83 protein-coding genes, 1 tRNA gene and 11 pseudogenes (2 of these 95 running past the window's edge) are annotated in these 115,343 nt (G+C 42.3%); 49 read left to right on the top strand and 46 right to left on the bottom strand.

From position 1 onward, the window contains the following. The 4 genes and pseudogenes from AC6IZ0_RS14140 to AC6IZ0_RS14125 form a co-directional block, all read right to left on the bottom strand. Positions 1-510, bottom strand: the beginning of a protein-coding gene (locus tag AC6IZ0_RS14140; protein ID WP_497723494.1) for an SDR family NAD(P)-dependent oxidoreductase. 1,197 nt of this gene lie to the left of the window's left edge; the window shows 510 of its 1,707 coding nt (coding positions 1-510); it begins with the start codon at positions 508-510; its stop codon lies beyond the left edge, outside the window. 91 nt (positions 511-601) lie between these two features. Then, positions 602-5,865: pseudogene (locus AC6IZ0_RS14135) on the bottom strand (beta-ketoacyl synthase N-terminal-like domain-containing protein). A gap of 247 nt (positions 5,866-6,112) precedes the next feature. Next, a complete protein-coding gene (locus AC6IZ0_RS14130) occupies positions 6,113-6,391 on the bottom strand; it encodes a hypothetical protein (RefSeq protein WP_497723493.1) in 279 nt (92 codons plus the stop codon). A 695-nt stretch (positions 6,392-7,086) separates the two neighbouring features. After that, positions 7,087-8,418 carry a ParB/RepB/Spo0J family partition protein gene (locus AC6IZ0_RS14125; RefSeq protein WP_497723491.1) on the bottom strand — a complete coding sequence of 444 codons (1,332 nt, stop codon included), beginning with the start codon at positions 8,416-8,418 and terminating at the stop codon, positions 7,087-7,089. Between the two features lie 664 nt (positions 8,419-9,082). On the opposite strand from AC6IZ0_RS14125, the gene AC6IZ0_RS14120 reads away from it, so the two are divergent. From AC6IZ0_RS14120 to AC6IZ0_RS14085, 8 genes are all read left to right on the top strand, one after another. Continuing rightward, entirely contained in the window at positions 9,083-10,282 is a 1,200-nt protein-coding gene (locus tag AC6IZ0_RS14120; RefSeq protein ID WP_497723490.1) for an ABC exporter membrane fusion protein, read from the top strand. Positions 10,283-10,324: 42 nt separating this feature from the next. Next, positions 10,325-11,503 (top strand): ABC transporter permease DevC, encoded by a 1,179-nt coding sequence (devC, locus tag AC6IZ0_RS14115; protein ID WP_497723489.1) that lies wholly within the window; start codon positions 10,325-10,327, stop codon positions 11,501-11,503. A gap of 39 nt (positions 11,504-11,542) precedes the next feature. Next, a complete protein-coding gene (locus AC6IZ0_RS14110; protein ID WP_497723488.1) occupies positions 11,543-12,547 on the top strand; it encodes an NAD-dependent epimerase/dehydratase family protein in 1,005 nt (334 codons plus the stop codon). Between the two features lie 35 nt (positions 12,548-12,582). Further along, the gene (locus AC6IZ0_RS14105; RefSeq protein ID WP_497723487.1) at positions 12,583-13,545 is read left to right on the top strand and encodes a glycosyltransferase family 2 protein; all 963 of its coding nucleotides are present in this window, start codon (positions 12,583-12,585) and stop codon (positions 13,543-13,545) included. A 247-nt stretch (positions 13,546-13,792) separates the two neighbouring features. Next, a complete protein-coding gene (locus tag AC6IZ0_RS14100; RefSeq protein ID WP_271733653.1) occupies positions 13,793-14,266 on the top strand; it encodes a DUF2141 domain-containing protein in 474 nt (157 codons plus the stop codon). A 77-nt stretch (positions 14,267-14,343) separates the two neighbouring features. Further along, positions 14,344-15,603, top strand: a complete 1,260-nt coding sequence (locus AC6IZ0_RS14095) for a glycosyltransferase family 2 protein (RefSeq protein WP_497723485.1) — start codon at positions 14,344-14,346, stop codon at positions 15,601-15,603. 91 nt (positions 15,604-15,694) lie between these two features. Beyond that, positions 15,695-16,957 carry a glycosyltransferase family 2 protein gene (locus tag AC6IZ0_RS14090; protein ID WP_497723484.1) on the top strand — a complete coding sequence of 421 codons (1,263 nt, stop codon included), beginning with the start codon at positions 15,695-15,697 and terminating at the stop codon, positions 16,955-16,957. A gap of 74 nt (positions 16,958-17,031) precedes the next feature. Beyond that, on the top strand, positions 17,032-18,303 hold the full coding sequence (locus AC6IZ0_RS14085; RefSeq protein ID WP_497723483.1) for a glycosyltransferase: 1,272 nt from the start codon (positions 17,032-17,034) through the stop codon (positions 18,301-18,303). A gap of 104 nt (positions 18,304-18,407) precedes the next feature. On the opposite strand, the gene AC6IZ0_RS14080 is transcribed toward AC6IZ0_RS14085, so the two are convergent. From AC6IZ0_RS14080 to AC6IZ0_RS14070, 3 genes are all read right to left on the bottom strand, one after another. Further along, positions 18,408-20,060, bottom strand: coding sequence for a DUF1156 domain-containing protein (locus AC6IZ0_RS14080; protein ID WP_497723481.1), 1,653 nt, complete (start codon positions 20,058-20,060; stop codon positions 18,408-18,410). After that, positions 20,012-21,274, bottom strand: a complete 1,263-nt coding sequence (locus AC6IZ0_RS14075; protein WP_497723479.1) for a DUF1156 domain-containing protein — start codon at positions 21,272-21,274, stop codon at positions 20,012-20,014. The genes AC6IZ0_RS14080 and AC6IZ0_RS14075 overlap by 49 nt, the downstream gene beginning before the upstream one ends. A gap of 184 nt (positions 21,275-21,458) precedes the next feature. Continuing rightward, positions 21,459-22,724 (bottom strand): tetratricopeptide repeat protein, encoded by a 1,266-nt coding sequence (locus tag AC6IZ0_RS14070; protein ID WP_497723477.1) that lies wholly within the window; start codon positions 22,722-22,724, stop codon positions 21,459-21,461. 71 nt (positions 22,725-22,795) lie between these two features. Here AC6IZ0_RS14070 and AC6IZ0_RS14065 point away from each other — a divergent pair. Beyond that, positions 22,796-23,384, top strand: a pseudogene (locus AC6IZ0_RS14065) (chromophore lyase CpcT/CpeT). A 20-nt stretch (positions 23,385-23,404) separates the two neighbouring features. Here AC6IZ0_RS14065 and cpdA read toward each other — a convergent pair. Beyond that, a complete protein-coding gene (cpdA, locus tag AC6IZ0_RS14060) occupies positions 23,405-24,202 on the bottom strand; it encodes a 3',5'-cyclic-AMP phosphodiesterase (RefSeq protein WP_271730484.1) in 798 nt (265 codons plus the stop codon). 363 nt (positions 24,203-24,565) lie between these two features. On the opposite strand from cpdA, the gene AC6IZ0_RS14055 reads away from it, so the two are divergent. Beyond that, a tRNA-Cys gene (locus AC6IZ0_RS14055) sits at positions 24,566-24,637 on the top strand. Positions 24,638-24,820: 183 nt separating this feature from the next. Here AC6IZ0_RS14055 and AC6IZ0_RS14050 read toward each other — a convergent pair. Then, positions 24,821-27,565 carry a Calx-beta domain-containing protein gene (locus tag AC6IZ0_RS14050; protein ID WP_497723476.1) on the bottom strand — a complete coding sequence of 915 codons (2,745 nt, stop codon included), beginning with the start codon at positions 27,563-27,565 and terminating at the stop codon, positions 24,821-24,823. A 172-nt stretch (positions 27,566-27,737) separates the two neighbouring features. Between AC6IZ0_RS14050 and AC6IZ0_RS14045 the strand changes: the two are divergent. Next, a pseudogene (locus AC6IZ0_RS14045) lies at positions 27,738-27,890 on the top strand (transposase); the annotation flags it as partial. 229 nt (positions 27,891-28,119) lie between these two features. On the opposite strand, the gene AC6IZ0_RS14040 reads toward AC6IZ0_RS14045, so the two are convergent. Continuing rightward, positions 28,120-34,464, bottom strand: coding sequence for a S8 family serine peptidase (locus tag AC6IZ0_RS14040; protein WP_497723474.1), 6,345 nt, complete (start codon positions 34,462-34,464; stop codon positions 28,120-28,122). 397 nt (positions 34,465-34,861) lie between these two features. Between AC6IZ0_RS14040 and AC6IZ0_RS14035 the strand changes: the two genes are divergently transcribed. The 5 genes from AC6IZ0_RS14035 to AC6IZ0_RS14015 all read left to right on the top strand — a co-directional run bounded on the left by AC6IZ0_RS14035 (position 34,862) and on the right by AC6IZ0_RS14015 (position 39,996). Beyond that, positions 34,862-36,052 (top strand): bifunctional sterol desaturase/short chain dehydrogenase, encoded by a 1,191-nt coding sequence (locus AC6IZ0_RS14035; protein WP_271734787.1) that lies wholly within the window; start codon positions 34,862-34,864, stop codon positions 36,050-36,052. Positions 36,053-36,158: 106 nt separating this feature from the next. After that, the gene (locus AC6IZ0_RS14030; protein ID WP_497723472.1) at positions 36,159-37,442 is read left to right on the top strand and encodes an ABC exporter membrane fusion protein; all 1,284 of its coding nucleotides are present in this window, start codon (positions 36,159-36,161) and stop codon (positions 37,440-37,442) included. A gap of 148 nt (positions 37,443-37,590) precedes the next feature. Continuing rightward, positions 37,591-38,757: an ABC transporter permease DevC gene (gene devC, locus AC6IZ0_RS14025; RefSeq protein ID WP_271734789.1), complete on the top strand. Its 1,167-nt coding sequence runs from the start codon at positions 37,591-37,593 to the stop codon at positions 38,755-38,757. An 87-nt stretch (positions 38,758-38,844) separates the two neighbouring features. Further along, positions 38,845-39,051 (top strand): glycogen debranching protein, encoded by a 207-nt coding sequence (locus AC6IZ0_RS14020; protein ID WP_200986888.1) that lies wholly within the window; start codon positions 38,845-38,847, stop codon positions 39,049-39,051. A gap of 372 nt (positions 39,052-39,423) precedes the next feature. Further along, on the top strand, positions 39,424-39,996 hold the full coding sequence (locus AC6IZ0_RS14015) for a methylmalonic aciduria and homocystinuria type D protein (protein WP_497726063.1): 573 nt from the start codon (positions 39,424-39,426) through the stop codon (positions 39,994-39,996). A gap of 136 nt (positions 39,997-40,132) precedes the next feature. Here the strand turns inward: AC6IZ0_RS14015 and AC6IZ0_RS14010 are convergent, their stop codons facing one another. Then, positions 40,133-41,197 (bottom strand): potassium channel family protein, encoded by a 1,065-nt coding sequence (locus AC6IZ0_RS14010; protein WP_271734792.1) that lies wholly within the window; start codon positions 41,195-41,197, stop codon positions 40,133-40,135. Positions 41,198-41,348: 151 nt separating this feature from the next. On the opposite strand from AC6IZ0_RS14010, the gene AC6IZ0_RS14005 reads away from it, so the two are divergent. Beyond that, positions 41,349-42,632: an aspartate aminotransferase family protein gene (locus AC6IZ0_RS14005; protein WP_497726062.1), complete on the top strand. Its 1,284-nt coding sequence runs from the start codon at positions 41,349-41,351 to the stop codon at positions 42,630-42,632. An 80-nt stretch (positions 42,633-42,712) separates the two neighbouring features. Here the strand turns inward: AC6IZ0_RS14005 and tsaB are convergent, their stop codons facing one another. Together tsaB and AC6IZ0_RS13995 are read right to left on the bottom strand one after the other, a co-directional pair. Next, a complete protein-coding gene (tsaB, locus tag AC6IZ0_RS14000) occupies positions 42,713-43,372 on the bottom strand; it encodes a tRNA (adenosine(37)-N6)-threonylcarbamoyltransferase complex dimerization subunit type 1 TsaB (RefSeq protein WP_497723471.1) in 660 nt (219 codons plus the stop codon). A 185-nt stretch (positions 43,373-43,557) separates the two neighbouring features. Beyond that, positions 43,558-43,806: a Ycf34 family protein gene (locus tag AC6IZ0_RS13995; protein ID WP_497723469.1), complete on the bottom strand. Its 249-nt coding sequence runs from the start codon at positions 43,804-43,806 to the stop codon at positions 43,558-43,560. Between the two features lie 89 nt (positions 43,807-43,895). On the opposite strand from AC6IZ0_RS13995, the gene AC6IZ0_RS13990 reads away from it, so the two are divergent. The 3 genes from AC6IZ0_RS13990 to AC6IZ0_RS13980 all read left to right on the top strand — a co-directional run bounded on the left by AC6IZ0_RS13990 (position 43,896) and on the right by AC6IZ0_RS13980 (position 49,907). Then, a complete protein-coding gene (locus tag AC6IZ0_RS13990; protein WP_271734797.1) occupies positions 43,896-45,179 on the top strand; it encodes a tRNA nucleotidyltransferase/poly(A) polymerase-related protein in 1,284 nt (427 codons plus the stop codon). Between the two features lie 2 nt (positions 45,180-45,181). Continuing rightward, complete coding sequence (locus AC6IZ0_RS13985) at positions 45,182-47,761, top strand: hypothetical protein (RefSeq protein ID WP_497723467.1); 2,580 nt, start codon at positions 45,182-45,184, stop codon at positions 47,759-47,761. A 460-nt stretch (positions 47,762-48,221) separates the two neighbouring features. Then, positions 48,222-49,907, top strand: a complete 1,686-nt coding sequence (locus AC6IZ0_RS13980; protein WP_497723466.1) for a hybrid sensor histidine kinase/response regulator — start codon at positions 48,222-48,224, stop codon at positions 49,905-49,907. On the opposite strand, the gene bchH is transcribed toward AC6IZ0_RS13980, so the two are convergent. Then, positions 49,904-53,593 carry a magnesium chelatase subunit H gene (gene bchH / locus AC6IZ0_RS13975; protein ID WP_497723464.1) on the bottom strand — a complete coding sequence of 1,230 codons (3,690 nt, stop codon included), beginning with the start codon at positions 53,591-53,593 and terminating at the stop codon, positions 49,904-49,906. The two genes, AC6IZ0_RS13980 and bchH, sit on opposite strands and share 4 nt — an antisense overlap. 872 nt (positions 53,594-54,465) lie before the next feature. Between bchH and AC6IZ0_RS13970 the strand changes: the two are divergent. Then, positions 54,466-55,177, top strand: a pseudogene (locus AC6IZ0_RS13970) (LabA-like NYN domain-containing protein). Between the two features lie 442 nt (positions 55,178-55,619). Then, complete coding sequence (locus AC6IZ0_RS13965; RefSeq protein WP_271734803.1) at positions 55,620-55,904, top strand: hypothetical protein; 285 nt, start codon at positions 55,620-55,622, stop codon at positions 55,902-55,904. Between the two features lie 195 nt (positions 55,905-56,099). Here the strand turns inward: AC6IZ0_RS13965 and AC6IZ0_RS13960 are convergent, their stop codons facing one another. Then, a complete protein-coding gene (locus tag AC6IZ0_RS13960) occupies positions 56,100-56,597 on the bottom strand; it encodes an ureidoglycolate lyase (RefSeq protein ID WP_497723463.1) in 498 nt (165 codons plus the stop codon). A 72-nt stretch (positions 56,598-56,669) separates the two neighbouring features. Between AC6IZ0_RS13960 and holA the strand changes: the two genes are divergently transcribed. From holA to AC6IZ0_RS13940, 4 genes are all read left to right on the top strand, one after another. Further along, positions 56,670-57,674, top strand: a complete 1,005-nt coding sequence (gene holA, locus AC6IZ0_RS13955) for a DNA polymerase III subunit delta (RefSeq protein ID WP_497723462.1) — start codon at positions 56,670-56,672, stop codon at positions 57,672-57,674. Positions 57,675-57,870: 196 nt separating this feature from the next. Continuing rightward, positions 57,871-58,359: a DUF4168 domain-containing protein gene (locus AC6IZ0_RS13950; protein ID WP_271734807.1), complete on the top strand. Its 489-nt coding sequence runs from the start codon at positions 57,871-57,873 to the stop codon at positions 58,357-58,359. 151 nt (positions 58,360-58,510) lie between these two features. Beyond that, positions 58,511-59,635, top strand: a complete 1,125-nt coding sequence (locus AC6IZ0_RS13945; RefSeq protein ID WP_497723460.1) for a site-2 protease family protein — start codon at positions 58,511-58,513, stop codon at positions 59,633-59,635. Positions 59,636-59,735: 100 nt separating this feature from the next. Further along, positions 59,736-60,299, top strand: a complete 564-nt coding sequence (locus AC6IZ0_RS13940; protein WP_497723459.1) for a class I SAM-dependent methyltransferase — start codon at positions 59,736-59,738, stop codon at positions 60,297-60,299. Between the two features lie 295 nt (positions 60,300-60,594). Here AC6IZ0_RS13940 and lipB read toward each other — a convergent pair whose 3' ends face one another. Then, positions 60,595-61,287 (bottom strand): lipoyl(octanoyl) transferase LipB, encoded by a 693-nt coding sequence (gene lipB / locus AC6IZ0_RS13935; RefSeq protein ID WP_497723458.1) that lies wholly within the window; start codon positions 61,285-61,287, stop codon positions 60,595-60,597. Positions 61,288-61,970: 683 nt separating this feature from the next. Here lipB and hpf point away from each other — a divergent pair. Further along, the gene (hpf, locus tag AC6IZ0_RS13930) at positions 61,971-62,621 is read left to right on the top strand and encodes a ribosome hibernation-promoting factor, HPF/YfiA family (RefSeq protein WP_497726061.1); all 651 of its coding nucleotides are present in this window, start codon (positions 61,971-61,973) and stop codon (positions 62,619-62,621) included. Between the two features lie 213 nt (positions 62,622-62,834). Here the strand turns inward: hpf and AC6IZ0_RS13925 are convergent, their stop codons facing one another. The 4 genes and pseudogenes from AC6IZ0_RS13925 to AC6IZ0_RS13910 form a co-directional block, all read right to left on the bottom strand. Further along, positions 62,835-63,296, bottom strand: coding sequence for a peroxiredoxin (locus AC6IZ0_RS13925; protein ID WP_497723456.1), 462 nt, complete (start codon positions 63,294-63,296; stop codon positions 62,835-62,837). A 20-nt stretch (positions 63,297-63,316) separates the two neighbouring features. Next, a pseudogene (locus tag AC6IZ0_RS13920) lies at positions 63,317-65,247 on the bottom strand (ABC-F family ATP-binding cassette domain-containing protein). Positions 65,248-65,649: 402 nt separating this feature from the next. Then, positions 65,650-66,066, bottom strand: a complete 417-nt coding sequence (locus AC6IZ0_RS13915) for a DUF1824 family protein (RefSeq protein WP_271734816.1) — start codon at positions 66,064-66,066, stop codon at positions 65,650-65,652. Positions 66,067-66,150: 84 nt separating this feature from the next. After that, positions 66,151-66,999, bottom strand: a complete 849-nt coding sequence (locus AC6IZ0_RS13910) for a prohibitin family protein (protein WP_497723454.1) — start codon at positions 66,997-66,999, stop codon at positions 66,151-66,153. A 481-nt stretch (positions 67,000-67,480) separates the two neighbouring features. On the opposite strand from AC6IZ0_RS13910, the gene ccmS reads away from it, so the two are divergent. After that, positions 67,481-67,915 (top strand): beta-carboxysome assembly chaperone CcmS, encoded by a 435-nt coding sequence (ccmS, locus tag AC6IZ0_RS13905; protein WP_497723453.1) that lies wholly within the window; start codon positions 67,481-67,483, stop codon positions 67,913-67,915. 15 nt (positions 67,916-67,930) lie between these two features. Here ccmS and AC6IZ0_RS13900 read toward each other — a convergent pair whose 3' ends face one another. The 4 genes from AC6IZ0_RS13900 to AC6IZ0_RS13885 form a co-directional block, all read right to left on the bottom strand. Continuing rightward, positions 67,931-69,154 (bottom strand): DUF790 family protein, encoded by a 1,224-nt coding sequence (locus AC6IZ0_RS13900; RefSeq protein WP_497723452.1) that lies wholly within the window; start codon positions 69,152-69,154, stop codon positions 67,931-67,933. Further along, complete coding sequence (locus AC6IZ0_RS13895; protein ID WP_497723451.1) at positions 69,084-70,652, bottom strand: DEAD/DEAH box helicase family protein; 1,569 nt, start codon at positions 70,650-70,652, stop codon at positions 69,084-69,086. The genes AC6IZ0_RS13900 and AC6IZ0_RS13895 overlap by 71 nt, the downstream gene beginning before the upstream one ends. A gap of 154 nt (positions 70,653-70,806) precedes the next feature. Continuing rightward, entirely contained in the window at positions 70,807-70,968 is a 162-nt protein-coding gene (locus tag AC6IZ0_RS13890; RefSeq protein ID WP_497723450.1) for a tetratricopeptide repeat protein, read from the bottom strand. Positions 70,969-71,156: 188 nt separating this feature from the next. Beyond that, positions 71,157-72,512, bottom strand: a complete 1,356-nt coding sequence (locus tag AC6IZ0_RS13885) for a protein kinase domain-containing protein (RefSeq protein WP_497723449.1) — start codon at positions 72,510-72,512, stop codon at positions 71,157-71,159. A 294-nt stretch (positions 72,513-72,806) separates the two neighbouring features. On the opposite strand from AC6IZ0_RS13885, the gene AC6IZ0_RS13880 reads away from it, so the two are divergent. From AC6IZ0_RS13880 to AC6IZ0_RS13870, 3 genes are all read left to right on the top strand, one after another. Beyond that, positions 72,807-73,067 (top strand): hypothetical protein, encoded by a 261-nt coding sequence (locus tag AC6IZ0_RS13880; protein ID WP_497723448.1) that lies wholly within the window; start codon positions 72,807-72,809, stop codon positions 73,065-73,067. Continuing rightward, a complete protein-coding gene (locus tag AC6IZ0_RS13875) occupies positions 73,045-73,413 on the top strand; it encodes a type II toxin-antitoxin system VapC family toxin (protein WP_280792053.1) in 369 nt (122 codons plus the stop codon). Before AC6IZ0_RS13880 ends, AC6IZ0_RS13875 begins: the two co-directional genes overlap by 23 nt. A 63-nt stretch (positions 73,414-73,476) precedes the next feature. Beyond that, positions 73,477-74,415, top strand: a complete 939-nt coding sequence (locus AC6IZ0_RS13870; protein ID WP_497723447.1) for a Fic family protein — start codon at positions 73,477-73,479, stop codon at positions 74,413-74,415. A 13-nt stretch (positions 74,416-74,428) separates the two neighbouring features. Here AC6IZ0_RS13870 and AC6IZ0_RS13865 read toward each other — a convergent pair whose 3' ends face one another. Further along, entirely contained in the window at positions 74,429-74,629 is a 201-nt protein-coding gene (locus tag AC6IZ0_RS13865; protein WP_280802100.1) for a hypothetical protein, read from the bottom strand. On the opposite strand from AC6IZ0_RS13865, the gene AC6IZ0_RS13860 reads away from it, so the two are divergent. After that, positions 74,613-74,786 carry a hypothetical protein gene (locus AC6IZ0_RS13860; protein WP_497723445.1) on the top strand — a complete coding sequence of 58 codons (174 nt, stop codon included), beginning with the start codon at positions 74,613-74,615 and terminating at the stop codon, positions 74,784-74,786. The genes AC6IZ0_RS13865 and AC6IZ0_RS13860 overlap by 17 nt on opposite strands. A gap of 564 nt (positions 74,787-75,350) precedes the next feature. On the opposite strand, the gene rffA is transcribed toward AC6IZ0_RS13860, so the two are convergent. From rffA to AC6IZ0_RS13795, 13 genes are all read right to left on the bottom strand, one after another. After that, the gene (gene rffA, locus AC6IZ0_RS13855; protein WP_497723444.1) at positions 75,351-76,478 is read right to left on the bottom strand and encodes a dTDP-4-amino-4,6-dideoxygalactose transaminase; all 1,128 of its coding nucleotides are present in this window, start codon (positions 76,476-76,478) and stop codon (positions 75,351-75,353) included. A 3-nt stretch (positions 76,479-76,481) separates the two neighbouring features. Then, entirely contained in the window at positions 76,482-77,348 is an 867-nt protein-coding gene (locus tag AC6IZ0_RS13850) for a class I SAM-dependent methyltransferase (protein WP_497723443.1), read from the bottom strand. Between the two features lie 39 nt (positions 77,349-77,387). Beyond that, a complete protein-coding gene (locus AC6IZ0_RS13845; protein WP_497723442.1) occupies positions 77,388-77,960 on the bottom strand; it encodes a class I SAM-dependent methyltransferase in 573 nt (190 codons plus the stop codon). 803 nt (positions 77,961-78,763) lie between these two features. Continuing rightward, on the bottom strand, positions 78,764-79,312 hold the full coding sequence (locus tag AC6IZ0_RS13840) for an SAM-dependent methyltransferase (RefSeq protein ID WP_497726060.1): 549 nt from the start codon (positions 79,310-79,312) through the stop codon (positions 78,764-78,766). A gap of 231 nt (positions 79,313-79,543) precedes the next feature. Next, positions 79,544-80,707, bottom strand: a complete 1,164-nt coding sequence (locus AC6IZ0_RS13835; RefSeq protein WP_497723441.1) for a DegT/DnrJ/EryC1/StrS family aminotransferase — start codon at positions 80,705-80,707, stop codon at positions 79,544-79,546. 2 nt (positions 80,708-80,709) lie between these two features. Then, positions 80,710-81,630, bottom strand: coding sequence for a lysylphosphatidylglycerol synthase transmembrane domain-containing protein (locus AC6IZ0_RS13830; RefSeq protein ID WP_497723439.1), 921 nt, complete (start codon positions 81,628-81,630; stop codon positions 80,710-80,712). 26 nt (positions 81,631-81,656) lie between these two features. Next, on the bottom strand, positions 81,657-81,797 hold the full coding sequence (locus AC6IZ0_RS13825) for a hypothetical protein (RefSeq protein WP_497723437.1): 141 nt from the start codon (positions 81,795-81,797) through the stop codon (positions 81,657-81,659). 44 nt (positions 81,798-81,841) lie between these two features. Continuing rightward, complete coding sequence (locus tag AC6IZ0_RS13820; RefSeq protein ID WP_497723436.1) at positions 81,842-82,843, bottom strand: ATP-grasp domain-containing protein; 1,002 nt, start codon at positions 82,841-82,843, stop codon at positions 81,842-81,844. After that, the gene (locus tag AC6IZ0_RS13815) at positions 82,836-83,762 is read right to left on the bottom strand and encodes a glycosyltransferase family 2 protein (protein ID WP_497723435.1); all 927 of its coding nucleotides are present in this window, start codon (positions 83,760-83,762) and stop codon (positions 82,836-82,838) included. The genes AC6IZ0_RS13820 and AC6IZ0_RS13815 overlap by 8 nt, the downstream gene beginning before the upstream one ends. After that, on the bottom strand, positions 83,677-84,129 hold the full coding sequence (locus AC6IZ0_RS13810; protein WP_497723434.1) for a glycosyltransferase: 453 nt from the start codon (positions 84,127-84,129) through the stop codon (positions 83,677-83,679). The genes AC6IZ0_RS13815 and AC6IZ0_RS13810 overlap by 86 nt, the downstream gene beginning before the upstream one ends. Before the next feature lie 127 nt (positions 84,130-84,256). After that, positions 84,257-84,445, bottom strand: coding sequence for a glycosyltransferase (locus AC6IZ0_RS13805; RefSeq protein ID WP_497723433.1), 189 nt, complete (start codon positions 84,443-84,445; stop codon positions 84,257-84,259). A gap of 54 nt (positions 84,446-84,499) precedes the next feature. Continuing rightward, positions 84,500-86,647 carry a hypothetical protein gene (locus tag AC6IZ0_RS13800; protein ID WP_497723431.1) on the bottom strand — a complete coding sequence of 716 codons (2,148 nt, stop codon included), beginning with the start codon at positions 86,645-86,647 and terminating at the stop codon, positions 84,500-84,502. A gap of 95 nt (positions 86,648-86,742) precedes the next feature. After that, positions 86,743-87,888, bottom strand: a complete 1,146-nt coding sequence (locus AC6IZ0_RS13795) for a cysteine desulfurase family protein (RefSeq protein ID WP_497723430.1) — start codon at positions 87,886-87,888, stop codon at positions 86,743-86,745. Positions 87,889-88,414: 526 nt separating this feature from the next. Here AC6IZ0_RS13795 and AC6IZ0_RS13790 point away from each other — a divergent pair. From AC6IZ0_RS13790 to atpC, 3 genes and pseudogenes are all read left to right on the top strand, one after another. Beyond that, positions 88,415-90,041, top strand: a pseudogene (locus tag AC6IZ0_RS13790) (phospholipase D-like domain-containing protein). 316 nt (positions 90,042-90,357) lie between these two features. Beyond that, positions 90,358-91,806 carry a F0F1 ATP synthase subunit beta gene (atpD, locus tag AC6IZ0_RS13785; RefSeq protein WP_271734842.1) on the top strand — a complete coding sequence of 483 codons (1,449 nt, stop codon included), beginning with the start codon at positions 90,358-90,360 and terminating at the stop codon, positions 91,804-91,806. An 88-nt stretch (positions 91,807-91,894) separates the two neighbouring features. After that, positions 91,895-92,308, top strand: coding sequence for an ATP synthase F1 subunit epsilon (atpC, locus tag AC6IZ0_RS13780; RefSeq protein ID WP_271734843.1), 414 nt, complete (start codon positions 91,895-91,897; stop codon positions 92,306-92,308). A gap of 117 nt (positions 92,309-92,425) precedes the next feature. Here the strand turns inward: atpC and AC6IZ0_RS13775 are convergent. After that, positions 92,426-93,645, bottom strand: a pseudogene (locus AC6IZ0_RS13775) (acetate kinase). Between the two features lie 167 nt (positions 93,646-93,812). Here AC6IZ0_RS13775 and AC6IZ0_RS13770 point away from each other — a divergent pair. Next, a complete protein-coding gene (locus AC6IZ0_RS13770) occupies positions 93,813-94,067 on the top strand; it encodes a hypothetical protein (RefSeq protein ID WP_497723429.1) in 255 nt (84 codons plus the stop codon). Between the two features lie 44 nt (positions 94,068-94,111). Here AC6IZ0_RS13770 and AC6IZ0_RS13765 read toward each other — a convergent pair whose 3' ends face one another. The 6 genes and pseudogenes from AC6IZ0_RS13765 to AC6IZ0_RS13740 form a co-directional block, all read right to left on the bottom strand. After that, positions 94,112-95,116 carry a transaldolase gene (locus AC6IZ0_RS13765; protein WP_497723428.1) on the bottom strand — a complete coding sequence of 335 codons (1,005 nt, stop codon included), beginning with the start codon at positions 95,114-95,116 and terminating at the stop codon, positions 94,112-94,114. Between the two features lie 235 nt (positions 95,117-95,351). Continuing rightward, a complete protein-coding gene (gap, locus tag AC6IZ0_RS13760) occupies positions 95,352-96,368 on the bottom strand; it encodes a type I glyceraldehyde-3-phosphate dehydrogenase (RefSeq protein WP_271734848.1) in 1,017 nt (338 codons plus the stop codon). A 212-nt stretch (positions 96,369-96,580) separates the two neighbouring features. Further along, positions 96,581-96,826 (bottom strand): DUF7219 family protein, encoded by a 246-nt coding sequence (locus tag AC6IZ0_RS13755; protein ID WP_271734849.1) that lies wholly within the window; start codon positions 96,824-96,826, stop codon positions 96,581-96,583. Between the two features lie 12 nt (positions 96,827-96,838). Next, on the bottom strand, positions 96,839-97,606 hold the full coding sequence (locus AC6IZ0_RS13750; RefSeq protein WP_497723427.1) for an alpha/beta fold hydrolase: 768 nt from the start codon (positions 97,604-97,606) through the stop codon (positions 96,839-96,841). 91 nt (positions 97,607-97,697) lie between these two features. Beyond that, complete coding sequence (fldA, locus tag AC6IZ0_RS13745; protein ID WP_271734852.1) at positions 97,698-98,210, bottom strand: flavodoxin FldA; 513 nt, start codon at positions 98,208-98,210, stop codon at positions 97,698-97,700. A 440-nt stretch (positions 98,211-98,650) separates the two neighbouring features. After that, positions 98,651-98,850 (bottom strand): annotated as a pseudogene (locus AC6IZ0_RS13740) (hypothetical protein). Between the two features lie 177 nt (positions 98,851-99,027). On the opposite strand from AC6IZ0_RS13740, the gene AC6IZ0_RS13735 reads away from it, so the two are divergent. The 12 genes and pseudogenes from AC6IZ0_RS13735 (at position 99,028) to alaS (ending at position 112,156) form a co-directional block, all read left to right on the top strand. Next, complete coding sequence (locus AC6IZ0_RS13735; protein ID WP_271734854.1) at positions 99,028-99,402, top strand: DUF4870 domain-containing protein; 375 nt, start codon at positions 99,028-99,030, stop codon at positions 99,400-99,402. A 251-nt stretch (positions 99,403-99,653) separates the two neighbouring features. Beyond that, the gene (locus tag AC6IZ0_RS13730) at positions 99,654-100,496 is read left to right on the top strand and encodes a DUF2382 domain-containing protein (RefSeq protein ID WP_497723425.1); all 843 of its coding nucleotides are present in this window, start codon (positions 99,654-99,656) and stop codon (positions 100,494-100,496) included. A 223-nt stretch (positions 100,497-100,719) separates the two neighbouring features. Beyond that, a complete protein-coding gene (locus AC6IZ0_RS13725; protein WP_497723424.1) occupies positions 100,720-101,535 on the top strand; it encodes a DUF2382 domain-containing protein in 816 nt (271 codons plus the stop codon). Positions 101,536-101,706: 171 nt separating this feature from the next. Then, positions 101,707-102,264, top strand: a complete 558-nt coding sequence (locus tag AC6IZ0_RS13720) for a DUF2382 domain-containing protein (protein WP_497723422.1) — start codon at positions 101,707-101,709, stop codon at positions 102,262-102,264. A gap of 109 nt (positions 102,265-102,373) precedes the next feature. Next, complete coding sequence (locus tag AC6IZ0_RS13715) at positions 102,374-104,014, top strand: alpha/beta hydrolase (protein ID WP_497723420.1); 1,641 nt, start codon at positions 102,374-102,376, stop codon at positions 104,012-104,014. 42 nt (positions 104,015-104,056) lie between these two features. After that, positions 104,057-105,494 (top strand): annotated as a pseudogene (locus AC6IZ0_RS13710) (phosphoglucomutase/phosphomannomutase family protein). 16 nt (positions 105,495-105,510) lie between these two features. Next, positions 105,511-106,089, top strand: a complete 579-nt coding sequence (rdgB, locus tag AC6IZ0_RS13705; RefSeq protein ID WP_271734862.1) for an RdgB/HAM1 family non-canonical purine NTP pyrophosphatase — start codon at positions 105,511-105,513, stop codon at positions 106,087-106,089. Positions 106,090-106,168: 79 nt separating this feature from the next. Continuing rightward, on the top strand, positions 106,169-106,504 hold the full coding sequence (locus tag AC6IZ0_RS13700; protein WP_280791872.1) for a hypothetical protein: 336 nt from the start codon (positions 106,169-106,171) through the stop codon (positions 106,502-106,504). A gap of 52 nt (positions 106,505-106,556) precedes the next feature. Then, positions 106,557-108,140, top strand: a complete 1,584-nt coding sequence (locus AC6IZ0_RS13695; protein WP_497723418.1) for a phytoene desaturase family protein — start codon at positions 106,557-106,559, stop codon at positions 108,138-108,140. Positions 108,141-108,177: 37 nt separating this feature from the next. Next, positions 108,178-108,657, top strand: coding sequence for a hypothetical protein (locus AC6IZ0_RS13690; RefSeq protein ID WP_497723417.1), 480 nt, complete (start codon positions 108,178-108,180; stop codon positions 108,655-108,657). Next, positions 108,654-109,348 (top strand): annotated as a pseudogene (locus AC6IZ0_RS13685) (ATP-dependent Zn protease). The gene AC6IZ0_RS13690 and the pseudogene AC6IZ0_RS13685 overlap by 4 nt, the downstream one beginning before the upstream one ends. A gap of 166 nt (positions 109,349-109,514) precedes the next feature. After that, a pseudogene (alaS, locus tag AC6IZ0_RS13680) lies at positions 109,515-112,156 on the top strand (alanine--tRNA ligase). A gap of 184 nt (positions 112,157-112,340) precedes the next feature. On the opposite strand, the gene AC6IZ0_RS13675 reads toward alaS, so the two are convergent. After that, on the bottom strand, positions 112,341-113,117 hold the full coding sequence (locus AC6IZ0_RS13675; RefSeq protein ID WP_497723415.1) for a Uma2 family endonuclease: 777 nt from the start codon (positions 113,115-113,117) through the stop codon (positions 112,341-112,343). Positions 113,118-113,368: 251 nt separating this feature from the next. Here AC6IZ0_RS13675 and AC6IZ0_RS13670 point away from each other — a divergent pair, with 251 nt between their 5' ends. Continuing rightward, positions 113,369-115,343: the 5' portion of a class I SAM-dependent DNA methyltransferase gene (locus AC6IZ0_RS13670; RefSeq protein WP_497723413.1), read on the top strand. It continues 515 nt past the right edge of the window; only the first 1,975 of its 2,490 coding nucleotides appear in the window; its start codon is at positions 113,369-113,371; its stop codon lies off the right edge, out of view.

The raw sequence follows: 115,343 nt of genomic DNA, 5'->3' as shown, positions 1-115,343 counted from the left end.
TACACAGGTGAGGAGATTTTCTAACCCCTGGACTTTAGCATTATAAACCTTCTCAAAATCCTGGTCAGTTTTCTTGGAAATCAGTTTATCAGCTAAATTACCAGCTCCGTGAATAATGCCAGTAATGGTACCCACAGATTCTAATTTTTGCTGTAAATCTGTGACATTAGTGATATCCACACTAATATACTCTGCCTGAGCGCCCGTTGCTGCTAAACTGGCTAAAGTTTGCTTAATTTCCCGACTAGAAGCAATCTGATTATATATCTTCAAAACACTCATAGGAGTAGGCTTTTGACCCTGAGCTTGAAGATACTCCATAATACCTTTCTTTAAATCCGCCTCCGACTCACAGTCTTGAGCGAACTCCGGTTCAACATCCACAAGTTCCGAACGACCGAGGAGAATAAACCTACAAGGGTAGTGCTGGGCCATTTGAATGGCACATTGAGCAGTAATACCCTTAGCACCGCCACTAACAACAAAAACCATAGAAGACTGCGTATTCATATTATTGTTATTGATAATTTATGATGAGAAACTTGCACAGACGCACTAATGTGGGGGGGTGCGTCTGGTGCGTGAGATATAACCCCCAACCCTAGGGGAGGGAATCAGCGACCAAAGTCACACGACCTTGAGAACCGTAAGCCACTTCAGTGATATAAAGGTTGGGGTCATGCAATTCAGCGATAATGTGTGCTGCTGAGATTTGAGGATCTGCATAGGGACTTAAATCAATAGCGCGAGTAAAGACCCTTGGCCATTCCCAGTGGAGAGACTTAGTTAAGCCAAATAAACCAGCACCGATAACTGGGAAATTAACACTATGTTCTAATCCAAAAGCACCATCTAAACGAGTGACAGTTAAGAAACAACTGCGTTCATAACGGGCCAGTTGATTGAGAGATTGCTGGAGATGTTTAGCTATAAAGAAGATGTGCTTGACAATTGCTTTATCTTGTGGTATGTAAGCAGGTTGTTGATTGGGGGTAAATAGGGGATGAATGTGGATAAAAGCCCCAATATTGCCGAAGTGAGTGGCGATCGCAGATAATTTGTGTTGTAGTAATTCTTCGGTCATATCTGCGAGGACGACACGATTCACCCCCGCAGGTAAAGGGGATTGTTGGGGAACGATAGAAGGGGGGAAACTTAAGATCACCACTTTGCCACCGCGATCGCTTAAACTTTGAGCTAGTTGGGAAGTAGTGAGGGAGCCATCATCAGTGATAACGGTAACATATCCCTCTGGTAAAGCAAAATCTAAACTATCGGGGGGTGGCAAAAAATGCAGTTTAGCAGGTCGTCTGGTTACACCCTCAATTACCTGGACAGGTCTGGTAACTAAACTGCGACTGGGACTTTTTTTTTCACCCCCAGCCAGCTTCTGGAGGTAATCAACTATTTGACCGATGGTGCGGAGGTCTCCTAGTTCTTCAATATTGGGTTGGGGTAAATTGGGGTATTTTTCTTGCATTGCGCCCAATATTTCCACCCGTTTAATGGAGTCAATACCTAAATCAGCCTCCATATCCATATCCATTTCCAGCATCTCTACCGGGTAACCAGTTTTATCGCTAGTAATAGCTAACAAAGTTTCACCCAAATCTGCATAATCATCAGTAGTTGCTATTTCTAGTTCCATGGGGAGGGGAGTAGAGACAACCGGGGAGGTGGTATCTACGGGACTGGGAAGGACAGGGGGTTCTAGTATAACGTCTGGAGTGCTAGCAGGGGTTGTTATTTCTACAGCAGCATTACCAGACACATGGGATTGCAGATATTCTACAACTTGACCAATGGTGCGTTTTTCCGATAATTCTTCTAAATTAGGCTGGGGTAGTTCGGGGTACATATCCTGTAATGCACCTAAAATTTCTACCCGTTTAATGGAGTCAATACCTAAATCAGCCTCCATATCCATATCCATTTCCAGCATCTCTACCGGGTAACCAGTTTTATCGCTAGTAATAGCCAACAAATTGTTACCCAAGTTGGCTAGGTCAATATGAGGAGCAGCTGGTTTAGTTTCAATTACAGGTTCTGTATTTAGATCCCGGACTGCTGAGATAGATTCGAGAGTCTTGGGTATAGTGGTTTCAATTACAGGTTCTGTATTTAGATCCCGGACTGGTGAGATAGATTCGAGAGTCTTGGGTATAGTGGTTTGAATTACAGGTTCTGTATTCAGATCCCGGACTGGTGAGATAGATTCAAGAGTCTTGGGTATAGTGGTTTGAATTACAGGTTCTGTATTTAGATCCCGGACTGGTGAGATAGATTCGAGAGTCTTGGGTATATTTGCAGAAGGCTGGGGTATAGTTTCCTGGCTATGCTCCTGAGTTGTAGCTACAGAATCAGCGGAAATAATGTGAGAATATTCTTGTTGTATAAGTTGGAAAAAGTTTTTGGAGTATTCTAACTGTTCCAAAAGGTATCGTTCATGAATGCGCAGGGTTTCACCTTGGTGAGTGTGAAACTGCATCATCCCCCGTTCGAGACTTTGCTTGACAAATACTTGAAGTTGTGCTGCTTCTGCTAGAGATTTGCTGTTATTAAACACAGCGTTCTGTTGCTGCATCAATTGGAAAAACGCCTTGGTGTATTCCATCTGATGTTGCAGATAAGTCCCGTGGACTTGTAAATTTTCAGTTTGATTCTGTTGGAACTGGGTAAGGAGGTATTCTAAACTTTCTAGGGCTGTTTGGTAATTGACAGGTTTTTCTGGTGTTGGTTGCATCTTGGTCTCCGGACTGCTAACAGGATGGGGTAGGGTGGTTGACGGTTGACGGGTGACGGGTGATGGTTGGCTGTGTTTTTCAGTTAACAGTGAACTGTCAACAGTCAACCCATGATGTCCATTCTGCAAAGCTTGAGTAAAGGCGTTTTTGGTTTTTTCCGAAACATAGTTAACACCGTTTAAACGGACATTTAACGCCTTCTTCTGCTCAACTGGGGGTAGTACAGGTTCAACTTGGTAAGGGTCAAGGTTTTTTAAAGCTAGACCTAGGACGCGCAACTGTACAGCTGCTTCTCGTAAAGAGCGATCGCTGTTCTTTTGGGTGCTGGGGTTTAGGGAGATAGTCAGATGCGGGCGATCGCCTAAAATATCCTTGACTAAATTGCTGAGAATGCGGTGCGTCGAAATTCCACAAAGCAGGAACCACCAGCAGCATAGATATTTTCAATTTCCTGTTTAAACATCACGGAGTTAGCCAAGTGACTTTCCAAGATTTTTTGAATACCTTGGGGGTCTTGGGGATAGAGTTTACCCGTGACATTAGTAAAGACAGGAACTTGAGGCGGATTGAATTTAACAGACTTAGTGGCGATCGCAAAAGACTTTTGAGCAAAAGCAATCAGGGGAGTATGGAAAGCTGCGGACACAGGTAACAACACAGCAGAACAACCCTCCTGTTGTAAAGCTTGTCTGACCTTAGTGATCTCTGCGGTTGGCTCGAGCCAAGACCACTTGAGTAGGGGAATTAAAATTAGCGATCGTCACCAGGGGAAACTTGCGCAGCACCAGAGCAACCTTGCTCATATCCTCCTTCACCGCCAACATACTTCCCGCGTCGTGGTCTGGGTCTTTAGGCGCAGCCATAGCTTGACCTCGAGACTTGACTAGAAACAAATAATCCTGCTCACTCAAAACCCCTGCAGCCCACAAAGCAGTCAGTTCACCAAAACTGTGTCCGGCGACAAAATCGGATTTAAACCCAGCTTGTTGCAAAATAGAATACAAACCGGCACTAAACACCCCAATAGCGGGTTGAGCATATTCTGTGCGTTGCAGTGCTGCAACTTGCGCATTTTTCTCCGCCTCATCAAAAACGGGACGGGGGAAGACAATATCCGAAAGTGGCTGTAAATTATCCTTAAGTAATAAACTATCCATACAGCCATGTAAACGGCGCATGGTAGGAAAATTCATTACCACTTCGCGCCCCATTTCCAAATATTGCGAACCTTGTCCAGAGAACAGAGAAACCACCCTTCCCCCCAACTCCATTCCAGAGGAACGGTAATAAATACCCTGGGGATGTTCCCAAGCAGGTGCGGAAGCTTTGTGTTGGAGCCAGTCAATAGTAACTTGCATCAACTTACAGGCTTCTGGGACATTTTCAGCCACAAACCCCACCCTAGGAGCCACCAAAGGAATTTCCAATGATTGGGACTCTTTGACTAAAGCCGCAAAATGTCTATCACCACCATCCCCTTGCAACTTACCGAGGGTTTCTTGACACTTACTCAAAAGTTGTGCGGAGTTGTGAGCAAACAGCAGCACCTCATGGGCGGTACCATGTAAACGGTAGGGAAGGTTTTCTGGGGTTTCGTATTCTTCCAAAACCACGTGGTAATTTGTGCCACCAAAACCGAAAGAACTGACACCAGCACGTCTTGGGGGTTCCCGTCGGCCTTGATCCAAGGTCTGGTTTGAGTATTCAGATAGAAAGGTGAATTTTGGATATCGAGTTTAGGATTCGGCTGAGTAATATTAATAGTTGGGGGTAAAACCTTGTGATGCAGTGCCAAAGCTGTTTTAATCAGACTTGCAGCCCCAGCAGCGGCTTTAGTATGTCCAATTTGGGACTTGACACTACCCAAAGCAATATGCTGTTTTTGGGAATCATGTTTGCTAAAGTAGTCCTTTAAAGAACCGAACTCCGTGGGGTCACCAGCCATTGTCCCAGTACCGTGGGCTTCCATTAACCCTACTGTAGCGGGGGAAAAACCAGCATCATCATAAGCGCGTTCTAAGGCTTTAACTTGGCCTTCCTTGCGGGGAGCATAAATACTCTTGTAGCGACCATCGCTAGAAGTACCAATACCTTTAATGACTGCGTAAATTTTATCATTGTCCCGTTGGGCATCTTCCAGGCGTTTGAGAACAATCATCCCAATACCTTCGCCGAGCATCATCCCATCAGATTGAGCGTCGAAGGGCTTGACATTTTCACTGGGGGAAACCGCCGGTGTTTTACTGAAAGAGATGTAAGCCATGATGGTGTTATCAGTATCCACACCACCTGTGAGCATCATATCAGCCCGATATTCCACCAGTTCACTAATGGCCATTTTCAGAGCGCCAAAGGAACTAGCACAAGCAGCATCAACTACACAATTGGTTCCGCCAAAGTTGAGGCGGTTAGCAATGCGTCCAGCAACGACGTTGGCTAGCATCCCAGGGAAAGCATTTTCATCCCACTTGATATAGGCGCTTTTGATTTTTTCGATAATTTTTTGGGTATCTTCATCGGAAATACCACTGCTTTTAAGTGCCTTTTCCCAAACAGGATACTCTAACCGGGCGGAAAGTGGCATTCCCAATTGCTTGGCCATGGCCACGCCTAAAATTACCCCGACATTTTCACGGCTAAACTCCCGAGAGTCGCCATAGCCAGCATCTTCCATTGCTTCTTTAGCTATGACTAAACTTAATAGCTGAGAAATATCTGTCACTTCTAAAATGCTCGGAGGAATACCAAATTCCATGGGGTTAAAATCTACCTCGGGAATAAACCCACCGCGTTTACAATAGGTTTTGTCCTCAGGGGTTCTGGGGTTAGGGTCGTAATAATCTTCGATGCTCCAGTGTGTGGGGGGAACCTCAGTAATACAATCAATTTTGTTAACGATATTTTGCCAGTATTCCTGTAAGTTCCTAGCTTGAGGTAAGAGCGAAGCCATACCGACAATGGCTATGGGGTTTTGTTGTAATTTTCTATTAATCTTATTAACTGACATGGGTTTCTCCTGGTGCGATTTTTTTTCCTCTATTGACCTAATCAAAGTTTTCTCAACACTGTTGATAAGGCTCTCCAACTCTGCCATGGCCGTATCAATTGAATAAGCAGACATAGGGCATATACTGTTGTTAAGTAGTGTGAATTATGATTGCTCCTGTGGCGAATCTGTAGCAATTCCTAATTCATAATTAAGAAGTCAAATGACATTTGGTTGCTGCTCAGAATTACACATTTGAATATGATTCTTGTTGTGGGTTAGGTAATTCCTACTTACATGAAATATGCTGTAATTGCTTGTTTGTAAAATAACAATTTTGTCACCCTAATTAATTTTGAAATACAGCATTTTTGAAATCATGTTATACAGCACTGGATTCTTGATATTGAGGTAATAGGTCAATGACATTGTTGAAACTAGAAAAATAGTCTCGGAGTACGTTAGCTGGTTGACCCGTGAATTCCATCCATTCGTAATGGTAGAGATTTTCAGCAATTGTATCCCACTGGATCAGGGGAAACTGAGGAGTAACCACTAGGACAGAAACGCTTTTTTCGCCCAAACTAGTTTGGGTATCTAGCCTAACCGCAGCAATGTAGCTGGTGTTAATCACAACGTTCTGTATCTTGATAAATGCCATAGACAGTTTCAGCGTCCAGATAATTTATTTTAAGCAATTTGACCCAAAAAAGTTGACAATTTCGTTACAGAAAAAACATCCCCCTTAATTCTGAATTAATGTAGTTTTCTGTAGAAATACTCACACACTTATCAGGTGATGCCATGGCGGTTAGGTTTAGTTTTGCTTTTTTAATTTTCCACAGAATAACTAATTTCCTTACCGATTTGAATCGTCTGAATTAATAAAAAGAATAGCATGATTCACAGAAACTAAATCATTGGTTTAACTGATTTTTATAAAAAAACTAGATTCTGGCTGGTTTGGAACGGCAAAACATCGCGAATTGTAAGTATAATTTATGTCTAACACCCTAGCAAAATAATCAGCTAAATTGTTTATAAATCATTGTTTTCATGTCAGCACGTATATATAGAGAAGTAAATTAACGAAAATAAATACATAAATCAACTGCATAAATGTTTGCCTGGATTTTTCAGAAGAACATGATAATTAACGCCAAAGATGAGAAAATTACTAAACACAAAATTACCTAGAGACAATAATCGTAATTTATAAAGCAAATATTAAATTATCAGATGGTGCATAATAAACAAAATTTATTTCTTATGAATCACCTCATAATTGAGGATATTTATTAATATCTGACAAAGCTGTTACAGACTGATATTATTGTTTTTTTCACCAGATCACAACTAAGACGGCAATGGGATTTTATGGGGTACTTTACCTGTCCATTGTTGCCAGCGGATGATTCCCCGATTCACCAATTGGGGATTTTCATCGCCAATAAAACAGATGCGCGCCATTCTTTCACAAGCAATGAGAATTTCACCGTTTCCCATAAACGGAGCAATGACAAAATTATGCTGATGGGTATATAAATTAATTAAGTAGTTGACAATACCCTCAACCCCATCAACATTAATTGGTGTCTGTGGCTGAGATATGGATTGATGGGAAAAAATGCCCACATAAACATTACCAAGAACTAATTCATATTGAAAGGGCATTTGGCTATGGCGGTAAAAATCATAAATATGACCCGGTGAACGCAACACCGCCACCACCCGCGCCTCATCTACCAAGTAATTATGCTCCCAAGTGGGGGAAAGGGTGGCGATCGCTAAGGCTGCATCTGATGGTAACAGGTTTCTAAAATTTAAACTAGCAGTATGATCACAATACAGTAAATGCCGGTCTAACATCCATTGTTCACCGAGTTTCACCCTGGGGTCATGAGTAGCAATAGCTGATTCTGGCTGGGGTTGACCTTTTTTAAGTGCTAACTTAGCCTCCCTTTGGGCCATAGCACTTTTGTAAGCTAATAACTGTAACTCTTTTTGCTTGGCTCTGGCTTCCACAATTACTTGAGCTAATCGTGTTGATTCTGCTTGGTCTCCCTTGACCTGTTGCTGACTCCAAGCCTGATGAGATTCCTCGGCCAACACACGTTCTTGATTACCAGCCCTAGCTATCTTCAGTAGTGCTGTAGGACTATTAGCAATTGGGGAACCCTTAATAATTTCTTTAACTTCTGGGTGGATACCTTTAGCAATCTGCTTACCATGCTGAAAGGTGCGTTCAGAGTAGCCCACTTCTTTGGCTAACTCCACAGTGCGCTTGAGGGGTGGTGAAACGGTTTCACCACCTTTAGTGGTATATTGATTATCGCCCACCTTAGCCCTAACCCCCATGCGCTCTAAAATTTGGTCTCGCTCCCACCACAATTCTGACCGTTCCAGGGGTTCTAACTCATTACGAATCAAATTCTCGTCAATTTCTGCCAACCGGGATTGGTCAGAGTTTTCATAGTTGACAATATGACATTCAACAGTTTCTAGCCCCAAAAGTTTGCAAGCTGTCAACCGATGCAAACCCGCAATTAAATTTAGCTGTTGATCCACGGTAATCGGGTTTAATAAACCATTAGTCTGAATGGACTCCTTCAACTCATTTACCTTGTCGCCTTTAACCGGACGGCGGTTACGACCAATGCGGATTTTATTTATAGGAACTGTAGCCATAGTTACTCAACTTCCCTACAGGTAAAAAATACCATTAAGTATATAGCCTCAGTATACCCAATCCGTAAACAATAAATCTAAATTCCTGTTCCCTGTTCCCTGTTCCCTGTTCCCTGTTCCCTGTTCCCGATTCCCTGTTCCCTGTTCCCTGTTCCCTGTTCCCTAAGATGTTTTAAAAGTTATCAAACAACCTCTAAATTCACATTGACAAGATGATAGTTTTCTGCAATGATTAAACACGAGATGATACAGGTTTTCCTGGTTAAGGTTTCTCTGCACTACATGAATCCGGAAATTTAGACCTTTTAGCACATAAAGCCTTTTTCAGGCTCATGAAGTACACACCAATTCCCTATTCCCTATTCCCTGTTCCCTGTTCCCTCAAACTAAAAAAAATTGTACCTCACGAGCATGGTAAATGCTATATATTGTAATTTACACTACTTCATTTGAGATGAAATTAGGATAAAACTAAGGAAGATTTGCAGTGACACCATAATTAAAGTTTGCGGATCATCTAGGAATTTAAGGCAGCTGTATAGGCGTACGACAATTTATATAGAACCAATTAGACCGCTGAGTTTACTTAAGTCAAACCGTTGATTACGTTCACATCATCAGGCCATTTAGGCTGTCCCTGGCATAGCACAATTGGAATAAAAATATGGCAGCAAACAAACAACGCCTGTTACTCATTAAACCCCGAGGGCGGTGGCGGATCATTGTGGCGGCTTGTATCAGTTTAGCCACTGGATTAGTAATTTACAGCTTTTCACAAAATCGACTTAGCCAGGAAGTGACAACTTCTCCAGAAAATTTACCCCAGGCTGCTCCTGTAAAACAGGCGGTAACAGCTTTGGGACGTTTGCAACCTGAAGGGGAAGTAATTAATTTATCTGCACCCAATTCAGTCAACGGTGTGCGGGTAGAAAAAACTTTAGTTAGGGAAGGAGAAGCAGTCAAAGCTGGTCAAGTATTGGCATATCTAGAAAATCATCAGCGTTCCACTGCGGCACTGCAACAGGCTTTAGACCAACTAGAAATTGCTAAAGCTAAACTAGCACAAGTCCAGTCTGGCGCTAAACCCGGAGATATTGCCGCCCAAAAAGCTGCGATCGCAGGTTTAGAGTCCCAATTAAAAGGGGACATTGCAGCTCAACAAGCCACAATCAACCGCCTCCAGGCCCAACTAGATAACGCCCAAACCGAAAACAATCGATATCAACAGTTATACACAGAGGGTGCTATTCCCGCCTCCTTAGCAGATACAAAAGCTTTGCAACTCCAGACCCTACAAGAGCAGCTCAAAGAAGCCAAAGCCAACCTCAAGAGAACTGAAAATACACTCCAAGAGCAAATCAAACAAGCCAAAGCCAGACTTAACAGTTTAACAGAAGTACGTACTGTTGATGTACAATTGGCACAAGCTGAAGTTAATAGTGCTGTAACTGCTATCAAACAAGCCAAAGCGGACCAAGAATTAACTTACCTCAAATCTCCCATAGATGGTAAAGTTCTGAAAATTCATACTAAAACTGGGGAAGCCATTAGCAGCAATGGATTTGCTGAGATTGGGAAGATATCTCAAATGTATGTAATTGCAGAAGTGTATCAAACTGATATTCAAAAAGTAAATTTAGGTCAAACAGCCACCATTACCAGTAACGCATTTCCCGGCAAAATACAGGGAACAGTCAACGAAATCGGTTGGCAAGTTGACAGACAACGTATCTTCAGTCTTAATCCCGCAGCAGATACAGACCGCAGAATAGTGGCAGTCAAAATTAGCATTAATGACCCCGCAGATAGTCAACGGGTAGACCGTTTAACTAACTTACAAGTGGATGTTGCCATTCAAATCTAATTACACACCCTTCGAGACTACAAAATCCAATGGTATTAAACCATGAACTTAAAAATTCCTTTAGCATGGCTACAGCTAGCCCAACAAAAAGTTAGGTTTTTAGTAGCTGTAGGTGGAATTGCTTTTATTGTGCTGCTGACATTTATCCAGCTTGGCTTTCAAGATGCGCTTTATTCTAGCGCCACTGCACTGCATCAAAATCTTCAAGGGGATTTATTTTTAGTTAGTTCCCAATATAAAGCCTTGACCGCCAGTCAAAGTTTTTCCCGCGGTCGTTTATACCAAACCTTGGGTTATGATGGTGTAGAGTCAGTTAGCCCCATATATTTGCAATTTGCCAAATTAAAAAATCCCGCCAGTGGCGAGAAATATTCTATCTATGTAATTGGCTTTGACCCGGGAAAATCTGTATTCAATATACCAGAAGTTGCCACCAATTTAGACAAGCTCAAAATTCCGGATTTCGTCCTTTTTGATCGCATTTCCCGCCCAGAATTTGGCCCCATCGCCAGTAATTTTACTGCTGGAAATACTGAGCAGACAATTGAAATATTCGCCTTTGATGCTGCCATTGGTTACAGAGTCAGAGTCGGGGGATTATTTAGCTTAGGCCCTTCTTTTGGTGTTGATGGTAACTTAATTGTCAGTGATTCCACTTTTTTTAGGATCAATCCTAATACTCGCCCCGCAGACATGATTGATATTGGTGTCATTACCCTTAAACCCGGCACAAATCCTGATGCAGTTTTGCAACAATTAACCGCCAGTTTACCTAATGATGTCCAAGTCTTTACTCGTCAAGGCTTTATTGATTTTGAGAGAGAGTATTGGTCTGTGAGAACACCCATCGGTTTTATACTCAACCTCATGCTAACTATGGCTTCTGTGGTCGGTGTTGTCATTGTCTATCAAATCCTTTACAGCAACATTGCTAATCAATTAATTGCCTACGCAACTTTGAAAGCGATTGGATATGCTAATGGATATTTACTAAATGTAGTTTTTCAGCAAGCATTAATCCTGGCTGTGTTGGGTTATATCCCAGGTTTTATCCTCTCCATAGGCTTATATAGTTTTGCTATGGAAGCGACTAAGTTACCTATCATGATGACTGCGAATAATGCCATCATCGTTTTAGTTTCAGCAGTGCTCATGTGCATTACTTCAGGGTCACTAGCTATTAATAAACTTCGTTCCGCAGACCCTGCTGATATATTCTAGACCAGACTATTAAGTAATTTACCCATTCCTGATATCTCCATGAACCTGCAAAATAAAACTCTCTTAATCACTGGTATTGATGACTTTATCGGTTGTCGTGCGGCAGAATTAGCCATAGCCCAAGGAATGAAAGTTAGAGGACTACAAAGTTCTCCTCATGTCAACAAAACAACCCAAGATTTAGGTATTGAGATCATTGTCGGTGAGATTACAGATGCTAATATTGCTCAAAAAGTCTGTCAAGGTGTAGATATTGTTTTACATACTGCTCAAATTGCTCAAGAAGGCGGCCCAATTAAAGAATTTCGTAGCGTCAATGTTGGCGGTACCCTGAATATAGCGAAAGCCGCTAAAAATGCTGGTGTGAAAACTTTTGTCCATCTTTCTAGTGTAATGGTATATGGCTTTAATTATCCTGATGGTGTGACAGAAACTGGGACACTATCGGGGGAGAATAATTCCTACTGTCAGACCAAAATAGAAGCCGAAGCCGAGCTTTTACCCCTGAATTCTCCCCCAGATTTTGGTGTAATTATTATCCGCGCTGGAGATGTTTATGGTCCAGGAAGTCCTGCTTGGGTAGTGCGACCAATTTTAATGATGCGTCAAAAATTATTCGCCTATGCTAACGATGGTCAGGGTGTAATGAATCATGTATATGTAGATAACTTGATTGAGGCGATTTTTCTTGCAGTTGCAAAAGAAACCTACGGTGAAGTATTTAACATTACCGATGGTCAACAGACCTCCTGGAAAGAATATTTTCTGCGTTTAGCAGCAATGGAAGGTTTATCTGCGCCTATGTCTTTACCCAAAGACGAAATGAAGTTATTTCTTAAACTCCGCGCCCAAGGTCAAAAACTTTTTCGCAAAAAGGCTGACATCCTACCAGAATCTGTAGATTTTATGAGTCGTCCTTATGCTTATTCCATTGCTAAGGCCCAAACTCTATTAGATTACAAGCCAAAAATTGACCTGGAAGATGGTTTGAGACTTACACAAGCGTGGCTGCAAACCACTGATATCGAAAAGATAGGTAAATAGTTTTTGTTTCGCCATTTTACCAAACATCATACTATATGAGCAACAAGCCGAAGTTAAGTATCGGATTGCCTGTCTACAATGGCGAGAAATTTATCAAAGCAGCCCTGGATTCACTTTTGGCTCAGACGTTTGCAGATTTTGAGTTGATTATCTCAGATAATGCTTCTACAGATCAAACTGAAGCAATTTGTCGGGGTTATGCAGCGCAAGATCAACGGATTCGTTACTATCGTAATCAAATTAATCTTGGTTGTGCGCGTAACTTCAATCGTGTGTTTGATTTGTCTGTGGGTGAATACTTTAAATGGGCGGCTTATGATGATTTACACGCCCCAGACTTTCTGATCAAATGTGTGGAGGTACTTGATCATAACCCAAAGGTAATTTTGTCTCATTCTCATGTATGTTTTATCGATGAGAATGGTAATTTTCTGGACAACTACAATATTCACCTCAAGACTGATTCACCACAACCCCATGAGCGCTTTCATGAGTTACTCAGTAAACATCTGTGCTATCAGTTATATGGAGTAATTCGCGCTAGCGCTCTCAGGAAAGTACCACCTATGGGGAGTTATGGTACTGCAGATGGCATTTTATTATTAAGGATTGGTTTGCTGGGGGAATTTTACGAAATCCCAGAATACTTATTTTTTGCTAGAAGCCATTCGGGACAGTCATTGAGTATGTACTTTCCCAATTATCATTTGTTGAACCAAGGAAAATCTCAAGATAATCGGAGAATTTTACCTGATTTGTATGCTTATGCTCTGTGGTTTGACTCAGCTAATAAGGCCAAAATCTTATTGCCACATTGGAGAATAGTTTGGGAATATATGCGCTCTGTTTGGCTATTTCCACTGAGTCTTGAGCAGCGTCTACGTTGCCACATCAGCATTTATCAGCAGTTGCAAGGTAATGAATATCTGTTGCTTAAAGATTTACTAAAGACTCCTCAAATAGTATTTTCTTTATATAAAACAGCTAATCACTCCTAAGAAGATGTTTGATAAGTTTTCCACAGGTAATTTTTATCTTAGGGAACAGGGAACACCGGAACAGGGAACAGGGAACACCGGAACACACAAAAAACAAGAAAATCCAGTCCCCTCCCCTTACAAGGGGAGGGTTAGGGAGGGGTCAAACAATAGTTGATACACTAATCATGACTTGACAAACATCCTCTAAGAGCAACTGCTGTCATCAATGGTTCAAAGTAAAATCACCTTTTCAGGTCAGGTAAATATGTTGAAAATCACACATCTGAGTCGTTTAATCCTAGCTACTTTATTGAGTATTAGCTTTGCCAAAACAGTCAACGCCAAACCTACTACAACATTAACAGTTGTAGTCGATGGTATTAATAATCAAAAGGGTGAGATTTGTATGGGTGTTTACTCTAGTCATAAAGGTTTTCCCTTCAATACTAATGCAGTTGTCAAAAGCGCTTGTGTGGAGTCTACAGGGGGAAGTTTAACTCATGTTTTTTCCGGTTTGAAGCCGGGAAATTATGCAGTGGCCGTCATGGATGATCAAAATGGCGATCGCAAGCTTAATAAAGACTTCCTTGGTATACCTCAAGAAGGTTTTGGTATTTCCCAAAACCCCACCGTTTCAATTGTTACCGGTACACCCAAGTTTCATGATGCCAGCTTTTTACTAATACGAAATCAAAATACCACCATCAACATTTTGATGAAATATTCCCTGGATTCATAAAGGGGAATAGGGATGGGGGATGGGATGAGTCGCGACTCGCTATTACACAAGGCAAAATCCGCCGGAGACTACTATATATGAAAGAGTTGACGATATTCATTACTCAGTCTCTGCTGGGTTGGCTGGCTATTCAAATGTGTTTAGCAATGGTTTTTCTATTCTACCTCAGATCATCAAAATCGCCAAATTTATCAGCCGATGAACAGTTACCCAAAACGGCGGTGATTCTTTGTCTACGGGGAGCCGATCCTTACTTGTCTAACTGTGTGGAAGCACTATTAAATCAGGATTATCCAGAATATGATTTAAAGGTGATTATTGATAGTCAGGAAGATCCAGCTTGGCTTGTTAATGAGACTATCAAAGCACAAGGAGCCACGAACGTAGAAATCAGCCCCCTGAGGGTTATACGACACAACTGCAGTCTTAAATGCAGTTCCCTGTTGCAAGCTGTGTCAGAATTGGATGATTCCTACAAAGCGATCGCCTTAGTAGATGCTGATACCATTGTTCACCCTCATTGGTTACGTCAACTAGTGAGTCCTCTAGCTCATCCCCAAGTGGGAGCGACCACCGGTAATCGTTGGTTTGTACCCACTGGTAAGTATTGGGGGTCTTTAGTCCGCTATATAGGTAATGTATCTACCGTTGTGCAGATGTACTTGTTCCGAGTTCCTTGGGGTGGGACTTTAGCAATTAAAACAGATGTACTACACCAAACAGGTCTGCTAGATAAATGGGGGGAAGCTTTGGGGGAAGATTTTATGATGCACAATATCCTCAAAGAACATGGGTTGCGAGTTCAGTTTGTACCTTCTCTAATTATGCTCAATCGGGAAGAGTGCGAGTTACTTGGCTTCATAGAATCTCTTAAGCGACTGCTCTTCTACTGTCGACTTTACCATCCCTCTTGGTTAGCCATCATTGGCGATGCTGTGTCTAGTATTCTGTTTCCTTGTGTGGCAATAGTATTGTTTGTGTTATCGTTGCTAGATACACAATGGGACTTAGCGTTTTTACTGTTAACTACCTATTGCATTTATACTGTGGGGTTACTCTTAATCACCCTGATTTTAGAGTTAGGAGTCAGTCAAGTAATTCGCGCTCATGGTCAACCAACTACAAAATTATCAATGGATATAGTCAGGAAAATCTTCCTTACTATTCCTCTGACACAGTGGGTATATGGGTTAGCTTTAGTAGCTTCCCTAGGAATGTCAACAGTTAAATGGCGTGGTATTATTTATCGTGTAGAAAACCCCTGGAATATCCGATTACTTGAATACCATCCCTATGATACCCTAGATCAGCCCATTGATGGGAAGATTTCTCTTTGATGTCAATTATGCTTTTTGACTGAGTAACAAGACCGTCACTTCCATTGCTCTACTTCATTGCCCAAGGTCAATCACAGCGTAGGAACTAAAGATGAATGAATTAGTAATATTCCTATGCAAATGTTTAACCGTTGGCCTGGCTGTTCAAGTGTTTTTTATGTTAGTCTTCTTATGGTATCTACAGTCATACAACAGAACTCTGTTACCAGATGAAGAATTACCTAAAACAGCAGTGATTCTCTGCCTCCGTGGTGCTGACCCGTTTTTGAGTGATTGTTTAAAGGCGCTTTTGAATCAGAATTACCCAGAGTATGATTTAAAAGTGGTCGTTGATCGTATGTCAGATCCAGCATGGACTGTTGCTACTCATACAGTGCAGGAGCATGGAGCGGCTAATGTTGACATCAGCCCTTTGAGAATTATCCGCAAAAATTGCAGTCTCAAATGTAGCTGTATTATCCAAGCCATTACTGAGTTAGACCCTTCCTACCAGGCGATCGCCTTAGTAGATGCTGATACCATTGTTCATCCTCATTGGCTGCGTGAATTGGTCACCCCCTTAGCAGACCCCAAGATTGGCGCGACAACCGGTAATCGTTGGTATGTACCTAAAGGTAACCATTGGGGAACTATAGTTAGGTATATGTGGAACATCTCAGCGGTAGTACAGATGTACATATATGGTATCCCCTGGGGTGGAACTTTAGCGGTAAAAACAGCAGTCCTGGAACAAACAAAATTGCTAGATCACTGGGGAAAAGCTTTCTGTGAAGATACCATGATGGGTGACATCTTGGGTAAACATAAACTGCGGATTAAATTTGTCCCCTCTTTAATCATGCTGAATCAGGAAGAGTGCAATTTATCTGCCTTAAAATCCTGGATGCAGCGCCAACTACTGTTTTGCCGACTTTATCACCACCACTGGTTAGCTGTAGTGGGTAACGCGATTTTAACTATCTTGTTTCCTACTCTTTTGAGTGTATTGTTTGTAGCAGCTTTCCTAACTGGACAATGGTATGTTGCCATATTATCCTTTAGCTACTATACCAGCTATGTACTCTCACTACTGCTAATTACAGTTTTTTTAGAGCGAGCAGTAAAGTTAGTCATTCGCTCTCATCATCAACCCCACACCCAATTATCCATGACCGTAATTTTCAAGATGTTAATGGCAATTCCTTTAACACAATGGGTTTATGGACTAGTATTTCTCTCTTCCCTGCGGATGTCAAAAGTTAAGTGGCGGGGTATTACCTATAAATTCCAAAGTCCCTGGAAGATTCAGCTAGTTGAATACCGCCCTTACCACCCATCAGAACAACCAGGTGCATCAAATATTTCCCTCAATTGATATGTAAGCCGAACAGGAATCATGTGTAAAAACATGATTCTTTTGGCACACAAATATAAAAATTAACTCAAATCATGAACAAGCAACCCCTTCGCATCGCGCTATTTACAGGATTATATGCACCTTTTTTGACCGGGGTTTCAGTTGCAGTCCACCAACGGGTACGCTGGTTACTACAACAAGGCCATGAGGTCTTTCTTGTCCACCCAGAAATTAATGATCAGTACCCGAAAAATGTGGGTAAGCGCCCCATGTCAGGACTCGAAGAGTTAGAGCATTTTCCTAACTTTTCTGCTTATTCTTTCCCGACAAAACCACTAATTTTTTATAAGTCCTTACCCCAACCATTACACTATCGCCATTGGAGTGATACCAAGTTATTAGAAAAATTTGAACCCGATATTATAGTAGTAGAAGAAGCACCGCAAATGCGAGGCTTTTATTCACTATTTTTGCAAGGTTATGGCCGCCCTATTGGGGTGGAATACGCTAAAAAAACCCGCACCCCCATTATTTCTATTTTCCACACCGATATTGTGGCTTACATCCAATACTATTTGGGTAATCTATTTTTCCAATTAATGCGTCCGATTATCCCCCTTTTAGTTAAACAATCTACCCAAGTCTATGATGTCAATTTATTTCCTTCCCAAGCACAACTCCAGAAGTATCAGCGCCTAAATTGCATCCGGGGTGAATATGTTCCTTATCAAGGAATTGACTGTCAAAAATTTCACCCGCGTAATATCATTTATAACCCCATTCCCCATGACCACAGACCCACGATATTATTTGTGGGGCGCATTACCGCAGAAAAGAACGTCACCCAACTTATAGATATGTTCCCCCTGATTGCGGCGGAAATTCCGGATGTGCATTTAGTCATTGTCGGTAGTGGTCCAATGGATAAAGAATTGCGCCGGCGATCGCAAAAGTTTGGCTCTGGTATTACTATCTGGGGTGAGTCCCATGGTACAGAACTTTTAGGTTGGTTTGCTCGTGCAGATGTATTCGTTAACCCTTCTGTAACCGAGAATTTCTGCACTACAAATAACGAAGCTTTGGCTTCTGGTACCCCCGTAGTAGCTGTGGTTACACCTTCCACCTCAGAGCAAGTTTTTCCCGGTGTGAATGGCTTTTTAGCTCAACCCAACAATCTACGAGATTTTGCGTATAAGGTAGTAACAATTCTTGGTAACCCCCAACTGAAAGAAGAAATGACTCAACAAGCTCGCCCTTCTATTATTGAATATGATTGGTCTGCCTGTACACAGAAGTTTGAAAGCAAGCTTTATCAGCTAGTTGAAGGTTCTAAAAAGTATCCCAAGCGCCAGACTGCGGTTTAAAAACCCCTGGAAAATCATCTATATGATCTAGCTCCCCGACTTCTTTCGTTACCTGGGATACTCTAGTATAATTTATCTAGAAGTCGGGGAGCTGTATAAGGTAGTTAAAACAATTCTCCCTGTAGAGTGTCTGGTAGGCTTTGAGCTGCTAGGCGACAAATTTCTGACCAGGAAATTACTAAGCTGTTATAAGCAGTCGCCTCCTGTGTCCAGCCTTTTTTATCACAAATGTTATATAATCGATAGGTTAAATCTTTTAAGATTTCCCACTGACCCTTATATTCAGATAATACCGCCCCAGCGCCGGTTTCTCCTTTTTTATCCAAAGTGTAGATTAGGTGTTGGGTAATCAACCAATTACACCCCATGAGATTGCAATTCTCTGGTAACTCTGCGCGGCGCAATAGTCGCACCTTTCCACCTTCAGCAGACAGAATACCCCCATTCACCAACCCTTCAACACTGATATTTTTAGCTTTAGATAAAGTTTCCGCTTCCCCATAGAGTCCTTCATTAAATTGATGTTGTTCAAACCAGATTAAGGACCAACGGGTCTCTATGTCAAATTCTCCTTCCTGTTCTGTGAGGTATTCATCCAACATTTGATTAATGAATTGTAGGGCGGTACGTACTCCTATGGCGGAACCGTCAGCTTCTAAAACTTTGGTGTAACGGGAGAAAATACCCATACCCGGACCTATACTAGCTTGGGCTAAGTCTACGGGGGCGATGTTACCTTGTTGCAGTTTTTCCAGTGCGTCTGGGAGTTCCCGCTTGAGTTGTTGCAGAAATTGGCGACGGGTGACCGAGGGGGCGGTTTCTGGACGGGGACGACAGACAAGGACAATGGAGGAGGCGAGGGCGTTAATAGCAATTTTTACCCCAGTTGGTCGCTCTGTCCGCATGGGCCAAGTACCGACAATGGTAAAACCAGATTGGATTAAACCTTCTAGCATGGTTTCCCAACCGGTGGAAGCGGTGACACTTTCGTTATTTTTACTGGTTTCTGTTTCTGACTGTTTAAAGGCGTAATAAATAGTAACTGGATATTCAGGATGTGCGGTTTCTCGCATTCTCCTAAAAGCTTGACCTAAACCAGTTTCAAAAAATTCTTTAGCTTTTTGTTTATCACCGCCAAATCTGTAGGGGGTGGCGACTAGTTCTTCTGTTTTGGGTACTAGTAAGGTGCTGCAAATTTGTGGGTAAAGTTTGCCAATGGAACGGCGCAGCCAGATATAAAAGAAGTCTGCTAAGTCTGCATAGCCGATGTTATCGTAGTATGGGGGGTCGGTGGAGATAACCGGAGAGTTTAAATGTAATTGTTGGGCTGCATTATGTTGCAATACTGTAGCTTGTTTATTAGCAGTCAAGGATGCAATAGTTTTTGACATTGACAAGGTAATTTCACTAAAATCTCCTGCTGCTTCTGCAAATGGATTTACTTCTGGGAAGTCCCAATTCATAGGAAGTGCTTGTCGGCTAAATACATTAACACTTTGGTCTCTACTTTGTGACCAAATGGCTAATGAACAAATTGTATTAGCACTTCGACTAACCCCTAACCCTAAATAAGTCGCCACAGCATCGGCGTAAGCCGTCGCACCCATACCTCCTTGGGAAAGTGGTAAGTTATCATCAGCCATACCCGCAGCTAAAGCATCGAGTTTGACTTGTTCTCTGGCGGTGGTGACTAAATCGCTGAAGGTGGTTAAGGCGACAAGCTGACGGGGGGTGAAAAGGTCGCCATAAGTAGGCATCCATAAAGCGGAACACTTACAGCAGCTTTACCAACAAGTTCAGCCTCTGGTTTCCATTGTGGCTCTGCAGACAAAGCCACTTTGATCTGCTCATCATTGGGGGGAATATACAACCGTTGCTTTTTACCTTCTGCGACAATAGCCATTAACTGAGTCTGCATTCTTCCTGCTTTCCCCTCCTGGCGGATGTGGTCAAAGGTTACAGGACTGTCACAACAAACACACATCGCCCCTCTGCGGTTAACAGTTCCCTCCCGTGGTGTTCCTTCCCCGGTTTTGACTGTAAAAGTAACTGTGGGGGGTTGGTGACTGCTATCAATTACAGGTTCTACCCAAGCTTCCTTACCCTTTTTGGTGGATAATTGAAAAGACTTAACTAAAGGCATTTGCGCCCCACAACCGGGGTTAGGACATTTGACGGTTCGCGCCCACAACCAAGCAATTACGGTTGCTTCCCCACCGCCATACTCCTGGGGTAGGGTGACTTTGGGGTATAAATGGCCAATGGTTTTAAAGGCTTGCTCCCGCATCCATTCGCCATAGTAGCGGACATCAGCAGCTAACCCCTGGGCGCTGTACCATTGGTCGGCTTTTAATTCTCTTTGTGCTTGGGGGTTGATGGGGGGTTGATTGGGAAATTTGGGGGGAATTTCAATGAGGGCTTTAGTAATTAGCACCGCCACGGGGTTAATATCACTACCATGGGCGACTAAACCTAGGCGTTGTCCTTCTAGGGGTATGGAACCACCGCCACAAAAGGGGTCATAAATGGGGGGTGCGTAGGTTTGTAGATATGTCAGTACTTTTGCGGGGTCTGTGGGTGGTGTTTCGTTGCGACTACAAGCTAAACAGCGGGCGATTTCTTTTTGGGCGGTTTCGATAATTTCCCTGTTATTCACACTATCCCAAGAGACTAAACCCTTAACTACCTGCTCCGGTTTCCCTTTTTTGTCAACGGTAGCAATTTTGCCAATGATATCAAATAGGCGTTGTCTTTCTTGTGCTTGATCTGCTTCTGTGGGGAATTTATCGGGGTGACTAGCAGGGTCATCGACTAAGGAAGCAAATAATACCGCCCTACAAGTGGCTAAAGGTCGCCTAGCCCACCATAAATGTAGTGTAGAAGGATGTCCGTGTCTAATGGATTTTTCCCTGGCTGATTCTTGGTTGATGGTTTCTAAGGGTAGGGCGACTTCTATTAATTTTTTTTTCATCAGAGTAACCAGGGAATACTAGGGAATACTTATGATATTAATTTACCTCATGGGATGGTGAATGGGGATATTGGGTGAAGTATTTCCACAAAATGATTAATTGTATTGAAGAAATGTTGAAATTTTTAGCATATGGAGATTGACGCTACCAATAGGCTAAACTAAGAAAGTACAACAATATTCCCTATTCCCTATTCCCTGTTCCGGTGTTCCCTGAAACTAAACAACTTTGTACCTCACGAGCATGGGAAATGCTATATTTTGAGGCTTTCTCAATCTGCTGGATAAAGTATGTTTCTTGATGTTTAAGTTGTTGAGCCAATTCTAATCCTTTTTCAAAGGCTATGAGTGCTTGGGAATAGTCCTGAGTTTGTAAATACAATTGACCCATTTGATCATAAGCCGCCATCATGCCATAATAATTCATGGCTTGCTCTTGGGTTTCTATTAAAATTTGGCTGACTTGTAAAGCAGCGTCTGTTTGTCCTTGGTCAATATATAAAGAAATTATTTTTTGTAAAGCTTCCCCAGCCTGAATATAATGCCGAGATTCCATGGCTATAATATAAGCTTGTTGATAGTTGTTAAATGCTTGTTTGAGTAAACTAGGATTTTTCTGGGCGAGGGATTGATAATTAACACCAATAGCTAATCGTGATTCTGCTATTTTTGTGGGGTTATTTTCCTGTTGGTAAATTTTTACTATTCTCTGGAGAGTATCTATCGCTGCTTGGGGTTGTTGGTGCTGCTGGTATATATAACTTAGCTGTTGCAGATATACTAACTCCCTGGCGCGATCGCCCTGGTTAGCAGTTAAATTTAATAATTGCTCATAGGTGGCCGCAGCTTGGGGATAATCAAACCAACTCAAATGGAGTTCGCCAATTGTGGTTAGGGTTTGCAATACTGCTGCTGTATCTTGTTGCTGTTGTACTACTGTTAAAACTTGCTCATAGGCTTGTAAAGCTAATTTAGGCGATCGCACTTGCTGGTATGCTTCACCGAGCGATCGCATTAATTCCCAATCAAAACCCTTGGCTTTTTGGGCTTCCTGCTGGATAGTTTGCAGGCGTTGTGTAATATATCTTACTTGCTCCCCGTCATTTTCACCCCATGCGATCGCACCAAACCGGGATAAGGCTTTTACTTCCGCGAATACACCCAAATAGCGGCGTAACCGTATTTCTCGGTTCCAAATCGCAAAAGCTCCTGGTTGGTCTCCCCCTTGTAATTTAGCTGTAGCTTCCTGATTCAAAGCATCCAAAGCCCTCTCTAAGTTTTCCCGTTGTGGGATAGTTAACTGCTGTTTATCCCTCAAAGGCGGTAGCAGTGGGTCAGGTGTGGTAAGTTCTAGGGGATTGGGCGTAAATTGAGCCTGCGCTAGGGTAACCGCAGTATGAAACTGACAGAGGATAACTAGACTAACAGTAATATACAAGTGCCTGAGCATCGATAATTTACCTCAGATGTGATCATCCCAAGCCTTAAAATAAAGCTAGATAATTTAAATTAACATCTGTAATTACTAATTCCATGGATATTACCACCTTAGCCCGCTGGATGGCGGCTGATTTTAGTAATCAAGCACAAGCCTTTGAAAATCCGCCCTTTTTTGCCCATATTCGCGTGTGTATGCGTCCCCTACCTGTAGAATTATTATCAGGGGTGAGTTTATTTGTAGAACAAGCCTATGATTATATGCTCAATGACCCCTACCGTGTGCGGGTATTAAAATTGCTCAACGTTGGCGATCGCATCGAGATTGAAAACTACACCGTCAAATCAGAAGAAAATTTTTATGGCGCATCCCGTGACCTCCCACGCTTACAAACTTTAACTAAGGACTGCTTAGAAAAGCTACCAGGATGTAATATGATTGTAGAGTGGTCTGGTAAGAGCTTCAAAGGTAAGGTAGAACCCGGTAAAGGTTGTATTGTTTTTCGTAAGGGACAAAAAACCTACCTAGATAGTGAATTTGAAATTGACGAAGACAAATTTATCAGCCTTGACCGAGGACGGGATTTAGACACCAACGAACATATTTGGGGTTCTGTCGCAGGCTCCATTTTACTTTGTCCGTCGCCAAACTTTTGCCGATGAGGTAATATAGGTAACACAAGTATAGTTCAATTAAGATACTGTAGCAACTAACTCCAATGGCTGGAAATAAGGAACTCTTTCTACTGTAGTTTCCCACATCCCATTGGGGTAGAGTTTTAACAACCGAAAACCCGGGTATTTTGAGTCAATCATTAAAGTAGGGCTTTGGGTGCGGAACTGTAGTCCCGTGGAGGGGGTACCCAGGTAGTGAACTTGGCCGCGTTGACGTTGAAATTCCTGATGGATGTGACCAAATAAGACTAACTTCACCTGGGGATGGCGATCGAGAACAGCAAATAATTCTTGGGGATTTTGCAAACTGCTATGATCTAACCACGGTGAATTGACTGCAAAAGGGGGGTGATGTAGCGCCACTAAAGTGGGATGATCTCCCAATATTGTCAACTCACGGTTGAGCCGATCAAGAGTTTTACCCGAAAGATAACCATGGCTACAACCGGGAACACAAGAATCTAGTAAAATAAAATTCCACCCACCCCGCTTAAAAGACTTGCGCCGGGAAATCATCCCCATATTTAAGATATTATCCATGGCGATCGCACAGTCATTATTTCCCGGTAACCAATAAACAGGTATTCGTAGTGGGTTCAGCAGACTTTGGAGATTGTCATAAGACTGAAGATTACCATCCCCAGATAAATTTCCCGTCACTAGCAGTAGATCAAGTTCATTCCCGAATGCGTGTAATTTGTCTACAATAGCCTGGAAAGACTTTATAGTAGGCATTCCCAGCATTTTATGATTTTCCGAGCCAAACAGATGTATATCTGTGATTTGGACAATTGACATGGGAGATACTTGATTCATTTTCACTGATTATCATATTTGCTGAATATCTGATTCTGTCTTGGCAGTAACTCACCCGGGTCATACTGATCTTTAATGTCACCATAGAACTAAAAACCATCAATCAACATGGAATTTATCAAAATCTCTGAATTTTTATCCATCTTAAGAGTGAAATTGTATTTTTTTTTGTATTTTAAGTCACGCATATTTGCCAGAAATTCATCAATTCCTCACACTTTCCCTATATATCTTTATCTCGCCTTACCATCTCCTGGGGTGTTAAAATGCCATTAACCACTAAATTCCCTCAACTCCAGAAAAATTTCCTCAGACGTATGGCGTAAATTTGTGGAATGTGTTATCATCAGCAAATATGAAAGCGGCGACATAGCCAAGTGGTAAGGCAGAGGTCTGCAAAACCTTTATCCCCCGGTTCAAATCCGGGTGTCGCCTTCAAGAAGAATAGAGATTAAAAAACTCGGAGGTATGATATTATCCCCTACCGAGCATTTTTATCTATTTGTCAGTATACCTGAGCTAAGAGGCGACATAGATTTTTTTACTCCCTATTCCCAGCCGATCCAATATAACAGTGATGGGCTATGCCCATCACTATTGAGGAAATCAACTTACTTACTACACCAGAGTAGTTAACTGCTCTAAGTGGTTTTGTATCTGCGCCAAGTCGCGGGTAGCATCAGGAGAAAGGGCTTCATGAATTAATGCGTCTCCTGGGAAAGTACCAAACATATAACGCACTGCCATGATACCGTCAGAATAGGCTCCTACTGAACCATTGCCATCAATATCAAGGTGTCCTTGGTTGACCCCTTCCTGTAAGTAGGCCTGAATTGCTACCAGGTCGCGGGTAGCATTAGGAGCAATAGCTCCGTCAATTAACTCATTGCCAATAAACGAACCGAACAGGTGACGCATGAGGATGACACCATCAGACAATGCGTTTATCTCGCCATTACCGTCAATGTCCAGATTCCATCCTTGACTCACTGTAACAGAGTCTGCTGCCAGAGCGTAACCAGCGGCTGTATTACTGGAACTGAAGTTAACTTGGGTGCCAGTAAAACTATCGGTGGCAGTAAACTTGAAATCAGCTAACTTTAAGGGTAGGGGCTGATTGGGCCAGTCGCCTGTAAAGTCGTTGTATTGCAGTTGTAAGAAACGATCAGTAGTCACATCGTTGTCAAAGTTTTCATTGTCTGGTAATTCCTTGACATCACCAAACAGGTTTGTTAGGAACAGGTCACTGGCATTGTTAAAAGTTAGCTCGCTGGAATTGTAGTGTAGGCGCAGACTAATACCAGGTAGGCTGTTATCACCAGTGGTAGTATCGTAGTACAGAGGAATTGTTACAGTTCCACCAGGAGCAGCAGATATATTGCTGCTAGATGTAATTTTTTGTGCGTTGTCTATTGCAGTGTCATCATTGAGAATAATTCCCTCTGCAGTGTCTGTGTTGATGATGGCATCAGTAGCATCAGATAAGGTCACACTGAATCCTTCATCAGCTTCCAAATCAGTGTCACCACTCACGTAGACTGTAATTTCCTTGGTGGTTTCCACTGCTGTAAAGGTAACTGTACCTGATGGTAGTGTTCCCCCAAAGTCAGCAGCAGTAGCAGGGTTGTCACCTATACCTGTCACCGCCCAGTTGACCGTACTTGTACCTGTGGTGTCCCCGCTACGGGTGACGGTGAAGGTGAAGGGGGTTGTGCCTGTATTGCCTTCTCCTTGCACTAGGTTAAGAGGGGCAATGTCTAGGGTAGCTGGCACATCATCATTGAGAATAGTTCCCTCTGCGGTATCTGTGTTGATGATGGCGTCCACAGCATCAGATAAGGTCACACGGAATCCTTCATCAGCTTCCAAATCAGTGTCACCACTCACGTAGACTATAATTTCCTTAGTGCTTTCCCCTGCTGTAAAGGTAACTGTACCTGATGGTAGTGTTCCCCCAAAGTCAGCAGCAGTAGCAGGGTTGTCACCTATACCTGTCACAGCCCAGTTGACCGTACTTGTACCTGTGGTGTCCCCGCTACGGGTGACGGTGAAGGTGAAGGGGGTTGTGCCTGTGTTGCCTTCTCCTTGCACTGCGTTAAGAGGGGCAATGTCTAGGGTAGCTGGCACATCATCATTGAGAATAGTTCCCTCTGCGGTATCTGTGTTGATGATGGCACCCACAGGATTAGATAAGGTCACGCTGAATCCTTCATCAGCTTCATAACTAATGTCACCACTCACGTAGACTGTAATTTCCTTAGTGGTTTCCCCTGCTGTAAAGGTAACTGTACCTGATGGTAGTGTTCCCCCAAAGTCAGCAGCAGTAGCAGGGTTGTCACCTATACCTGTCACAGCCCAGTTGACGGTACTTGTACCTGTGGTGTTACCGCTACGGGTGACGGTGAAGGTGAAGGGGGTTGTGCCGGTGTTGCCTTCTAATCCTGTGATGTTGGTGGGGCTGACTATTCCTATTGAGGGAATAATAAACTCACTCACATCGATAATTTGCAATCCTGCTTGACCATCAGCCACATAGGCGTAGTTCCCCACTACTTCTACACCCCTAGCACTGCCAGGGGTATCGTAACCCCCGGTGCGGGTGGGGTTGGCTGGGTTGCTGATATCGATAATTTGCAATCCTGAAAAAAAATCACCCACATAGGCGTAGTTCCCTACAACCTCTACACCATAAGCATTGCCAGGGGTATCGTAACCCCCGGTGCGGGTGGGGTTGGCTGGGTTGCTGATATCGATAATTTGCAATCCTGCTTCCCAATCAGCCACATAGGCGTAGTTCCCCACCACTTGCACACCATGAGCAATGCCAGGGGTATCGTAACCCCCGGTGAGGGTGGGGTTGGCTGGGTTGCTGATATCGATAATTTGCAATCCTGCATAATAATCACCCACATAGGCGTAGTTCCCCACCACTTCTACATCCCAAGCATAGCTAGGGGTATCGTAACCCCCGGTGCGGGTGGGGTTGGCTGGGTTGCTGATATCGATAATTTGCAATCCTGGACTATAATCAGCCACATAGGCGTAGTTCCCTACAACCTCTACACCATAAGCCCAGCCAGTGGTATCGTAAACCCCGGTGCGGGTGGGGTTGGCTGGGTTGCTGATATCGATAATTTGCAATCCGAAATGACCATGAGCCACATAGGCGTAGTTCCCCACCACTTCTACAACCGTAGCATTGCCAGGGGTATAGTAACCCCCGGTGCGGGTGGGGTTGGCTGGGTTGCTGATATCGATAATTTGCAATCCCAAATGATCATCAGCCACATAGGCGTAGCTTCCCACCACTTGCACACCAATAGCACTGCCAGGGGTATCGTAATTCCCTACAAAGGTCACCATAAAGTCAATCGGTACTAGATAAAATGAATAGTGTCCGCGGTGTGAAAATTCACATATTCAACCCGCTTAGACTTTATGTTACAAGAAACACCAGAATTAATTCAACTTTTATTTCTACAATATACTTTTTTAATACCAATAACTCAGTTATAATATTGAGGTAAGTATGTCATCTATAGTAATAGATGAAACAGGAGATAGGAAGAAAGGGAAAAAGACAGATTATGTAGCTAGACAATATTTAGGAAGTGTAGGAAAAGTAGATAATAGAATAGTTTCAGTCAACGCCTATGGAGTTTACGATCACATAACTTTTCCATTAATAAAGCCTTTTTCAGGCTCATGAAGTACACACCAATTCCCTGTTCCCTGTTCCCTCAAACTAAAAAAAATGTACCTCACGAGCATGGGAAAAGCTATAATTTATCCCTGGTTAAGTATTTCCCCCAATTCAGATTTGTTACTGGGATTCAATCATTTAATTACCGCGCGGCACGCAACTATATAACAGTGATGGGCATAGCCCATCACTATTGAGGAAATCAACTTACTTACTACACCAGAGTAGTTAACTGCTCTAAGTGGTTTTGTATCTGCGCCAAGTCGCGGGTAGCATCAGGAGAAAGGGCTTCATGAATTAATGCGTCTCCTGGGAAAGTACCAAACATATAACGCACTGCCATGATACCGTCAGAATAGGCTCCTACTGAACCATTGCCATCAATATCAAGGTGTCCTTGGTTGACCCCTTCCTGTAAGTAGGCCTGAATTGCTACCAGGTCGCGGGTAGCATTAGGATCAATGGCTCCGTCAATTAAATCATTGCCAATAAACGAACCGAACAGGTGACGCATGAGGATGACACCATCAGACAATGCTTTTATCTCGCCATTACCGTCAATGTCCAGATTCCATCCTTGACTCACTGTAATAGAGTTTGCTGCCAGAGCGTAACCAGCGGCTGTATTACTGGAACTGAAGTTAACTTGGGTGCCAGTAAAACTATCGGTGGTAGCAAACTTCAAATCAGCTAACTTTAAGGGTAAAGGCTGATTCGGCCAGTCGCCTGTAAAGTCGTTGTATTGCAGTTGTACGAAACGATCAGTAGTCAGGTCGTTGTCAAAGTTTCCATTGTCTGGTAAATCCTTGACATCACCAAACAGGTTTGTTAGGAACAGGTCACTGGCATTGTTAAAAGTTAGCTCGCTGGAATTGTAGTGTAGGCGCAGACTAATACCAGGTAGGCTGTTATCACCAGTGGTGGTATCGTAGTACAGAGGAATTGTTACAGTTCCACCAGGAGCAGCAGATATATTGCTGCTAGATGTAATTTTTTGTGCGATCTGATCATCATTAAGAATGGTTCCCTCTGCAGTGTCCGTGTTGATGATGGCGTCCGTAGCATCAGATAAGGTCACGCTGAATCCTTCATCACCTTCAAAATCAGTGTCACCACTCACATAGACTGTAATTTCCTTAGTGGTTTCCCCTGGGGCAAACTCAACTGTACCTGATGGTAGTGTTGTGGTGGTTGCCAGCAAGGCATTATAAACATTCAGTCGCCCCCCAGATACCGTAATCCCATTTAGAGTCTCAGTGGGGTCTACTGTCTGCAGTAACACGTCTTTCACCTGCTCGGCTGTCCAGGTGGGATTTTCTGACCATAGTAGTGCTGCGGCTCCCGCAACGTGGGGAGATGCCATGGAAGTTCCAGAATAGCTAGCGTAACCATTTCCGGGAACTGTGCTGTAAATACTTGAACCCGGCGCACCTAAATCTACTGTGGTCAGCCCATAGTTGGAGAACCATGATAGAGCATCTGTGTGCGTGGTGGAAGCAACGGAGATGATATTGTCTAAATTGTAGCTTGCCGGATAGCTGGGGCTAGTGTCGTTATTATTAGACTCATTTCCCGCCGCTGCAATGAATAATGACCCTGCGTCCCCGGCGGCTGCAATGGCATCGTATAGTCCTTGGCTGTAACCGCCACCTCCCCAGGAGTTGTTTGTCAGTTTTACCCCCTGGGCTGTGGCATAGTCCACTGCCAAAATTGCATCAGATGTCCAACCAGAACCCGTGTCGTCTAGGAACTTTAAGGGCATAATCTTGGCGTTCCAAGCAACTCCTGTGACTCCCCCCGCGTTATTACCTTTACCCGCAATGGTTCCAGATACATGAGTTCCATGTCCGTGTACATCCATGGGGTTGTTGTCGTTATAGGCAAAGTCCCAACCCCTGATGTCGTCTATGTAGCCGTTCCCGTCATCATCTATACCATTGCCAGCAATTTCTCCGGTGTTTGTCCAAATGTTCCCCACTAAGTCCGGGTGGGTATAATCTACTCCGGTGTCAATTACACCAATTACTAAGTCGGGGTTACCAGTTTGAATGTCCCAGGCTTCTGGGGCGTCGATGTCTACATCTGGGGTGCCCCCTGTTTGTCCTGTGTTATGTAGTCCCCACAGGAGGTTAAAGCCGGGGTCGTTGGGAATGGTGGCGGCGGTGGTGACAATATAATCAGGCTCAATGTATTCAAATACCGGACTACTACCATAGGTGGCTAGGGCTGTTTCTACGGAGGTTGTCCCTGATAGTTCCCAAATTTGTGCCCCGGTGAGTCTGATGTTTTGTGTCTTGACTACTCCCAGGCTATTTTTAATTTCATTGGCTTGGGTGCTGGTAACTTGTCGGTTGAATTTAACTATCAGTCGATTTGGTGCATAATCTGTTGTTGGGCTGGGACTGGTTACAGGGTCAAGCGTCACCTTCCCATTAGGCTCGATGTATTCAAATACCGCACTCCTACCGTAGGTGGCTAGGGCTGTTTCTACGGATGTTGTTTCTGGTAGTTGCCAAATTTCTGCCCCGGTGAGTCTGATGTTTTCTGTCTTGACTACTCCCAGGCTATTTTTAATTTCATCAACTTGGGCAATGGTGGATTCTGGGTTTAACTTGACTATCAGTTGATTTGGTGCATAATAAGGCCTTGATGGTGTGGTTGTCTCCCTTTGGCTGTTGTTAATGGCCGGAGTGAGGCTAAAGTCAGCAGCATCAGCCGTACCGGAAAGGGTCACCGCCCAGTTGACGCTACTTGTACCTGTGGTGTCCCCGCTACGGGTAACGGTGAAGGTGAAGGGGGTGAGTCCTTCATTGCCTTCTGCTTGCACTGCGTCAAGAGGGGCAATGTCTAGGGTAGGTGGTGGTACATCTAAATCATCATTGATAATGGTTCCCTCTGCAGTGTCCGTGTTGATGATGGCGTCCGTAGCATCAGATAAGGTCACGCTGAATCCTTCATCACCTTCAAAATCAGTGTCACCACTCACATAGACTGTAATTTCCTTAGTGCTTTCCCCTGGGGCAAACTCAACTGTACCTGATGGTAATGGATTTCCATAAGTCAAAAGCAGTTGTACATCACCACCGGGATTTACACCGCTAAAGCCAAAAATGAACTCAGTGTTATCAATACCATCCAAGGTTGTTATTTGTCCTCCCAGGGCAAATTGTTGACCACTCTTGGCATTGAGGGCATTGACTAAACTTGAATTCAAGTCGATTGTGACTGTTGTATAACTATCTCCTGCGGAGAAATCCCTGGAACCATAAACTGTGCCATCACCTAGGTCGTTGTAGATACTAGTTAAGCCGTAACCACCTGCTCTGAGGGTACTTACCGGGGTGGTAACATCTCTTAACTCATAGGTCTCACTTGAATCATTTGAATCGTAGACGTAGGTTTGGATTTGTAATTGGGCAGCCGTCACTGGAGTTGTAAAGGTCGGTAGGTCAAAGGCTATCCAGTTACGGAAGTATCCGTCCGCATCATAAGTTTCACCTACAATATAGTTTGTATTAAACTCATCGTGCCATCCCGTGCTATCATACCATCCTGTATCTATGGCATTGATGATGCTGGCATTGGTGGTAGGAGTGATTGTTGGACTGGATGTGGGGCTGAAATCAACACCAGCAGGATTTATACCTGAGCCGATAATTTCCCAGTTGACCTCACTCACAGACTCGATGTACTCAAATACCCGGCTATTTCCGTAGGTAGCTAGGGCTGTTTCTATGGGGGTTGTTTCTGGTAGTTGCCATATTTCTACCTCTGGGAGATTAATGATTTCTGTCTTGACTACTCCCAGGCTATTTTTAATTTCATCGATTTGGGTGGTGGTGGATTGTGGGTTTAACTTGACTATCAGTCGATCAGCAGTATTGATAAATGCCGGAATAAGGCTAAAGTCAGCAGCATCAGCCGTACCGGAAAGGGTCACCGCCCAGTTGACGCTACTTGTACCTGTGGTGTCGCCGCTACGGGTGACGGTGAAGGTGAAGGGGGTTGTGCCGGTGTCGCCTTCTGCTTGCACTGCGTTAAGAGGGGCAATGTCTAGGGTAGGTGGTGGTACATCTAAATCATCATTGATAATGGTTCCCTCTGCAGTGTCTGTGTTGATGATGGCATCAGTAGCATCAGATAAGGTCACGCTGAATCCTTCATCACCTTCCAAATCAGTGTCACCACTCACATAGACTGTAATTTCCTTAGTGGTTTCCCCTGGGGCAAACTCAACTGTACCTGATGGTAGTGTTGTGGTGGTTGCCAGCAAGGCATTATAAACATTCAGTCGCCCCCCTGATACCGTAATCCCATTTAGGGAGGCAATGGGGTCTACTGTCTGCAGTAACACGTCTTTCACCTGCTGGGCTGTCCAGGTGGGATTTTCTGACCATAGTAGTGCTGCGGCTCCCGCAACGTGGGGAGATGCCATGGAAGTTCCAGAAGAGGTAGCGTAACCATTTCCGGGAACTGTGCTGTAAATACTTGAACCCGGCGCACCTAAATCTACTGTGGTCAGCCCATAGTTGGAGAACCATGATAGAGCATCTGTGTGCGTGGTGGAAGCAACGGAGATGATATTGTCTAAATTGTAGCTTGCCGGATAGCTGGGGCTAGTGTCGTTATTATTAGAACTATTTCCCGCCGCTGCAATGAATAATGACCCTGCGTCCCCAGCGGCTGCAATGGCATCGTATAGTCCTTGGCTGTAACCGCCACCTCCCCAGGAGTTGTTTGTCAGTTTTACCCCCTGGGCTGTGGCATACTCCACTGCCAAAATTGCATCAGAAGTCCAACCAGAACCCGTGTCGTCTAGGAACTTCAAGGGCATAATCTTGGCGTTCCAAGCAACTCCTGTGACTCCCACCGCGTTATTACCTTTACCCGCAATGGTTCCAGATACATGAGTTCCATGTCCTTGTACATCCATGGGGTTGTTGTCGTTATAGGCAAAGTCCCAACCCCTGATGTCGTCTATGTAGCCGTTACCGTCATCATCTATACCATTGCCAGCAATTTCCCCGGTGTTTGTCCAAATGTTGCCCACTAAGTCCGGGTGGGTATAATCTACTCCGGTGTCAATTACACCAATTACTAAGTTCGGGTCACCAGTTTGAATGTCCCAGGCTTCTGGGGCGTCGATGTCTGCATCTGGGGTACCCCCTGTTTGTCCTGTGTTATGTAGTCCCCATAGTGAGTTAAAGCTGGGGTCGTTGGGAATGGTGGCGGCGATGGTGACCCTATAATCAGGCTCGATGTATTCAAATACCGGACTACTACCATAGGTGGCTAGGGCTGTTTCTACGGAGGTTATCCCTGATAGTTCCCAAATTTGTGCCCCGGTGAGTCTGATGTTTTGTGTCTTGACTACTCCCAGGCTATTTTTAATTTCGTCAACTTGGGTGCTGGTAACTTCTGGGTTGAATTTAACTATCAGTCGATTGGGTGCATAAGGCGATGATGGCGTGGTTGTCTCCCTTTGGCTGTTTGGTGCATAAGGCCTTGATGGTGTGGTTGTCTCGCTTTGGCTGTTGTTAGTGGCGGGAGTGAGGCTAAAGTCAGCAGCATCAGCCGTACCGGAAAGGGTCACCGCCCAGTTGACGGTACTTGTAACTGTGGTGTCGCCGCTACGGGTGACGGTGAAGGTAAAGGGGGTGAGTCCTTCATTGCCTTCTGCTTGCACTGCGTCAAGAGGGGCAATGTCTAGGGTAGGTGGCACATCATCATTGAGAATAATTCCCTCTGCGGTGTCTGTGTTGATGATGGCATCCACAGCATCAGATAAGGTCACGCTGAATCCTTCATCAGCTTCATAACTAATGTCACCATTGACGTAGACTGTAATTTCTCGGTAGTTAGTGGTATCCCATGGTTCAAAGGTGAGAGTACCCCGTGGGAATACTCCCAAATCAAAGTCATCAGCAGTAGCAGGGTTGTCACCCGTACCTGTCACCGCCCAGTTGACGGTACTTGTAACTGTGGTGTCGCCGCTACGGGTGACGGTGAAGGTGAAGGGGGTTGTGCCTGTGTTACCTTCTGCTTGCACTGCGTCAAGAGGGGCAATGTCTAGTACTGCTACATTTTCATAAATTCTCAAATTACGGAATTGACCATTACCAGTAGGTGATGTTACATCATGGTCGTTGCTAAGGACGAAGTACTGAAAGTCACCTGTAAAGAAATTTCCCACTGGAATCTGGTAAGTCTGCCAACCGGAACCCGTGACGTAGTTATCAAAGTCTCTCAATCCCACATTCTGGGTTCCACTGAGTTTGAATAGCCAACTCGTGCTCAGTACATTATCATTATCAAACCCAAGTCCGTGAATTTCTCCCTCGATGGTGCTTTGGAAGTCAAATTCTAGGATCGTATCTGTGGTAATAGTGTAGTTAACGCCAAAGTCGAGTTTTTTCCAAGTGTTACCTTTGAGTTCTAATTGGGTTTGATTGTTTGTAATATTGAACTGACCGTTTCTATCTTCCGTAGCGTAGGAGGAAAGAGGGTACAGTACGCTATCACCGTTGATTTGTACAAAGAGTTTGTCAGTTTGAGTCATTTTACTTGATCATTAAATTATTTAACTCGGACGACAAAAATTAAATTACTTTAATCCTTGTCGCGCACATTTAGACCTTGAATGCTGCTTGCGGCTATTTCGGAGCAAAAAAAATAATTAATTTTTGTATCCACCCGCGCCGGTAAAAAGATGTTTGGCAGTGTACATTTATATCCACCCCAAACAATAGATTAAGGACTATTTCCTGATATTAACGGTATGGGTTACCAAACATATTTAGGTAACTAAATAATCATCTTAACCTAAAAATATGTATTTACACATTTAAATTTTTTATGTTTAATAACGTTAATACAATAGTGATTTAAGTTGACTATGTAAGGATACAATGGCAAATAGTATACAAAAAACTACATGATAATATCTTATGTTAATTATGTTTAACTTACTTGCTTGTGTGCAGTTTGCTGGGTGGGGAGTGTTTTCACTGCTCCTGGCCGAAGTATTCAGAGATAGTTATCATGTTTTGTGTCACCAGGTGAAATGGTTAGCTAAATGGCACAATAAGCATCATCAAGTATATCGGCGGGATTTGTCTATAGTCTCCCTACAAGCTTACCAGGATTCCCAACTGTATCATGATGTAGTTGAGTCCGGTTTACTAGTGGTGGTTTTAACAATCATTGCCTTACTGGTTAACCACATGGGGTTATGGCTGGGAGTAGTCTATGGCTGTACTTTCTTGTATGGCGCTTCTGTGCGATATTTTTCTGGTAAAATCGATACAGACTACAACCACTTACCAGGGCCTTTACAAATCATCCCTTCTGTGTGGTGGGTCAATCGTTCTTACCATTGGCGACATCATTTTGATGATGTCAATGCTTACTACAGTGGTGTATTTCCTCTAGTGGATAAAATACTGGGTACAGGACTATCCCTGAAAGGTAAAACCGTCGCTTTAACAGGAGCATCCGGCGCTCTGGGTCAAGCATTAGCAGCAGAACTACTCAAGCATAATGCTAAAGTAGTCGCCTTAACCACCAACCCGGAAAAATTAGCACCCCAGAGTAATTTAAAGGTGCTTTCCTGGGAATTGGGGAATGAAGAGCAACTGCGGGAGAGTCTCCAGAAAATTGATATTTTGATTATTAATCACGGTGTGAATGTCTACAACAATCGCACACCTGATGCGATCGCCACCTCCTATGAGGTGAACACTTTTTCCGCAGTGCGACTGATAGATATATTTCTAACTACAGTCACCGGACCCCAAGACAAAGCCACCAAGGAAATTTGGGTTAATACTTCCGAAGCTGAAGTTTCCCCCGCTTTCAGTCCCCTGTATGAACTGAGTAAACGCACATTAGGGAATATTGTTACCCTCAAGCGTTTAGATGGAAGTTGTGTAATTCGTAAGTTAATATTGGGTCCGTTCAAAAGTTCACTAAATCCCTATGGAGTCATGTCAGCCCAGCAGGTGGCTCGTGGTATATTGTTTTTAGCACGGCGAGACTACCGCAACATTATTGTCACTATCAATCCTCTGACCTATTTGCTGTTTCCTCTCAAGGAAGCAACTACATGGTTTTACTACCGGGTTTTTAGTAAGATGACTCAGAATTAGGCACATACAAATCATAGTGGGTCACTGACTCTGCATTGACCCCGATGAAGCGCGCTGTAACTCCTAAACCCCAGCGATCGCAAAAACAGTAATTAAAGAGGTAAAAATGTCCCCAAATGTGCGATTTAAAATTCCCCATCAAAAGTTAATCATATTAGTGGTAGGTGCCACGGTAATCACATCGGGAATTGCTATTTATGGACTATCCCAGTTTAATTTAAGTAGTGAAAATACCGTAGCAGTAGAAAATCAGCCAACTGCAACCAGAGTTACCGCATTAGGAAGACTAGAACCAGAAACAGAAGTAATTAGCCTATCAGCACCACTACAATTAGATGGCGATCGCATAGCTGAGATTTTAGTACAGGAAGGGGAGCCAGTCAAATCTGGGCAAGTAGTAGCAATTCTCGACTCAAGAACCCGTCTGCAAACTGCTGTAGTCCAAGCAGAAAAACAGCTCAGAGTTGCTGTTGCTAAACTAGCTCAAATTCAAGCTGGGGCTAAAACTGGAGAAATTCAGGCGCAACAAGCAACAATTGAACGTTTACAAGCTGAGTTAGAAACAGACATCATCGCCCAGCAAGAAGCGATCGCCCGCATAGAAGCACAATGGCTAGGGGAAAGGATAGCACAAGAGGCGACAATTAACAAACTGCAAGCAGAACTGAATAACGCCCAAGGGGAATATGAACGTTATCAGCAACTATCTGCTCAGGGAGTAATTTCTCATTCTTTATTTGACAATAAACGCTTAAGTTTAGACATCGCACAACAGCAACTAAAACAAGCGCAAGCAGTTCTCAATCGCATTAACTCCACAGCGAGCAGAGAATTAAACCAAGCGCAAGTCGCGCTCAAGCGCATCAACTCCACCGGGAATAAACAAATCACACAAGCAAAAGCCAGACTCAACAGTATTGCTGAAATTCGCCCCGTAGATATAGAACTAGCCAAAACTGAAATTGAGAATGCAACCGCCGTACTCAAACAAATGAAAACCAACTTAGAATCTGCCTATATTAAAGCACCAATACAGGGACAAATCCTGAAAATTCACGCCCGTAAGGGCGAAAAAATTGGGGATGATGGAATCGCGCAACTAGCACAAACCCAGCAAATGATTGCTATAGCAGAAGTATATCAAACCGATATTAGTAAAATTCAACTAGGACAATCAGCAGTAGTTACCAGTCAAGCATTTAATGGTGAATTGCAAGGAACAGTTTCTCAAATTGGTTTACAGGTAAATAGACAAAATGTATTTAGCAACCAACCAGGGGAAAACCTAGATAGTCGAGTCATTGAGGTAAGAATTCGCCTAGATCCCACAGACAGTAAAAAAGTAGCGGGATTAACTAACTTACAAGTGCAAACAGCCATTGAATTATAACACTCATATAGGACTCCTATTTGATTTTTGAACAAGACTCAGTACACACGGCAATTATTCTTACCTGTTACCTGTTACCTGTTCCCTATTCCCTGTTCCCTGTTCCCTACCTAGACAAATCAATTCAGAAACCAAACCGGATTTCTATATGTTTTTCAAATTCTTACATAAAACCCCCCTAGCATGGCGACAGTTAATGAAAGAAAAAACTCGTTTACTAGTTGCCGTCGCAGGTATTACATTTGCTGATATGCTGATGTTTATTCAGCTAGGGTTTGAAAGTGCGCTATTTGACGCAGCTACCAAACCGCATCGGAACCTACAAGCAGATTTAGTTTTAATTAATCCTCAATTTCAAACTTTATTTTCAGTCAAAAGCTTTTCTAGAGAAAGACTTTATCAAACATTGGGTTATGAGGGTGTACAATCAGTAAATTCTGTTTATATTGGCACCGGACAATGGCGCAATCCCCAAACACGTCTGGATCGTGCTATTTTAGTTTGGGGTATTGACCCTGTAGCACCGGCGTTTAAATTTCCCGCAGTACAACAAAATCAGCATCATCTCAAGGCATTGTATCAAGTTCTGTTTGATCAAGATGGTCGTCCAGAATATGGCGCAGTGGGTGATATTTTTGCAACCACAGGTAAGTTTAACACAGAACTCAATAATCAAGCCATCAGTGTTCGGGGGTTATTTAATAATGGTGCTTCCTTTGCTGCGGATGGGAATGTCATTACCAGTGACTCTACCTTTTTACAACTCTTCCCCGAACGCCAAAGAGATAAGATAGAGGTAGGATTAATTACACTTAAGCCCAGTGTAAATATTGAGAAAATGCGATCGCAACTAGCCGCCGGCTTACCCAATGATATTAGCGTATTAACCATAGCAGATTTCGCCCAAATAGAACAGACTTACTGGGCCGAGAGTACTGGGATTGGCTTCATTTTTGGTTTAGGTGTGGTCGTGGGGTTTATTGTCGGTATAGTCATTGTCTACCAGATTCTTTACTCTGATGTCTCCGAACACCTACCAGAATACGCCACCCTCAAAGCCATTGGATATACTGATGGCTATCTGTTGGGGGTTTTGCTACAAGAAGCGTTATTTTTAGCTGTTTTGGGTTATATACCCGCTTTGTTCCTCTCATTTGGATTATATCAGTTAACCTACGCCGCCACCATGCTACCCATAACTATGAAGGTAGAACGAGCCATAACTGTATTTATTCTCACAGTCATCATGTGTAGTATTTCCGGTGCGATCGCCATAGGTAAACTACGTAAAGCTGACCCAGCTGATGTTTTCTAATTCCCAGTAGTTGTGAGTTTATGAAAGTCCCACCCTTGAGTAGTATTCTAAAAACATAAATTAAATTACCTTAGGGGGATGTATCCTATGACAATTTGGGTAAACGAGCAAATTGATCCTTCCGGTATGATTCACGCTTGTATTGCTTGTTGTGATGAATCCCAAGCCAAACACTGTCATCAATCCTTTGAAGAAAATTTGACTGATAGCCAAAAATTAGCCGGTTGGGTAGCACAATTGCGAATAGTTAACTCTTGGGATGAAGTCCCAGTTAATGCGCTCAAACTTAATTAGACACCAGTCTTCTATAAAGGTCATACCTTTGAGGTTTTGACCTTTATTTTTCTACCAGCGGGGGAATTTTCCCTTATATACAGCGCATTTTATCTGAGTAGGTACAAGGGCGGGCAGGATGCGCACCCCACAAGATTTATGATCTTAAAGTGTGTACTTTATTTACTTGAGAAGTGCTGTAAGTATTAAATGTATGATAATTTACACGTATCACCTAATAAACCATAAACATTAGACTCACAAAATCAGCACTCATACACAACAAATTTTAAGAAACATCAATAATTATGCAAATTTCATGAGTTTTATGAACTTTTAAGAGTTATCATCATAGCAATAGTTTAATGTAAAACTTGCGAAACCCGAATTAATATAGTGAACTATTCCCCAGTTTACACTATGGCTAACGCCACGCGATCGCTATCGGAGCAAACCTGTCCTATTAATTTAGTTGGCGAAACAGGACAAGCAGTGCAGATTTCTATTCATCCCCCCAGCCATTATATCTGTGCCAACTGCGAACAGATATTACCAGACTGGAAAAATCAAGCTTGTATATGGGTTGTAATTGTTTTACAGCAATCACGTTATCAACTAGTAAAAAGAACCACCGCAATAGAATTAGAAAAAGAACGCTTACGAGAAAAGTTTATGCGGTTTGGTTGCGATTTAGCATTTAAACTCAGAGATGGCGGCTATTTAACAGACCTGATTGATCCTCGCACTGGCTATCCTTTACTGTCACGTCCGGGAAAAATTCCCCACAATGACACAGCAGTAGTGCAAGCTTTGCTCAACTATCCAGTCATGAAAAACAAATGTCGTGTACTAATTCATCCCCTATGGGGTGCAGCAGTTTATCCGAGTATTTTAATATCAGTTGCACCCCCAAGAATTATCGCCACTTTTACTAAAGAGATTGCACCCTTACACGGTTGGAATTGAATTTAAATCAAATATCAAGGGAACAGGGAACAGGGAACAGGGAACAGGGAACAGGGAACAGGGAATGGGGAATGGGGAGCTTGGTGTATACTTTATTAGACACACACCAAAGGCTTTACTTGAATGTTGGGATTAATTAAATATTTCTCCCTCGGTGTCGTGGTTGAGCATTAATAGGGATGAGAATTTGGTTAAGCCTACGTAATTGCTCTGATGTTCCCAGGCAAATTAGTGTATCTCCAGGTAATAAAATAGTATCCCCAGTCGGACCGCCAATCAGACTACCATCGGTGCGGCGAATGGCAATCACTAAAGCCCCAGATTGCGATCGCAACCTTGTTTCTTTTAAACTCTGACCCACCAGAGGACATACCAGGGGGTCTACTAGAAACTGTTCCATATAAAACTGGCGGTCTGCACTAGAGATAAAACCATCCACAAAATCCAACACCTGCGGTCTTAAGGCCGCCGCCGCCATCCGCTTACCACCAGTAATATAAGGTGAAACCACGATATCTGCCCCGCCGCGTTGTATTTTTTTTGCCGATTCCTCCGTACTAGCCCGGGCGATCGCTCTAATTTTCGGATTCAGTGTTTTTGCAGTCAATACAGTATATAAATTTTCCGCATCAGAAGGTAAAGCCGCCACAATACAAACCGCTCGGTCTACCCCCACCCTCAAGAGGGTATCATCCAAAGTGACATCGCCCTGGTATGCTATGTAATTTTGTGCTTGTGCCTGTTCTACAGATTCTAAATCCGAATCAACCACCACAAAAGGTGCGCCTTCGGCCTGAAATTCCTTAGCAATTTGACGGCCAGTGCGACTAAATCCACAGATGATATAATGTTGTGTCAGGGTTTCCATTAACCTTCTCTGCTGCCGTAATCTCATTCCTTCTTGAAAGTAGCCTTGAATCACGGCTTCTGTAAATCTATTGATCATATAACCAATAGTGACTACACCCAACAAAATCAAGGCAATTGTAAATAATCGTCCTTGTCTACTCAAAGGATTAGTCTCCCCAAAGCCCACAGTAGTTAAGGTAATCACTGTCATATAAGCCGCTTCTTCCCATGACCACCCCTCCATGAACTTGTACCATAAAGTACCGGTCAGAAAAACGCCCCCCAGGGAAATAGTCCCCAGGGTAAGTTCTTGTTGGAGTCTTCGGTATTTTTTCTCAAGTGTGGAATACAAAGTTATTTTACCGTTACCATTATTTGGCAGAATATTTAACCGTTAACCTAGAAAAAAGTATCAGATTTAATAAATAAAATGTTATTTTTAATAATTTCTAGCAAACTAGTAAGTGACTATTAAAATTAAAGAGATATCAGGAGGCGCGGCCGTGAGTATCGAAACTCTCATTGAGCAAGCTACCATCCCCCCAACATCAAATTCTATGTCATCCAGCCCTTTTGACGCTGATAGCTTCAATGAAGCTGTTATGTCAACCTATGCTCGGTTCCCCCTAGCTTTAGACCGGGGTGCAGGTTGTCGGGTTTGGGATACCCAGGGACGTGAATATCTGGACTTTGTGGCCGGAATAGCCACTTGCACCCTGGGACACGCCCACCCGGCTATGGTAGAGGCGGTAACGCGCCAAATCCAAAAGCTGCACCATGTTTCTAATTTGTACTATATTCCCGAACAAGGTCAATTAGCCCAATGGATAGTTGCACACTCCTGTGCAGACCGGGTATTTTTCTGTAATTCCGGTGCTGAAGCTAACGAAGCAGCCATTAAACTAGCCCGCAAATATGCTCACACGGTTCTAGAAATTGACAAACCGATTATCCTCACAGCCAATGCTAGTTTCCACGGTCGCACTTTGGCCACAATCACCGCCACCGGACAACCGAAGTATCAAAAATACTTTGATCCTCTAGTCCCCGGCTTTGAATATGTTCCCTATAACGATGTTAGTGCCTTTGAGGCAGCAATTAGTGAGTTAGACGAAGGTGATTATCGTGTCGCCGCAATTCTCATTGAACCCTTGCAAGGAGAGGGTGGTGTCCGCCCAGGGGATCTGGCTTATTTCCAAAAGCTACGGCGACTTTGTGATGAAACTGGTATTTTGTTGATGTTCGACGAAGTGCAAGTTGGTATGGGACGCACCGGTAAGTTATGGGGTTATGAATATCTGGGCGTAGAACCAGATATCTTTACCAGTGCGAAAGGTTTGGGTGGCGGTATCCCCATTGGGGCGATGATGAGTAAGAAGTTCTGCGATGTTTTTCAACCAGGAGAACACGCCAGTACTTTTGGCGGTAACCCCTTTGTTTGTGGTGTGGCCTTGGCTGTCTGTCAGACTTTGGAAAAAGAAAATATTTTGCAGAATGTGGAAGCCAGGGGTACTCAGTTACGTGATGGATTAAACGCGATCGCCGCTAAATATCCCCATGTGATTTCTGAAGTCCGCGGTTGGGGTTTAATCAATGGTATGGAGTTACAAGCAGATATTGCGCTCACCGCCGCTGATATTGTGCAGGTGGCTATAGATCAGGGTCTGTTGTTAGTACCCGCAGGTCCCAAGGTTGTCCGGTTTGTACCCCCGTTGATTGTCACTGAGGCGGAAATCAATTTGGCTTTACAAGCTGTGGAACAAGCGATCGCTTGTTTGACAGCTTAGTTGTATATCCTCAGCGAGAACGGGTTGTACCTGTCTCTCGCTGTTCCACCCAGGAAAGAGGCAGAAGATGTAAAAATATGTTAATTTTCTACGGGGTGCTGCCCATAATATGGTTGAGCATCGAACCAATGGGGATGTTTACCTTCTTGCCAATCTAAATAAGCCAATTCCAAAATACTGCCTACAGTTATAGCCAAGTTAGATGTAGCTTTAATTAGTTTATATTCACTTTGCCAGTTAGCTAAGGTTTCTTGCCATGCTTCCGGTGTGAATACAGTATCCGGTAATAAGGCTCTGATGCTCGACTTATCAGGGGATGGTTCATATATCCCACCAAACACTTTTCCCCTTTGTGCTGGCATTTCTACGGCTATTACCCCCGATTTTTCCCGGTTTTGAGGTTTTTTAGCCCAAGCCAATGCCGCTAAGGTAGAAATCGTAAATACAGGGATATTTAATTGTTGTCCTAAGGTGCGAGCAATGACAAGGCCTATCCTGGTTCCGGTAAAACCACCAGGACCTTTAGCTACAGCAATAAATCCTAACTCTTCCCAAGTGTGGGGCTTAATAAATTCTACTAAGTATTGATGGATGTAACTAGATAAATCACGCCCCAAATCCCAAGTATGAGCACGACTTTCACTATTAAAATCACTGATAGCCAAACCCAGTGAGGGAGTGGTTGTGTGTAGGGATAATGCGTATGGTTTGGCTCCAAGGTCTTCTAGTTGTTCAATCACGGCTAATTACAATGGTATATTCCACAGTCATTTAACCTCTATGTTAGATGCACATCACACTTACAAAGCAACTGAGTACATTAAACGATAAGAATCCATACAGGAGGAAACATCGCCCTGATTTTTGCCCAAACGGCTACCTGCGTCACTCAGTAGTAGCCGCCTTCAATGGTAATTGTATTGGCTCAGGTTGGTACTAGTTCTCCAGGACGCAATTTTGACCACTTACCCACTTCCTGCTTAAAGCTCAAACAACCCACCACGTCCCACTCCATTTCAATGATATCTTGGCTGGTACGAATGTTGACGTTGATGGAAGGTTCACTCGGATCAAAGGTGGGATTTTCAGTTAGGTGCGGTTGTTGGTGCTGTGTTTCTACGGCGTGGTAGGTTTGACAGCGGTCTACGTAGTGGCAGTTCACACAAATACACATAATCGAACTGACTCCAAAAACCTATTTTACTGTTAATGTTAATGTAACTTAAGCCCAAGTTGTATTCACTAGTTGTTGGGTTGATTTTTATGACAATCCACAGTTTGAGAAATCTCACTCTAGTTACCGAAAATTGCCCTTTTAACTGGCAACTTCTCCCTCCATCTGCTTATATGGTAGGTGGTGCAGTGCGTGATGCCCTGTTGAGTAAGACTCGTGAATATTTGGATCTCGATTTTATTATTCCCTCTCAGGCGGTGCTGTTAGCTCACACCATCGCCCGCCATTATCATGCTGGTTTTGTGCTACTCGACCCCGAAAGGCAAATCGCTCGGGTGGTATTTCCCAACGCTACAGCCGATTTTGCCCAACAGGAAGGAGATAGTTTAGAGGCAGATTTATCAAGAAGAGATTTTACCATTAATGCGATCGCCTATCATCCCCATACCCAAACCATCTTCGACCCCTTACACGGTTATGACGATTTACAACGGGGTATATTACGCATGGTATCACCAGCTAACCTCAAAGATGACCCCCTGCGATTAATGCGGGCATATCGTCAAGCTGCCCAACTTGGTTTTACCATTGAACCGACTACTCAGGCAACTATTACCACCTTAGCACCACAGATCACACAAGTCGCCCCGGAACGAGTACGGGGAGAAATTGCTTATTTATTAGCAAATCCTCAAGGGACATTTTGGCTAGTTAAAGCCGCCTCACATCATTTACTTGCGCCTTTCTTTCCCCATGCTACCCCCGAAAGTTGGCAAAAATTGGCAACAATAGACACAGTAGCTGATTTGATTGCTCAACATTGGCCACAATTAGATGTAAAATTACAGCAGCATATCCGGGATACAGTCAAAACTACTTGGTTAGGCATTGCTAAACTCGCTTGTCTAGTTCACCCTGACCCAGAAGTTGCTAAAATCCAACTCCAAGCACTCACTTACAGCCGTGCTGAAATTCAGGCTGTGACCACCGCCCTAAAGCTGTTTCCCCTACTCAAATCCCCTCATATGTCTGTGAGAGAACAATATTTTTTCTTCCAAGAGGCGGGAAATGTATTTGCGGCTACAATAATCTTAGCCTTAATAAATAATAATTTGGTATCGGCGACCTCAGTCCACAAGTCGCTACGCGCCTATGCACCATTAATCAGCCGGTACCTGAACCCTGATGACCTGGTTGCCCATCCCACTAAATTAGTGAGTGGCGATGAGTTAATCATAGCACTAAATATTCCCCCTTCCCCAAAATTAGGCGAATTATTAACAGAAATTGCCATTGCACAAGCTGAGGGAAAAGTTTCTACCCCAGAAGATGCGATCGCCTTCGGGCAGCAGTTATTATTAAATATAGACTGAAGGTGATTTTTCATCCTCAAGATTATCATGGTCAAAATATCAATTCCTTCTCGACACCAGAAGGAAAACTAGACCCTAACAACCAGAATCTAGCTGATTTAGAAAACCATACACCAACATTAATCACCCATCAGGAATTTAGTCCGATTATCTTTTCATCCTCATATCACCAGGCGAAATCACGTCATAATTCTCAATCAACTTTAGTAATAAATAACTTACCAGCTGATATCATCCGAACTTTGCTGACTAATTTACATCAACAGTCACATAGCAAATACCAGTTAGAAATTTTACCTCTTGCTATATCTGTAAATAATCGTCTAGTAGTACAAAGTACCTTAGTCCGGGGTTATGAAGATGGTCTTAATCCAGTAGACTTAGAGAATTGGCAAATACCCTATGAAGTAGTTTTACAAGCTCTAGACATTCAAACCTCTCAACTACCAGATGGTCAATTAGAACTGCGATCGGCTCATTTTATCCTGCGAATCAACCCCAAAGAACTTACTCTAGACCCAGAATTGGGACGAGTGATCAAAATTAAAGATATACAAGAATTATTTGATGTCGTAGTCAAATTTGACATTAACAGTTATACATTGCTCATTCAAGCTCCCTGGTTAGATCAAACACCTTCTCAAATAACCAGGAAAAAACCCGAAATAATCATATTAGATGGGTTACCAAAAGTCAAAAGTCCACTATTTAGCTTTAGTCATCTTTTACACGATATACAGTTCAATAGTTCTCATAACCATACCATTCAAAGTTCAGCTAGTTTTCAAGCCATTGGTACAGCTTTTCAGGGAGGATGGAGCTTAGGAGTTCAACAAGGAAATATACTAGAAAACCCAAAATTCCAAATTAATTCCTTTCAATGGGTTAATTCAGATGCACACCAAGACTACATTGTAGGACAGCAACAAACATTGTGGCCCAGGACATTCTTTCAGCAATACTGGGGAGTGTCATTAGTCCAGCGCCATGGTTACACCTTGTCACCTACCCAAAGCACTAATATAGAGCAACGCAACCAAGCTGCTGACGTTAAACGTACCATTCAGGGAAAAGCCGAACCCGGAACTTTTGTCGTCCTCCGTCCCCAGAGTGACACTAAAAATATCTTAGGTGAAATATTAGTAGATGAAACTGGTATTTATCGCTTTCCTGATGTCAGTAGTGGGGTGTTTGTGATTGAAAAATATCCCCGAGGAAGATTAACAGCACAACCCCAAGTTAAAGTAATTAATTTAGCTTTTACACCAGGACAATTATCTTCTGGGACAAGTTCCTCTGTATTTTCTGCTGGTTGGTTATATCAACCCCCATTCCCCCAAACTTCCGAAATTATCGGCAATTTTTCTAATTTTCAAGCTGGAATAAAAAAAAAGTGGGGAGTTTCCGAAAGTCTCACATTAGGAATAGGTGCATTTTATCATGGCAATATTAATGCTATTGGTGAGCTATTTTTTCATCCTCAAAATGTCCCTTTAAGTGTTTATTTGAGTGCGAATACCCAAGACAGAATCAAATATCCCTCAAATCGTGGCAGCAATATTTATACCCGCATTAAATATCGCATTTCTAACAACACACAAATCAACTTAAATGGAGATTTATACTCACAGACATTAAATTTTAACCATCAATTAAATTTGAATCAAAGTACAACTATGCAGTTGTTTAGCAACATTCAAAATACAGGAACTGGTAGTTTACAAATTAGTTTGCGCCAAAATGATGATAATTTCAATACACAGATATCATTAGACAAAAATCAGAACTTAAATTTTAATAATACCTTGAATTTAGCCAAAGCATATAAAAACTTTATTTTTACCTTCCGTACTAATTTATCGGGAATAGATGCTGAAATTAAATACAATTTACCAAAAGCTAATACTGGGGTGGCGACTAATCAAATCGCATTGAGATATCAAGGTTATCAAAAAAACTATGATATTTTGACAAATCCCATTCCCCAATTTCCAAGAAATTTCTTAGAATTATCTTGGCAATATGCTCAGAAAAATGGATTACAGTGGCGAATAGGAGCCGGTCTGAGTAACGATGGCTCAGGGATAAATGCTACATTGTCTATACCGATGCTTTCAGGATTAAACCTGTCTGCACGATACCAATCAATATCTCAATTTTCCCATGGGTCTTCCTTTCAAATTCAAATTAATAGTAGCTTTAACCTCCAACAAGGTTTCAGAACTATTAACCAGAAATTGGCTACACAAGGGTTATTTATTCAACCCTTCCTTGATAAAAACAGTAATCACAAACTAGACCAAGGAGATGAGATAATTACTGAGGACTTAGAAGAACTCTTATTGATTAATCATCAAAGCATTAGTCAATATCAATCGGAGTGGGAACATGATGGTATTCGTATATCCTTACCACCCGGTAATTATCGCCTCGATTTAAATACTACCGGTTTTCCCCCACAGGCGCAAACATTAGTTCCTTCCTATGCGATCGAAATTGCTCCCGGTAGTTTTACCACTCTTCCTATTCCATTTAGTCTAACTCATCCCGTTGAGAGTATAGTAAATTACATAAAAAACTAGCCCATTACTCGATCATATATAGAACAGTCATCCGGTTCACTTTTAATTGGCATAACATGGGCTGAAAACAGACAAGTTTGCCTCAGTCTCCCTGGTAAATGGCATTAGGTCAAGATGTTAGCAATAAATCCTATGAATTACCTCTGAAATATCACAATTATCCTATTTTATCGACTTTAAATAAATTAAGTCAGTTGCTATCAAATCCGGGTTAACTATAGGTTAAACTGTGTTTATGGGGGCTATTATATGTCAAGTGCATATTAACTATTAAATGGGTGGTTCTGATGTCTGTGGCTTGTATACAACCTCACGTAAATCTATCCTTACGAAATCGAGGCAATATTATAGCTGTTATGCCCTGGCTGCGGTGTCCTCATGAGTTAATTAACACAGATGTCGGAGTACTTGTGGGAAGGGAAAGTTTATAAGTCCCGTTAAATTCAGGGAATTTAACATAATGCACAACCAAGAAAGTTATGAGTTGAGCAGTGATGCTGCGATCGCCATCAATAAAAATTTATGCATAAATGACCGCCACAATAAAGTGAATAATTCCTCCAATTTAAGTTTCGAGACCTTGGCAGACGCTGTCCCACAAATTGTTTGGACTTCCCGTCCAGATGGCTGGTTAGACTATTATAACCAACGCTGGGTTGAGTATACAGGTATGAATTGGGAGGAAAGTCAAGGTTGGGGCTGGCAATCTGTACTGCATCCCGAAGATGTGCAAATGTGCCTAGATACTTGGCGTGAATGTCTTCGTACAGGTCAAAAATATCAGGTAGAATACCGTTTGCTTCGTGCTAGTGATGGGGAATATCGCTGGCACTCAGGGCGAGCTTTTCCTTTACGTAATCACAAAGGAGAAATTATCAAGTGGTTTGGTTCTTCTACTGATATTGATGACCACAAACGCGCCGAAGCAGAACTGTGGAAAGCCTTGGAACAGCAACAAGCAGCCCGCGCAGCAGCTGAAAAGGCGAACCGCATTAAAGATGAGTTTCTTGCAGTCCTTTCTCATGAATTGCGCACCCCACTTAATCCCATTCTCGGTTGGGTGCAGCTATTGAAAACTAACAAACTAGATCAGGCTAAGACTGCTCAAGCTATAGAAATTATTGAACGCAATGCTAAATTACAGGTGGAATTGATTGAAGATTTACTGGATGTATCTCGCATTCTTCAGGGAAAACTAACTTTAAATGTTTCTAAAATCAATCTAGCCAAGACTGTTTCCGCCGCTTTAGACAGTATTAATTTGGCAGCTTCTGCGAAAGAAATTAGCATTAATACTATGTTAGACGAAAATGTAGGAGAAGTTACCGGTGACTCGGCTCGCTTACAACAAATTGTTTGGAATCTTTTGTCTAATGCTGTCAAGTTCACTTCTCCGGGGGGGAAAGTGGAAGTACGCCTGGAAGAATCTAATTGTATGGCTCAAATCCAAGTCAGTGATACAGGCAAAGGTATTAGCCCTGATTTTTTACCATACATATTTGATTACTTTCGTCAAGAGGATAGTTCAATTACCAGAAAATTTGGGGGACTAGGCTTAGGACTGGCAATTGTGCGGCAGTTAGTAGAGTTACATGGCGGTACTGTTGAGGCTAATAGTTTAGGTGAAGGGCACGGAGCCGCTTTTAGTGTGAAACTACCTTTGTGTAGATGTGTAGTGACTGAAGATAAATCATCCCGGCCAGAGATATCAACAGAGAATATACTGCAAACAGGAACTTTGGATTTAAATGGCATTAAAATCTTAGTTGTGGATGATAATCCTGATTCCCTTGATTTTATCACTTTTGTGCTGAAAATGTATGGCGGGAAAGTGACCAAAGTAGCATCAGCCTGGGAAGCATTGCAAATGCTCCTCAAGTCCCAGCCAGATATTTTAGTCAGCGATATTGGTATGCCTTATATGGATGGGTATGAATTATTACGAAAAGTTCGAGGATTACCCTCACAAATGGGAGGGAGAATTCCCGCGATCGCCTTAACGGCTTTTGCCGCTGAGTTTGACCAACAACAGGCTATTTCCGCAGGTTTTCAAATCCACATACCTAAACCAGTACAACCAGAAACTTTAGCAGCCGCAGTTGTTCAATTAGTTAAGCAGCATTCGACCACAGATGAACATAGTTAAACCGTCACACCTTCCAATTGTTCCTCTGTTAACTCATATAACTGACGCAACTTACCGATTTTATCTGCATCCGCTTGCCATAAACCCCGCCCATGTGCCTCAATCATTCTGCTTAAAATATTCCGAAAAGCTTCAGGATTAGCCCGGCGTAACTTCTCCGCCATTTCAGCATCTAAAGCATAAGTATCTGCTGCTTGGTCATATACCCAGTCATCTTGGAAATCAGCAGTACCACCCCAGCCAATTAACGCCGTCATCCGTTGGGAAATTTCAAATGCACCCCCAGAACCTTGATTAGCCATGGCTTGCGCCCATTTGGGATTGACTAACTTGCTGCGGTACTCCATACGGAGTAAATCATCTAAATTCCGGGGGGTACTGTCCTTAGAAAAACTTTCCACAAAGCTGGTAGTCACCTTTTTACCCCGTTGCTTTTCTGCTGCCTTTTTTAAACCGCCAGTATTAGCGTAATATTCTTGAATATCGGTTAAACCATATTCCACAGAATCAATTTCTTGAACAATGCGATCGCTAGTTTTCAATAAAGTATTTAAAACCTCTGGTCTAGCCTGACCCTTATCTTGTCTACCATAACTAAACACATTGCGACCTTCCCAAGTCTTACCCAACTCCTCCCCAGATTCCCAATTACCATCAACCACCTGATCATTGACTAAAGAACCAAAATCACCAGCGGGATTAGAAAACAATCTTGCAGAACTATTCTCTACCCCTTGGGCCTGCAAAGCCAAAGCGTGCTTTCTAATAAAATTCTGCTCTTCGGGTTCATCAGCATCAGCCGCCCGTTGAAACAAATCATCTAATAATTCAATAATATTGACAAAACTATCCCGAAAAATCCCCGATAAATTCCCCAAAATATCAATGCGCGGATGTCCCACCTCAGCTAAGGGCTTTAACTGATAACGGACAATACGCCCAGTCCCCTCCTTCACAGGTTCCGCCCCCACCAACTCCAAAAGAATACCCAGAGACTCACCCTTAGTTTTAATCGCATCCAAACCCCATAACATCACCGCCACCGTTTCCGGATAAGTTTTATGTTCCGCCAAATGCTGGGCAATAATTTTCCCCCCAATTTCCCGCCCCCGAGCATAAGCAGCAGGAGAAGGCATTCTATAAGGGTCTAAAGCATGAATATTTCTGCCCGTAGGTAACACCCCCGCACCATCCCGCAGTAAATCACCCCCGGGCGCGGGTAAAATGTACTCTCCATTCAACCCCCTTAACAAACTCCTCAACTCATCAGTAGACTGCATCAACAAGTCAGTAACTAACTCCTCCTCCTGTGGGTGTTCTGTGCTTCCCTGGGGTTCCTTGCCAAAATAAGCCTCTAAATATCCCGCCAACTCCTCCTGATTCGGCGGTTCCCCCAAAATATGCAGCCCAGAAGAAAACAGACGATTCTCCAACACCTGGAGATATTCATACAACTTCAGCAAATAATCATCAAAGGCGTGAGCGCTAAACATCCTCACATTCTCAGGACTAAAAGCAATTCCCAAACGTTGAGCATCAGTAAACGGACAATCAGCATCCAAACCAGTATCAACAATCTGCTTACAAATCACCTCCTTCAAAGCATAATTTTTCTGGGGGTCTTCTCGATACTCCGCAATTAAATCTCGCAAAGATAACAACTCTTTATACAAACCAGCGCGACCGTAGGGAGGGACATTGTGAGAAATTAACACCCCATAACCCCGACGCTTGGCCAAAATCGACTCAGAAGGATTATTGGCGGCATATATATATAGATTAGGTAAATCTCCCAATAAAATATCCGGCCAAGAATAACCAGTATTACCCAGGGGGGATCCAGGCAACCATTCTACTGTCCCATGCATCCCAAAGTGAACCACAGCATCAGCCGCAAAATCATTTTGTAGCCATTTATAGAAAGCCGCATATTGGGGATGGGGAGTTAAATCCCGTTCAAACATTAACCGCATCGGGTCGCCTTGTATACCCAAAGGCGGCTGTACACCAATCCAAATATTACCTAACTGTATACCGCCAATATGTAATTCTTCCCCATAGGTTTTAATTCCAGTTCCCCGTAGAGACTTCCATTGTTTTTCAATGCGGGAAGTCAGCAGATACCCCAACCATCTTTCTAGTTTACGGACATGAACAGTATTAGCAGAGGAGGGAAAAGGCTGATTTTTTTGCCAGGTTTCCATTTCTTCATCTGCTGCTTTCACCTGACGAATTAATTCTTCCCCATCCTCGGGGATATCCCGAACATCATAACCTTGGTCTTTGAGGGCGTGGAGAAACTTAACTAGACTGCGGGGAACATTCAATAAAGCCGCAGTCCCCACAGCCCCATAACCAGGGGGAAATCCATATAAAATAATCGCTATTTTACGTTGAGATGGCAATTTCTGCCGCAAGGAAACCCAATTTTTAACTCTACCAATTAACCGTTGTACTCGTTCTGGCACCAGATAAATTTGTTCACCCACTAACCCCCCCAGGGGAATAGTATCTATTGCCCCATCTAGTTCAGGTAAAGCATATAACACTACACTTTGCAGTCCGCCGATTCCCTGACGTGTCCAGGAGTGAATATCTTGAATCAGCAGGGGTGCTGCTACTATATAAGGTACATTTTTCGCTGTCAGGATGCGTTTAGCTACTTCCACCTGGCGGCCTGCTTCCATTGAACCGGCCGGACCGCCTACTAAGGGAAAGCCAATGGTAGAGACAATTGCATCTACCTGGACTGCTTGATCTGACAGGGAGTAAGTTTCTATATTTCCTTGTTTTCGTTGCTGGGCTTCATGGTCGGTGGTCATCCAATCCCTTACCGCTACGTGTCCTTCTACACCGTTGATAAAAATGGGTAAGGGAATTAAACCCCCTTGCTCAAAACGGTGAATGAGTTGGGGAATGTATGGTTGTTGCGTAATTACGTGTTTACGGTAAAGCAGAATACCTACTATAGGTGTGGTTGTGTGGCTATGTTCCCCGCTTTTTGATGATGTCTGTCTCTGAAGATACCACTTTAAATATTCCCGGGGAGATGTGAAAAATCCCTCATATTCAGGATGCAGTAACCCCATATTCGGGGTTTCCTGTGGTGGGGGAATGTCGCCAACCTTTAAATTTAAATATTTTTCTGCTAGTATCCAGAATAGGGCAGCAACGTTTTCAGAACCGCCAGCGTTCCAATATCCATAGATAATTAACCAGTTGCGTAAGTCTTGAACTTTCTTTACTGGAATGAATTTCAGCAGTTTAGGACCGATTTTTAAGAAGCTAATATACCCAGCAAGTTTGTCTTCTTCCCTTCCGTTGCTGAATTTGTCCAGGATGAATTTAACTGGTTTTGGCATTCCTTTGGGTTCGCCGCCAATGGTAAAGTTACCCAACTGGGTTAAACTCATTAGCTCTAAGGCTGACTCGAATACCAGACGGATGGGAATTTGGTTAATGCGCGATCGCAGCCACAAAACCTGATCATAATCAAATAGTAAGCTGCCGAAAAACACATCCGCCCCATCCAGTGCTGCTTCTACTTCCCCTGGGTCACTGGTAATATTGCGATCGCTAAACACCCGAATATCCAGAGCACACCGTGATTTAGCCAACTCAGCCGCCTTCTTGTACAAGTCAGCATTAAACGATTCAAATCCAGCAATCAAAACAATACGTTTCATGCCAAAGCTAGTAAAGATACCTTTACTGATGATCTTAAACGTAGTTTCGGTTTCATGACCCATTCCCCAAAATGAATTTGGTCATCTACCAGTAGACATAGGGTTATGGCGATCGAAAATAATTCGGCAATTTGGCATATTTTCTTACTTAAGATTTAATATGATTAAATTCTCGAATATCGTTGTGTGACAATACCGACTTGCAGAATCCCTCAGTTAACTACTGGGGGTATTTTTTCATTTTAACTCCCCCCGATGTCATACAGCAGATTATAGGTAGTTATGGTGTAAGTATTATGGGTAGGCATCGTTTTACCTTAAATAAATCAAATTAGCCATATAAGTGGAAAATAGGCAATTCCATTATTCTGCTTAAATTGAAAAATTAAGCAATAACTAATATCTAGTTTTGATAACTTCAACTCAAACATTAAGAGTAAATATCACTAGAGGAATATACAAAGATTGCCTTAATGTGGAATTTTTTCATAGAGATGTACAATAAGAATAACTGCCAAAGGTTCAAGCTTACTTCTACCATTACAGGAAGCGGGTTTCACCCAAGTTATTGTCTCCTGTAGTCAACCTATATGCATTAGTAGTAAGTCATGAAAAACATACCTGTAGGCACTGGAAAAATTGCGTAAAACCTGCGTTAACCAGATTGAATCACTGCTCTGGGCTTTACATTTGGGAATCTCTACAATTAGGACAATTTGAGTTGATTTGCAACTAGTCCCCCCTTGGTAACATCAAAAAACTTTGATTTCGGGATTTAAACTGTTGCAAATGGTAGCTCTATTTACGCCATGAAACCAGACTATTGACAAATTACCCCCAAGCGTTGCCAAATTTAAAATCTAGAGGAGTCAATGACTAGCACCAATTTTACCAAAGCAGAAAAGCCCCACAAACGACCACAGGAAGAACCTGATTTACCCAGAAAAAACTTAATAAAAAATAGTGCCAAAAATGAACATTCCCCAAAAATAGAGCAATTACCTGATGGTTCCTCATTAAATATTCAAAATCGTGGTCGAGTAGCTATTTTCATTGATGGCGTCAGTCTATTTCAAACAGCTTTGCAATTGAGTATGGAAATCGACTATCTCAAATTGCTGTGTTATTTAACTGGGGGTTCGCGCTTGTTGCGAGCTTTCTTTTACACTGCTATCGATACCTCAAGACTAGGTTCTACACGTTCACGCCCTAACGAAAAGCAACAAGGTTTTCTTTTTTGGATGCGTCGAAATGGTTATCGTGTGGTTACCAAAGAAGTACAACTGGACAGACCATACAAAAAAACACAACTTGAATGTAGAAATTGCTGTGGATATGATTACTTTAGCTCCTTACTATGATACAGCTATCTTAGTTAGTGGAGACGGAGATTTAGCCTATGCGGTCAATGCAGTTACCGCTACAGGTTCTCGCGTTGAATTGGTTAGTTTGCGAACCATGACCAGCGATAATTTAATTGATGTTGCTGACGAATTTATTGACCTCGATAGGATGAAACAATACATTCAAAAAGATTCCCATCTCGGCTATAGTTATCGCATGCTTTCTAATTCCAAGCTGTAAATCTCCATGGCTCATTGAGCTAAGACAATGATTACTGCCTACCTACTAACTAATACCAGAAAGTAGAATGGCAAAATCGGGAATTACTCTGCGTATTTTTTTTGATTATTTATACATTTGTCACAGGATTTCTATGACTGATACATTCTTTTTGTATAGTTGGTTACCGGGGGTTACACCCCTGTGACAACTCGTTCCAGAATGAATTAATGTAAATTGGTCTAACTGAAAATTAGTCATAATTGCCACCCACTAATTTTTAGCTGAAATTAACCATAAATACTGTTTGCTTCTCAGGGGTAATATTATCTATCTCACTAAAAAATATTAGTGCGGTATCAGAAGGAAGAAGATCGAAGTTACATATATCTGTATTTTGGGAAATCCAATCATATAATAGTTGTATTCACTTGAGTGGTACTAATCATAAGGAGTGTGAAACATGAATCAGATCCAAGTAACATTACTATTAAGTTATTTCCTGATGAGCTGCTATTTCTTCACCAATTGGCTAAGATTTTCTCTGCGTCATCCAACTTCTACCCCCGAAGAGAAATTTTTATCTTTTGTGATGTTTCTAGTCACAACGATTTTATGGCCTGTAGTTATCATCATGAACCTGTGGCAAATTTTCAATAAACGAAAACTGGAACTGAGCAATGTCATTCCTGTGATTTTCGCGATGTTTGCCTTCAGTCTTTCATACTATTTAACTTATTGGTATTAACGCGGTTTCTGTTATCAAAATTTATTCCGCTGATTCCCTTCTAATTTTGAGCAGTTCAACGATACACCCCTGCATGCTATAAGGCGGCAATTCCATATATAAAAGTTAAATAATATCTCAGCACAACCCGGTAACTGCTATTGGTTATAAATCAACACAGAATACCAACATTATTCAGGGTGTATACTATCTGAATTATATCACCATTTCAAATTCTAACTGATGACTCTCGAATAAATCATGAGTGAAATGATCCACTACATTAGTATCAGCCAGTTCTAAGTTATAAAAATCTACAACTTCATGTGTAAAATAGGGTCCCGCGTGCCAAGTACCCTCGTTTAATTTGATAAAGCAATTTCCCGGTATACGGAAAGCAGCCATCTGGGCTAATACTGGTTGATTTAAATGATTATGAGGAGGACAAACAGCCATTAACCAGTCCTTTCCTCCTAAAGAACCTAAACATTGGGTACATTGTAAATGACGAGTAATTTTATCAAACTTACAACCCCGATTTTCTAGCCTCATAATATAAAATCGCGGTGTCCCATTCTGTAAGTTTAATTGCGCATCTTTCCCATCAAAATTCTTACCATCTTCACTAGGGAAAATTACCTGACCATAAGACCGAAAATTTTCTGGTGTTATCCATTGCGCCGGTAATTGTTGCACTGTTTTTGATGTAATCATAAATCTGACTGCTTATCTTAGAATATTATTTTTTCTGTCCACTTATATCAGCATCTGATCTGAGGTGAACTTATGCCAATCTATGTATATTGGGGTGAAGATGATTTCGCCATGGAAAAGGCAGTGGCGACATTGCGCGATCGCATCCTTGATCCCCTGTGGGTAAGTTTTAACTATACAATCCTATCACCAGATCAACCCGATGCAGCAATTGCTGGTTTAAATCAAGTGATGACACCAGCCTTTGGTGCTGGTGGAAGGTTGGTGTGGCTAGTCAATAGCACACTCTGTCAGCATTGCCCAGAGAACATTCTAGCAGAACTAACGCGAACTTTGTCAGTCATTCCCGATAACTCCTGGTTATTACTCACCAGTCGCAACAAACCAGATGAACGCATCAAATCCACTAAATTACTCAAAAAATGCGCTAGTGAATTTCGAGAATTTTCCCTCATCCCACCTTGGAAAACAGAATTGCTGGTACAGTCCGTCAATCAAGTGGCTGAAACTGTGGGGGTGAAACTAACTTCCCGCGGTGCGGAACTTTTAGCTGAGGCTGTAGGTAATGATACACGCTTGCTGTATAATGAAATGGAAAAACTGCGACTTTATACAACTAATACCACTAAGCCTCTAGACATAGATACCATTACGCAATTAGTCAGAAATACTACCCAAAATAGTTTACAATTAGCAGCAGCAATTAGAATGGGAGATACACCCAAAGCCTTGAGCATTTTGTCCGATCTGATCAATGCTGCGGAACCGGGACTACGGATAGTTGCTACTCTCATAGGTCAATTCCGTACCTGGTTATTAGTAAAGATAGCCATGGACAGCGGAGAACGTAACCCCCAAGCGATCGCCCAAGTAGCCGAAATTAACAACCCTAAACGCATTTACTTCTTACAGCAAGAAGTCAAATTACTTTCTCTAGAGCAACTCATCTGTTGCTTACCACTACTACTACAATTAGAAGTAAGTCTCAAGCAAGGATCCCCTGAAGTATCTGCACTACAGACAAAAGTTATAGAAATTTGTCAAGTATGCCAAGTTCGTAGACACTCCCAAGGCTAGAAGCGCTTGGGATTCTTGATTCATTCAGCCCACTTATTTAGAGGAGTTTCCCCACCCAAACAGAGGTTGTTCTGGTAAAGATTAAAGATCAAAAAGATAAAAATTTTATTCACAGGCAGTTTTGTTGGAACTTCTAACTCCTAAAATAATTCAAAGCTATTAACTATTCCTATTATACTTGTGTGTCATAGACTTTATGAAACCAACCCCTAATTTATTTTGTCACACTAGTCTGCAACATATGCTCTCCCAGATTCTATGTTTAGGCATTCTCACCACTGCTAGTTTCATCACTAGCGCTCTTACCTTCAGTTACCAAGCCGATGGTCAAACACCACCTGTAAACAATTCCGTTAATAATACTGAGATTACCAACTACGCCCAAGCTATTTTGGCAATGGAAACACCCCGACAACAGGCTTTTGATGAAATTAAAAAACTAATTGGGGGTGGAGAAATGCCCAGAATCTTTTGTAACGACCCCAAGAGTATGCAAGAGTTACCACGCCAGGCTCAAAATATCGCTGTAACTTACTGTAATAATTCTCAGAAAATAGTCGAAAATAATGGACTCAGTATTGATCAATTCAACAAAATCACTATGGAGCTACAAAGTAACAATGAGTTAAAACGAGAAGTTTATAATACGTTGATTCGCTTGCAAAAAACTCCGGAATCTCCATAGGTGACAACCTCTAAGAGTGAGTTGTCAGGTTGCTGTTTCAGCTAAAAACCGCCCCTTTTAGTGCGGTTACCACAACTGGGGAATAAATTAATAGATTTTAATATTACGTTACAATTATTGGATACAGCAGACGTATTCAAAGGTGTACGGCATGAATGGTACAATTCGCGTTGGCAATCTCTTCGGGATTCCCTTCTATATCCATCCGTCGTGGTTTCTCGTGCTGGGCTTAGTAGCTTGGAGTTACAGTAGTGGACTAACAGCACAATTTCCCTGGTTATCTGGGGGATTAGCTTTTTTACTGGGACTGATGACGGCGTTGTTATTGTTTACCTCCGTCGTCGCCCATGAATTAGGACACAGTTTTGTCGCAATTCACCAGGGAATTGATGTAAAATCTATTACCCTGTTTATATTTGGCGGTCTAGCTAGCTTAGAAAAAGAGTCCCAAACCCCAGGGGAAGCATTTTGGGTGGCGATCGCCGGTCCTTTAGTCAGCTTGTTGCTGTATGGGACATTTACAGTAATTAATGTCACCACCACCGCCAGAGGAGCAACAGCAGCCATCCTTGGTGTTCTCGCCTCCGTTAACTTAGCCTTAGCATTATTTAACCTGATTCCCGGCTTACCCCTAGATGGTGGCAATATCCTCAAAGCAGCCGTGTGGAAGATTACAGGAAATCCTTATAAAGGTGTATCCTTTGCCAGTAGAGTCGGACAAGTATTTGGTTGGGTGGCGATCGCCTCTGGTGTGATTCCACTAGTATTATTTGGTAGCTTCGCCAACTTCTGGAACCTATTAATTGGTTTCTTCCTGCTGCAAAATGCCGGTAGAGCAGCGCAATTTGCCAGGGTACAGGAAAAATGCACAGGTTTAACAGCAGCAGATGCTGTTACCGCTGATAGCCCCATTGTATCTGCTCATACTAGCCTTAGAGAGTTTGCAGATCAAAGAATTTTCCAAAATCAAGACTGGAGGAAATTCTTAGTCACTGATGAAGAGGGAAGATTAGTAGGGGTAATTAACCTGGATGATTTGCGAGGTATTCCCACAACCCAATGGACACAAACCCCCATCAGCACCGTCATGAAGTCCATTGAGCAATCTACCACAGTCAAATCAGATCAACCCCTATTAGAAGTAGTACAGCTACTCGAACAGCGCAAATTATCCACCCTGTCTGTGATTTCTGAGAATGGGGTACTTGTGGGAATATTAGAAAAAACTGCGGTTATTCAGCTACTGCAAGGTAAAACTCAACCTAACCCTGTATAGCTAGTCATCAGAATTGAATACCCCCCAACTCCCTGATAATTTATCGGGGATATTTATGTGTAAATTTATTTCAACCAGTTATTCTAACCAGAGGTAAAAGATGTTTGAGAAACAGCCACAAAATTTACAGCAAAGGGTAAAACAACTAGCGACTAAAGCCATAGAGGACTCAAATCCTACCGCCTGGTTTGATGTTTTGTATAGTCAGTCCCAGGGTGATGTTACCCAGATTCCTTGGGCAAAGTTAACCGCTCACCCCTATTTACAAGATTGGTTGACGACTAATAACCCTCAAGGTGAGGGAAAATCAGCCCTAGTGATTGGGTGTGGTTTAGGGGATGATGCGGAAGCTTTAGCAACCAGGGGATTTCAAGTAACCGCTTTTGATATTTCCCCCACAGCTATTAACTGGTGTCAGCAAAGATTTCCTAACTCCTGTGTCAACTATGTCGTTGCAGATTTTTTAGCCCTTCCCTCACACTGGGAGCAAGCCTTTGACTTAGTGGTAGAAATCAGGAATATCCAAGCTCTACCCTTGAATATCCGCTCAACTGTAATCACATCGGTTGCTTCTGTAGTTGCACCTGCAGGTACTTTACTATTGATTAATCGGTTTCGCGAAACTGAGGTAGAACCTGATCGGACCGCCTTGGCCTTTGTCTAGTTGCGAATTAGCCCAGTTTACACAATTGGGTTTACAAGAACTCAACCGGATTGTATTTTTTGAGAGTGACCGGGCTGATATTCCACAACTACGGATAGAATATCAAAAATCTGCCCCAGTGTAGGAATGCTACAAAATATTACTGAAAGTTCACATCAGCACTATTTTAGGGATTTTTGAGCCACAATGGAGGTAGGAACCCAGCAAATGGAGGTGTAAGATGACTCACAATCTCACATTATCTGACCCTACCACTTACCTGATATTTAAACTCAGTATCCTGATGATGGTACTGCTAGTATTGTTGGTGATTTCCGCTGCTCCAGCGGTTTAGTCCATCCGCGACTAATTCCACGCCGAATACTTGGGCAAAACACCGGGCTATATGAACACGTACCTCTTGAGAGGTAATACCGGGAATCCATTCGGCTAAACTACTTACAGGCTTATCGGCAATACCACAGGGGATAATCTCTTGAAAGCCTAACATATCAGGACAAACATTGAGGGCGAACCCATGCATAGTAATCCAACGGCTAACTTTAATCCCGATGGCGGCTACTTTTTGTCCTTCTAGCCAAACACCAGTCAAACCCGCAAGGCGATCGCCAGACAGGCCATAAACAGCTAATACCTGAATTAATACTTCTTCTAATTGCCTTAAATACCAATGCAGGTCTTGGCGATAATGTCGCAGATTTAAAATCGGATAACCTACCACCTGACCAGGACAATGGTAAGTCACTTCGCCGCCCCGTTCAACTGTGTGGACATCAAATTGAGTATTTTCTCGGTCAAATTTGAGAAATTTTAAGTTGCTTCCTTGTCCCAAGGTGTAGACAGGGGGATGCTCCAATAATATTAACACATCTTGGAGATTAGGGTGATGAATGCGCTGGGTCAATAGCGATCGCTGCCATGATAGAGCATCGAGATATGGCATCAGTCCTACATTAAATAACAAACAACTTCTGTGATCTGTTTCCATACTACGGATTATGCCAAAAATCAACTACCTTATTGACCAAATATATTGCAACTGACAAGAGTTGAAGCAACAAATGTCAAGCTATGCAAAGGATTTTAAAGGAACATCAACTAAATGTGCATTACAGAATACAAAGTGCTACGTTAGACATATAACCTCAATGGTGTTAGGAGCTAGTCTTAAGCTGAATATTTTATATACAAAACTATACTTATGTTGACAAGTATTGACATAAGTGAGTTAGAAAATCGCCAACTTGATATATAATCCTAGGATATCAAGTATTGAATTAAGACTATTGCCAACGCGAAAACCAAGCAATGATAGCGGTAGTCTTTCTTGTAAATCTTAAGAGAAATATCGCGTCTGGCTAAGGCGTGCAAGTCTACTGAGGGATAACCGCTCCCATGCTCCCGTTGAAGTAGAAAGTAAAGTCTAGCTTTGTCTAGGTTTTATATAGCAGGAATTCTCTGCATCAAGCATCAAGCCCAACAGGATCACAACGAATGCACTGGTCTGATCAATCTCAAAAATAGTTTGCATCTCAAACCAGATCGAAGATCCGATAGAGAGTACATTAAAATCGTTCAAAATTTGTTTTGGCGGTAATGCGCGATATTACCGCGACATCCATTCATACAAAACAAATTCACATCAAAAAATATATCAGTGGGAGAGTTTACATGAAGCTTGTCATCCACGGCAAAAATATTGAAATCACCGATGCAATTCGGGAGTATGTACATCAAAAAATTGAAAAAGCCGTCAGTCACTTTCAACACATCACTAATGAAGTGGATGTACATCTAAGCGTCGCCCGCAATCCCCGAATTACTACGAAGCAAGCAGCGGAAGTGACTATTTACGCCAATGGTAACATTATCCGTGCTGAGGAAAGCAGCGAAAACTTATATGCCAGCATTGACTTAGTGGCAGATAAAATTGCCCGTCAACTGCGTAAATATAAAGAAAGACGTCAAGATCAAAAAACTCACGCCCAACCCACAAATCAAGCATTAGTTCCCGAACCAGTGGCCGCAGATTTAATCGGCGATCGCACCCCCGAATTACCCAATGAGGTGATCCGGACTAAATATTTTCCCATGCCACCCATGACCCTTGCAGAAGCCACAGAACAGCTGCAACTAGTGGGACACGACTTTTATATGTTCCGCAACTCAGAAAGTGGGGAAATTAATGTGGTTTACGAACGTAACCACGGCGGTTACGGTGTCATTCAACCCCGCAAGACCAACGGTCATACCAACGGTAAGAATGGTCATTCAGCCCATGTTAATCATGGCGTAGGGGACAAATCCCACTCCTATAAGTAAGTAAATCTAGCCCCCTCCCCTTAATCAGGCTACGGTGTACACACATCCTGACCCAAAGAGAGTTTCCAGTCCTAAAAACAAGATGTAACCGGAAATCCATTTCCCCTCCTCGCTTGCGGGGAGGGGTTAGGGGTGGGGTCTCTTAATACAAAAGAGAATTTTCCGACTTGTGTGTACACGGTAGCTTAATCAGGGGAGAGGGGCTGGGCAATGTCAATTCACGGCTAACTCTTGCAAAATTTTCAGCGCTTCCTCTACGTGAGCCTGAAAATTAAACATAGTATCCAAAACAAACCGCACAACCCCCTCTTGATCAATTACATAGGTTACACGGCCAGGAACAAAACCAAAAACCATAGTAGCGCCGTATTCCTTACGCACCTTGTTATCTTTATCACTCAAGAGAGTGAAAGGTAAATTGTATTTTGCCGCGAATTGCTGGTGAGATTGCGGAGAATCTCCACTCACGCCAATCACTTCAGCACCCGCAGTTTTAAACACCTCGTATTGATCCCGGAACCCACAAGACTCCGCCGTACATCCGGGTGTGTCATCCTTGGGATAAAAGTATAAAACCACCGCTTTTTTGCCCCGAAAATCCCTCAGACTGACTCTAGAGCCATTTTGATCGCTCAGGGTAAAATCAGGGGCGGTATCACCAACTTTAACTGACATATAATTTCTTACCGTTTTTCTTAAGATTCCATCTCAGCTAATTCTAACCAGCGTTCTGTAGCTATATCAATGGACTGCTTCAGGTTTTCTACCTGTTCGTAGAGTTTTTGGACTTGGGTGTAACTCCCCCCAGATACACTACTCAAGGCTTTCTCCGCTTCCGCCTTCTCAGATTCCAACTTGGCAATTTTAACTTCTAACTCCCCAAATTCCCGCTTTTCCCAATTTGACAGTCGGCGACGCTTTTTATTTTCCGTCACTGTAGATGAACTGCTAACCTTGGGTGTTGCTGGTGGTTTTTCAGCCACATTGGCCGCTTGCTGTTGTTTTTCTAGCTCCTCTTCTGCTTTTTTGTAATCTAGATAAACTGAGTAATTACCTGGATATTGTCGTAGATTACCGCCCTCCTCCAGGGCAAAAACATTATCTACAGTCCGATCTAAAAAGTAGCGATCGTGAGAAACTGCAATTACACACCCCGCAAAATCTTCTAAATAATCTTCTAGTACCGCCAATGTTTGCACATCTAAATCATTAGTTGGTTCATCTAAAATCAACACATTGGGTGCACCAATGAGAATTCGCAACAAAAATAAACGGCGTTTTTCGCCCCCAGATAATTTATGAATTGGCGCGTACTGCTGGTTTCCCGGAAACAGAAATCGCTCCAACATCTGCGAAGCCGAAATTTGAGTACCGTCGGCAATTTTGACAAATTCCCCTTCTTCCTTGATATAGTCAATCACCCGCTGATTTTCATCTACCGCCGCGAGTAACTCTTCAGAATGCTGGTCAAAATAACCAATGTGAACCGTAGCGCCAATTTCCACAGTACCAGAATCTGGTTGAATCCGCCCGGTAATCATATCCATTAAAGTAGATTTACCAGTACCATTACCCCCAATAATCCCAATCCTGTCTTCTGGACTAAATTCATAGGTGAAATTATTAATCAGAGTGCGGCCATCATAGCCCTTAGATACATTATTTAATTCAATCACCTTTTTACCAATGCGGCGGCTAACTGTGGAAATCTCCACTTTACCTTGAACTTGTTTAAACTCAGTTTCCCGCATGGCTTGGATGCGTTGAATTCGGGCTTTTTGTTTAGTACTCCTGGCTTTTGGCCCCGACTCAACCATTCTAATTCCCGACGTAATACACCTTGATGTTTACGTTGGCTACTCATAGCCGACTCTTGGGCTAAAGCTTTCTTTTCCAGGTAATATGAATAATTACCTGCATAGGTGTAAACATCACCTCTGTCTATTTCAATAATCCGGTTTGTGACCTGATCTAGGAAATAGCGATCGTGAGTAATCAGTAACAGCGTACCACGAAAGCGATTTAAATAACTTTGCAGCCATTCCACAGACAGCGCATCTAAATGGTTAGTAGGTTCATCCATCAGTAAAACGTCTGGTTCCGATAGTAAAGCTGTAGCTAAAGCAATGCGCTTGCGATATCCTCCCGATAAAGTCCCAACCACCGCATCAAAATCAGAAATTCCTAACTTAGTTAAAATAATTTTGGCGTTGGTTTCCAACTCCCAAGCGCCTGTGGTTTCCATCCTTTGCATCACCCCAGACAAGCGGGACATCAACTGACTATCTTCTGGATGATCAACAAGTTTCTGAGATAGTTCCTCATACTCACGTACTAAAGACAAGTGTTCACCGCTATCAGCAAAAATTTGCTCTAAAACTGTGTAATTCTCGTTTACATCTGGTTGTTGGGGTAAGTAAATTACCTTTGCACCAGCACTAAAAGTAATCTGTCCACTATCAATTGATTCTAATCCGGCAATCATTTTTAACAAAGTTGATTTACCAGAACCATTAGTACCAATTAAACCCACTTTATCAGTAGCATCTAAACTAAAACTGGCATCTCTTAAAATTTCCTTGATCCCAAAATCTTTTTTAACTGATTGTAATGTAATAATACTCATAGAGGATGTTTGATAAGTTTTCAACAGATAATTTTTATCTTAGGGAACAGGGAACAGGGAACAGGGAATAGGGAACAGGGAACAGGGAACAGGGAATAGGGAACAGGGAACACACAAAAAACAATCAAATCCAGTCCCCTCCCCTTACAAGGGCAGGGTTAGGGTGGGGTCAAAAATATTCGATACACTAATCATGACTTGACAAACATCCTCATAGAAATTAGTCGTTTTAACTTTCAAATTATTTTGCTATTTTAATTATTATAAGCATAAATCTTGTGGGGTGGGCATCTTGCCCGCGCATAAATCTTGTGGGGTGGGCATCTTGCCCGCCCTGCCTACTTACTCCCATCAAATCCGGGTGTATCCATAGAGGACTAAAGTCCTCACTACCAATCTGATCTAAGCAAACAAATCCAGGGGCAAATGCCCATACATTTCGTTAATTCCCCCTTCACGATAAGATTGACAAGAAATTAATACCCCCCGATGATGTCCCGCATAGGAATCAAGATAACATAAACCATTTTTGCCATTCAATTTGATATAAACTGGACCTTCTGGTGTTGGTAAATTACTCGGGGCTTCATAGCCAAAAGCATAAGAATAAGTTCTCATCGCCAGTATCCCTTCTGCGGCTGTATCAGCACAAATTCCCAATATTTGGTAATCAGAAATACTAGTTACCAAAATTAAAGCCCGACGCACTAAAGCCTCCTCTGAGGGTTTGAGGATAGGTGCTATATCTAAGCAGTTGAATTTGTTCAGAATTTTTTTGGCTTCTGAAACTGTGAGATTTTGATGGTTGGGAGTTGACATAACTTAGTTTCTTATGTTCTGGTTGAGTTTTGCTAGTGGTGTGTGTGAGGTGGGTATAGCCCACCCCGCTATGATTAACCTAAATTATGATTGGTCGGTAACATTACCTAAGTTGAAAATGAATGGTACACTGCCTTTGGCTTCACCACCCATAACGAGAACTTTCGGCATTTGAGCGCCGCCAGTTCTCCAAGCTTCAATTGCTTCTTTTTGCAGAACTAACTCTCCCCCTTGGGCTTTGAGGGTTTCTGCTAAAAGTCTTTGAGCCTCTGCTTTACCTTTAGCGCGATTAACATCTGCTTGCGCTTCTTGTTCCGCTTCTCGTGCTACATAAACTGCTCTTTGAGCCCGTTGTTCAGCTATTTGTTTTTCTTCTACAGCCCTGGCAAACTCCGGTGAGAAATTCAAGTCAACTACACTAGTGTCTAAAACGATTATCCCATATTTAGCCAAGCGATCGCCCAAGGCTAAATCAAAATCTTCTTTTAATTCACTTCTTTTGGTAATTGCTTCTTCTACCGTTCTTCTGGCCGCCGCGATTTTAAACGCTTCCTGTGTTTGCGGCGCAATTATTTTGGAAACGATATTTGCTAAAGTTCCTTGTCTTCTTCTCACCTCAACTACCTGCGCCGGATCAAGGCGAAAGTTAATCGCAAATCTTGCAGATAAATTTTGCAAATCCTTGGTAGAACTTTCCGCCGGTACTTCAAACTTTTGTACTGTCAAATCATACACATCTACTACTGAGATAAGTGGTGGTTTAATGTGAATACCCTCTAGTAGCGCCCCATCTCTAGCTTTACCTAAGATGCTGATGACTCCTGCTTGTCCAGGACTGAGAATCACAAAGGAATTTACACCGACTAGGACAACCAGTGCTAATACAATACCCAAAACTGTAGTTTGCCAATTCCCGAATTGCTGACTTTTCAAGGTTTGATCTCCTTTTGCATCTTTAGGCAACTTATGTACTATGGTGACACGTCTTCAGCTGTTCTCACCGAAGAATCAGATTACAAAAGCCAGATGCTCTCCTCTCCCCTATGGTGGTAATATCAGTTTCACGCAATGGTAAATCACCTTGGCTGTGGCTGACCAAAAGCCCTATCTGTCAGCCCTGACTTGACTACTAACATGAGTGTTGGCAATAAATTTGACTCGTTATCGGCTGTTTGATTTTGGGTAAAGTTTTTAACTTGGCAGCACCAGCATTAATTGCCATGGCAGTTGATCTGCTAGTTAAGCAGCAAGATTCTATCATTGGTTAGTTTGGTGTTCAAGATACCTTTGGACAATTTTCAATTCTGTTATAATATCTGAATGTTTAGCTGTGGTGGCGCGGTTTTTGCAGTTTTGGTGACAAACTGGGGTAAGATAGGTTTCACGTACTAGGCGCACCAGGCGCAGAGAGTTTATGATGTTTGGTAGTGGTGGCGCGGTTTCCCATAATAGCAAGTGGCGTGTTGAGTTGGATAAGTTTGTTAGGGATAATCACCGCGATTTGGCGGCTGTTTTTTGGGGGTTGTGGTTACAAAATGGTAATCAGCAGGGTACCCTGGGTATTGATTTACAGCCTAGTCCCCATTTTATTTATTGTCCTCAAGGGGCGATTGAGGTTTTAAATCAGAAGGTGGAAAATCGTCTCCAGGAAATTTTGGGAATTATTGACCATCATGATCCTGAGGTGGAAGTGTTGATGATTGCAATTGGTAAGGGTGAACTGAAGTTGATTCAGTTTGCGCCTGAACCTCCCCCCCCGGTTTGTTTTGCACAGGTGGGTAAGGATGTGAATGAGTTATTAGATTTGTTGGAAGGAAAGTTAAATGAGGTGGAGTTTTTTTTAAGCTGAGTTAGCACTGAGGTTTTATTGCTCTCCCTCTATGACTGTTAACACGGCTTTGGGTAAAAGTTTATCTTTGAACCAGACTATTTTGGCGGGGACGTTATCTAATTTGACTCCAGCTTTTTCTAGGTTCAATCTTTCGGAAATGGCTAAAATTAAGTTCTCACATCCAGAACGCCGCACTTGATAAAATTTCTTTTGTAGATATTCTGGTCGCCAATAACCAACTATTTCTAGCAAGTAGTCACGTCCATCAGGATGGACTAGGCGAAAGTCGGGAATCATGACGCTACCAGGTATGGGAATTAAATCTACTTCTCGCTCTAATAACCAATCGGTTTTAAGTACATCCCATTTCTCGGCAAAGGATGACTCTAACATACTATCGTAAGGTTTACCGGGGGAATAGTGGGAGACTAAGCCACATTCAGAGTTGAGGGTAAAACGTCGGGTTGTCCATTGTTTGGTGTCAAAATCTCTGCTCTGTAAGGTGGCGCAAAGACTCCATTTAGTCACATGAAGTAAGGCGGGAATTAATTTGGCGATCGCCAGTCCATATCTTGTACTCGGTCTAAATAAACTTGTCGGACCGTCAACGGTAATTGTAAATCCATGGTCAGCATCTCCCTCAATATACGCCATCAATTGAAACAATTTTAAATAACGAAATAATAGTTTATATTGCCCTGGTACATTGCGATGAGCATTTAAAGTTAACTGACTGGCTTTATAAAAGATTCCCTGGACTTGAGACAAGTTATATCTATTTAATAATTCTACGGGTGTGGGTGCTTCAAAACTGGTTAAAATCTTATTTTCATTCAAATCAGCATATAACCCATCCCGCACTTGTTCCCATAAAACTTCTCTTTGCAGTTGCTGACTCAGTTCATCAGCAATTCTAGTTAAAATAATTTGGGTTGATTCTCTACTACAAACAGACTGGGAGGCTAAACTAAATACCCGCTCTCTTAACATGGGTGGTTCTAGGGGACTAACTACCTCAAAGGTACAGAAACTGCTTTTGAGAATATAACCTAACCCCCGCTTGACTCGGTAATCTGTCCCGTCTCCCTCTAGGTCTAACAGTTGAGTTTCTAGGAACCCTACAGACTTACCCCGCGCTTCCTCAAAACAATTAATTAACTCCTGCGCTAACTCCAAACTATGGCGATCAATCTTCAATCTCTTGGGAATGATTTCCTCTCCGTTCTGGCGATGACTCAGTAAATCCGTCGGTAACATTTCCCTGATCTGTTGAATATTTAATGTCTAACTGTTCTGCTGCTTTGGGGACTCTACTTTGACCCCCACCATAAATTACCCGTAAATTACCCTTGTTCTCTGGGTGTTTTTCGCTGCTCTGGGTTTGGCGATCCACTCCCCTGCGTCTGGCGGAGGTTCCCTCTTCGCTGGTATCTTCGGCTACTACTTCATATAAAATCGCCTGTTTATTAGCTACATTCCCCTTTCTTAACACCCTACCCAACCGCTGTATATACTCCCTGGTGGAACCAGTACCAGATAAAATAATCGCCACGGAAGCAGCGGGAACATCAACCCCCTCATTTAAGACATGGGAAGCTACCAAGGTATTATACTCACCCTCCCGAAACTTCGTGAGAATTTCGTGCCGTTCTTTGACGGGAGTTTGATGGGTAATGGCGGGAATTAATAACTGTTGGGAAATTCTATATACTGTGGTATTATCGGCTGTAAAGATTAAAATCCGCTCCGGGAAGTGTTGGGCTAATAGGTCGGCTAAAATTCGCAACTTGCCATCAGTACCTAAAGCAATATTTTTCGCTTCCCGGTGTGCTAACATGGCTCTACGACCAGCAGGCGATCGCCCACTCATTTTGACAAACATTTGCCAACCTTGAATACTCCCCAGGGAAATTTTAGACTGGCGGAGAAAGTCGTTACGGGTTTGAATTAACTGGTTGTATCGCTCTCGCTCCTGCTGGGATAACTTCACCTTCATTTGCACAATTTCATGGTGAGCTAAAGCACCCCCCGCTAAGTCCTCAGCGCGTTTGCGATAGACTTCTGGACCGATGAGTATATTTAAATCAGCGTGTTTCCCATCGGTACGTTCCGGTGTAGCTGAGAGTCCTAACCGATAAGGAGCAATAGAATACTCAGCTATTACCCGCCCAAAGTCTGTTGGTAAGTGATGACATTCATCAAAAATTATTAAAGCATATTTATTGCCTAAACTTTCCGCATGAATTGCCGCACTATCATAGGTCGCGACTAAAATCGCTGTGCGATCGCCCGAACCACCCCCCAACAAACCCACCTCAGCATCAGGAAACGCCGCCACTAAATGAGCATACCACTGATGCATTAAATCCAGAGTCGGCACTACAATTAGGGTGGTGCGGGGTGTAGATTGCATCGCCATTTGTGCTAAGTAAGTCTTTCCCGCCGCCGTGGGGAGAACTACAACCCCCTGTCTACCCCCCAATTTCCAAGCGGTTAACGCCTCAATTTGGTGGGGGTAAGGCTCCATTTCTAAACTGGGGATTAAATCCACCGGGTAAAATTCCTTGGCTTCATCAATAAAATATACCTCCTCCCCTTGGAGTGCTTCCACCACAGCGCGATAATTAATCGCCGGAATCCGAAACTTTTCCACCCGGTCATCCCATGTAGCGTAATCCATCCACCCTTTACCCCTTGGTGGTGGATGTAAAATTAAAGTACCTCGGTTAAATTGTAGGGTGGGTGTGCGAGCCATTACATATGAACTTGATTTACAAGCTATAGTCATCCTATTTGAGTTGAGAAATTATCAGTGAGGAAAGGGAACAGGGAACAGGGAACAGAAATTGTTCATGAATCATTTAGGATTGCTATAGGTTACTCATTGTACCAGCTGCGCGTTGACATACTCACTTCCTGAAACCTCTGACCCAGTTTTTGATTGAGTTCATCACTTCCCCTGTTTGCTGCTGCGCGTAAACCAGACTACGACTAAGGTAAGTATCAGCATAATTAGGATCAAGAGCAATGGCTTTGTTATAATCAGCCACAGCTAAATCCCATTTCTGCATTCTGTTAAATTGTCAAATAATTAGTTAATGTACATTTTTGGTTCTTCGGTACTTTTTATGGAGAACCCAGTTCAAAATCATGGAAAGCCTTATTGTGTCGGCATTTCATTGAAAATATTGGGCATAATTGTTTATAACCCTTACCCCGTAAGGGTTTTGTTGTTATCAATCCTCGATTACCATAAAATCTACGCAAGACCCACATTTTTGATGGCTTGGATGAAATCAGCCAGAGCTAATTTCCATTTCCCCTGCCTAAAGTGAACATAACCGCGTATGAAGTAAGTCCAAACATCATTAGGCCTAAGTCTAATAGCTTGGGTCAAATCAGCCAGAGCTAAATCCCATTTCCTCTGCCTAAAGTGAACAGAACCCCGACCAACAAAAAAACTATTACCACCGATATAGTAAGCTCCATCATAATCAGGATTAATCCTAGTAGCTTGGTGATAATCAGCCACTGCTAAATCCCGTTTTTCCTGGTTATGGTAAATAATACCGCGATTGTAGTAAGCTTCAGCATAATCAGGATTAAGTCTAATAGCTTGGTTATAACAAGCCAGAGCTAAATCCAATTTTTCCTGGTTATGGTAAATAATACCGCGATTGTAGTAAGCTTCAGCATCATTAGGATTAATCGCAGGGGTAACTACTGGACTAACCGCACTCAAAGCCTGAATCACTTCACTCACAGACTGGTAACGGCGCTTAGGGAGGGGATGGGCTAACTTTTCCAGCATTTCCCCCAACTCATCACTTACCACATTTCCATTGAGGTAGTTTCGCCATACCCATTCCCCTTCTAAGGGACTATATAAATCAAAGGGACTCACCCCTGTTAATAAATGGAGACAGGTTACCCCTAAACTATATAAATCACTACTAAATAATGGTTTCCCCATGGACTGCTCAGGAGCGCAGTACTCCGCAGAGCCGATAATTGTTCCTGTTGCTGTGCGTTGTTGTGGTTTGACTACTTTAGCTGCGCCAAAGTCTACTAAAAATAACTTGTTGTCACTGGTGCGGCGAATAATATTCTCTGGTTTAATATCTCGATGTATAACCTGTTTGCTGTGGACGTATTCTAATATCTGTAACAGTTCTGCTAATAATTTGCGTATTTGCTGTTCTGAAAACACGCCATTTTGATCTAATTCATTTTGTAAGGTGTTTCCTGCTACAAACTCTTGTACTAAATATTGGCGACCATTGACGATAAAATAAGCCATCAACTCAGGAATTTGGGGATGTTTACCCAACTCCTCTAATCTTTGTGCTTCCTGTGCAAATAACTGGGATGCTTTTTCAATGGTATCAGTTCCCTGAGCTTGGGGTAAAAACTGCTTAATTACACAGTAGGGCTGGGATGGTTTATATTTATCTGTAGCTAAAAATGTGCGCCCAAAACCACCCTGACCTAAGATTGAGCGGGGTGTGTATCTTTCTGTCAGCACTAACTTACTACCGCATTGCTGACAGTATTCAAAATTATCGGGGTTGGGGTGCAGACAGTCTGGGTTGAGACAGTAGATTTGATTGCTCATGTCTGGGGCGGTTTGTCAGGTGATGATTGCCAAGAGTTATTATACACTTAAGCATGGGTTAAAGTGCCTGCACAAAAAAGTTTTAGGGAACACACCGAACGCTTCCACCAAAGCCCGATAATTTACAGGATGAAAATAGAGATTTCATCACCAATTACCAATTACCTAATAAAAGATATAGCAATCCTAAATGATTCATGAACAATTTCTGTTCCCTGTTCCCTGATCCGGTGTTCCCTTTCCTCACTGATAATTTCTCAAGTCAAATAGGATGACTATATGGAGATTTAAGCAATGCTGAACTTGCGAATTACCAAAGAACAAGTATTTAGTTTACTTGAACAATTATCTTGGCAAGAAAAACAGGAGATTTTCCAATATCTGAGTCAAAAACTCCACAGCCAAGCAGTTGATAGTCAATCCAATCTTGATCATGCTTTAGAACATCCCATTAACCAACTCTCAGGCAAAATTACAGCTTTTCAAGGGGTTAATGCTTTAGCTTGGCAAGAGCAAATCCGGAGTGAGTGGGATGAAACTGGATTATCTCATTGATACTAATATTTTTATCTCATTGTTCAATCAAGAATTAACCCAACCTGTCCCCAATGGTAACATAGGTTATTCTGTGATCACAAGTATTGAGATTTTGTCTTTTAAGGGGTTATCTTTGGAGGAAGAGAATCTAATTCGCTCAACTCTAAAAACTCTTATCGAAGTATCTCTAGATGCGACTATTGCCGAAAAAACGATTCAATTACGACGAAAATATAGCTTAAAGATTCCCGATGCTGTTATTCTTGCGAGTGCTTGGGAGTGTGCAGCAGTGTTGATTACGAATGATCAGCAGTTGTTCAAAATCAGCGAAGTACAGGTTATTTCTTTGCCAACGAAAAGTTAGGTAAGAGGGAACAGGGAACGGTTCCACCAAGGACGGATAATTTACAGGATGAACATAGACCCTATGCTAGTATCCTATTCTCAACTTTATGAACGGTTTATTGATCAGGTTATTGGTTTAAGTCAAAAAAAAGATTTTTCCTTAACTGCTTTAATCAGTAACTATATTAGCATGAATTACCAGCTTAAATTAGAACAAATAGACAAGTTAAAAGCCTGGTTAGATGACTTTAGACCATTTGACCAAACAATAGTCGCCGAACTCAAAAAGCTGTATGATGTCCGCTTTACTTATAACTCTAATGCCATTGAAGGGAATACTTTAACTCAAAGTGAAACTGAGTTAGTGTTAACCAAAGGAATTACAATTGGTGGTAAGACTCTTGATGAACATTTAGAGGTAATTGGACATAAGGAGGCCATTGACTATATTGAGAGTTTAGCACAAAAAGATACAGTAATTAATGAATGGGAGATTAAACAAATTCACAATCTAATTCTGAGGAAAATTCACCCTAATGAAGCGGGTTGTTATCGGCAATTAGATGTAATGGCTGCAGGGACAAATTATATTTATCCTCCCCATTATTTACTGTCTCAATTAATGACAGATTTTGTGATATGGCTCAATTCAGATGCTGCTTTAACACTCCATCCTGTAGAATATGCAACCATGGCACATTATCGTTTTGTTTCTATCCATCCTTTTCGAGATGGGAATGGCAGAACGGCTAGATTATTAATAAATTTATTGTTAATTCGTGCCGGGTATCCTATTGTAGTGATTAATAATCAAATTCGTAATAATTATATTCATGCTTTGGCCTATGGACAACAAAACCAAGATGATTTAAGTCAGTTGTTTGATTTGGTTTGTGATGCTACTATCAGTTCATTGGTGGAAACTTTAAGGTTATTAGTAACTGCGAGTAGCAGTAGGGAAAAAGGGCAGGTTTTTTATCAGGAAATTACTGATTTTATTGATAATTTTTTGATAAAATAGGTAAATTGCTGTTTTAAATTAATCGGACAATTCCATTATTCAGGGCGATCGCCCTGGGTGCGGGTGTATCCGGGTTGTATATATTATTGCATAGGGAGCCAGGGAATAAATTCCCTGTCTGAAAGCTCAAGTCGGTTAAAAACCGACTGGTTTTGGGGTGGGGTGGAGGTTGTTCTAAAAGTGGCTTAATTACCTTTGTGAGCGATCGCCCCACGATTACCGCTATGCTAGGGATTGAAAATCGCCTGTCCCGAATAAATTACCTACCAAAAACGGTGGATTACCTAGAGCAACTAGGAGCGATCGCAGATAAATACGCCAAAAATAGTTATGGTGAATATTTATGTAAGTTATTAGGACAAATCCCTTGACCCTTTGATTTCGGTGGTTGAGCGAAGTCGAAACCACAATCCCGCCAATACCCCCTGATATTCCTTCGACTTCGCTGACGGGAACGTATTGATTTCGGTTTCGATCTTACTATCGAATATTATTATTTTACCCCACCCTAACCCTCCCCTTGTAAGGGGAGGGGACTGGATTTGATTGTTTTTTGTGTGTTCGGTGTGTTCCCCAATCCTTCAGTGTTCCCTGTTCCCTGTTCCCTTTACTCTGTATAGGACTATTATTTGATTCTTGAACAAGACTATGATTATATTATTGCCATAAAGCCATAATTAAATTGATAAATTAAATTAACAAATCACACGAAAATCCTGACACCCCTCCCTAGTCGGTTTTCAACCGACTTAAGCTTTTAGACAGGGAATTTATTCCCTGGCTCCCGTGTGGATAACTATAAATTATGGCTCCCGTGTGGATAACTATAAATTATGGCTCCCGTGTGGATAACTATAAATTATGGCTCCCGTGTGGATAACTATAAATTATGGCTCCCGTGTGGATAACTATAAATTATGGCTTCCATGTGGATATTAAAAACTCTTAACAGCCTGGACAATTATTTCTATTTGTGAACTTGTCAACTCTGGAAACATGGGTAAGCGCAATAAACAATCAGACAGAAGGTTAGTATGATCCATCTTCCCATTCACCCGTCCATAATGCTTACCAGCAGGAGAGCTATGTAAAGGTACATAGTGAAACACCGCATTAATACCTTGTTCTTTCAAGTAGCTAATTAGCTGGGTACGGGTTTGTAAATCCTCTAGCAGGATATAGTACATATGTCCATTGTGCTGACACTCAGGGGGAATGATAGGACGGCGTAATTTACCAGCTTTTTCTAAAGGTTCTAGCAGTTGATGATAATAGTCCCATACTTTGAGGCGGTTGGTAATAATTTGTTGTGCTTCTTCAAGTTGCGCATAGAGAAAAGCGGCAATTAATTCTCCTGGTAAGTAACTAGAGCCTTTTTCTATCCAGGTATACTTATCTACCTGTCCCCGGAAGAATTGACTGCGGTTAGTGCCTTTTTCCCGAATGATTTCCGCTGATTCTGTGAATTGGGGATTATTGATAATTAAAGCACCGCCTTCACCTGCGATAATATTTTTAGTTTCATGGAAACTAAAGCAAGCCAAGTCACCAAAACTACCAAGGGGTTTTCCTTTATAGGATGACATCAGTCCCTGGGCTGCATCTTCAATTAACAATAGTTGATGTTTGGTGGTAATTTGTTGCAAGGTATCCATTTCACAACCAACCCCAGCATAATGGACGGGGACAATGGCGCGGGTGCGGTGTGTAATAGCTGTTTCTACTAGGGTTTCATCTAAATTGAGGGTATCGGGGCGGATATCTACAAATACGGGAATAGCTCCCCTGAGAACAAAGGCGTTGGCGGTGGAAACGAAGGTATAACTGGGCATAATTACCTCGTCTCCCGGTTCCAAGTCGGCTAAAATAGCTGACATTTCTAGGGCGGCGGTGCAGGAGTGAGTCAGGAGGGCTTTATGGGAGTGGGTATGGTTTTCTAGCCATTGATGGCATTTTTTGGTATAATTTCCATCCCCGGCGAGTTGTCCTGCGTGGTGAGCTTGGCTGATATACCATAGCTCTTTACCGGTCATGTAGGGTTTGTTAAAGGGTATTTTATTCATGGGTTATTGTTTGTAGGCAATTACCAATAAAGAGCCGCCCCAGGGAAAGGAAAAACCTAGTTTAATCAACCAGCGTTCTACATCTAAAATTTTCTCTAAGAGGTAATTTAAGGTGCCACTAATTTTTAACTCACTGGTGGGGTCATAATTCTTTGATGAGCGCTGATTGAGTCGAGAAAGTAGCATTAAGGGTAAGAGAAGAGAAACAAAAGAGGTAACTTTTACTACTTTAAATCCTGTTTGCTGTAACTTGGTGATTAAATCTTGTTTGATATAGCGCCGGACGTGGTGAGCGTAGGTATCAGCTTGACTCCATAACCAGGGATGTTGGGGGACAGTCAGTATTATACCCCCCCCAACTGGGATAGCTTGATACATTTGTGCAAGTACATCTTCATCTTGTTTTATGTGTTCCAGAACGTCAAAAGCTCCAATAATATCAAATTCTTCCGCAAAGGGGATATTACGGGCATCCATTTGAAATAGTGTAGTTTTACACAGGCGGTCGGTGGCAAATTCTAAGCCGGTAGTAAATATTTCACTACCAGAGGTGATGAGGTGGGGGAGGTGTTTTTCAATTCCCTGAAGGACAAAGCCAGTTCCGCAGCCAATTTCTAGGAAGGTTTGAGCGTGGGGGAAGTAATGTTTAATGGCGTAAATGATTAAGCGGTTGCGGGCGCGAAACCAGAAGTTTTTGGCTTCTAGTTTTGCTAGTCTGGGGAACGCTGAGGCCTCAAATCCTTCGCTGGCCGCTGCGAGTTGCGGTGCAAAGCTCTGGTGTCCATCTAATATTGGGGGTGTGTAACCACAGGCGGGACAATCCCAGTTAGGTTGGTTAAAATGATGGTGACATTGGGGGCAGATTTTCATCAAAAACTATTGTTTATTAAAAGTATGTGATTGTTGCATTTAGTATTTTTTTATACATTCTATAATGATATGAGTATAGGGTATCCGTAATAAGTCATGACGAATGTTACAGGATGTATGTGGGGGGGGGAATAAATTATACCCTAGATTTAAGTAACCTTTTTCATCCCTTACATTTTGTCCCCGGTCTTTAGATATAATCCATCTGGCAATGGGGGATTGATTATCAGTATAGCAGTTCTCAACAGCTACTAATCGGCCTCCGGGTTTCAAGGCAGTGTGAGCTAATTTAAACAGTTTTTCTGCTTCTATATCGTCAAGATGATGTAATACTCCAAACACTACAACAATATCAAAATATTCCCTATATGTGAGGTTGTCAGATGTGACTAGTTCACAGATAAAGGTTCCCCGATTGCCATAACGCTTTTTGGCATAACTAATATACTTTTCACTGGCATCAAATCCTATATACTCCACTTGGGGTAAGTAGGATAATAGATCAGCAGGCCCACAACCAATATCTAGTATGCGATCGCCACTATTAGGCCTAATATAATTTTTTACAAAAGTTGTTGATCGTCGATGTGACCCAATTATTGTTTTAAACAATATGTAGAAATAGGGCCGCGATAAAATTGACCGAATTCCGTGAGTAATTTGGGGCATATTAATTTATTATCAATTTTTTTATTATTAATTTTTGGCAAGACAGATAAAACAAAAGCCTGGCTAATAAACTATCTATACTGTTTAATGTAAGTACTACATCAGACAAAAGTCAAGAGTAAATCATATATTATATTCTTAGAGGATGTTTGGAAAGTATTAAACAGGTAATTTTTATATTAGGGAACACACCGAACACACCGAACAGGGAAGGATTGGGGAACACACCGAAACAATAAAATCCAGTCCCCTCCCCTTGTAAGGCTATCCATTACCCGGATCTTTCTTAACATTCGTGAGAGCGATCGCTCGCAAACCCCCAAACCTTAATCCTCCGTTGATGATTCTCAACAAAATAAGGGTTTTATCAAGAAGAATAAGGTACATTTTGTCAAGAGTAGGGAAATTTTCAAGCGTTGAAACCGTGGCCACATAAATGTTTCAAGATTGTTAAGAAAAATGTGGGTAATGAATAGCCTTGTAAGGGGAGGGTTAGGGTGGGGTCAAACAATAGTTCATACACTAATCATGACTTATAAAACATCCTCTAAGAGGATGTTTGGAAACTTCTTGATATGTGATTTTAGTCACGCAAGTTCTTGAGCATTAAACGAATCATAGCGACATAAATAAAAGCCCCTGTGGTTTCAGGTAAAATTTCATAATATTTACTTAACCTTCGGCACCAGTTGAACCAGCCACACGAGGGGGTTTTTTTCCAGGATTTACTAACTCTTTAGATGAGGTTACCCCCCCTGCTTAGACTTTGCGAGGATAGCTTTGTAATCTCCAAAGGATTTGCGACCAAAGAGATTCATAATCCCTTCTCCCAAATAGTATCCCGCCGCAGTAATAAACTTTGGCCAAGTTGTATAACATAGGAGCAATCGCATTGGCCAAAAGTGAAGATGATAGATATCTTCGACTTGAAATCCTGCTTGATTCATTACTTCACAAAACTCTCGGGTATCCATGTTCAAAACTCGATGTAAAAAACCTTTATGGATAGGTTCCAAAAGTATCGCTTTGCCATGAGGTTTCAATGACTTACTCAGTCTTAACATGATGTTGAACAGTTCGTCTCTATTCTTAGAAGCAACTGTGATTGACCCCCAGGATACAAGTAAGTCAAAGTAGTTTTCTTCCTCCAAGTCAAACACCGATTCGACCCTGTAACTAGGATTTCCGATTGGAGATTGCTTTTGAGCAATAGCGATCGCTTCCCTAGAAAAATCGATACCCAGAACCGTTGCCCCCGTTGAGCCAAGTAGCGAGAAATGCGCCCCGTACCACAGCCCACATCCAGCACTCTTGCTCCCTCTAGACGGGGAAGGTATTCTTTAAATAAAGATAATTGTTCTCGATGATAGTAATAATTTAAATGGTTATTATGCCACATCGAGACGGAATCGCCCTTTAGCTCCGCCGCTTTGGAATCCCAATATTCGGGAGTGCAGTAGAGCTTTTCTCGATTCCGGCGGTTGTTTAACATCTTTTTCAGGTCTCTAATTCCTATCGCCAATCTCCTACTCCATCTTTCTAAGCACGTCAACTACGCCCTTAAATTCCTGATCGCTCAACTTGAGGTAAAAAGGAATGTCTAGTACAGACTCTGCTAAGAGTTTAGCATTTCTGAAACTGTCAGGGCAAGGAATATAAGTAAAACTAAAGGCAAAATCCAAGCCTCGCTTGACAGCACGTTGGTAATAGGAAATCTTCTCCCCTCGGACGCGAATAGGAAATCGAATACAAGCCCATTCTGCCGCTTCGTCTTCAGGGGGAAGTTTAAACGCTAAACAGTCAGCGAGTTTAGTCATGTACTCAGCATACTGGTACTGGCGAACCTGAATAATTTCGTCAATTCTAGCAACTTGAACAGCAGCTATGTAGGCTTGCCAGTTTGCCAAGTCATATCGATAAAATTCAGTCTTTTTTTGGTTAAGAGCAGGCGTATCTTCAGTAAACTTGCCTCTAGCTTCAAAAAATAAGGTATGAAAAAGCTTGTAGAGCCAGGGATTTTCTAAAAGCAATAATACTCCCCCTTTTGCCAGCAATTTTATCTTTTCTTGCGCAGGCATAGCGCTAATTTCTTCAGCATAGATTCGGTGAATTCTTTCAAACAAAGCTGGATTTTTGACGTGAATAAAACCACCCTTCATCGGGACGTTAACCAGTTTAGTTGAATCGAAGCTGTAAAACGCTGCATCGCCAAAGGTTCCCGTAAGTTTTCCTCTCACTCTCGATCCCAGAGAAGCAGCAACATCTTCAATCACAAATGCCTGTTTCTGGGCACACAGTTCCAGAATTTTCTCGATTTGACAGGGTATGCCAAACTGATGAGTAGCGATGACAATATCTCCGTCATCTAATACTGCCTCTAAGGCTGAAATTGACATATTAAACCCATCTTCTTCCACCTCAACGCAAGTAACTTCCTTCCCGGCCAAAATCGCCGCCTCAGCGACAGCTTTACAAGTATAGGCAGGAATTAAGATACGAGGGGAATCAATTGCCTTCAAAATAAAGTAAAGACCAGCACGACCAGAAGGAGTCAAGAGAATATTTTCCTCTTGGAGGTAATTTCGCAACAAGCTAGCCAGATATTTTCTATAATCTTTACCGCTTTCAGAGATAAAAAAAGCCTGTAACAGATCCGATAGATGGTAATTCACTTTAGTTCGGGGAATCATTGTTATTTCCTCCTAACTCTGACTAGATTAGTTGGGCTAGTTTTTAGCATTTTCCAAAGCAAGAAATGAACCACCCCTAAAAAGATAATTAAAATGCCGTAAAACCTAATTATAAGCGAACCGGCTTGTGCCGAAGCTAAACCTGAATTCGTATGGACAAGAAACTCAGCAATGCTGACCTCAGAAATGCCAATAGCACCAGGAAAAAGACTGAGAATATTAATAATCGTAATAATGGACATAAGAGCCATAGATTTCTGGAATCCCAGATCAATAGAAATACTATAAAGGCAAATCTGCCAACCAATGGCTACCACTGACCAACTGCAAAAAGTTAATAACAAAACTGGCCAAAGTGACTGGATATTACTGGTATAGGCTCTTAAGTTAGCAAGAAATTCACCAATTTTGCCTTTGACCTTCATTTTGTTAACGGTAGAGACACTCAAGATCAGTATTAGTATAAATATCACCCAAGCCGCAATAATAGTTGAATGGCTTATGCCGAAATCAAAGCTAGTTAACGTAAATAGAGCCGCCTGAGAAATAAGTACGAATAAATCGAGGATACGTTCTACTAAGAAAGAACTATACCCAGAAAACCTCTCAATTAGTCCTCTGCTTTTCAATAATTCTACTTTTAGCATTTCTCCTGATTGGAGTGGGGTAACAATCGTGAGAGTCATGGCACAAACATTGCACAGATAAAGCTCGACAAAATTAATATGAACATTCAGATTATTGAGAAGAATAAACCAACGCCAAGTCCGCAGTAGCCAGTAGATTAAAATCGACAGAGGGACTGCTCCTAGTAACCAGAACAACTTTGCATTTTTTAAAATTTTAATGATCTCTAACCATTGAAACCTTGTCAAAATGTAACGAAAGCAGAGACTTAAAATGATGCCGCTAATCAGGAGCATGAGATGTTTACGATTTATAAATCTCTTCATATTGCCCCCAGTTGCAAACGCTGTTTTAATTCTCTAACTTTTAGTTCTAGATCCTCACGGTCTTTTCCGAAAACAAAAGCTTCACCCACTCTATGTCTCCCATTAATAAAGGGAAAAACTGGGGTTTCAATATCCATATCAATTGATAATGATTCAACCCAAGGTTCTCTTTTAAGTCTTTCTAATTCAGCTTGATTATAAGACAGGTATCCTTTTTTTTCACTCCCAACAATACTACAGCAGTCGGTCTTATACTCGTTATCGTCGGCAGAGAAACTGGGTCACCACACGCTTGTTTAATGCTATATTCAATCAGACTAAAATCGGCAGCTTTTTGCAGCAAATTAGCAATAGAATTACCTCCCATTCTTGGCGTTAATTCTAGGATATAAATTTCCTCTTCAGTGGCTACAAAATCACAATCGAATGGTCCATCACTAACCTCCAAAAGATTCCAGATTTCTTCGAGAAGTAAAAAGAGTTTCTCCTGTAATTGAGGGGACAAGATTGAAGGGACGTGATGACCGCAAGTGACGACATAGGGAGGATTGACCGTTTGGCGATCCAAAACAAAAGTTAAGGCTAACTGACCTTGTTTTAGCACCCCTTCGCACGTCCCTTGAAAACCGGACAGAAATTTCTCTAAGATGCCTTTACCTGTGGGACTAAAGCTAAGAGTTTCTGGAATATATTGAAAGAATTCCTCTGAGGAACTTACCATGAAGATTCCCTTACTGCCAGACGAGCGATCGGGCTTGAGAATCCAGGGATGCTGAAATAGAGCTTCATCAGGTTTAGAGTCATGGGTCACAGGATAACTGTGCGGACTGGGAAAGCCTTGCCCTCGCATAAACTCACGAAAAGCTATCTTATCACAGACAATGTTAGCACATTCAGGTGGGACTCCCGGAAGCCCCAGTTGTTTAGCGACATAAGCAGCGGTTGGGACAGCCACATCCGTACAAGCGGCAATAATACCGTCAATCCTTTCTTGAAGTGCAAGGTTCAGGATTGCTTGCTGGTCAGTCGTATCAATTCTATAACTTTTATCTGCCAGGACGTGACCAGGATTTTCTGCAACATTATCAGTCGTAATGACCCGATACCCCAGACGCTTGGCAGTGAGGATGGTTGGAATTTGGTATTGGGAAGCGGCTAGCACTAACAGAGTTTTTTTACTCATCTAGTTCTCTAATGGTATAGGGCCGTTTTATACCTGTGAGTTGTTGACTTATCCGAGAAAGATAAACCCCAAAGCTGACCAGACATAACAGAATAAATCCATTGAAGAAGGAGACAATAACTACTGTACTAGCCCAACCTGGAACAGATGCGCCATAGAGCAGCACCTTCCCAAGTGTCCAGACAGCAAGAATAACTGAAAAAAGAAAAGCTATGAAACACAATAGAACAACCAAGTAAAGCGGATAAGACGAGTAACTAAAGATTAGGTTCGCCGCCAGACGAAAACTGCGTTTTAAGTTATAGTTCGATTTACCAAAAGGTCTCGGATCGTGCCTGACTACTACATTAGTGTAACGAGATGCGTTGACTAGCATCATGGCAGTGATGTAGGGAAAGACACCCCCCATCTGACAAACATTATCCACAACGGGGCGTGTTGTGGCACGAAAACTGGTAAGTTGGAAATTAGAGGGCAGTCCGAAGATTTTTATGATCATCCAATCAATTAATTGACCACTGGGTTGTCGAATACGAGAATGTTTTTTCGAGTCGTAAGCACCGATAACCAGATCGAAGCCTTGGTGTATTGATTCCACGAGCTTGGGGATTTCATCAGGGGGATGCTGTAAATCGTCATCCATAGTAATAACAATCTCACCAGTAGATAAAGATAGCCCACAGAGAATGGCGTTATGTTGGCCAACATTAACGAGAAGTCTGGCAAGCTTCAGGGATTTACCATAGTGTTGCTTGAGAGTCTTTAAAACTAACCAGGAATCATCCGGACTACAGTCATCCACAAGAATAATTTCATAGTCATCCTCCATTTGTTTAAGTACTTGATGCAATTGATTTATCAAAATCTCCAGAGATTGCGAGGCTCCGTATACGGGAATTACAACTGAAATTAGGGGCATAAGTGGTTGTGTAAAATAAACTTGGGTTGAAAATATACGATGTGTATTCCTTGAAATGTCTATCATTACGTTTTTTCCTTAACCCATATACCACATCACAATCACCTATTAAAATCTGAGGCAAAAGTACAAGTATGTTATCTACGGGATCTTGCTGATCTACATTAATCATACAAATTAAATCACCTTTGGCAAAGGTATAACCAGCAGAAACCGCTATATGTTGACCAAACTTACGACCTAAGGCAACCATTTTGACTTTGACATTTTGCTCCCCTATTTTTTTTATTTCTTTCTCATCTTTAATGCCACTGCCATCTACAAGAAAGATAATCTCCATCAAAACGACTTCTGGAGGTAACTTCAAAGTGAGAACTGATTTAACAAAATCATAAGCAAGATAGCTATTCCTATGTGCTTGGTTTAATTTAAATTGTCGCGTGGCGCGGCTCCCCCCGCTCCCTATTTGTGCCAGTTGCGTAAGTCCTGTGAAATTATGAAATCAATTCGATATTACTTAACTCCACAATAATATCCCAAGAGCGATCGCCCCCACAATCCTCAACTAAAATGATTTCAAAATCCTGTGTAATCTCAGACAAGGAAACCTTAAGCCTTTCATAGAGAACATCAAGGCTTTTTTCTGCTTTATATACAGGGATGACAACGGATATATGAGACATTTGATGATGGTTGAAGTAAATGCAATTCTAGACTTGAGTCATCCCCCAGAGAATTTACTTCTGGTCGAACCCCTGACAAGAATATAGTTGAATTTGTTTCCTGGTCACATTCAACACTTTGTCAAAACCTAATTTAGTGGACTTGGCGCAGATATCTTCCTGAGAAATTGGACGATTCCAAGACTCTGAACTATAGTCCTTCATACCAAAATCCTTAGTTAAATTACAGTTACTATTCTCACCTCTGACTCCATTCAGCAGGGGTAATCCGGTCATTGCAGGAACTACAAAAGATTTATCCCAACAACTTCTTGCACCACGGGGTTGCCAAAAGAATGGAAAGTCATGTGAAATATGAATAGCTAAGTTTTTGTCACCTGGTTCTAATTTCTTTGATTGAATTAATTGAGCAAGTCCGGTTTGGATGTAACCCAACTCTGTCTTGGTGTTGTAGATTTCCCAGTTAATACTGGGAGGAAAAAGTAACAAACCTAACTGACGTTGGAGTTTACTTAAACCTTTCAAATTAGTTAATGACTCTGAATCAGTTGATGAATTGGACTGAGCAGAAAACACATCTAGAGCAGTTACCAACTCACTAGCAAACCCGAACGCCCTATCCTTGTAGCTACCACGATAGACAATTCCCGTTCCACTGGACAATGAAAAAATTAAAACTAAGGCTATAAGTCCCCAACGAGTAGTTGGAGACAAGGGTTTGGTTTCATGGTCTAGGGGATCTACAATGAATAGAAAACCAGTTTTGCGGTTGACTGACCAATAGTCAGCTACAGCAGCCAAGGTAAACAATAAGGTGACTAAGAGCGCTGGGTGCATAAAATGATATGCCGCGGTTCCGCCCATATCCAGTAAAGCTCCTGGTAGTTGAGATGCTAAAAATAGCACTGTGAGGATGATCACCTGCGATCGCCCCAGGAATTTTTCTTGATTCCTCTGCAACCAGGAAAATAGGACAATTAACGCTAAAAATACGATATTTGGCCAAATAAAATGAATTGTGTAGATGCGTGCAAAGTGAAAGGGATAGAAAATGTTAGTAAGATTTCCCCCACTAAAGCTAAAGGCTAAAGCTAAACATCCCACAAAAAAAGCGATCGCTAAAGCTAATAACAGTCCTACATATCGCCAATTCAGTTGATTTTTGTGCCAAATTTTAGGGATAAACCCACAGAGGATGAGAAACAAAGCCAGTATCACCCCGGTAGAAATCTTTGCAGCGCCACAAGCTAGGACTGCTACCACGGACAATGTTAGGGGTAAAGGGTCAACTGTGAACCAGCGATTACTTTCCCTAGCTTTGAACAACCATCTTTGCCCTACTGGTACCATGGCTATAAATATAGGAAGGCCAAAATTATAGGATTCACCGCCTAAAGCAGTCCAGATGCGAGTTCCGAACAACCATAAACCTAAAAAAGTAAACCCACAAGCCACTAGTGTAGAAAGTGGAGTTGATAGCAAACACATGAAGGCTAAAACTGTAGCAAAGAAAACCGCCGGTAGAAAAGCAACTTGTTGGCAAATACCTAATAGTAGAGGTACTTGTCCGCCTAAAATGTTGAAATTTGCCGCCACCCAACGATGTACGGCAACATGATAGCTTAAAGGTTGTACACCATCTAATCCTGTTGATGGTGTATTAAACTTAGCGATCATCTGCACAATAGCAGAATGAAACAGGGTATCTGGGTGAACAGTATTAGTATAAGCAGTGAGGTCTGCGAATATATTGGCATAACCATGACCATTGACCACAAAAAAATAAAATACCGCGAGAATCATTCCCGCCCCTGAAAGTTGCAGGGCTTTAATCACCGGTCGGTCTTGTTGGGATAAATATGTAAAGATAGTGGCGCTAATACCGAATATACCCAGAGGAATTAAACTCCATCCCCCTAGGAGCGTTACTAGAAATGGTAATCCCATAAACACCAGGGAACCTATTGGTAATATCCAGATGACATGGGAAACATATCGCCAAGCTAAAGCAACGCCACCAAATAATACACTGGGATAAACAAAGATACCCCACACCTGGCGAGTGATGGTAGGGTCCCAGGTGCGGAAGTGTAAAAATAATAGTGCGGTTACCAGAATATAAATAGTAAATAGCAAAGCTACTTCGCTAACTATTTTACTTTTGACGGCAAAATGTTCTACTCTAGGTTCGGACTGTGACATAGATGCTTATTTACCTGCGTACCATATGATTTTACATTATTAATGTATAATTCATGCAGTTGTATAATAAATTATTATAGTCAGCGAAGAATTTATCAGGAATAAATTCGGTGTAAAATTTGCTGAAATACCATCGCAGCCCAGTCTACATCATCTGGGGTAGTTTCACGCCCAAGGGTGAAACGTACCCCTCCTAAAGCTGCTGACTCTGAATAACCCATTGCTAAGAGTATGGGACTGGGACTAAGTTTACCACTATGACAGGCAGAACCAGCACTAATACCAATACCAGCCAGATTCATTTGTCTAACTAGGGCTTTACCACTGATTTTTTTACCATCAGCATCTTTTATACACAAACTCACATGGTGAGGTAACCGATTGACTAAATCACCCGTGGGGACTAAACCGGGAATATCTGCTAATTGAGCAAATAGGCGATCGCGCAACTTAATTAACCGGGGTGTTTCTCTGGGTAATTCTACCGCTGCTAATTGTGCCGCAATTCCAAAACCCGCAATGGCGGGGACAGCTTGAGTACCGGAGCGTAAACCCATTTCTTGACCCCCACCACACAGTAGGGGAACTAATTCTATACCTGGACGCACATAGAGCGCCCCCGCTCCTTGGGGTCCATATATTTTATGACTAGAAATACTCAGTAAATCTATTGATAATTCTTGGACATTTATGGGTAAACGTCCCGCCGCTTGTACCGCGTCAGTGTGAAATAAAACCCCGTGTTCCCGCGTAATCTTTGCTAATTCTGCAATGGGTTGGACTGTACCAATCTCACTTTGTCCATAAATTACAGAGACTAAAACAGTATTGTCTTGTAATGCTGCTTGTAACTCTTGGGGGTTAACTCTCCCCTTGCAATCTACACCCAAGCGGGTTACCTCCCAACCCCATTTTTCTAATAACCGCGCAGGTTCAGAAATAGCGGAATGTTCCACCTGAGAAATAATTATATGTTGGGGTAGATTATATAATCTGGCAATGCCAATGATAGCCAAATTATTGGACTCAGTACCACCAGCAGTAAAAACTATGGATTCTGGCGCACCATGAATTAATTCTGCGACTTGGATTCTTGCCTGTTCCACAATTGTAGCCGCCCGTTGTCCCCACTCATGTAAACTAGAAGGATTACCCCACTGTTGATTGAGGACTGCTTGCATCGCAGCCATGGCTTCTGGGCGAGTGGGAGTGGTGGCGCTGTAATCTAAATATATTTGCATATTAATAAATAGATAGGAAATACGGCGCTATGCGTCTGCTTCTCAAGGGTTTTCGGCATGATTGTTATAATGTGGCGTTAGAGGATGTCTGATAAGTTTTATAAGGTGATTTTAGACACTTCTTGATCCCCCCTAACCCCCCTTAAAAAGGGGGGAACTAGAGTCAAAGTCCCCCTTCTCAAGGGGGATTTAGGGGGATCTAAAAATATTAGATACACCATGAGGGACTTTCCAAACATCCTCTGAGGGAAGTCGAAGGAATATTAGGGGGAGGAAGTGAGGTTAAGAGAACCGCAAGAGATTTTAGAGATTATTGGGGGGATCGTGGTTTCGACTTCGCTCAACCACCGAAATCAATACAGACCACATATCGATTAAATCCAGTCCCCTCCCCTTACAAGGGGAGGGTTAGGGTGGGGTAAAACAATATTTGATACACTAATCATGACTTGACAAACATCCTCTTAGCCATAATTTTACCATATTGATTGTTGGTTTTTTCCCAATCCACTGTTAGTGAACTACCGTGCTGATTTTCCCACCACGAAAATACATCCTGATCTTTTTGCTGGTTTTGATGATCACGGCTTGTCAAAAACTACCAGATAAAACTCAGCTTTTACCAGCCCTACCACAGGACCCATTAGTTAAAGTTTACTTTAACCATTCCCCATCAGCAAAATATCCAGAACCCTATCGCCTACAAACTCGCCTGGGAGATAACCTAGAACAACAGATTATTGATACCATTTCTAGAGCCACATCTACAGTAGATGTAGCCATTCAAGAATTACGCCTACCGAAAATTGCCCAAGCATTAGTAGCAAGGCAAAAAGCCGGTGTACGGGTGCGGGTAATTTTAGAAAATAATTACAGTCGTCCTTGGAGTAGTTTAACACCGGCGGAGGTGCGGAAGTTAAGCCCCAGAGAACAAGCTCGTTATCAAGAATTTTATGATTTTGTAGACCAAAACCGAGATCATCGCCTCAGTGAGGAAGAAATTAATCAACGAGATGGGTTAATAATTTTACAAAATGCCCAAATTCCCTGGATAGATGACCGTGCTGATGGTTCTGCTGGGAGTAATTTGATGCATCATAAATTCTTGGTGGTAGATAATCGTTGGGTAATTGCCACCTCAGCAAATTTTACCCTCAGTGATATCCACGGTCAATATAACAACCCTAGCAGCTTAGGCAATGCTAATAATCTGTTACATATTGACAGTCCGGAATTAGCCAGTTTATTTACTCAAGAGTTTAACATTATGTGGGGGGATCTCGTTCGGGAAGCCAGATAGTAGATTTGGCTTGGGTAAACCCAGGCGATCGCCCCAAACTATTCAATTAGGTGAAACTGAAATTACTGTACATTTTTCCCCCACTTCCCGCGGCCAACCTTGGGACAAATCTAGTAATGGTTTAATTGGTCAAAACTTAGCTGAGTCTACCAAATCCATTGATATGGCCTTGTTTGTGTTTTCCGAACAGCGTCTGTCACCGATTCTAGAAACCCGTCACCTGCAAAATGTGACTATCCGCGCTTTGGTAGATTCAGACTTTGCCTATCGTCACTATAGCGAAGCTTTAGACATGATGGGGGCGGCGCTGAGTTATAATTGTCAATACGAAATTGATAATCATCCTTGGCAAACCCCCCTGACTACTGTTGGTGTTCCCACTTTAGCTCCGGGGGATTTATTACATCATAAATTTGCCGTAATTGACCAAGAAACAGTAATTACAGGTTCTCACAACTGGTCACAGTCCGCCAATTATGGTAACGATGAGTCAGTATTAATAGTTAAAAGTCCTACCATTGCTGCCCATTACGACCGGGAATTTACGCGGCTTTATGGGGGTGCGATATTGGGTATACCTCCATTAGTTCAGCAAAAAATCGCCGCACAAGCAGAAGAATGTCCCCAGATAATTACCCGCAAGTCCAGGGATAATCAGGAACTAACCAGGGTAAACATTAATACAGCTACTATAGAAGAACTAGTAACTCTTCCGGGGATAGGTGAGCGATTAGCGCAAAGAATCATTACTGCTCGTGAGGCGCAAAAATTTAGATCTAGAGAAGATTTAGCCAGAGTCTCAGGCATTAGCAGTAAAATGGTCAACAATTGGGGCGATCGCCTGAGTTGGTGACCATGGGTAAATAATGTTTTGGTTGATATAGCAGTAACCACAAGTGTTAGGACATTTCCCTGCTTGTTGTTCCCCATTCGCTGTTCCCTGTTCCCTGTTCCCTGTTCCCTTAAAACCACAATTATGATGTCCTAACGTGTATGCGTAGTGCTATAACAATTTACCTTGCGCCCCAACATCCAGTAATTGATCCCTTTTTTAAGGAATTACTAAGGTAGTTGTGTCCCCCTGCGGTGCTAGAGTGTAAGATGACATTGCATCATCTCAAGTCTTCTAAGACCCTACCTGAAATATAGTTTCAATTATTAGGTTCCCCATGGTCACCACAGCAGAAAAAACAAATATTGGCTACATTACCCAAATTATTGGCCCAGTTGTAGACGTTAAATTTCCCGGTGGAAAATTACCCAGCATCTACAACGCTTTGAAGATCACAGCCACCAACGAAGCAGGACAGGAAATCAACCTCACAGTTGAAGTACAACAGCTTCTAGGGGACAACCAAGTGCGATCCGTGGCGATGAGCTCCACTGAAGGCTTAGTGCGGGGTCTTGAAGTTGTTGATACAGGCGCTCCCATCAGCGTTCCAGTTGGGAAAGTTACCTTGGGACGGATTTTCAACGTCCTGGGTGAACCTGTAGACAATCAAGGGCCTGTAAATGTTCAGGAAACCCTACCAATTCACCGCCCCTCTCCTCAATTCACTGAACTGGAAACCAAACCTTCAGTATTTGAAACTGGGATTAAAGTTGTTGACCTCCTCACCCCCTATCGCCGTGGGGGCAAAATTGGTCTGTTCGGTGGTGCAGGTGTTGGTAAAACCGTCATCATGATGGAATTAATTAACAACATCGCTACCCAGCACGGTGGCGTGTCTGTGTTCGCTGGTGTAGGTGAACGCACCCGCGAAGGTAATGACCTCTACAACGAAATGATCGAATCTGGAGTAATCAACAAAGATAACCTCAATGATTCTAAAATTGCTCTAGTTTATGGTCAGATGAACGAACCACCCGGAGCCAGAATGCGGGTTGGTCTGTCAGGTTTAACTATGGCTGAGTACTTCCGTGATGTGAGTAAGCAGGACGTACTACTGTTTATTGACAACATCTTCCGGTTTGTACAAGCAGGTTCGGAAGTGTCAGCGCTTCTGGGTCGGATGCCTTCCGCGGTAGGATATCAGCCTACCCTGGGAACTGATGTGGGTGCTTTACAAGAGCGGATTACCTCCACCACAGAAGGTTCTATTACCTCTATTCAAGCGGTGTATGTACCTGCGGATGACTTAACCGACCCCGCTCCCGCAACCACTTTTGCTCACTTGGATGGAACTACAGTACTATCTCGTGGTTTAGCAGCTAAGGGTATTTATCCGGCGGTTGACCCTCTGGGTTCTACTTCTACTATGTTACAGCCTGATATTGTTGGTGCTGAACACTACAATACCGCTCGTGCTGTACAAGCAACTTTACAACGTTACAAAGAACTTCAAGACATTATCGCCATTCTCGGTCTAGATGAATTGTCTGAAGAAGACCGTCTGATTGTAGCACGGGCGCGGAAGGTAGAGCGCTTCTTGTCTCAGCCTTTCTTTGTAGCTGAAGTATTTACCGGTTCTCCTGGTAAGTATGTGAAGTTGGAAGATACTATTAAGGGCTTCCAAATGATTTTGTCTGGCCAATTGGATGAATTACCAGAACAAGCTTTTTACTTGGTGGGCGATATTAACGAAGCGATCGCTAAGGCTGAAAAGCTCAAAGGTTAGTCATTAGTCATTAGTCATTAGTCATTAGTCGTAATCCTAATGGCTAGTGACAAATTAGGCAAAATTACAGACAAAGGACAAAGGACAAATGACTCTCACCGTTCGTGTAGTCGCACCAGATAAAACAGTCTGGGATGCTGTAGCTGAAGAGGTAGTTTTACCTAGTACTACCGGTCAGTTGGGTATCTTAACTGGACACGCCCCTATGTTGACAGCTCTGGATATAGGTGTAATGCGCGTCCGTGCTAGCAAAAATCAGGATTGGCAAGCCATCGCTCTTTTGGGTGGTTTTGCAGAAGTTGAAGAAGATGAAGTCACCATTCTGGTGAATGGTGCTGAACGTGGCGACAAGATTTCACTTGAAGATGCACGTACCGCTTTTAACCAAGCGCAAACCCGTCTAAATCAGGTGACACCAGGCGATCGCCAAGCACAAATCCAAGCCACCCAAGCTTTTAAACGCGCCCGCGCTCGTTTTCAAGCTGCTGGTGGTATGGTGTAATTTAATATTGGGGTCTATTGGCCTTCTCTGGGGTGGGTGGAAATGTCTCGTTGACCCCGCCCCTGGTTTTCAACGCCAAGTGTCGCCAAGTATCCGCAAAGGTACGCAAAGATTAAGTTATTTTTTTGGCATAATTTGCCAGCATTGTTGGGCGATCGCCCAGTCTTCTTGGGTTTTGATGACTAAGACCCTAATGGTTGAGTCTTCTGTGGCTATATCTTGATCAACAGGCTGCTGTTGATTTTTGGCGGGGTCAATTTTTAGTCCCAGAAATCCAAAGGCTTCACAGGCTGCTTGGCGAATTCCTGGGGATTTTTCCCCTACCCCGGCGGTGAATACTAAAGCATCTAATCCTTCTAGACTGGCTAGCATGGAACCGATACCAGACCTTAACCGGTGTACGTACATATCCCAAGCGAGTTGGGCGCGGTAATCTCCCTCGGCGATGGCTGCAATTACTTGGGGTAAGTCGCTGGATACTCCCGAAATTCCCCTTAAGCCAGAGGCTTTATTTAATACATAATCTAACCGCTCCGCTGAGTAATTTGATTGCCGCAATAAATGAATCAAAATCCCTGGGTCAATTGCACCGGAACGGCTCCCCATCATTAACCCGTCTAGGGGTGTAAAGCCCATAGTGGTGTCAATACTGCGACCGTTTTTGATTGCTGCTAGGGAACAGCCGTTACCTAAATGACAGGTAATTAATTTCAGGGATGCTAAATCTCGGTTGAGAATTTGGGCAGCACGCCCGGAGCAATATTGATGACTGATACCATGAAAACCGTAGCGGCGAATACCTTGCTCTACCCACTCATAGGGTCCGGGGTAAATGGCAGCAGCATCGGGGAGGGTGGCATGAAATCCGGTATCAAATACTGCCACTTGGGTGACATCCCCTAAGCTCTGTTCAATGGCTTCTATCCCTTCTAAGGCGGCTGGATTATGTGCTGGGGCTAGGCTGGATAAACTGGAGATTTTGCTTTTGACATCTTCGGTAATTATTACACTTTTTCTGTATTCCTGACCACCGTGGACTACACGATGCCCTACTACATTGATTTCTGAAAGCTGATCTATGACTTTAGTGGCTCCACGAGTCAGAGTGTAGAGGAGATATGCCACGTGCGCCCGTCGGGAATCACCATAAATAGATTCTTGTAATGTTTGACCCGTGGCTGTTTTGACTTCAATCTCTGCTACACCCCGGTCTCGGTCCAGTTGACTTTGCCTTCCCACAGGGGTTGGGGGGTTTGATTAGGCATAGTATGATCAGGGATTTCATACAAACAACTTTTTTGGCTGCTGGAGCCAGCATTTAAAACTAGTACTTTCATTACTTTTACCTAGTTGAGGTTTGTAACCGGTTAACTATATATTTGCCAATTTTCAGCTATTAAATAAAGTCATTACCCATAATTCACCAAAAGGCAAGAACATGAAAGGTTTCCAGAAATTATACTCAGTTGGGATTCTGATGTTTGCCTTCATCTATCCCTCAGCTATGGCTACAGCTGAAGATACTCATGTTAATCATGTTCTCCATCACCAAAATATCCCAATAGTGACAAGTTTACTGGAGAAAAATACTAACCCAGAAGTTTTACTAGCTCATAGATATAACAGAAGTCGTATTAGACGACACCACCATAACTATAGACCAAGACAGCACTATAGTGGGGCACGCTATCGTCATGGGCGTTGGCAGTTAGTTCGCGATCGCCATGGTAGATTAATCTATGACTGGCGCAGATATTAAGGTACTGTCAACAAAGGGTGAGGAGATACTCACCCTTTCTAGTATTAGCGGTTAGCTATTACTTCTTTTTCCAGGCGCTCTAGGCGTTGTGCTAATAGTTCTTCTAGAGAAATCAAAGCTTTGGTAAAGCCATCAATACCTTCTGCTAGTTTATCCGATGCCATACGGTCAGCCTTGTGCATCTTCTCAAAAGTTGCCTTGTCAATAGACATCTTTTCGATTTCCATGGTTGCTACCCGAGCCGGATCAAGTTTCCGTGGTAGTTCCCCAATGGTGGCTTGCAATTCCGCCAACAGTGATGGGGAAATGGTCAGCAAATCACAACCGGCTAATTCTGTGATTTCGCCAATGTTACGGAAGCTAGCCCCCATAACTTCGGTTTTGTAACCAAACTTTTTGTAGTAGTTGTAGATTGTGGTTACAGATAATACCCCTGGGTCTTCCGCGGATGGGTAACTATCTCTGCCAGTATCTTTTTTGTACCAGTCGAGAATGCGACCCACGAAAGGAGAAATTAAGGTAACACCGGCTTCGGCACAGGCGATCGCTTGATGCAGACCAAACAATAGAGTTAAATTACAATGAATACCTTCTTTCTCTAAAATTTCCGCAGCGCGAATCCCTTCCCAAGTCGAGGCAATTTTAATTAGTACCCGTGAGCGGTCAATCCCAGCCGCCTTATATTGGGCAATTAATTCTCTGGCTTTGGTAACGGTAGCTTCAGTATCAAAAGACAAGCGAGCATCTACCTCTGTAGAAACCCGACCCGGAATAATTTGTAGAATCTTTAACCCAAAAGACACTGCTAAACGGTCAAAGGCCAGAGTCACAATATCCCCTTGGCTAGCAGCCGCACCGGCATCTTTTTTAGCTTGGAGCAAAGTTTGATCAACAATTTCCTGATATTCTGGCATTTGTGCTGCGGCTGTAATCAGGGAAGGATTAGTAGTAGCATCTTGGGGTGTAAACTTCTCAATGGCTTTAATGTCCCCTGTATCTGCAACCACAACCGTCATTTGACGTAATTGTTCTAGTAAACTTTTAGACATATTTCTCTCCATGAGTTGTGCTAGTTTAGGACTTTCTTGATTCCCTTGTTCGGTGCCCCATCCTTTTACTGACAATTACTAACTAGGCAATTTTACTGAAATTTTGCCTGATTTACTGGCAGTTTTGTGCCTCAGCCCTATTCTAAGTGCTTTCTACCCAAATTGGCTGTCCAATAGAATGCACTTTAATTAAACTTGTTGTTCTTAGCTGACTAATTCACAAACCAGAAGTAATTTATTCTTTCTGTGACATGGACAACATTAAATCCACCACGCGATTTGAGTAACCCCACTCGTTGTCATACCAAGCAACCACTTTAAAGAAATGGGAATTTAATTCAATCCCCGCGCCAGCATCAAAAATACTCGAATGGCTATCACCTTGAAAATCAGTCGAAACTACTTCTTCATCAGTATATCCCAATATACCATTTAATTCACCCCCGGCAGCGCGCTCCATTGCCGTGCAGATATCTTGGTAACTCGTAGCTTGGGCAGTTTTAAAAGTTAAATCAACCACAGAAACATCGGGAGTCGGAACCCGGAAAGCCATACCAGTTAACTTACCTTTTAGTTCTGGCAAAACCAAGGCCACTGCTTTAGCAGCACCGGTGGAGGAGGGGATAATATTTTGTGCCGCACCGCGACCACCCCGCCAGTCTTTTTTGCTCGGCCCATCTACAGTGGGTTGAGTTGCGGTCATCGCGTGAACCGTGGTCATCAACCCTTCCGTCAGTCCAAAATTATCATTGATGACTTTAGCTATGGGAGCTAGGCAGTTGGTGGTACAACTGGCGTTAGAGACAATTAAATCTTTAGCTGGGTCAAATAAGTGATGATTTACACCCATTAACAGTGTCTTCACTCTCTCTGGATCTTTCGTGGGAGCAGAAATCACCACTCGCTTGGCACCAGCTTGTAAGTGTTTACTGGCGCTTTCGTAATCGCTGAACAGTCCAGTGGATTCTACAATATAATCTGCTCCCAATTTGCCCCAAGGTAATTCAGCCGGATTCCTCACGGACATACAAGGGATAAAATGCCCATCAATCAAGATACCGTCTTCTTTGGCCTCAATTTTACTGTTTAACTTGCCATGGGTGGAGTCGTATTTCAGCAGATAAGCCAGGTTGTCTGGTGGTACTAGGTCATTAATGCCCACAAACTCAAGACTGGGATGATTCAAACCGGCGCGTAATACTAGTCTTCCAATCCGACCAAAGCCGTTGATGCCAACTTTTAACTTAGTCAAGATTAAACCTCCTGTGGGACTTTTACTGTTTACCTTATGATCCTGACAGTCTTCACTAGTTAAGCTATATTTACTTGGCATCTTTTAAGGTTTTCACCTTCTGGCTAGTTCTTCAGCCTATGGGACAAAACTCAATTGCGCCTGAATGGTCATACCATTCAGGCGGTGCTGGCAAATCTCAATTAGTGTTTCGTACACAATCAAAAATACACTTAGCTGATCCCTAAGTCTTGTTTACTACTTTTTAACTGTTTCCAAAGAATCTGAATTTGCTTGTACGCTTCCTGTGGGGACAGCTTACCACCAGTTTGTAAACTACAAATGTAGTTGACTCGTTGAGAAAAGTCTTGCAGTTTAGCATTAAAAACCAAATGCTCTGGTTTAAACTCCCCGGAATATGGACTGCGAGGATAAAGAAAATCACTTAATTCACAGAGGATATCTGTTTGCGGATTCATAGATGTTAAGATTTATAGTCTTTTTTCATCGGCTTTTGATGCACATGACTGTATGCAATATATGGGGTGCGATCGCCTGTTATGATCTGCCCAAAAATTCAGAATTTGCTCACCCACCTGTTGAGGATGAAAGTAGTGAAAGAAATGATACCCTTGGGGAAATTCCCACAGTCTATCTTCTGGTTTGAACCAATTGCGCCAGTCATGTAATGCCGGTGGATTGACTACACAATCAGTCTTGCTACCGCATACCATCATGGGCATAGCAACCCCTCCCTTGGGTAAATATACCAACTTAAACAGAGAATGGGGCGACGGTGATTGCTCTAAGTCTTTATCTAAGGCAGCGATTAACTTCTTTGTGGTATGACCAGGTTGTTTGCCAAACAGGCTACGAACAATATTTACCAGAACTTGCTCCCGGCTAATGCTGAACAACTGTCGTTGAAAGTAATAATGGGCGTGCCAAGTATTAGCAGGTTGAGATGCTACAGCTAAGAGCGTTAGCGATCGCACTTTTTCGGGGTAGCGACGAGCATAACTTAAGGCGATCGCACCACTGATACCATGACCAGCTAAATGGACTGTATCAGGGCAAGAATCTAAAAAATTACCCAGCAACAGCACAGCTTCATCCACAGAACTGGCTTCATCTCGTGTTTGTTGATATTCCCACTGAGCAATATTCAGATACCTAGACAGGTATTGAAGTAATGGTTGATCAAAACGCTTCAACGCTGAACTACTATTTAACCAAACAACATCCAATAAGTCAGACATAAATAGCCGTAATTGTACTTTGTAAGAAGTGATAAATTTAGCAGCCACGGCCTCTTGAAAAGGTACATAGGCGATACCGGGCTGCTATTTTCTACAAGCTAAACTCAGTCTTCAACTGAGTCACCCAAGTTTGAATGCGCTCATCTGTGAGATCCGATTGATTATCATCATCCAGAGCTAAACCACAAAACTTACCATTGCGCACAGCTTTAGAAGCGCCAAAATCATAGCCATCAGTAGGCCAATAGCCCACAGTTTTACCACCCTGTTGGGAAATCTTTTCTTCCAAAATCCCCATAGCATCTTGGAAGTTATCAGCATAACCAATCTGGTCTCCAGTACCAAAATAAGCCACCATCTTACCAGTAAAATCAACCTCGTCTAAATCAGGATAAATACCCTCCCAATCGCTTTGGAGTTCGCCAATATTCCAAGTTGGGGAACCAATAATCAGATATTCATACTCAGCAAGATCAGCAATATCCGCCTGAGAAATATCGTGTAAAGTCACAACATCACCACCAAAGGCATCACGAATGATTTCCGCCGCAGATTCAGTTTTCCCAGTTTGAGTACCGTAGAACAAACCAATTTTTTTTGACATTTTGACACCTGATAAATAGTTTTAAATGCAGTTGGAGGGTTAAAATTTTACCCTGAGATATCTACCCGATTTAATGAATATACATCTCAATAAGGTCTGAAGATATCTTAGCAGAGTTATTGCAATACTTTATCAGTAATTTAGTGTAAATTTTCGTAAACAGACAGATATAGAACCTCTGAAAAGCCTATAAATATTAGGTTTTAACCATTTTGGTAGTTGAAACTTTTAGAAAAATCAGAAAATTTTTTCTCTAAAATGCTAGTAAATCTCAATAAGACTGTGGTAGAGTGCAAACAGCTCACACAATGTTAATAAACCTTCCACATTTATTAGGCTGAATCCTGTTTTGAGATTTGGGAGAACAAAACAGGAATTTGGCCATTTTGTCCAGGAGTACGTAAATTAAACTATCAGGTATGAAGGTTGGCTTGTTATTGTCACCACGGATCTACAGGCCGTCCATCTTTGCGCCGTAGTTCAATTTCTACCACCATAACTTCTTGGAAGGGGGCGCAGGCTGTTGATGGAAAATAATATCATCATCTCAGGGGTTATGTTTGCGTTCTTTGAGCCAGTCCTGTACCTTGATTGTAGCAAAAAATGATTGCCCCTGGTCAAACAGCCGGGTAATCTGCATTTGTAATGTATGGGGATTAATGCGACCCTTTTTTTAAATCCTCTGTGGATTAAACCTTATTCCTAGTTTATGTCACAGGCAGTAAAAACAACTTCTAGAGTACGGTAAACTGTCATACCCAACCGATGATGTATTCGTTAGAATGAAAATGACCAACCTACTTGAGAGAACACCAGGATGGAAGTTGGATACAATGCTGATAAACGTAAATTGCTGTCATCTGTGTGTCACGGGGCAATTTTCTTTAGTACGACATTATTCTCTATTGGGGTTCCCATTGTCATTAACTTAATTTCCGATGACCCAGTGGTGAAGAGTAATGCTAAAGAATCCATTAATTTTCACTTTAATGTTTGGTTTTGGGGAACCGTAATTGGAGTACCAATTGGGGTTATATCTTTTCTCACATTTGGATTGGGGGGAATTTTGTTCTTTCCTGTGGTTGCATTGGGTTTTGCACTGCACTGGGGATTGACAATTTGGGCGCTGTTGCACTGTTTCAGTCAGCCAGATGAACCATTGCGGTATCCTTTTATTTTCCGAGTTTTCTAATGGTGTTTCATTCGATATTTTTCTCACAGAAGAGGAATACAGGTTAATATCCCTGTTCATTTTCCCATGAGATGGTTAAAATAATTGCTGTGTCTGACTTAGGACTGACGCAAGTTGGACACGAAATTAAATTATAATTTTATTATCCATAAATCATCAAATATATTCCCTCAATTCAGCCGCCAGTAAGAGGAAAACAATGATGAGAATTTTTATGCTGATAGGTATAAATATTCTACACCTGTAAGTATATGCCTCTTTACAAACTTGAAGAATTTGACCCTAACTACCGAGAAACATTTGGCGGTGATGACGTGAAAACCTTAGACCTTTACACTGAAGGCGGAGTTAGAGTTGGTTCAGTAGCTGATGCTTTAGTTGACCAAGAGGGACGTTTTCGGTATTTAGTTATTGACACCAGCTTCGACTCTGTGAGTAAGAAGATATTACTACCAATTGGGCTTTCTCACATTAATTATCCCGCCCAACGTGTTTATGTTGACGGACTGAGTAAAGAACAAGTTGAGTATTTACCTGAATACCAAGAAACTATCAATGTTGATGAGGATTATGAAAAAGAGGTGCGCCTTGTTTTTCGCCCTGAAAGTAGAGATATCTCTGAACAACAGGATATATCCCTTTACGAAAAAGAGCCAGATTTATATAACTTAAATGAACAATATCATCAAACTCTCAGGCTATATGAAGAACGTTTGATTGCTAATAAGCATCGGGTCAAGACTGGGGAGGTAAAAGTTGGTAAGCACGTTGAAACACAAATTGCACAGGTGACAGTACCTGTGAAGAAAGAACGTGTTTTGATTGAGCGCGTTCTTCCCACAGAAATAGGAACAGTGGTAGACCCAAAAGCTCTTAAATTTCAAGAGGGGGAAATAGCACGGATAGAATTGTACGAAGAAAGGCCGGAAATTCGCAAAGAAGCCTTTGTACGGGAAGAAATTAGAGTTAAGAAGGTTGTAGACCGCCACACGGTAGAAGCACAAGACACCATTCGGCGAGAACAGTTAGATATTGATACTACAGGGGAATTACATATGGATGCAGCTAGTAGAAACCCTGAACAAGCCTTTTGAGTAGCTAATTAGGGAATGTAATTTGGTGATTCATATCAAAGGTAGGTAGGGGAAATTTTGCCTCTACCTCTACTTTTATGGTTAATTTATCAGAAATATCAGAAATCTATAACTTTTGATGTCATATCAATGTATTAATTCAGTCAATAGTAAGAGGGAAAATAGCTAATTAACCTTTATGTTATTCATTAAGAGATGGTATGAAAACTCAAAGGTAAATGTCATGGCTCTTCACAGATTGGCAGATGTGGCTCCAAATTATCGTGAAACTATTCAAGGTAATGATATTCAAGGCTTAGGTGTCTACACCGACAGGACTGATGAAAAGATTGGTACAGTAAGTGATGTTTTAGTCGATGAAGAGGGACATTTTCGTTATCTAGTTGTTGATTTAGGTTTTTGGATATTTGGTAAAAAAGTACTACTACCAGTTGGACGTTCCCGCATTGACTATGGTGCTGGTCACGTCTACGCCATTGGTATGACTAGGGAACAGGCGGAAAATTTACCGGAGTTTGAAGAAGGTAGAACACTTGATTATGACTATGAAGAACAGGTAAGGGGGGTTTATCGCGATACCACCCCCCATACTTACAACCGTGATACTTACACTTATGAACATGAACCTTCTTTGTACAAGCTAAATCAGCAAGACCATCAAACTCTACGATTGTATGAAGAACGGTTAATTGCTGACAAAGTTCGCCAAAAAACTGGAGAAGTAGTCATTGGTAAGCACGTTGAAAGTGAAACTGTCAAGGTTTCAGTTCCCATAGAAAAAGAGCATGTTGTCATTGAACGTGTGACTCCAACAGATGTGGGTCAGGTTGTTCCTCCTAGCGAAGCTAACTTCCGTGAGGGGGAAGTTGCTCGTATAGAAATCTATGAAGAGACTCCTGAAGTTCGCAAAGAGGCTTTTTTACGGGAAGAAATTAAAATCGATAAGGTTGTAGAGCAAGAAACAATTGAGACTCAAGACACTGTGCGCCACGAAGAGTTAGATGTTAATGCTCCTAATCTTCGCGTTGAGGAGCGCTAATCAATAATTACAACTAATAACCAATTAAAGAGCAAGTGCGGGTGTGCCTTTTTTAATAGTTACTAGGTTGAACTACTTCACTATCGATTCTCAGGCTATGGTGGTTTAAATACTCTACCATAGGCCTGATAACGGTGATGTAATCAAAACATTTTATCAAGAGTAGAGCTTATGTCTGAATATTTAAAACTGCAAAAAGCAGATGGTCAAAAAACAGTAGATAAATTAACTGAACTAAAAACGCTGAATAACAAGATGATTAAAAGTCCAACTGAAGTTGAGGAAGAAGATACTTTTCGTTTAATAGAAGAACGATTGATAGCTGATCATAAAAAATCCAAACTTGGTGAGGTTATTATTCGCAAAGAAATTGAAACTCAAATAATACAAGTACCTGTGAGGCGTGAAAAATTAATTGTGGAGCAAGTTAGTCCAGAGAATAAACGACTGGCAGAAATTGACTTGACACAGGGTGAGATTTCTGGTCTTGAGTTCATCGAGGATGATAGACCATTAGGAACGGTTCTAAATACCCATGTAAATGTGAGTGGTGAATTCAGTTCGCCGAAAATTGCTAGTTTACTTTTAAATGCGATCGCTCAGGAAAAAAATCACGGCTGTGAGCAGGTAAAAATTACAATTGCTGTGACAAATGAGTCCCTACAGAAGAAATATCAGGAATGGTTTGCTCGTTGTTCTAAAGGCGAGAAACCCCTGGGAGCAAAATAAGCGGATAAACTTGATAAACTTTATGTAATGTCCGAGCATTCATACATAATAATAAACAGTTTGTACTGACTAAGAGCAAACATTTTTTATTGAGTTTGATTAAACGGACATGATTTTATTGAAAAAATTTTGGCAATCTTCAATTTTAGGGCTACTATGGACTTTGATGACTGCTACCTCCGGAATGGGGGCTGAACGGATTAGCTTTTTTTACCCTCCTTTTGGGGAATTCTCCTTGAGTGTGGACTCATTGGCAATATTTGCTCAAAAAGGGAAAATCACTGATGAATTTTCCTTTTATGCGCGGCGGGTTAATCCCCAGCAACTGGCTCAATTACGAGAAGTGCTACAGCAGGAATTTAATGTTACTCCCACTCTTGTATCTCAGGTGAGTTACTCACCTATAGGCGAAGACCTCATAGACCGTTTAGGGGGCTTAATCCGCACGGAATCAAGGCAAAATGGCTTTTACGCCATCAGAGGTGCTTTAATACTAGCTGCTGCTTCTCCAGAAGGCTTAACAGTGGTGAATTTTCTGCGTCACTTTCCCTCCCCCACAGTACGGTTAAATTTTACAGAGGGGCTAAAGTTAGTTGATGATTTATCGCAGGTATTAGAGAAAAGGGATGAGGTTGTAACTTGGATTCAACAAGAAGCGATCGCCCATGGTGCGCCCATTAATTGGACGCAACGGCCGGATTTAGCTGCATCTGGTCCGTTTACTTGGCGACGAACCGAATTGATACTCCGGGATAGGTCCCGCGATGTTCTTCGCATTATACCCACAGATATTTATCTACCACAAGGAACAGCGCCGCCTTTTCCTCTGATTGTGATTTCTCATGGTATTGCTTCTGACCGTTCTTCTTTTGCTTACTTGGTTGAACATTTAGCATCCCACGGTTTTGCTGTAGCGGTATTAGAACACCCGGGGAGTAATGCGGAACGTGTTCGGCGCTACTTGACGGGTTTGGCTGGGCCATTAGAAGCCGAAGAATTTATTAACCGACCTTTAGATATTAAATTTCTCCTGGATGAACTTGAGCGCAGAGAAAAATCAGATCCTAACCTCCAAGGACTCAACTTTGAGCAAGTCGGAGCCATGGGACATTCTTTTGGTGGTTACACTGTGTTAAGTTTGGCAGGAGCCAAGATTAATTTTGATCAACTGCAACAAGATTGTAGTCCGAATATTTCCTCTTTTAATTTGTCGCTGTTTTTACAGTGTCAAGTTACGGAGTTAGAAGTTAAAGATTATGCACTCCAAGATGACCGCATTAAAGCTGTATTGGCTATTAATCCTGTATCTAGTTCAATTTTTGGTGAAAGTGAAATCAGTCAAATTCGAGTTCCTGTGATGCTGGTGGCGAATAGTCAGGATATTGCTACCCCTATGGTGTCTGAGCAGGTTCGGCCTTTTACCTGGTTGACTACTCCTAATAAGTATTTGGTATTAATTGAAAATGCTACTCATTTCAGTGCGATCGCCCAAATAGATCCAGAAAATAATGTGTTACCTATACCACCGGCTTTACTCGGTCCAAATCCTGCGCCAGCTTATTCTTACCTTCGGGCTTTGAATCTGGCCTTTTGGGAAGCACACCTTGTCAATCGCCCCGAATATGCTTCTTATTTACTACCCTCTTATGCTCAATATCTCAGTCGATATCCTCTCAATCTCAGTCTGTTAAATTCTTCCTCGGCGGATCCATTGAGTCAAGCATTGCAAGAATTCACTCTTCGATTATAATATAAATGCTAAAATCCTCTCGTAAACAGTGAGGATAACTTCATGCCAGTTGCTGCTAACTCTATTAAGTTTGGTACAGACGGTTGGCGGGGGGTGATTGCTGATGAGTTCACCTTTGAACGCCTAGCATTAGTGGCACCAGTTGCCGCTCAAGTATTATATAATACATATAACTCTACAGTTGGCAGCAAAACTATTATTGTCGGCTATGATCGCCGCTTTATGGCCGAGGACTTTGCTCGCACTGTGGTCTGATACTGTCTGCGCTGTCGGCTTTGATGTTTTACTCAGCGAAACCTACGCCCCAACTCCGGCTTTTAGTTGGGCGGCTAAAGAACTTAATGCTTTGGGGGCGCTAGTTATTACAGCCAGTCATAACCCCGGTACATATTTAGGTCTAAAAGTCAAGGGTCATTTTGGGGGTTCAGTACCGCCAGAAGTGACAAAAGAAATTGAAACTTTATTATCTGTGGGTGTACCACCAGCAGCTAAACCCGGAAAACAAGATATATTTAACCCCTGGCCTAGTTACATCACAGCCTTAAAAGGTAAAGTTAATATTGCCAAGATTCAAGAGGCGATCGCCTGTGGTAAACTAACATTATTCGCCGATGTCATGCATGGTGCGGCAGCTGGGGGATTGGGAAAATTACTCAAAGATGGGGTTCAAGAAATCAACAGTAACCGCGATCCTTTATTTGCAGGAGGAGCGCCAGAACCTTTACCAAAATACCTATCTGGTTTATTCTCAGTCATCAAAAGCCACCGCCAAACAGACACATCAGGTTTAACGGTGGGATTAGTATTTGACGGGGACTGCGATCGCATCGGCGCAGTAGATGGAAAAGCTAACTTTTTGAGTTCCCAAATCTTAATACCTATATTAATCGACCACCTTACCCAAAGGCGGGGTTTTACAGGTGAAATTGTTAAAACTGTCAGTGGTTCAGATTTAATTCCCCGGGTAGCAGCACTGCATAATTTACCAGTTTTTGAAACAGCAGTGGGATACAAGTACATCGCTGATAGAATGTTAGCAGCACAGGTGTTGTTAGGTGGTGAAGAGTCGGGAGGAATCGGCTATGGTAGTCATATTCCCGAACGTGATGCACTGCTATCAGCATTGTATGTTTTAGAAGCTATTGTATCATCTGGTCTCGATTTAAGCGATTATTACCGGGATTTACAACAGAAAACAGGTTTCACCTCCGCTTATGACCGCATTGATTTACCTTTAGCTAGTATGGCAGTGCGATCGCGTCTTTTACAACAACTGGAAACCGAACCATTAAGGGAAATTGCGCTCAAAGCAGTAGTTGATTGTCAAACCATAGACGGTTATAAATACCGGTTAGCTGATGACAGCTGGTTAATGATTCGGTTTAGCGGTACTGAACCGGTGTTACGTCTGTATTGTGAAGCAGCAACACTTGAGGAAGTACATCAAACCTTGGCTTGGGCAAAAAATTGGGCGACCTAAACTTTTAAATGAATATATGACTAAAACAATGGTAGTAGCTACGGGTAACCCCGGTAAGCTCCGGGAACTACAAGCTTATCTCGCTCATTCTGGTTGGGAATTAACCCTCAAACCACCAGAATTAGAAGTTGCAGAAACCGGTACAACTTTTGCAGACAATGCTTGTCTCAAGGCCTCCCAAATTGCTCAAGCTACAGGACAATGGGCGATCGGTGATGATTCTGGGTTACAAGTAGATGCTTTAAATGGCGCACCAGGGGTTTATTCTGCACGTTATGGTCAGAGCGACTCAGGTCGCATTGCTAGGTTATTACAAGAGTTAGGTAACTCAGAAAATCGCCAAGCTCAGTTTGTCTGTGCAGTGGCGATCGCTCGTCCTGATGGTAAAATAGTTTTACAATCCACAGGGGTATGTCGCGGCGAAATTCTCCATACACCCAGGGGTGAGGGTGGTTTTGGCTACGACCCTATATTTTACGTTCCTGAGCAGCAATTGACTTTTGCGCAAATGTCACGGGAGATCAAAGGGTCAATTAGCCATCGGGGTCTTGCTCTCCAGGCTTTAATTCCTCAGTTGGCAGATTTGGAAGCATAAATTAAATTAAATGTTTCCCCCTCTTGGGAAATCTGACTGAAGATTGTAGCGGTTCTAACTTGAGTAGGATAACTAGATTTTGACGATTGTTGAAAATGAAGTTAAAACTTATTCAGGTAAAGATATGAAGTCTTTGGCCAAAGTCGCTTTTATGCTACTATTTAGCAGTATGGCTGTTACTGCTTTCAATCCCATATCTCAGGTTTTAGCTCAAGAAGGGGAAACCTCCCCACAGCAACCCGGTCTTAGTCAAGAGTCAGACCAACCAGAGTCAAGCACATCTACCCCTGAAGCTACTGTTAATCAACAGCTAGATATTAAAGTAGAAGCAGAAAATGAAATTGAAACAGAATCCGCACCTCCCGCACATATGATGACTACCCCAGATGGTGGGGGTGAATCTGGTTCTGAGTAAGTATTACGTTGTCTGGGTCTAGAAAAATTATCAAGCAAAAGGGGACAGCCAGATGCACAATTTTGATTATGTCATTCTGGGGGCTGGATTAGGTGGACTTTCCGCCGCAGCTTGTTTAACCAAGCAAGGATACAGGGTGGCTGTTTTAGAAAAACATTACCTACCTGGCGGGTGTTGTCACACTTTTGATTATGGTGACTATAGTTTTTGCGCTAATGTCCATTATATATCTCAATGCGCACCTAGTCAAACTATTGGGCAATTTCTCAACTACATTCAGCGCCATGTCCCCTTTAATAGCCTTGACCCAGACTGCATAGACCGGATAATTACACCGGAGGTAGATTTTAAAATTCCTCTAGGATGGGAAAACTTGCGATCGCGGTTACTCTCCACCTTTCCGGATCAGACAACTGCTATTAATGGCTACTGTGACACAATTGCGCAGATCCATAGGGAAATGCGTAGCCTAGGGGGGGAAATACGTTGGTATAATCAGAATTGGTCAGACTGGTTGAAGTTACCTAAATATTTCCATTTATTTAGAAAGCGCAACTGGACTTTACAAGACTTATATGACCATGTGGGTTTATCACCCAAATTACAAGCAGTACTAGGGGGACAAAGTGGTGATTATGCACTACCACCTCATGAAATCGCCTTACTGATCCACACTTCCCTAGTTTGGGATTACTCAGAAGGCGCTTACTATCCTCAATACCATTTTAAGCAGTTTGTAGATAGTATTACAGATGCGATCACCGAAGGGGGAGGTGTAATTAAATATTCAACTCCTGTCCAGCATATTGAAGTTAATCAAAAGCAAGTACAATGGGTAACTGCTGGTGATCAAACCTACCAAGCTAGTAAGGGCTATATTAGCGACCTTGACCCCAAATTAACAGTAGAGTTAATACACGACACCACAGCTTTGAGCTTAAAGGAACGTCAACGCCTTACCAATTACGAATACTCAACTAGTGCATTTAATATTTACCTGGGTTTAGATAGTCGCTTTCAACCAGAAAATTATAGGATTGGTAACTGGAATATTTGGTATTATCCCACAGGAGACTTAAACAGGGAATATCAACGCCAATTTCAGGGAGACCTGAGCCAACCTTGGATTTTCCTATCTTGTCCCACGATGAAATCTAGAGATAACGCCGGAATAGCTCCACCAGGTCATCATATCTTAGAAATTGCCACTGTCTGCCCTTACGAACCATTTAAGCATCTGCAAGACACCGACCACCAAGGCTATAAAGCCAAGAAACGGGAAGTTTACCAGCAGATCATGACCAGTGTTCGAGATTTAATTCCCGATGTAGACCAGTACGCGCGCATGAAGGTTTCTGGTACACCCACCACCAGTGAATTTTATCTCGGACAACCCCAAGGTAATATTTATGGTGCAAAGTTAGTACCTGAACAAGTGGGGTTAAATCGGTTAGGATATATTACAGAGTTGCCTAACTTGTTTCTTGTGGGGGCTACTGCTGGCTATCCTAGTGTACCAGGGGTAATTGGTAATGGTATGGATGTTGTGGAACTGATCACAGGACAAGGAGTTAGGGGAGAGGTTCCGGCTTTGTTTTCGGCGAAAATCAGCAATATTCAGCATAGCCGGGAATGATAATATATTCTAGTTAATGCCATAATTCCCGCATTCAATGAACAAGGCACTGGATGAAACGCTGTCAATGGAAGTTGCGCAAAATATTAAAAGTAAGGCTCGTCAGCCCTTTGATAATGCTTATAGGGCGCTGTTAGTCACAGATCAGGCGAACTATGTCCAGGGGTTTTTGGCTATAGGGGGTAAACCTTACCAACCTATTGAACATGGTTGGCTAGAGTTGGCTGATACCTCTGGGGAGGATTCTTTAATTAAGATTATAGATCCCAGTTTACCACACCTAAACAAAAAAACTCAAGAAATTTGGTACTTTGCCGCCCAAAGTTTTACCAGGAAACAATTAAAGGCGATTATTGAGGAATCACAGGAAGATTATCCGGAGGATGACCCATTACCGGTTTATGGGGATGCACCCTATGAGTATTATGGTAATGTGATGTTGGGTGGTGGCGAATATTTAGCGGCTTACCAAGCTGCACAGGCTAAGTGTCAAGAACTCAGAGAATCCCTGGAATGAGTCAAACTGGTTTAAATTTATTAGCAATATCTATATTTCTCATGACCCTATCAGTCTTGTTAGGGCCATTAATTCATTTGTCCCCGCAGTACCTGCGATCGCCACCTTTAGTATTTTGGGAATAGTCACTTTTGACAGTTTTAGTTTACAAGGGCGGGGTGGTACTATAATTTTAGATTGGATTGCTAGTTTTTCTCCCCAACACCGCGATCGCATCATCCACCACGAAGCTGGTCATTTTCTGGCTGCACATCTGCTGAATATCCCTGTGACTGGTTATACTCTCACTGCTTGGGATGCTTGGAAACAAGGACAACCAGGACAGGGGGGTGTGACATTTGATGATGGGGAATTAGCATCCCAATTAGAACGGGGAACAATTAGCGCTCAAATCCTTGACCGTTATTGTACAGTCTGGATGGCGGGCATTGTCGCCGAAACTTTAGTTTTCAATGATGCACAAGGCGGTACTGACGATAAAAGCAAGTTAGCGGGAGTTTTAGCAGGTTTGGGTTTTTCTGCTTCCGCTAGTGAACAGAAACAACGATTTCATCTGCTACAAGCAAAGACTTTATTACAAGCAAATTGGTCTAGTTACCAAGCCTTAGTTAAATCGATGGAACAGGGCGCATCTGTCAGGGATTGTCAGCGGATAATTGCCACAGCTGAATCATCATCACCTATACTATAGATGCTCCTGGTGATAGCGCCAGCACTGCTAAAAGCAGATCGCTGTGGGTGAGAAACAGTAGAATAAATACCTGTCGGTGGGCTGTTAGTCACTTATGGCGTAGATACTCTATCCTGGGGCATATTTTTTTGTGTAAAAACAAGTATTAAGACGACTTTTTCAACCCATGGCTTCCACTCCCCAGAAACTTAGCGGTAATGCAATTCGCGATTCATTCCTTGACTTCTTCGCCCAACGAGGACACAAAATCTTACCCAGCGCCTCCCTCGTTCCCGAAGACCCCACCGTACTGCTAACTATTGCGGGGATGCTACCATTTAAACCCATATTCCTGGGACAGCGCACACCGGAATTTAACCGCGCTACCACATCTCAAAAGTGTATCAGGACTAACGATATTGAAAATGTTGGTCGCACTAAACGCCATCATACATTTTTTGAGATGTTGGGTAACTTTAGCTTTGGTGACTATTTTAAACCACAGGCGATCGCTTGGGGGTGGGAGCTATCCACAAAAATCTTTGGTTTACCACCAGAGCGCCTAGTGGTTAGCGTCTTTCAAGAAGATGATGAAAGCCTATAATATCTGGCGCGATGACATCGGCGTACCAGTAGCTAGAATTAAGCGCATGGGTGAAGAAGATAACTTTTGGGTATCTGGTCCTCGGGTCCTTTGGTCCTTGTTCAGAAATTTATTATGATTTTCACCCAGAACGGGGAGATGAAAATATTGACTTAGAAGACGATACCCGGTTTATCGAATTTTACAACCTGGTGTTTATGCAATATAACCGGGATGCATCGGGTAATTTAACCCCACTGCAAAATAAAAACATTGACACCGGTATGGGTTTGGAAAGGATGGCGCAAATCCTGCAACAAGTCCCCAATAACTACGAAACTGATTTAATTTTCCCGATTATTGAAACCGCTGCTCAGATAGCTAAAATATCATACCACAGCAGCGACGAGAAAACCCAAGTTTCCCTCAAAGTCATTGGTGACCATGTGCGATCTGTAGTCCACATGATTGCTGATGAAATTCGCGCTGCTAATGTGGGACGTGGTTATGTCCTACGGCGCTTAATTCGCCGGGTAGTCCGTCATGGGCGGTTAATTGGTATTAATGGGGAATTTATCACCCAAGTGGCAGAAACCGCAATTTCTCTTTCAGAATCAGCTTACCCCAATGTGCGTCAACGGGAAGCAGCAATTAAAGCCGAACTGCAACGAGAAGAAGCCAATTTCCTTAAAACTCTAGATAGAGGTGAAAAACTACTCGCGGAAATTATTCAAGAGGTGAAAGCCCAAGGTAAAACTCAAATTAGCGGCGAAAGTGCTTTTACTTTATATGATACCTTTGGTTTCCCCTTAGAACTTACCCAAGAAATCGCCGCCGAAAATCATCTGACTGTGGATGAAGCTGGTTTTGATGCTGAAATGCAAAAACAGGTAGAACGAGCTAAAGCTGCTCACGAAACCATTGATTTAACTGTGCAAGGTTCTTTAGACAAGTTAGCTGAACATATCCACGCTACGGAATTTCTAGGTTATAGTCAACCCGCTTCCACTGCTAAAGTAGAAGCCATATTAATAGATGGTATTGCCCAAGAGGAAGCAGAAGCAGGGACAGAAGTTCAAATTGTCCTCAATCAAACCCCATTTTATGCCGAATCTGGGGGACAAATTGGCGATCGCGGTTATGTCTCCGGTGATGGTGTGTTGGTGCGGGTTACAGATGTGAAAAAAGAATCTGACTTTTTTATCCACTTTGGCCGCATAGAACGCGGTACAATCCGAGTAGGAGATACTGTCACCGCTCAAATTGATCGCGCTTGTCGTCGTCGCGCTCAAGCTAATCATACCGCTACACATTTACTGCAAGCGGCTCTTAAGAAAATTGTTGATGATGGTATATCTCAAGCTGGTTCCCTGGTCTCCTTTGACAGGTTGCGGTTTGACTTTAACTGTCCCCGCGCTTTGACATCAGAGGAAATTCAACAAATTGAAGAACAGGTAAATACCTGGATTGCCGAAGCACATCCAGCTAACATAGAGGTGTTACCTTTAGCAGAAGCTAAGGCTAGAGGTGCTGTGGCTATGTTTGGGGAAAAATACGGCGAACAGGTGCGGGTCATTGACTTTCCCAGTGTCTCTATGGAACTGTGCGGCGGTACCCATGTCAGTAATACCGCCGAAATAGGCAGCTTTAAAATTATCTCAGAGGCGGGTGTGGCTTCTGGGGTGCGGCGCATTGAGGCGGTTTCTGGTCCGGCTATCTTGGATTATCTCAATGTTCGTGATACAGTGGTTAGGGATTTAAGCGATCGCTTTAAGGTGAAACCCGAAGAATTACCGGAGCGGATCACCACACTGCAAACTGAACTGCGAAGCGCTGAGAAACAACTAGCAACCCTGAAATCACAGCTGGCGATCGCGAAATCTGACAGTCTACTACAAACAGTAGAATCTGTAGGTGATTATCAGGTATTAGTAGCGCAGATGGAAGAGGTTGACCCAGAATCATTAAAAACTGCTGCTGAAAGGTTACTACAAAAGATGACTCGTGGTGCAGTGGTATTGGGTTCTATTCCTGAAGCTGGTAAAGTCAGTATAGTTGCAGCCTTCAGCCCCGAAGTTAATCAAAAAGGACTCCAAGCAGGTAAATTCGTCGGCGCTATAGCCAAAATTTGCGGTGGTGGTGGTGGTGGAAGACCAAACCTAGCTCAAGCTGGGGGACGCGACACCAATAAATTACCGGAAGCTCTAGCTAAAGCCGAAAGTGATTTAAAATCAGCCTTGAGTTAATTTCTGATGTCACCCACTGCGGTGCGATCGCTATCGTGAATATACCTTAAATTAACAGTATACCAATAGGGAGATTAAGAGTCAAAACCTTTTATTGTAGGCATTTATCAGCCCTATTCTCCCTCATCTTCTAAAAATCATGTAACAAAACGTGAGTTAAAGTCAGGGTTTTTACTCCACCCCATTACTGGACTGGTTCGATTCCCAGAGCTTTCAATTGTGCTTCCAATTGGGCTGCGCGTTCCTTGGCTGCGATCGCCTCCTGTTGAGCTAATTGAGCTTGTTCCCTAGCTAATTGAGCTTGTTCCCTAGCTAATTGAGCTTGTTCCCTAGCTAACTGAGCGCTTTCTGTCCCAGTGGGTAGCACATCCCCATTTTGATCACACCACCGTAACCAAATATCCTCTTTACCTTCAAACACCCCCGACCACAAAGTTAAACCTATACCAATTTCTGCAAACCAGAAATTATGCATTTCTAAATACTGTCTAATATTCAGTTGATAAGCGCGCAGTGGTTGCTCCCCGAGCATTTGCAAAGGGTCAAACACTGCGTAGTAGGGAACCCCCATTCTGGCGTAATCTTTCAATTTAGAGCCTAATTCGTTTCCTTCCCGGTTAGAAACTATTTCTATAACCACATCTGGAGTTTTGCCAAATTGCCAAACAAAATAACTGCGGTTCTTTTTTTCTCCCCAATCCGAAGGCATGGTAACATCAATACTGAGGAACACATCAGGGACCAGGGGAGGTAAACCAATACTGTAAAACACCCCGACATTAGCAGCAGCTATAAAATTTTCTGTTTCTGCGGGTGCAACCCAACCGTTGTATAATACCTCTGTTAATAAGCGCTGTTGTTTTTCTGACAGGAAATTATCCACTGGTGTATCATCTTCAGTAACAATATGGGTGATATCTGGTTCAGGTGCAAGCTCAGTTGACAATATTTCTTTTACCATGATGTCTGCTACCTTCATCTACGGGGCTATTGATGAGAATTAACTGGCTGTTTCAGTTGGCGCAAAGGCGCAAAGAATGGCGGTTAGGTAAGTTGATTTTGGCTCATCTTCAAATTCAGCAACTCCGGGTATTTATATAGCAGTGTTAGCTTTAATGATAATGTTATATTTAGTATAGCATCAATTAACTAAGGTTTTTTAGTCGTTTATCTTGATATTTCTTGACAAAAATACCTGTTTTCACCAGTAACATGAAGGAACTTGATCAACAAAGAGTTGAGATTTTTTTAGATAAATGGCAAGGATCTAGTGGTAATGAAATAGCTAACAAAGACTCATTTTGTTTAGATTTATGTACGGCTTTAGGTGTCCCACCTCCACCCCCTCAAGGTAGGGTTCCCGGTGACCCATATTGTCTAGAAAAGAATGTTAAAATGCCCCAGTCTACAGGAAACATCAAACAGGGGCGCATTGATTTTTATAAACAGGGACATTTTATCTTAGAAGCCAAACAGGGAACTATAAAATCTGGGAATAGTACACCCAAACGCGGCACAAGGGCTTATGAGCAATATATGCAAAAAGCATTTATTCAAGCCACTGCTTATGCACCCCATTTACCGGTCAAGCCACCATTTTTATTAACTTGTGATATTGGTGACCATTTTGAGTTGTGGATGGGATTTAGTGGTGATTATGGCGGTTATGGAGCCAGACAAATTATTAACCTAAATGATTTATTAAAACCTGATATTTTTGATTTATTTGTTGATATTTTTACGCAACCCCAAAAGCGCAACCCAGAGAAAATTAGAGCCAAAGTAACACGAGATGTGGCGGGTGATTTAGCTCAGTTAGCCTATTGGTTAGAAAAACAGCAACATCACCCCCAAGAAGTGGCTAATTTTTTGATGCGTTGTATATTTACCATGTTTGCTGAAGATGTGCAACTACTCAAAAGAGGGGTATTTACTGAAGCATTAACCCAAAGATGGCTATGTCAACCCAGCAGCTTTAAGCCAGAGATTGAAACTTTATGGCGTACCATGGACGAAGGGGGAACCTTTGGTTTTGATAGTATATTAAGATTTAACGGTAGTTTGTTTACAAATGCCACAGCTTTTGATTTACCAAAGTCCCAATTAGAGGTATTATTACAAGCAGCTAAAAGAGATTGGAGCCAGGTAGAACCGGCAATTTTTGGAACTTTATTAGAAAGGGCTTTGGATACCAAAGAACGCAGTAAGTTGGGCGCACATTATACGCCGCGTTCTTATGTGGAAAGGTTAGTGCGTCCAGTGGTGATAGAACCGTTACGCCAAGACTGGTTAGAAACAGAAATTGTGGTAGACCAGTTATTAAAAGTTCCAGGAGACTTAGAACCAACGGCGACCCAGAAAAAGAAAGCGGTAAAATTAATCAGAGAATTTCTGCAAAAGTTGAGAACTATTAAAATTCTTGACCCTGCTTGTGGTTCTGGTAACTTTTTGTATGTCACCTTGGATTTACTCAAAACTCTGGAAGCGGAGGTTATTCGCCGCATAGCTGATATTACCGGACAATATCAATCTAGTGTTTTAGACCAAGTTAATGTTTCTCAGTTTTTAGGTATTGAAGTAAATCCCAGAGCTGCTAGTATTGCCGAATTAGTCATCTGGATTGGTTATTTACAATGGTATTTTAAACAATTTGGCAACACTTCCCCACCGGAACCAGTGTTACAGAAATTTAATAATATTGAATATCGAGATGCGGTGTTAGGTTGGGATAGCAAAAAACCCGCCATTGACCCCACCACTCACCAAACCCGCACCCGTTGGGGTGGACGTACTATGAAGCACCCAGTCACGGGGGAAGATGTTCCAGACCCTCAAGACCAAATCCCTATTTATAGTTATAGTAATCCGCGGATGGCAATATGGCCAGAGGCTGATTATATTGTCTCCAACCCGCCGTTTATTGGTAATGCCAGAATGCGGGAATTATTGGGTGATGGTTATACTGAAACCTTGCGTCAAGTATATCAAGATGTACCGGATACTGTTGATTTTGTCATGTATTGGTGGCACAAAGCTGCAGATTTAGTCAGAAAGGGTCTGGTAAAGCGCTTTGGTTTGATTACGACTAATACTATTAGTCAGGTGCGGTTAAGGAGTGTGATAGAATATCATTTAAAAGCAAAGCACCCCATTAAGTTAATTTTTGCCATTCCTGACCACCCTTGGA

This window comes from Anabaenopsis sp. NIES-4685, assembly GCF_059725405.1.
The sequence above is the reverse complement of the archived record's forward strand: the minus strand, read 5'-3'. Positions and strand labels throughout refer to the sequence as shown.

Bases quoted from the DNA above. Each gene is read 5' to 3' on its own strand.
- AC6IZ0_RS14080 (WP_497723481.1), bottom strand. From the start codon at position 20,060: ATGCCTACTTATGGCGACCTTTTCACCCCCCGTCAGCTTGTCGCCTTA.
- AC6IZ0_RS13800 (WP_497723431.1), bottom strand. From the start codon at position 86,647: ATGTCACAGTCCGAACCTAGAGTAGAACATTTTGCCGTCAAAAGTAAA.
- AC6IZ0_RS14040 (WP_497723474.1), bottom strand. From the start codon at position 34,464: ATGACTCAAACTGACAAACTCTTTGTACAAATCAACGGTGATAGCGTA.
- AC6IZ0_RS13830 (WP_497723439.1), bottom strand. From the start codon at position 81,630: ATGCTCCTGATTAGCGGCATCATTTTAAGTCTCTGCTTTCGTTACATT.
- AC6IZ0_RS13750 (WP_497723427.1), bottom strand. From the start codon at position 97,606: ATGTCTGACTTATTGGATGTTGTTTGGTTAAATAGTAGTTCAGCGTTG.
- AC6IZ0_RS13885 (WP_497723449.1), bottom strand. From the start codon at position 72,512: ATGAGCAATCAAATCTACTGTCTCAACCCAGACTGTCTGCACCCCAAC.
- AC6IZ0_RS13875 (WP_280792053.1), top strand. From the start codon at position 73,045: ATGAAACTGGATTATCTCATTGATACTAATATTTTTATCTCATTGTTC.
- AC6IZ0_RS13950 (WP_271734807.1), top strand. From the start codon at position 57,871: ATGAAACCAACCCCTAATTTATTTTGTCACACTAGTCTGCAACATATG.
- AC6IZ0_RS13995 (WP_497723469.1), bottom strand. From the start codon at position 43,806: ATGTGTATTTGTGTGAACTGCCACTACGTAGACCGCTGTCAAACCTAC.
- AC6IZ0_RS13990 (WP_271734797.1), top strand. From the start codon at position 43,896: ATGACAATCCACAGTTTGAGAAATCTCACTCTAGTTACCGAAAATTGC.
- AC6IZ0_RS14105 (WP_497723487.1), top strand. From the start codon at position 12,583: ATGAGCAACAAGCCGAAGTTAAGTATCGGATTGCCTGTCTACAATGGC.
- AC6IZ0_RS13825 (WP_497723437.1), bottom strand. From the start codon at position 81,797: ATGGATATTGAAACCCCAGTTTTTCCCTTTATTAATGGGAGACATAGA.
- AC6IZ0_RS14090 (WP_497723484.1), top strand. From the start codon at position 15,695: ATGAATGAATTAGTAATATTCCTATGCAAATGTTTAACCGTTGGCCTG.
- AC6IZ0_RS13675 (WP_497723415.1), bottom strand. From the start codon at position 113,117: ATGGTAAAAGAAATATTGTCAACTGAGCTTGCACCTGAACCAGATATC.
- AC6IZ0_RS13925 (WP_497723456.1), bottom strand. From the start codon at position 63,296: ATGTCAGTTAAAGTTGGTGATACCGCCCCTGATTTTACCCTGAGCGAT.
- AC6IZ0_RS13805 (WP_497723433.1), bottom strand. From the start codon at position 84,445: ATGTCTCATATATCCGTTGTCATCCCTGTATATAAAGCAGAAAAAAGC.
- AC6IZ0_RS14020 (WP_200986888.1), top strand. From the start codon at position 38,845: ATGACAATTTGGGTAAACGAGCAAATTGATCCTTCCGGTATGATTCAC.
- devC (WP_271734789.1), top strand. From the start codon at position 37,591: ATGTTTTTCAAATTCTTACATAAAACCCCCCTAGCATGGCGACAGTTA.
- AC6IZ0_RS14130 (WP_497723493.1), bottom strand. From the start codon at position 6,391: ATGGCATTTATCAAGATACAGAACGTTGTGATTAACACCAGCTACATT.
- atpC (WP_271734843.1), top strand. From the start codon at position 91,895: ATGACTCTCACCGTTCGTGTAGTCGCACCAGATAAAACAGTCTGGGAT.
- AC6IZ0_RS13945 (WP_497723460.1), top strand. From the start codon at position 58,511: ATGAATGGTACAATTCGCGTTGGCAATCTCTTCGGGATTCCCTTCTAT.
- AC6IZ0_RS13915 (WP_271734816.1), bottom strand. From the start codon at position 66,066: ATGTCAACTCCCAACCATCAAAATCTCACAGTTTCAGAAGCCAAAAAA.
- AC6IZ0_RS13895 (WP_497723451.1), bottom strand. From the start codon at position 70,652: ATGGCTCGCACACCCACCCTACAATTTAACCGAGGTACTTTAATTTTA.
- cpdA (WP_271730484.1), bottom strand. From the start codon at position 24,202: ATGAATCAAGTATCTCCCATGTCAATTGTCCAAATCACAGATATACAT.
- AC6IZ0_RS14035 (WP_271734787.1), top strand. From the start codon at position 34,862: ATGTTTAACTTACTTGCTTGTGTGCAGTTTGCTGGGTGGGGAGTGTTT.
- AC6IZ0_RS13815 (WP_497723435.1), bottom strand. From the start codon at position 83,762: ATGCCCCTAATTTCAGTTGTAATTCCCGTATACGGAGCCTCGCAATCT.
- AC6IZ0_RS13730 (WP_497723425.1), top strand. From the start codon at position 99,654: ATGCCTCTTTACAAACTTGAAGAATTTGACCCTAACTACCGAGAAACA.
- AC6IZ0_RS14100 (WP_271733653.1), top strand. From the start codon at position 13,793: ATGTTGAAAATCACACATCTGAGTCGTTTAATCCTAGCTACTTTATTG.
- AC6IZ0_RS13850 (WP_497723443.1), bottom strand. From the start codon at position 77,348: ATGAAAATCTGCCCCCAATGTCACCATCATTTTAACCAACCTAACTGG.
- AC6IZ0_RS13870 (WP_497723447.1), top strand. From the start codon at position 73,477: ATGCTAGTATCCTATTCTCAACTTTATGAACGGTTTATTGATCAGGTT.
- AC6IZ0_RS14075 (WP_497723479.1), bottom strand. From the start codon at position 21,274: ATGAAAAAAAAATTAATAGAAGTCGCCCTACCCTTAGAAACCATCAAC.
- holA (WP_497723462.1), top strand. From the start codon at position 56,670: ATGCCAATCTATGTATATTGGGGTGAAGATGATTTCGCCATGGAAAAG.
- AC6IZ0_RS13835 (WP_497723441.1), bottom strand. From the start codon at position 80,707: ATGATTCCCCGAACTAAAGTGAATTACCATCTATCGGATCTGTTACAG.
- AC6IZ0_RS13900 (WP_497723452.1), bottom strand. From the start codon at position 69,154: ATGTTACCGACGGATTTACTGAGTCATCGCCAGAACGGAGAGGAAATC.
- fldA (WP_271734852.1), bottom strand. From the start codon at position 98,210: ATGTCAAAAAAAATTGGTTTGTTCTACGGTACTCAAACTGGGAAAACT.
- hpf (WP_497726061.1), top strand. From the start codon at position 61,971: ATGAAGCTTGTCATCCACGGCAAAAATATTGAAATCACCGATGCAATT.
- bchH (WP_497723464.1), bottom strand. From the start codon at position 53,593: ATGAAACGTATTGTTTTGATTGCTGGATTTGAATCGTTTAATGCTGAC.
- lipB (WP_497723458.1), bottom strand. From the start codon at position 61,287: ATGGAAACAGATCACAGAAGTTGTTTGTTATTTAATGTAGGACTGATG.
- AC6IZ0_RS13980 (WP_497723466.1), top strand. From the start codon at position 48,222: ATGCACAACCAAGAAAGTTATGAGTTGAGCAGTGATGCTGCGATCGCC.
- ccmS (WP_497723453.1), top strand. From the start codon at position 67,481: ATGATGTTTGGTAGTGGTGGCGCGGTTTCCCATAATAGCAAGTGGCGT.
- AC6IZ0_RS13770 (WP_497723429.1), top strand. From the start codon at position 93,813: ATGGCTACAGCTGAAGATACTCATGTTAATCATGTTCTCCATCACCAA.
- AC6IZ0_RS13695 (WP_497723418.1), top strand. From the start codon at position 106,557: ATGCACAATTTTGATTATGTCATTCTGGGGGCTGGATTAGGTGGACTT.
- AC6IZ0_RS13960 (WP_497723463.1), bottom strand. From the start codon at position 56,597: ATGATTACATCAAAAACAGTGCAACAATTACCGGCGCAATGGATAACA.
- AC6IZ0_RS14125 (WP_497723491.1), bottom strand. From the start codon at position 8,418: ATGGCTACAGTTCCTATAAATAAAATCCGCATTGGTCGTAACCGCCGT.
- AC6IZ0_RS13965 (WP_271734803.1), top strand. From the start codon at position 55,620: ATGAATCAGATCCAAGTAACATTACTATTAAGTTATTTCCTGATGAGC.
- rdgB (WP_271734862.1), top strand. From the start codon at position 105,511: ATGACTAAAACAATGGTAGTAGCTACGGGTAACCCCGGTAAGCTCCGG.
- rffA (WP_497723444.1), bottom strand. From the start codon at position 76,478: ATGAATAAAATACCCTTTAACAAACCCTACATGACCGGTAAAGAGCTA.
- AC6IZ0_RS13890 (WP_497723450.1), bottom strand. From the start codon at position 70,968: ATGCAGAAATGGGATTTAGCTGTGGCTGATTATAACAAAGCCATTGCT.
- AC6IZ0_RS13725 (WP_497723424.1), top strand. From the start codon at position 100,720: ATGGCTCTTCACAGATTGGCAGATGTGGCTCCAAATTATCGTGAAACT.
- AC6IZ0_RS13765 (WP_497723428.1), bottom strand. From the start codon at position 95,116: ATGTCTAAAAGTTTACTAGAACAATTACGTCAAATGACGGTTGTGGTT.
- AC6IZ0_RS14110 (WP_497723488.1), top strand. From the start codon at position 11,543: ATGAACCTGCAAAATAAAACTCTCTTAATCACTGGTATTGATGACTTT.
- AC6IZ0_RS14085 (WP_497723483.1), top strand. From the start codon at position 17,032: ATGAACAAGCAACCCCTTCGCATCGCGCTATTTACAGGATTATATGCA.
- AC6IZ0_RS13715 (WP_497723420.1), top strand. From the start codon at position 102,374: ATGATTTTATTGAAAAAATTTTGGCAATCTTCAATTTTAGGGCTACTA.
- AC6IZ0_RS14030 (WP_497723472.1), top strand. From the start codon at position 36,159: ATGTCCCCAAATGTGCGATTTAAAATTCCCCATCAAAAGTTAATCATA.
- AC6IZ0_RS13755 (WP_271734849.1), bottom strand. From the start codon at position 96,826: ATGAATCCGCAAACAGATATCCTCTGTGAATTAAGTGATTTTCTTTAT.
- AC6IZ0_RS14070 (WP_497723477.1), bottom strand. From the start codon at position 22,724: ATGCTCAGGCACTTGTATATTACTGTTAGTCTAGTTATCCTCTGTCAG.
- AC6IZ0_RS13820 (WP_497723436.1), bottom strand. From the start codon at position 82,843: ATGAGTAAAAAAACTCTGTTAGTGCTAGCCGCTTCCCAATACCAAATT.
- AC6IZ0_RS13720 (WP_497723422.1), top strand. From the start codon at position 101,707: ATGTCTGAATATTTAAAACTGCAAAAAGCAGATGGTCAAAAAACAGTA.
- AC6IZ0_RS13940 (WP_497723459.1), top strand. From the start codon at position 59,736: ATGTTTGAGAAACAGCCACAAAATTTACAGCAAAGGGTAAAACAACTA.
- devC (WP_497723489.1), top strand. From the start codon at position 10,325: ATGAACTTAAAAATTCCTTTAGCATGGCTACAGCTAGCCCAACAAAAA.
- AC6IZ0_RS14050 (WP_497723476.1), bottom strand. From the start codon at position 27,565: ATGGTGACCTTTGTAGGGAATTACGATACCCCTGGCAGTGCTATTGGT.
- AC6IZ0_RS14095 (WP_497723485.1), top strand. From the start codon at position 14,344: ATGAAAGAGTTGACGATATTCATTACTCAGTCTCTGCTGGGTTGGCTG.
- atpD (WP_271734842.1), top strand. From the start codon at position 90,358: ATGGTCACCACAGCAGAAAAAACAAATATTGGCTACATTACCCAAATT.
- AC6IZ0_RS13735 (WP_271734854.1), top strand. From the start codon at position 99,028: ATGGAAGTTGGATACAATGCTGATAAACGTAAATTGCTGTCATCTGTG.
- AC6IZ0_RS13690 (WP_497723417.1), top strand. From the start codon at position 108,178: ATGAACAAGGCACTGGATGAAACGCTGTCAATGGAAGTTGCGCAAAAT.
- AC6IZ0_RS14120 (WP_497723490.1), top strand. From the start codon at position 9,083: ATGGCAGCAAACAAACAACGCCTGTTACTCATTAAACCCCGAGGGCGG.
- AC6IZ0_RS13795 (WP_497723430.1), bottom strand. From the start codon at position 87,888: ATGCAAATATATTTAGATTACAGCGCCACCACTCCCACTCGCCCAGAA.
- AC6IZ0_RS13880 (WP_497723448.1), top strand. From the start codon at position 72,807: ATGCTGAACTTGCGAATTACCAAAGAACAAGTATTTAGTTTACTTGAA.